This window comes from Rahnella sp. AN3-3W3 (assembly GCF_003263545.1).
Taxonomy (GTDB): Bacteria; Pseudomonadota; Gammaproteobacteria; order Enterobacterales; family Enterobacteriaceae; genus Rahnella; species Rahnella variigena.
Window position 1 is genome coordinate 1 of record NZ_JYDG01000041.1, and the last position, 115,343, is coordinate 115,343.

Below are 115,343 nucleotides of genomic sequence, written 5' to 3' on the forward strand. Positions count from 1 at the left end.
GTTTGGGTGGCAACCCAAGGTCTTGTCGGTGTGGGCCGACGCCCACGACGTTGACCTTAAGGCCAGTTTGGGTGGCAACCCAAGGTGTTGACCTTAACCCAGGGGCTTGCCCCTCAGATCTGATAGTCAATTACCGGCTCTCCCCCCGTCGTAAACACCTTCTCTTTAATCTCATTCACCGACAGTCCCGGATTACACAATTCAATAAATCGCCAGACGTAGTTACGTTGCAATTGCGATTTTTTCAGCCCCAGCCAGACGGTGTTGGCTTCGAACAAATGCTCGGCGTTAATCAGCTGAAGGCCAGTATCACGGGCAGCTTCGAACGCTTTATCCGCCAGGATGCCGACACCCAGCCCTAATTCCACGTAGGTTTTAATCACATCGGAATCCTGAGCGCTGAGCACGATGTCGGCGGTGAGCGCGGCGCGGCTGAACGCTTCATCGAGACGCGAGCGGCCGGTGATCCCCTGACGATAAGTAATTAACGGCTGTTCACTGAGATGCTGCAATGTCACCGGGTGCTGCAACGTCAGCGGATGCCCTTGCGGAACGACTATCGCGTGATGCCAGCGGTAATAGGGAAACGACGCCACAGCCGGGTCGTTCATCAGTTTTTCACTGGCGATGGCTACATCCGCCTGCCCGCTCAGCAGCATCGCGAGAACTTCCTGCGGCGAGCCCTGATGTAATTCCAGACGTACACCGGGATAAATCGCGCGGAATGCTTTGATGACCTTCGGCAGGCTGTAACGCGCCTGTGTATGTGTCGTGGCAATAGTCAGAACGCCGGCGTCCTCTTTCGAGAAAACATCGGCCAGACGGCGGATGTTCTGGGCTTCGTTGAGGATCCTTTCGGCGACAGCCAGCAACTCTTTACCGGGCTCCGTCAGCCCCAGCAAACGCTTACCACGACGGATAAATATCTCAACGCCCAGCTCATCCTCCAGCTCGCGGATATGGCGGCTGACCCCTGACTGTGAAGTGAATAACATGTTCGAGACTTCAGTCAGGTTGTAATTGCATCGCGCTGATTCCCGTATAATTTTGAGTTGTTGAAAGTTCACCGCTGTCTGCCTCTTGCTTGCCAAAACCCTATTGTTACGATCTGTTGCTATGCCAGACAAATAAGAAAAAGCTGTGTCTTATGCTTTTTCTGACTAACGGCGGGATGACACTCGTAAAAAAACGCCGTCAGGCGGCGTTTATGTCAGGGTGCAGGCGAGCGGTGAAAACGTGCTATTGCGGCACCGGGGTCATGACCGGTTTGTCGCTAAAATGCGCCGTGAGATTAGATAACACCAGCGTCATCATGTTTTCCACGGATTCTGGCGAACGGCCTGCTACGTGCGGCGTGATGACCAGGTTATCCAGTGTCAGCATTTGTGCAGGTACCTTTGGCTCGCCATCAACCACGTCCAGCGCCGCGCCGGCAATTTCATGATTCTGGAGACTGGCGATCAGCGCCCCGCTATCCACCACGCTGCCGCGGGCAATGTTAATCACAAATCCGTCCGGCCCCAGCGCGCGCAGCACGTCCGCATCCACCAGCCTGACAGTGTCTTTGCCACCCGGCGTGGCGACCACCAGATAATCGGCCCATTGCGCCAGTCCGGTGATGTCCGGGAAATAACGGTATGGCGTGTCCTGCAGAGGACGACGGTTATGATATGCAATTTCCATATCAAACCCGCCCGCAGCGCGGTGTGCAATAAGACTGCCGATGTTGCCCATGCCGATAATCCCTAAACGCTTACCCGCCATTCCCGGCGTATTCCAGCGCGCTTTATTCCATTCTCCGCCACGCACCGCCGCATCAAATTGCGGGATTTTACGGGTGATCGCCAGCATAAGCGCCAGCGTATGATCGCTCACGGAAGAATTATTGGTTCCCGGACCATGCGTGACATGAATACCGCGCTGTTTCGCTGCAACCACATCAATATGTTCATACCCGACACCTTGCGCGCATATGATTTCCAGATTGGGCAGGTTATCCATTTCTGCCGCGCTTAAACCGATACTGCCGATAGTCAGCACCGCGCGGATCTGCTGCGCTGTCTGTGGATCCAGCGAGGTACGTTGTTCCGGGGTCGTCGCAAAATAAAGAGTAAAACCGGCCGCTTCGAACCGGTCAGGATAGCCAGCATCAAGATCGACATGGCTGAGTAACGCGATGGTCATGGGAGTTCCTCGGGATAAAGTCAGACAATAACTAGCAGGCTAGCCTTTTTGTTCTCACTATCATTGAAGCCCGACGCCTTGTACAGCTTTTCGACGGTTAACGGGAGAAGTTCCAAACTCCGGTCTACACTCGTTGTTATCGTCTGTGCATGCGCAGATGGCCCTCTTTCGGCATTTTTTTGTCAGATTTCCCTGAAACGGAGTGACGTCAAGTATGACAAAGGCCCGGTCAAGCAAGACAAGTAAACCTACCGCCACAACGGAAGAAGTTCGCACAGTTCCTTCACATGCTCAGGTTGATATCGCCGTGGATGAACTCGGCGTGCGGATTATCCATCCCTACAGTGACGGCGAAATTGTTCGCAGTTTCGATTCCGGACACACCACCCGCGTCCGTGAAGGATTGCCCGTGCCGCTGGGTGCAACGTGGGACGGACTGGGTGTGAACTTCGCCCTTTTCTCGGCGAATGCCACTAAAGTCGAGCTGTGTCTTTTCAATGAAGACGGCGAACAGTACGACGTGATTGAGCTACCGGAATATACCGATGAGGTCTGGCATGGTTATCTGCCCGATGCCCGTCCCGGCCTGCTTTATGCCTATCGTGTGCATGGCCCGTATGCACCGCATGACGGACACCGGTTTAATCCTGCCAAACTGCTGCTCGACCCGTATGCCAAACAGATTGTCGGTGAGCTGAAATGGGACGATGCGCTGTTCGCCTATGATATGCAGAGCCCGAAAAAAGACTTGCATATTGATAACCGCGACAGCGCCGAGTTTCTGCCCAAGTGTCGTGTAATCGACCCGGCATTCTCATGGGCTCGCTCTCGTAAAAGACACATTCCGTGGGAAAAAACGCTGATCTACGAAACGCATGTTCGCGGTTATACCATGCGCCACCCGGCGGTTCCCGAGCATCTGCGCGGAACATTTTCCGGCATGAGTACCCCGCACATTGTGGAATACATCCGCTCGCTGGGCGTGACGTCAGTCGAGCTGATGCCCATTCATGCATTTACTGATGACCGGCATTTGCAGGACAAAGGGCTGCATAATTTCTGGGGGTATAACACACTCAGTTTCTTTGCACCGCATCCGCAGTATATGGCGACGCAGACCGTAAACGAATTCAAGCAAATGATTGCCACCCTGCACGCCGCCAATATCGAGGTGATACTCGATGTGGTGTACAACCACACGGCGGAAGGAAACGAACTCGGGCCGACGCTCTCTTTTAAAGGCATCGATAACGCCAGTTATTACCGGCTGATGCCGGACAATAAACGTTATTACATTAACGATACCGGCACCGGAAACACCCTCAATCTCAGCCATCCGCGTGTGCTACAAATGGTCACCGATTCCCTGCGTTACTGGGCGACAGAAATGCAGGTCGATGGTTTCCGCTTTGACCTGGCCACTATTCTCGGGCGTGAAAGTTACGGCTTCGACGAAGGTTGTGGTTTTCTCGACACCTGCCGTCAGGATCCGATCCTAAGCCAGTGCAAACTGATTGCTGAGCCCTGGGATTGTGGCCCCGGCGGTTATCAGGTGGGCGGCTTCCCGCCGGGCTGGATGGAATGGAACGACCGTTTCCGCGATACGGTGCGCAAATTCTGGCGAGGTGATGAAGGCCAGCTGGCGCAGTTCGCCACACGACTTTCCGGCTCAGCGGATTTGTTCAATCACCGTGGCCGCAAGCCCTACGCTTCAGTGAATTTTATTACCGCGCACGACGGTTTTACGCTCAATGACTGGGTTTCGTATGCCAGCAAACACAACGAAGCCAACGGCGAGAATGGTAAGGACGGCAGCGATAACAACATCTCTGCCAACTACGGTGTGGAAGGCCCGAGTGATGATCCGGCCATCAATGAACTCCGGTTGCGGCAGATGCGCAATATGCTGGCGACACTGCTGCTTTCACAAGGTACGCCGATGCTGCTGGCCGGTGATGAGTTTGCGCGGTCGCAGAATGGCAACAACAATGCCTATTGTCAGGACACTGAGATTGCGTGGATTAACTGGAATATCGAAGAAAAAGGTCAGGCGTTACTGCTGTTCACTTACCGGCTGATTGCGCTGCGTAAACGCTTCCCTATTTTACATCGCGGGCGCTTTCTCACCGGTGCGGTTCACGAGAAGCTGGGCGTGAAAGATGTCAGCTGGTTCCAGCCACAGGGGCCGGAAATGACCGATGCAGCCTGGAAAGATCCGCACGCCAAATGCATTGCGATGCTGCTTGACGGTCGCGCACAGCCGACCGGTTTACTGCGTCAGGGTTCATTAAGTACGGTCCTGCTGTTGTTTAACGCCTCACACAAAGACGTGGTGTTCACGCTGCCTTCCGTTGCACACGGCGAAAGCTGGCGGCATATTTTCGACACCTTCCAGCCGGATGACGTTAACGAACATAATTTCGAATTCGGCCGCGAGTATATCTGCACATCCCGCACCGTGGTGCTTTTCGAGCTGATAAGTACCTCGAAACACTAAAATCGGGCAGCGCTGTTTCAGTTACCGAGGATCTGAAGCAGCGTTTCCCTTCCCTCTGCCAGCCCTTTCTCACGTCCAATTGCCTGACGGCTCACACCTTCAGCACGAATAATATAGCAATCCGCTACGCCCATCAGTTCCAGAATCGACGCCAGATACGGCTCCTGAAAATCATGCGGAAGTGTTTCCGGTGTGCTGTAAACGCCACCGCGACTTGAGGCAACAAAAGCCGTTTTGCCTGGGATCAGCCCGACTACACCCTGCGGGGTATAACGGAACGTTTTGCCTTTCTGACAGACCTGATCCAGCCACGCTTTCAGGTTGCTCGGAATGGAGTGGTTATACATCGGAGCGCCAATCACCAGTACGTCGCAGGCGATAAGTTCTTCGATTGACTGATAAATCCCGTCGAGTTCGGCCTGCAACTCTGGCGTGATCGTCACATCCTGCGCGTTGTGTAGCAGGCTCATGGCACCGGCTGAAAGGTGCGGCGGTGGCGCAATACCGAGATCGCGATAGGTTACGCTGGCGTCCGGATGGCGTGAACAAAGTTCCGTGACAATCATCGCCGAGAGTTCACGGGAAACGGACTCGTTAATAAACGGGCTTGAATCGATATGTAATATTTTCATTTTTAAATCCTGTTGGCAGATGTTCTGCGGAATGAACACAGGATAATCGTTGTTGATATGGCGTGAAATATCTAATATGGCAACATATCGTTGCCATTTTGCAACGATGAATATGAGAAGGCAGATGAACGATAATCTCAATGATATGGCGCTGTTTGCCGCCGTCGTCCAGCATCAGGGATTCACCGCCGCCGCTCGGGCGCTGGGCGTTTCAAAATCCCTGCTCAGCCGCCGGATTGACGCACTGGAAACCCGTCTCGGGGTCCGGCTGCTGCAACGCACTTCCCGCCATTTTTCCGTGACCAGTGTCGGCGAGTGCTACGCCATCGAATGCCAGAAACTGCTGCAACAGGCGCAAACGGCACAACAGGTGATTGACGATTTACAGCAAAATCCCAGCGGATTGTTGCGGGTTTGCACGCCGGTAATGATGGCGGAAATGGTCGTGGCTCCGCTGATGACCGAGTTTCTGACACGTTATCCGGCTATCACGCTGGAACTTCTGGCTATTAACCGCAGCGTAGATCTACTCGAGGAAAATTTTGATGTGACGATACACTCGCACAGCGAACCTCTGGAAGATTCCGGGTTGTACCGCAAACCGCTCGGGACGCTGAAATATGTGATGGTTGCCAGTCCGGCGTTTGTTGCGGCATTACCTGCGCCGCCTTCTGTGGATCAACTGAGTTATCTGCCAACGCTGGTGCGCAAAACACCGTGGGCCGGATCACAGTGGGAACTGGCTCATCCGCAGGAAGGCACGCGAAAGGTGTCGTTAACCCCCCGCATGATCAGCAATAATTTACTGGTTTTACGTCAGGCGGCGGTGGACGGCATGGGCATCGCGCTGTTGCCGGAAATGGCATGCAAAAAAAGTCTGCACGACGGCAAATTAATGCCTCTGCTGCCTGACTGGCAAACGCAGCCGTCTTCCATTTCTGCGTTGTATGCCAGTCATAAAGGCCAGTCGCCCGCGCTGAGGGTGTTTCTGGATTTTCTCTCAGAAAAACTTCACGGGGCGCTGTAGTCTGCGGATTCATTACGCGGAATTATTCCGGGTCTTTGAGATAGGCTTTGAACTGCGGCGACATATAACTTTTGAACGTGTCACCTTCTTTGGTGATCAGATACACGGCCAGATGCTGTTTTTCCGCCAGCGCCAACGCTTTATGCGTGCCCAGCACCATCAGTCCGGTATCCCATCCATCGGCTTCCAGCGCGGTAGGCGCAATCACCGTCGCGGATACAAGCTTGTGCGTGATCGGCGAACCCGTGGCGGGATCAATAATGTGTGAAAGGCGTTTGCCATCCAGTTCGTAATAATTGCGATAGCTGCCAGACGTGCTGATACCCATGCCCTGCAAATCGACAATCGCCTGCACGGCCGTTTCTTTGTCCGTTGGTTTCTGAATCGCCACCTGCCACGGATTGCTCTTAGCATTATGTCCGCGGGACACCACCGCACCGCCCACAGACACCAGATAATTACTGATGCCATTGCCTTCAATCAGCCGCGCCAGATGATCCGTGGCGTAACCCTCGCCGACCGTTGAGAGATCCACGTACATTCCCGGCAAATCTTTTTGCAGATACTGTCCGTCGCTTTGCTGGATCACTTTCAGATGCTGTAATCCGGTCAGTTTACGTGCGGCGGCAATCTGATCCGGCGTCGGCGTTTTGACCGGTTGTTTGTCCGGTCCGAAGCCCCAAAGATTGACCAGCGGGCCAACGGTGATATCCATCGCGCCGCCGGTCAGCATTCCGATGCGCATAGACGTAACAATCGCATCGGCCATGCCTGCGCTGATGGGTTGCGGCACGCTGCCCTGATACTGATTAAAGCGCGAAAGTACCGAGTCTTCTTTGTAAGTCGAAAGCTGGTGATCATCTTCTTTAAGCTGCGCCTCGATTTGTTCGCGCAGCGCGGCTTCACGACTTTTATCCACGCCCGCCAGACTGACGCGGTAAAACGTCCCCATGGTCTTACCTTCAATCACCATCGTCTCGCCCTGTTCAGTCGCTTTGCGGTCACAGGCAGATAAAAGAGTGACGCCGCAAAGCAACAGCGCGCAGCGCAAATAAATCGGTTTCAGGAACATGCAAATAACTCAATTAAGTGCCCGTTACCGGGCATGGAAAAGTGTCAGGACAGTAAGGGATAGCGCTTAAACCACGCGGCAACAAACGTTGACTTGGCCGGATCCGCGAGTGTCAGCGGCTGCGTTTGGCGTGGCGTTCCCAGTTTTCCTGTTTCGCCTGCGCGGATTTTTTCAACGCGACATAACAGGCACCGGCACCGCCATCTTTTTGGATGGCCACACAGAACGCCTGAACATCATCAAGCTGTTTCAGCCATTTGGCGAGATAACTGCGCACAATGTTGGCATGACTTTCATCATCACGGCCACGACCGTGGATGATCAGCAAAGTACGTAAATTTTCGGCCTGTGCCTGGCAGAAGAACGTAAATAGCTCCTGACGACACTGTTCAACGGGTTTGCGCAGCAGATTCAGGCTGGCTTCCAGCGGGTATTTTCCCTGACGAAGTTTGTCGAGAACGCCCTGCTGAACACCGTCATGCTTATACCCGAGCGGTTCGTCGCACGGCTGGATATTCAGAAAGCCAGTGGTCAGCGGATTTTCACGTTTTTCCGTTACCTCTTCGCTGCTGACCTTCTGTCCGGTGGTTGAGTTTTTGAGGTAGACCACCCGTTTATCCGACGCCAGTGGCTGAACTCCGGCCATTTCCTGACTGAATAAATCATCATCTTCGCTCATCTGCTTACCTCTTTCTCAGCGGTGGAACTGCTGCAAATTATCTCTGTAAACCTCCTGCGGGTAAAGCTGTCAGCAAACGAGCCTGCGGCGGTAAAAAATCCTGAAATGGCGGCGCGGTCAATAAAACTCATTTTTCTATCTATACTTAGCTGCTGGGACAGAACTAAATCGTTAAAGATTTGCGTCTGTTACCGGCTGAATTGAGGAGAAAAGATGCCTTACCTTGACGATCCCTTGATTATTTTTACTGACCTTGATGGCTCCCTGCTCGATCATCATGATTACAGCTGGCAACCGGCCCAACCCTGGCTGGATAAACTTTCGGCGGCAAAAATTCCGCTTATTCTGACGACCAGTAAAACGTCTGCTGAAGTCGCGACATTGCAGTCAGCTTTGCACCTGACGCACCAGCCTTTTATCGCTGAAAATGGCGCGATGATCCATCTGCCGCCGGACTGGCGAACCGCGGATGAAGTCCCGTTTTATATCAACGGCGCGGGTTACAGCGAAATCCGCCAAACGTTGGTCGAATTGCGTCAGCGTTACGATTTTGAGTTTCGCGGTTTTGGTGATGTCACGCCAAAACAAGTCGCCGTCTGGACGGGTTTATCGGAGCAGGAAGCAGAGCTCGCCATGCAGCGCGTGGCGTCCGAACCGCTGGTCTGGTTTGGGAATGATCTGGATTTTGCGCATCTGAAAAAATGCCTGGCCCGCGAAGGTCTGGCACTCACCCGTGGCGGACGGTTCTGGCATGTCATGGCAGCTGGCGCAGGTAAAGGTCAGGCTGTGCAGTGGTTGTCTGATCGCTATCAGCAAAAACGCGGGCAAGCAGTTATCAGCATCGGTCTTGGCGATGGCCCGAATGATTTATCCATGCTGGAGGTGGTGAATTACGCGGTGGTGGTTAAAGGTCATCATGATCATGAAATGCCGCTGCATCGTGACGATATCTCAGGAGTTTTTCGTACCAGTGAATTTGGCCCCCATGGCTGGAGTCAGGGGCTGAGTCATTTTATCCCCCTTCTTTAAAGGGCAAATTTGAAGAGGTAATGGCCTTTATTAATAAATTGTTTTCACATTGTTTATCGTTCTGTATTTACAGAGAAGACTTCCAATAATTTTATCAATTCTAAAATTGGAGAATACCGTATGAGCGATTTTTATCAGGATGGAGTCATTACCAATTTTCATAATCTGACTAACCGCAAAGTCGAAGAACTGGAATACGATTTGCAGGTTTTTTCAGGCCGCCGTTCAATGGGATTAATATTACCGTCACTTTTTTCAGAACTTGAAGGTCCGGCACTGACCCGCATTGTGGATGAGCTGACCAAAGTCCCGTATCTGGAGGAGATCGTTATTGGGTTAGATCGCGCTGATCGCGATCAGTTTTTATTTGCGCGTGAATTTTTCTCCCGCCTTCCGCAGCGCCACCGAATTTTATGGAATGATGGCCCGCGCCTCAAAGCGCTGGATGAAGAGCTGAAAAAAGAAAATCTTTCACCGAATGAGCCGGGTAAGGGCCGAAACGTGTGGTTCTGTGCCGGTTATACGCTGGCGTCGCGGCGCACGTCGGTAGTCGGGCTGCATGATTGTGACATTGTCACGTATAGCCGCGATATGCTGGCCCGTCTGATGTATCCGGTGGCGAATCCCAACTTCCATTACGATTTCTGTAAAGGGTATTACGCCCGCGTCGCCGACGGAAAATTCAATGGCCGCGTGGGACGTCTTCTGGTCTTCCCGCTGCTGAAATCGCTGCAAATTGTTTACGGCCACTCTGACTTTCTTGAATACCTGCGTACCTTCCGCTATCCGCTTTCCGGCGAATTTGCGATGCGCACGGACATTCTGAATGACCTGCGTATCCCGAGCGACTGGGGCCTGGAAATTGGCGTACTTTCAGAACTTCATCGAAATACGGCGACCAAGCGTATTTGTCAGGTCGATATCGCCGATACCTACGATCATAAGCACCAGCCGATGTCCGAAGATGATGCGACAAACGGGCTGCAACGCATGAGTATCGATATCACCAAGGCGCTTTACCGCAAGATGGCGATCCTTGGTGTGAATATCACCAGTGAATCTTTCCGTATCCTGAAAGCCACCTACTATCGCAATGCGCTGGATATGATTGACGGGTTTGAGAATGACGCAAAAATGAACGGATTATCGTTTGACCGTCACAGCGAGGAATCTGCCGTGGAACTGTTTTCAGGCGCGATTATGGAAGCCGGTCAGGCATTTGTGGATACGCCGAGCGAAAAACCCTTTATCCCGAGCTGGAGCCGCGTACAGTCTGCCTTCCCGGATATGCTGGATCGCATTCACGAAGCGGTGGAAAAAGATAACGAGGGTGATGTGTAGCGCCGGCAATTTCTCTCTCCGCACAAAGCAAAAACGCTGCATTCGCAGCGTTTTTTTATATCGATACGTCAGCTCACGCTATGCGGCTTCTTTTTTCCGGGAAACAACAAGCTGGCAATAATGCCCAGCGCAAGAACACCCAGCACCACGTAGAGGCTGGCTAAGGCGCTGATTTCAACCCCGTGATGCCACAGATGATTACTGGAATTCAGTGCCAGTTTCGCCGCCACAAAGAACAGCAGGAAAATCACTGATTTCTCAAGATGCACCAGATATTTGCGCAATGCCTCGAGCACGAAATACATCGTACGTAAACCGAGTACTGCAAACATCATGGCGGAATAAACAATCAGCGGTTCGCGGCTGACGGCGATAACCGCAGGCACGCTGTCGAACGCAAACATCAGGTCAGAAATCTCAACCACGGCAATACACAACAGCAACGGCGTCGCGTAACGCACGCCCTTTTTCACTGTAAAACTGAAGCCCTGATTTTCAGGCTTTGCCAGCTCAGCTTCGACCTGTTCACTGCTGACCAGAAAATGCGGGCCGACCAGTTTTGGAAACACCGGGAAGAAACGGCGAACCAGCCGGTTGGCGATATGATCTGAGTAATCATCATTTTCTTCGTCATCATTTCCTGCACGCATCATCAGGATCGCTGTCCAGAGGATCACCACGGCAAACACCATTTCGACCCAAGGTCCGAGCGCCAGCAAACTGGTGCCGATCACCACGAAAATCCCACGGAACACGATTGCGCCAATCACGCCCCAGTACAAAATCCGGTGACGATAGCCGTCAGGCACTTTGAACCAGGCGAAGATCGCCATAATCACAAACAGGTTATCGATGGAAAGCACCTGCTCCAGCGCATACCCGGTGAGGAAAAGACTCGCGACTTCTTTGCCATGATGGACATATAAAAACGCGGCAAAACTCAGGGAAACGGCAATCCAGAACAGTGTCCATAAAGAGGCACTTTTCAGGCCAATCGGCTTGTGGCTGCGGTGCGCAAAGATGTCAGTTAACAACGCGGCGACCGCCACGACGACAAAAACAATGGTTGTTTCCAGCGGAAAACCCAGGGAATCGGACTGCATGACACCTTTCCTAAAAGTAAACGAATGCTAAACGAAGGGAGCATTGTAAGCGGTTGTGAGGAGAATGGGTATCAAAGTCGATCCGGTTCAGTGTTTATGCCATAATCCTCTGCCGCAAATTTCAGGGTTCATCAGGGCTAAAATAAAGCAAAACGGGCGAAAAAATTCATTCTTAGCCTGCTATAAATTGATTTAAAGCCTTTATTTTCTCCGCACTAAATATTCCCCCCATCAATAAATTGATCCTGATTTAAAGCTCATTGATTCTCAGTTCGGCTTAATTGCATGTGAAGATCAATTTTTTATTTAAAAAAAACCTTTTAAAATCGGGGTTTTTTAACATTTCGCTCTTTTCGCTCCTTTAAGCTACTTATCACTCGGCGTAAAAGATGTTAAAATTGACCCATATCAATATTGCCAGAGTGACTCTTATGATCCCGGAAAAGCGTATTATTCGACGTATCCAATCTGGTGGCTGTGCGATCCATTGTCAGGACTGTAGCATTAGCCAGCTTTGTATTCCTTTCACGCTTAATGAGCATGAACTTGATCAGCTCGATAACATTATCGAAAGGAAAAAGCCGATCCAAAAAGGTCAGGCATTGTTTAAAGCCGGTGATGAATTGAAATCCCTGTATGCCATTCGTTCCGGGACAATCAAAAGCTACACCATTACCGAGCAAGGTGACGAGCAAATTACCGGTTTCCATCTGGCAGGCGATTTAGTCGGCTTCGATGCTATCGGTGGCTTGCAGCATCCGAGCTTTGCTCAGGCGCTGGAAACCTCAATGGTTTGCGAAATTCCTTTCGAAACCCTGGACGATTTGTCCGGTAAAATGCCGAATCTGCGTCAGCAAATGATGCGTCTGATGAGCGGTGAGATTAAAGGTGACCAGGATATGATTCTGTTGCTTTCGAAGAAAAATGCTGAAGAACGTCTGGCGGCATTTATCTATAACCTCTCCCGCCGCTTCGCTCAGCGTGGTTTCTCTCAGCGCGAATTCCGCCTGACGATGACCCGTGGCGATATCGGTAACTACCTCGGGCTGACTGTAGAAACCATCAGCCGCCTGCTCGGTCGTTTCCAGAAATCAGAAATGCTGAGTGTTAAAGGTAAATACATCACGATTGAGAATCATGAAATGCTTTCTCAATTAGCCGGTCAGTCTGCTCCGGTCTCTGCCTGATCTGTCAGGCTCCTGCCTGACAATTATTGCGTCGGATCATCAAGGAATAATTTGTTGATCCGACTCAATTTCTCCGCTATCCGATTGCTTAATCTTGGTTTACTCTGTACTTAATACACTGACCGCCGTTCTCTTACAGGTGTTAAGGAGTCCCCATGGCTAAGTATCAGAATTTACTCGTTGCTATCGACCCCAATCAGGATGACCAACCCGCGCTTCGTCGTGCCGTTTATCTGGTGCAACGTAACGGCGGCAGCATAAAAGCCTTTTTGTCGATTTATGATTTCTCCTATGAAATGACCACCATGCTTTCGCCAGATGAGCGAATCGGTATGCGGCAAAGCGTAATCAGTGAACGGGAAGAATGGATTAAAGAACAGTGTCGCTACTATGTCGAAGCGGGTATTCCGATCGACGTTAAAGTGGTCTGGCACAACAAACCTTTCGAAGCCATCATTCAGGAAGTGATTGCCGGTAATCATGATTTGCTGTTGAAAATGGCCCACCAGCATGACCGTCTTGAATCTGTCATTTTCACGCCTACGGACTGGAATTTACTGCGCAAGTGCCCTTGCCCGGTCTGGATGGTCAAAGACCAGCCGTGGCCTGAGAGCGGTAAAGCCGTTGTCGCCGTTAACCTTTCCAGTGAAGAACCCTATCACGACCCGCTCAATATCAAACTGGTGAAAGAAACCATCGAGCTGGCCTCTCACGTTAATCAGACGGAAGTCCATCTGGTCGGCGCGTATCCGGTCACGCCGATTAATATTGCCATCGAACTTCCTGACTTTGACCCAAGCGTCTATAACGATGCTATCCGCGGTCAGCATCTGATTGCGATGAAAGCATTGCGACAGAAATTCCAGCTTGACGAAAAATTCACACACGTGGAAAAAGGCTTACCGGAAGAAGTCATTCCTGACCTTGCAGAGCATTTGCAGGCAGGTGTGGTTGTTCTCGGTGCGATTGGCCGTACCGGTCTTTCTGCGGCGTTTTTAGGCAACACCACGGAACAGGTGATCGACCATCTGAAATGCGATTTGCTGGCCATCAAACCGGATGATTTTGAATGTCCGCTGACATTCGATGACGAAGAAGAGGATGACGACGAGTAATCTGGGAGAATACTGTCTGAGAATAATCGCTGAATCGCGCACAAAAGAAAGGCCAGTCAACTGACTGGCCTTTTTCATTGCGGCTCAGGAATTAGAGAGCACGCAGGATTTTCTCAACGCTTTCTTTGGCATCGCCAAACAGCATCTGAGTGTTTTCTTTGAAGAACAGCGGGTTCTGCACACCGGCATAACCAGTATTCATTGAACGTTTGAAGACGATCACGTTCTGCGCTTTCCACACTTCCAGCACCGGCATACCGGCAATTGGACTGCGTGGATCTTCCTGTGCCGCCGGGTTCACGGTGTCATTTGCACCGATAACCAGCACAACATCGGTATCGCTGAAATCGTCGTTGATTTCGTCCATTTCTAGCACGATGTCATAAGGCACTTTCGCCTCAGCCAGCAGCACGTTCATATGGCCCGGCAAACGCCCTGCAACAGGGTGAATACCGAAACGAACGTTGATGCCTTTAGCGCGCAGTTTGGCGGTAATGTCATGCACCGGATACTGTGCCTGAGCCACCGCCATGCCGTAGCCCGGGGTGATGATCACTGAGCTGGCGTTTTTCAGCAGTTCAGCCACATCTTCCGCGCTTGCTTCGTGATACTCACCCATCTCTTCAGCGTCGCCCGTAGAAGAGCCATCAGTACCGAAACCACCGGCGATCACGCTGATAAACGAACGGTTCATCGCTTTACACATGATGTAAGACAGAATTGCACCTGAAGAACCCACCAGCGCACCGGTGACGATCAGCAGGTCATTGCTGAGCATAAAGCCCGCTGCCGCCGCTGCCCAACCGGAATAGGAGTTCAGCATGGACACTACAACCGGCATATCCGCACCACCGATGGATGACACCAGGTGCCAGCCGAACGCCAGAGCGATGATAGTCATGATCAGCAATGCAACAACCTGCAGACCGACGCTATCAGTGCGAACAAACATCACCATCAGCAGGAAAGAAACAACCAGCGCAGCCAGATTCAGTTTATGACGATGCGGCAAAGCCAGCGGTTTGGAAGAGATAATCCCGCGAAGTTTACCAAACGCCACAATCGAACCGGTAAAGGTCACCGCACCGATGAAGATACCGAGGAATACTTCGGTCAGATGGATGTTTTCCATCACGCCTTCCATCGGCACCGCACCGTGATCCAGATAGCTGTTAAAGCCCACCAGAACCGCAGCCAGACCCACGAAGCTGTGCAGAATGGCAACCAGCTCAGGCATTTCGGTCATTTCGACTTTACGTGCCAGATAAACACCAATCGCACCACCGATCACCATGGCGACGATGATCCAGCCAACGTTACCGGAGTCAGGTCCAAGAATGGTCGCGATTAACGCGATGGCCATCCCGGTGACGCCGAAAATGTTACCCTGTTTTGATGTTTCATGTTTTGACAGCCCGGCAAGGCTGCAAATAAACAGAATAGCGGCAACAATATATGCTGCTGTAACTAAACCCCCAGACATATATTCCCCTTAGTTCTTACGAAACATCTTCAGCATGCGCTGAGTGACGGTGAATCCGCCGAAAATATTGATACTGGCAATCAGCACGGCAATAAAGGACAGGAAACTGACCCATCCGCCATGACCGATTTGCAGTACGGCACCGACCACAATAATCCCCGAAATGGCGTTAGTGACCGACATCAGCGGGGTATGCAGCGCATGGCTGACATTCCACACCACGTAGTAACCGACCACACAGGACAGCGCAAACACCGTAAAGTGAGAGAGGAACTCTTTCGGCGCCACATTCGCCAGCCAGCCAAACAGCACAATGGCAACGGCCATGATGATGAATTTGGTCCACGGAGACGCGGGCTTAACTTCAGCTTTTGCTACCGGCTCAGCGGCTTTCGCAGCTTGGGGCTGAGCAGAAACCTGAATTGGCGGTGCCGGCCAGGTCACTTCACCCGCTTTCACCACGGTCACACCGCGCACAACGGTATCTTCAAAATCGATTTCGATTTCACCGTTTTTCTCTTTGCACAGTAATTTCAGCAGGTTAACCAGATTGGTGCCGTAAAGCTGGGAGGACTGCGTCGGCAGGCGGCTTGGCAAATCGGTATAACCGATAATCTTCACGCCGTTTTCTGTAGTGGTAATCTGGTCTGCAACCGTCAGTTCACAGTTACCGCCCGTCTGGGCTGCCAGATCGACAATCACGCTGCCCGGTTTCATCGAAGCGACCATCTCTTTGGTGATGAGCTTCGGTGCTGGACGTCCCGGGATAAGCGCGGTGGTCACAATGATGTCTACTTCTTCGGCCTGGGCTGCGAACAGCGCCATTTCCGCTTTAATGAAGGCTTCTGACATCACTTTTGCGTAGCCGTCACCGCTGCCCGCCTCTTCTTCGAAGTCCAGTTCCAGGAACTCCGCACCCATACTTTTTACCTGTTCCTTCACTTCAGGACGGGTATCAAAAGCACGGACGATAGCGCCGAGGCTTCCTGCTGCGCCAATGGCAGCCAGGCCAGCCACACCGGCACCGATGATCATGACTTTCGCCGGCGGCACTTTACCCGCAGCAGTGATCTGCCCGGTAAAGAAACGACCAAATTCATGGGCGGCTTCCACAATCGCGCGATAACCCGCGATGTTAGCCATTGAGCTCAGGGCATCAAGAGATTGTGCGCGGGAAATACGAGGCACAGAATCCATTGCCATTGCCGTCACCTGACGATCAGCCAGTTTTTGAATCAACTCAGGGTTTTGCGCAGGCCAGATGAAACTGACCAGCGTGGTGCCTGCTTGTAATTTATCGATTTCATCGTTTTCAGGCGCATTCACCTTCAGCACGATATCTGATTGCCATACATCATCGCCGCTGACGACAGATGCACCCGCCAGTTCATAAGCTGCATCGTCAAAGCTGGCTAATTTACCGGCTCCCTGTTCGATAGCGACCGTAAAGCCGAGTTTAAGCAACTGTTCCACCGTCTTCGGCGTGGCTGCAACCCGGGCTTCATTGGTCAACCGCTCTCTTGGTACACCAATACGCATAGTATTCCCTTCACCCTTTTCATTGATGATTTATGTCATCGTCATAACAATTCAACTTCACGCCTGCCGGTTGATAGTAAGCCCCGGTTTGTATTTTTTCAGGCCGCTTATAACCTACTGAATATCTAATCAATAATCTACGTATCACAGCGATAGTCAGACAATTAATAATAAAAAAATTGATATGGGCCGCAAACCTGCTGCAAACCTGAGTAAACAGGCCTTTAATCCACCTGATAACCTGCTTTAAACCCGATCTATCACTGAGAGTTTCTCTACCTTAACCCGCTCAGAACGGGCATAAAAGTTAGAAAATAGTGAATAATTAACATTTATTTCACTACTTGGATTATTCAACAAACTTATATAAGTTATACCTGGTAAAAAAAGTCGCTGTTATCGTCGGTGGCGCACGCATTATTGCCATAAATTGCTGAGACACTCGGCATTGTTACATGCAATAATCGGCCGCTAACCTGTTACACATCAAGAATTCAGCACGTTTCAACATTACTGCGCAAGGTGAAAGGATTTTTTATGAAGCTGACAAAAACGATCATCGCATCGGCCCTGTTTTCTGTTTCTGCGCTGTCGGCTGCACATGCCGCGCAGGAAATTAGCCCACAGAAAGCTGCAGCCATTAAGCCTTTTGATCGCATTGTTATTACCGGGCGTTTCAACACGCTGGGCGATGCGGCTGATGCCGTGTCCCGCCGTGCCGATACGCTGGGTGCAGATTATTTTTATATTCAAGATACCAACAGCACTAACAATAGCGGTAACTGGCGTGTAGTGGCAGATATCTATAAAAAAGATGCGCCGGAAGTGAGCAAAGATCCCCATTATCGCGTCATTAATGGCGTGGTAGAGCTGCCGAAAGACGTCGCTTATGGACTTGAGCCTTTTGATACTGTGACTGTCAGCGGTTTCTATCGCAGCCAGCCAGACGTTAACGATGCCATTACAAAAGCGGCGAAAGATAAAGGGGCTTATTCCTTCTTCATCGTCCGCCAGATTGATGCCAACAGCGGCGGCAACCAGTACATCACTGCGTTTATTTATAAGAAAGATGCGCCAAAACGCGTGGTTCAGTCACCTGATGCCATTCCTGCCGATTCTGATGCAGGCCGTGCAGCACTGGCAGCCGGTGGCGCAGAAGCGAAGAAAGTTGAGATCCCAGGCGTGGCATCTTCCGGCAGTCCAAGCCGTGAAGTAGGCCGTTTCTTCGAAACGCAGTCATCTACTGGTAAACGTTACACCGTCACAGCAACCAACGGCGCGAAAATTCAGGAAGTGAATGACGTGACCGCCGCTCAGATGGTGCCGTTTGACTCCACGACCTTCACCGGTCACTTCAACAGCACCACGGATGTTTCACAGGAAGTGGCAAACCGTGCAGCTGCCAAAGGCGCCAAGTTCTACCACATCACTCGTCAGTGGCAGAACAAAAGTGGTGGCAACCTCACCATCAGCGCAGACTTCTTCAAATAAGTTTGAGCCCGAAACAGCAAAAAGGCAGCCAGAAATGGCTGCCTTTTCTTTTGCCGCGAACATTTTTCCCGCAGCCTTACTGCCCCCAGGTGCGTTCCAGCACATTAATCCAGTTCTTGTAACAGATTTTCTCCAGCAACGCCTGGCCATACCCCGCTTTGCGCAGTGCTTCAACCAGCACCGGCAGTCCGCGTACGTCCTTCATAAACGGTGCCATCGATGCCCCGTCAAAATCCGAACCGAAGCCCACGCCATCCTCACCCAGATGTTCAACCAGATAATCCACATGACGCACCATAATGTCTGTGCCGGTATCGTCGCTGCGTTTGCCGTCTTCACGCAGGAATGGCACAGCAAAATTGAGCCCGACAAAACCGCTGCTCTCTTTGATTGCGCCAAGCTGTTTATCGGTGAGATTACGCGACATCGGACATATGCTGAACGCATTGGAATGGCTGGCCACCAGCGGCGAGTCGCTCAGTTCAGCCACCTGCCAGAACCCTTTTTCGTTCAGATGTGACAAATCAATCATGATGCGTTTTTGGTTACAGGCTTTGATCAGCCGGATACCCGCATCGGTCAGCCCCGGCCCGGTGTCCGGCGACGTCTGGTATTTGAATGGCACACCCTCGCCGAAAATGTTCGGGCGACTCCAGACTGGCCCGAGAGAACGCAGCCCCATGCTGTAAAGCACATCCAGATTATATAAATCCTCATCTATCGCTTCCGCCCCTTCGATATGCATAACCACAGCTAATGCATGGTTATCTATCGACTGTCTGATTTCCTGCGCGGTACGACAAATTTTCACCTTTCCCTGCGACTGTTCTTCGATTCTGAGCAGGAACGCCATCATGCCAAATGTGACGTCACGTGCAAAATCGAAAGAAGGTGTCGGGGAAAAATCAGGATGCTTTTGAGTACCTTCCGGCAGAAAACGGGTGTCCACAGTACGATCAGGCACGCTAATTGCTAGATCTACTTCAGGAGTAGGCACCCAGGCGGCGAAAAGCCCGCCGGCAAAGCCTGCGTCACGACAGCGCGGCAGGTCTAATTGTCCGCTGGCGGGTCCCTGAAGGAATGACTGTGCAGGATCCTGACGATGTTCGTTCCACAGTTGTAGCAAAACATCGTTATGTCCATCAAAAACCGGCATTAATTCTTCAGTTCCGTGCGCTACGTTATTCATAAAAAAGGTCTACCTTTGATTGAGCATGGCTAAGACAACGGAGATATGTTCCGACAGGGTGCACTCACCGCGTGAAATTGCACCAGCAAAGAACAAGCACAGTACGCTTCACATTAGTTTTTTCGATATGAAACGTCGGGATGTGTAAAGCAACGGTTTTTCATTTAAGCCAGTTGCCCGGAGTTAAGTCAAGGGTTGGCCAACGTAATTTTTAATTTTACTTTTATATATCAACACGATGGGAGTAGTTATGGTTACCAGGCGTCAATTTGTTACCGGTTTTTCCGCAATACCTGTTCTGTCCTACCTGAAATTCGATGCTGTGTTTGCTGCCACACCAGCCTCAATTCTGGTGATGGCTATCCAGCTTGATATCATTACCAGCCTTGATCCGCATGAAAGCTTCGAGTCCGTGGGCAGTGAAATTACCGGCAATATGTACCAGCAACTGGTGAAACCAAAACTGGCCTCCCCTGATGAAATCGAAGGCGATCTGGCTGTTTCATGGACCTCTTCCGACGATAAAAAAACCTTCACGTTCAAACTCGATCCGAAAGCAAAATGGGCCGACGGAAAACCTGTCACTGCCGAAGACGCCGCATTTTCCCTGCAGCGTGTGGTGAAACTCGACAAGAGCCCGGCCTACATCATCAACCAGTTTGGCTATACCAAAGATAACGTCGACAGCCTGATTACCGCGCCGGACGCCGAAACGCTGGTGATCCAGACCACTGAACCTGCTTCTGAATCCTTTCTGCTGTATTGCCTGACCGCGAACGTGGGCAGTATCGTGCAAAAATCTGCCTGCCTGGCCAATCAGGCGGGTGATGATCTGGGTAACGCCTGGCTGAAGAAAAACAGCGCCGGTTCCGGTGCTTTCAAACTGCGCGACTGGAAAGTCAGCGAATCCGTGATTCTCGAAAGCAACAAAAACAACCCGCACGCAGGCAAAATCCAGCGCATCATCATGCGTCACATAGTTGACCCTTCTGCCCAGTTGCTCATGTTGCAGAAAGGCGATATCGATATTGCGCGTAACCTGACTACCGAACAATTACGTCCTCTGCTGAAGGACAAAAACTTCACGCTGGTACAGAAAGGCATTGCCGGCACCTTTATGCTTTCTGCCAATACCGCGCATCCGAATCTTGCCAAACCGCAGGTCTGGCAGGCGATTAAATGGGCAATCGATTACGAAAACATCCAGCAGCATATCGTGCCGCTGACCCACAAAATCCACCAGAGCTTTCTGCCGGAAGGTTTCCCTGCGGCGGTGAGTACCATTATGTACAAACGTGATGTGGCAAAAGCCAAAGCGCTGCTGGCCGAAGCCGGTTTCCCGAACGGTTTTGAAATCACCCTCGATCACTACTCCGCCTCACCTTCTTCTGACATCGTGCAGGCATTGCAATCGAACCTCGCCGAAGTCGGGATTAAAGTCACGCTGCTGGCTGCCGAAAGCCGTCAGGTGCTGACTAAAATGCGTGCGCGTCAGCAGCAACTGGCGATGACCCAGTGGGGGGCGGATTACTTTGACCCGAACTCCAACGCAGAAGCCTTCTGCAGCAACCCGGATAATACCGACAAAGCCAAGAGCCGCACGCTGGCATGGCGTTGCAGCTGGCAGGATAAAGACATTTCAGATCTCAGCACCAAAGCGCTGAAAGAGTCGGATCCGGCCACCCGCATCAAACTCTACGAAGAGTTGCAGACCAGACATATGGAAAACAGCCCGTTTGCCATCATGTTGCAACCCACCATGACCGCCGCCTGCCGCAACGTGATTTCCGGCGTGGTATTAACAGTAATGAGCACCAGCCCTTACGAGAAGGTTGTTAAAGCGTGAGCAAGAGACTCAAGGGATTTCTGAGTACCTGCATCAGCGTTTGTCTTACTTTGTTTGGTCTGTCGGTGGTGACTTTTTTCATCGGTCGCGTGATGCCGACAGACCCGGTTCTGGCTGCGGTTGGCGATAATGCCCCGCAGGCAGTCGTCGAACGGGTTCGTCATGAAATGGGGCTGGATCAGCCCCTCTGGATGCAGTTCTTCCATTATCTCAGTCAGGTATTTCACGGTGACTTAGGCCGTTCTGCCCTGACCTCCAATCTGGTGACCACCGATATCGCGCGCTTTTTCCCGGCAACGCTGGAACTGGCGACGGCGGCCATTATTATCGCCGCTATTGTCGGTATTCCGCTGGGCGTCTGGGCGGCAACGCGTCAGGGCAGCTGGATTGATCAGACGATCCGCGTGGTATGTCTGGCCGGTCACTCCCTGCCGGTGTTTGTGCTGGCGCTGCTCAGCCTGCTGATTTTCTATTCCGCGCTGGGTATCGCGCCGGGGCCGGGACGTCAGGACATCATCTATCAGGACATGATCCCGCAGGTCACCGGTTTGCTTACCGTGGATTCGCTGCTGGCCGGTGACATGGGCGCATTTTGGGATGCCCTTGCGCATATGGCTCAGCCGGTGCTGATCCTCGCGTATTTCAGCATGGCTTACATCACCCGCATGACCCGTACTTTTATGCTCAACGCACTCGGCGGGGAATATGTGATAACGGCCCGCGCCAAAGGGCTTTCTGCGCAACGCGTCATCTGGAAACATGCTTTCCCGACGGTCGGCGTGCAGCTGATTACGGTGCTTGCACTAACGTATGCCGGTTTGCTGGAGGGCGCAGTAGTGACTGAAAACGTCTTCTCCTGGCCCGGCCTCGGGCAATACCTCACCGTCTCGCTGATGAATGCGGATATGAACCCGGTGATCGGCTCCACGCTGCTGATTGGCGCGATTTACGTGCTGCTTAACCTGCTGGCCGACCTTCTCTACCGACTATTGGATCCCCGCGTAAAATGAGCACTCTTCCTGTCACACCTCAACCCCGTGCAGGCAGCCGCGCCTGGCTGCTGGCGGATACACCACATACACGGACACAAGCCGTCTGGGGCCGTCGTTACCGCATCTGGCTTGGTCTTCGCAAAAATCCGCTGGCCGTTACCGGTCTGTTCACCGTGCTGATCGTCCTGCTGATTTCCATCTGTGCGCCGTGGCTGACCAGTTACGATCCGGGTGCGCAGGATCTGGCACACCGTCTGGCAAAACCGTCTTCCCTGCACTGGCTGGGTACCGACGAACTGGGACGCGATACCCTGAGCCGTATTCTTTATGGCGGACGTATCACGCTCGGGATGGTGATTATTGTGGTAGCGATTGTCGCCCCGCTCGGCCTGCTGATTGGCTGCGTGGCCGGTTACGCGGGCGGATTGCTTGACCGTATTCTGATGCGCATCACCGACATTTTCCTGGCATTCCCGCGTCTGATCCTGGCTCTGGCCTTTGTGGCTGCACTCAGGCCTGGTATCGAAAGTGCCATTCTGGCGATCGCCCTTACTGCCTGGCCGCCTTATGCACGCCTCGCCCGCGCGGAAACTATGCAGGTGCGCGGCACAGATTATATTGCCGCCTGCCGCCTGACCGGCGCGACACCGGCGCGTATTGTGCTGCGCCATATCATGCCGTTGTGCGTACCCAGTCTGGTGGTGCGCATCACGCTGGATATGAGTTCGATCATTATCACCGCTGCCAGCCTGGGTTTTCTGGGGATGGGCGCTCAGCCGCCGTCGCCGGAATGGGGCGCAATGATTGCCACTGCGCGCCGTTTCCTGTTCAGCGAATGGTGGGTGCCGCTGATCCCAGCCATTGCGATTTTTGTCACTTCACTGGCGTTTAACTTCCTCGGCGACGGCCTGCGCGACGTCCTCGATCCTAAGGAGAAATGATGCTGGTTGATATCAAAGATCTGCATATTACCTTTCAGACCAACAGCGGCAGTTTCGACGCAGTTCGCGGCGTATCACTGTCACTGGGTAAAGAAAAGTTCGGAATTGTCGGCGAGAGCGGCTCGGGGAAATCCCTGACCGCACGTTGCCTGATGAACCTGTTGCCATCAAGCGCAAAATGCCGTGCTGAAACGCTGTCTTTCGACGGTATTGATTTGCGCAACGCCAGTGAAAAGCAGATGCGGCAGATACGCGGCAAACGCGTCGGATTTATTTTGCAGGATCCGAAATACTCGCTCAATCCGGTCATGCCCATTGGCAAACAGGTGGCGGAAGCGTGGCAGACGCATAAAGGCGGTTCGAAAAAACAGGCAATGAACGCCGCCATAGAACTGCTGGATCAGGTGCGTATCCGCGACCCGCATAAAGTCGCCGAACGCTATGCGCATGAAGTGTCCGGCGGTATGGGCCAGCGCGTAATGATTGCCATGATGCTGGCGCCAGATCCCGAACTGATGATTGCCGATGAACCGACCAGCGCGCTGGATGCCACCGTGCAGGCCGAGATTTTGCGTCTGCTGGATGATCTGGTTTCCAGTCTCGGCATGGGACTGATTCTGATCAGCCACGATTTACCGCTGGTATCCAAATTCTGCGACCGCGTGGCCGTGATGTACGCAGGCCGTATCGTCGAAACATTACAGGCGGGCGACCTGCTGAAAGCGCAACATCCTTACACCCGCGGGCTGCTGGAATGTCTGCCGTCGCTGAAACATCCGCGTGACAGACTGCCGGTTCTGGTGCGTGACGAAGCATGGAAAACCTCATGACTGACCAATCCCCTCTTTTCTATCAGGATGCAGATAACAGCAAAATTATTCTCAACAATCTGCGGATTGCTTTTGGCGAGACCGAAGTGGTCAAAGGCGTGAGTTTCAGCGTTGCGCCGGGCGAATGCTTCGGGATTGTCGGCGAAAGTGGCTCCGGAAAATCGACCATTTTACGCGCGCTGGCCGGACTGAATCAGTCATGGTCAGGAGAAATGGTAATCGGCGGTGAAGATCAGCTGCCGGTACGCCAGAAACGCTTCTTCCGCCGCGTGCAGATGGTGTTTCAGGATCCGTACGGTTCGCTGCATCCGCGCCAGACCATCGACCGCATTCTCAGCGAACCTTTGATCGTGCATGGTTTTCTCAACATTGAGAAGCGCATAACCGACGCCCTGAGCGAAGTCGGTTTGCCGCAGGCGGTGCGTTTTCGTTTCCCGCATCAGCTTTCCGGCGGACAGCGTCAGCGTGTCGCCATTGCGCGGGCAATGATTTCGGAACCGGAAATTTTACTGCTCGATGAACCGACTTCGGCGCTGGATGTGTCGGTACAGGCGGAGATCCTCAATCTGCTAAGCGACCTGCGTGAACGGCGGAAACTGACTTATATCCTCGTCAGCCACAATCTGGCCGTCGTAACGCATCTTTGCACCAGCATTGGCGTAATGATTGGTGGTGAAATGGTTGAGCTTCTGAGCGCAGACGATTTACGGACGGGCAACGTCACCCACCCGCATACAGCAGAATTACGATCGTTAAGTCTCAGTTTAGAGGAGCCCGAATAACCGTTGCACAAACGCACATTATTCCGGTCTCACGGGCAGTCCGGCTGCCCTCTTATTCACTGATAGACAGTCTGTGGAGATTCTCATGACCTCTGATTTACAGTGGCAAGCCGCTGAGGCGACAGCAAAACGCATTACTCAAAACTGGGATAAGCCCGGCGAGCCCGGCGGGGCAATCACTCTTTTCGACAGTCAAACACTGCGCGGTTTCGCCACCGGTGGCCTGGCCAACCTGACCACTTCGCAGCCCTTCAGCATAGATTCCGTGGTTCGCTATGCTTCAGTCACCAAGCATATTTTCGCGGCGCTGGCCTTACTGAAAAGTGATGCCGGACTCTCAACGCAAGACCGCCTCGGTCAGTATCTGCCTGACTTGAAACCGCCGATGTCTGAAGTGACTGTCGGTCAGGCACTGGACATGACGGGCGGGTTGCCAGATGTACGCGAAACGCTCTCCCTGCTGGGGATTTCGGTTTATAACGTCAGCGATGCGGAGGCGATTATGGAATTTCTCGCGCAGGACGGCGCGCTGAATTTCCCCGCTGGCACCGAGATTTCCTACAGCAATACCGGTTACCGGCTGGTGGAAGAAATCCTCAGGCGAAAAGGCATTTTGTTTGAAGATTTGCTGGCGGAACACATCGCGCGTCCGCTTGATGTAGCCTTCCGCGCGCCGGAAACCTGGTTTGATATTGTGCCCAATCTGGTGCCCGGTTACTGGCAGGACACGAGCGGCTGGAAAACAGCGGTCGCCGGATTACATCTTTCGGCTTCCGGCAGTCTGACCGGCAGCGTACGGTCGCTTTCCGTCTGGCTGCAAAGCCTGCTGGCAGACAGCGGTCCGGGTGCAGGCGTGCTGAAAGCGCTGACCGCGCAACGCCATCTGCACGGCAATATCCCTTCCGCCTACGGACTGGGAACCACGTCGTCGCAAATCGGTGAACATACGGTTTACGGCCATGGCGGTTCCCATGCAGGATACAAAACCTATTTCCTGCTTCACCCGCAACTGGATGCTGGCATCGCGCTGGTGTCCAACCGTGAAGATACCACCGCCTATACGCACGCACTGGAAGTGATGTCCGTATTACTCGCATCACCGCTTCCTGCCCGCAGCGACGCCCTGCCGGACGGTTTGTATTCCAGCATCGCCGATCCTTACTGGCTGAAAGTCAGTAACGGCACCGCCAGTTATCTCGGTTCCGCCGATAACTTGTATCAGGGCGAAGATGCCGGTGAGGCCATTACACTTTCGGCGCATATGCCGATGCGCTTGCGCTGGAATGGTCATGCCATTGAAGGGGAAATCGGCCACGCGCCACGTTACTTCCGGCCAATCGAGCCCAATGACTGCCTGAAGATGGTTCAGGGGCGCTGGTATCATCCCGAGTCAAAAGCCGCCTTTGATATCGACGGCGACAAACTGCGGACTGGCGTTGGCACTCAGCGCGCCAGCGGCCAGCTAACCTCGCTGGGGGCAGGACGTTTGCTGGTGGAACTTCCAGACGGGCCGTGGAAGAAAACCTTCTGTCTTTATTTCCAGGGCTACAACGTCAAACTCGTCTCGAACCGCAGCCGTGTGCTGAGCTTCCGCCGCGATGAATGCCGCAGCAGCTGGCAACCGGGGCAGTAACACCGGACGATTTACTGCAAAGCCTCCCGTCGCGGAGGCTTTTTTTGTTAACTTCATCACATTTCATTAATACAAACGGATCATCTGGTACATAACCGCACAAAATGTTCAGTCCTTATTTAACAAGGCCTGCAAGCCCGTTTTGCCTGAAATATCCTCACAACACCTCCTGAAAATTAGTTGCCATACGCAACCGTCACTTTTTCATGCTTGTTAATTGAATTAACATCTGGGAAACAAAATTCAATACCCGCTTCATCTGCATGGCATTAAGAAACACATCAAGTGTTCAGCTTATGACGCCGTTGAATTTTAAAGATATTGATTTAATGCAACTATTTTTCCAGATTTTTTTTAAGCAATGTTTTGCTACCGCTACAAGGGATGAGTCTATGTCTGTTAAAAAACACACAGCACGTGCTGTAATTTGTGCTTCCGCTTTATTATTCTCCGCCACTTCTGCTTTCGCCGCCGGGCATCCTCAGCTCGATAACGCGCAGACTGCTAAAGTCATCGACAGCGTAAAAGCGACCATTGCTGAGCAACACAGCACCGGTTGCGTTGCTGTTGTTGATGCGTCTGGTTCATTACTGGCATTCCAGCGTCTGGACGGCTCTCCTGCCGGATGCGTCGAAGCCTCCATCGGTAAAGCACGCACTTCAGCGCTGTATCACGCTCCTTCGCTGAAATTCATGCAGCGCCTGCAAGGCGGTGAAACCACCGTGCTGGCAATCCCGCACGCCGTGGCACTGGGTGGCGGCTTCCCGCTGACCATTGACGGTGAAGTAGTTGGTGCAGTCGGTGTCAGCACACCGAAGCAGGACATCGATAATCAGTCATCAGAAAAAGCGGCCAGCGTCCTGAAATAACAGGCACTTTTAATTACTCCTTCTTGTTGACGGCCACGCCCCCCGTGGCCGTTTTATACGGAACATTTACGGACTTTCAGCATGATCAATCTCTCTCGTCGCCGGTGGATACTCGGCACTGCGGGCGTCATGGTTGCGGGTATCGGTAGCCAGATGCTGGGCGGTGGCGTATTTGCCACCCTCGCCCATGCCGCGCCACCGCTTGCTTCTGCTGTGACAATGCCAGACAGTTTTATGGCACTTTCTAAACAGCTGACCGGCATGGACACGCTCGAACCGCACCTCGCTCAGGCGCTCTACAGCTGGCTGCATCAGTCACAAAATCATCAGTCATCAAATAATACGCAGCTCGACACGCAGCTGGATGCCCTTTCAGCGCTGATCACCACGCACAAAAATGTTGTCGGTGAAGATTTGCATCAGTTGCTGGCCACGCAACCGGCAGAGCTGGCGCAGCTGTATCAGCAACTGGTCAGCGGCTGGTATCTCGGTGTGGTCGGTCAGCCTGGCAGCCAGAAATGTATCGGATTCGAAAATATCGTCAGCTATCAGTTGCTGAAAAATAACCTGCTGCCGCCAAGTTATGCGCCGGGTGAACCGAATTTCTGGGTCAACAAGCCTGCTGCACTGCAACAAAATTCCACGGAGGTGATTGCTCATGGCTGATGCACTGAATGCAGATGTCGTTGTTATTGGTGCGGGTATAGCCGGTTCGCTGGCTGCGCTGAAAATGGTGAAAGCCGGCGTTTCCGTGCTGATGCTCGATTCAGGGCCGGTGATTAAACGCGATGAAGCGGTAGAACTTTTCCGTCAGTCACCGCTGAAAGGCGATTTCACCGAGCCGTATCCGCCCAAACCCTGGGCTCCGCAACCGAAGTTCCAGCCAAAAGATAACAACTATCTGATCCAGAAAGGCCCGGATCTCTATGCTGCGCAATATCTGCGCGGTGTCGGCGGTACGACCTGGCACTGGGCGGGACAGGCGTTCCGTTTGCTGCCAAACGACATGAAGATCAAAACACTGTATGGCGTGGGTCGTGACTGGCCAATCAGCTATGAAGAGCTGGAGCCGTATTACACCGAAGCGGAAATTCAGATGGGGGTTTCGGGTGATGATGCGCTGGACTCCCCGCGCTCACAGCCTTATCCGCTGCCGGGTATTCCGCTACCTTACGGGTTCGACCGCATCAGTAAACGCATTGCCAAACTCGGTTACATCCTGGGTATCGGCCCACAGGCGCGCAACAGTATTCCTTACGATGGCCGTCCTGCCTGCTGTGGCAACAACAACTGTATGCCTGTCTGTCCGATTGACGCGCAATATCACGGCGGTATCTCCGCGCGCAAAGCCATTGAAGCCGGTGTACGCGTGATTGCCAACGCCGTGGTGTACAAAATCGAAGCCAATGACAGCGGTGAAATCGTGGCCGTGCATTATCTCGATGCAGACAAAGTGACCCACAAAGTCACCGGCAAACGCTTCGTGCTGACTGCCAACGGCATCGAAAGCCCGAAACTGCTGCTGATGTCCACCAGTGACAAATACCCGGACGGCATCGCCAACAGTTCCGGTATGGTCGGCCGCAACCTGATGGATCACCCGGGTACTTCCGTTGAATTCTATGCCGATGAACCGGTGTATTTCGGTCGCGGCCCGATGCGTCCCGGCAGTATCAATAATCTGCGTGATGGTGATTTCCGCCGCGAACGCTCTGCGTTACGTATCGACGTCGCCAACACCTCGCCGGTGCGTTATCTGACCGAGCGCCTGGTGCGTCAGGGATATTACGGCAAAGCGCTTAACGACAAACTGACCTACCAGTCCGAGCGTTTTATTCAGCTGAAATGCCTGCTGGAAATGCTGCCGGAGCCTGAAAACCGCGTGGTACTTAGCAAGACCGAGAAAGACGAATGGGGGATCCCGCGTCTGGAGGTTCACTACAAATTCCCGGACTACGTTCACCGCGGCTATGACCAGTCGATGCTCGACTTCCAGAAAATCGTCAAAGAGATGGGCGGCACCGAAGTGGTGTACAGCAAACGTGGCGTTTACGACAACAACCAGCACATTACCGGCACCATGATCATGGGCAGCGACCCGAAAGATTCCGTGGTGGATGGAAATTGCCGTACGCATGACCACCCGAACCTGTTTATTGCCGGTACCGGCATTATGCCTTCTGCTTCGACAGTGAATTCCACGCTGTCCGGAACCGCGCTGGCATTACGTATGGCTGACGCGGTGCTGAAAAGCCTGGCCTGATTTTCTGAGGATTGAGCAATGAAAATGAAATTCGTGCTGGCGGCGCTGCCGATAATGGCAGCAGCCAGCGCCTGGGCTGATGATGCAGCAGGCAATGCGGAGATGATTAAACGCGGTGAATATCTGGCAATAGCCGGTGACTGTACCGCCTGCCACACCGCGCCGGGTGCAGATAAAACCGCGAAGTTCGGCGGCGGTTATCCGCTGGCATCCCCTTTCGGGGTGATTTACGGCACCAATATTTCTTCTGATAAGGAATTTGGTATCGGCAGCTGGAGTGACGATGAGTTCGTCCGCGCGGTGCGTGAAGGCGTTGGCAAAGACGGACAGCAGTTGTATCCGGCAATGCCTTACGATTCATTCACCAAAATGAAACGTGAAGACGTACTGGCGATCAAAGCCTATCTGATGTCGCAACCAGCAGTACATTCCGCCGGGCCGCAAACGGATTTGTCTTTCCCGTTTAACCAGCGCTGGGGCATGCGCGTGTGGAAGATGTTTAACTTCGACAAAGGCGAACTGAAAAACGATCCGTCCAAATCAGCGGACTGGAATCGCGGCGCATATCTGGTGGAAGCGCTGGAACACTGCGGCACCTGCCATACGCCGCGCACGCTGACCATGGGCATGGATACCGATAAAGCGTTTTCCGGCGGTGATTTAGGCTCGTGGGTAGCGTTTAATATCACGCCGGACAAAAATGCCGGGATCGGCAACTGGTCGCAGCAGGAACTGGTGACTTACCTGAAAACCGGTTTTGTGGCGGGCAAAGCGTCAGCTTCCGGTGCAATGTCTGAAGCCATCGAGCACAGTTTGCAACATCTGACAGACAGTGACCTGAACGCGATTGCGACCTATATCCGCTCGGTTCCGGCGATTGCTGATGACAAGCAAACCAAACCGCGCGATGCATGGGGCCAGAAAAATCAGGACGTTTATCCGCTGCGTGCTGAAGGTCAGACAATTGACCAGTCAGCCGCCGCCCTGTTTAATGCCAGCTGCGCAGCCTGTCACGGCAAAGGCGGTGAAGGCAGCGGCGAGGGCTTCCATGCGTATCCGTCGCTGTTCAGTCATACCAGCACCGGTTCTTACGACAACAGAAATCAGGTTTCCGTTATCCTTAATGGCGTGCAGCGTCATATGGATAAGGGCGAAATCATGATGCCGTCGTTTGCCAATCAGCTGAATGACGAGCAGATTGCAACACTGAGTAATTATGTCAGCACGCAATTCGGAAATCCGGCAGCGGCAACTGTCACCGCCAAAGACGTTGCAAAAATGCGTAAAGCGGCTGATCTGAACTATCCGCCGAAAATTGAAGAAGGCACACAGAAGTAATCTGCTTTCTGATAACAAACCAGGGAGCCTTTTAAGGCTCCTTTTTACATTCTGGGATAATGACGTTTCGTACCGAGCGTAGCCAGTGTCAGGATCGAGCTGGCGACCACGCGGTTTTTGCCCTGCCGTTTGGCCTCATATAATGATAAATCCGCCAGTTTTAGCGACTTGCGGATAATCATTCCCGGCAAATACAATGACACGCCCGATGACACCGTCACTTTAAGTTCCCTGCCATCTTCCAGAATGATCACGCAGTTTTCGACTTCCTGGCGAATGCGTTCCGCTATAGCCAGCAGCGTCGGCGGGTCATAAGCCGACGTCATGACCAGAAACTCCTCGCCGCCGTAACGCCCGGCGAAATCTTCATTGCGCGTCAGGTGGCGTAATAAACGTCCTACTTCAATTAATACCCGATCGCCCGCCAGATGCCCGAGGGTATCATTCACCCGTTTGAAGTTATCGATATCGAGCAGAATTAAGCCGCAGGCCTCCCGCTGCGTTTGCCGCTGCGCCAGCCAGTAATCAATACTGGCCCGGTTGTTAATTTGCGTCAGTTCATCAGTCGCCGCCTTCACGCGGATGGTGAACACTTTGCTCATGTAGATTTCTTTATAATTCAGCGCGTGATAACAAAGGATCATGCAGAATGCGGCCACCAGCTGATAAAAAATCAGCGCCGTCCATGGCACCTTAATACCATGCAATCCGGAAACCAGCGCCAGACGGAAAATACCGATCAGCACAATGGTAATGTAAAGTTCACGGTGTTTCCGCCGTTGCCAGACACGGAATAAAAAAAGGGTGCAGAGGATTATTGCGATAAATAGATTATTAAGCGTGAACATACCGCTGAAGAAAAATGCCACGAAATAACTGGATAACCCACTGAGCCAGCCGCCGAAAAAAGTCACTAAAATCATCGGCAACATTTCAAAACTAAATGAAAGGCTGTCCGTTAGCGTCAGCTGATTCCCGCGCAAATAGAGCGACGTGATGCCCGCCACCAGGCCGAAGGCCAGGCGTTTCCAGTACGACCCTTTGAAGGTAAAAGGCTCACTGCGGCTGAGGACAAAAAAGCTGACCGAAAGCGTGGCGTACGTGACACAAATATCCGCATACAGGCTGGTCAGCGAAAATATATCCGGCATAATTAAATGCGTCCTCTCACGCTATTACCTGTCGATTCACGGGTATTAACATAAATATAGATGATGAATGCCTTCATCGTATTCGTATGTGAAATTACTGGCGGCACATCACATTGCCACCCGTTACAATAAAATGAAGACTACGCAGGAAAGTGTTATCGAGTCTTGATTTATATCTACGTAACCCGAGTCAGACCGGCGTAGGCTATGACTTTTCCGGTGACGGAATACCGGGTTATTATCAATTCTTCTCCCCAGGTGGTTTACGCCCTATGAATATCTCAGGAAGTCGCCGCATCAGACTTTTCAGTGCTCTGACCGACGCCTGTTTTCGTGAAAAATATACCTTTCAACGTTTACTCAAAGACGCCATTGCGGGCGTAACTGTCGGGATTATCGCTATCCCTCTTGCGATGGCGCTGGCCATTGGCAGTGGCGTTCCGCCGCAATATGGGCTTTATACCTCAGCGGTAGCCGGGATAATTATCGCTATTTTCGGCGGCTCTCGTTTTAGCGTATCAGGCCCGACCGCGGCATTCGTGGTGATCCTCTATCCGGTTTCGCAGCAATTCGGCTTATCCGGCCTGTTGCTGGCGACACTGATGTCAGGCTTTATGTTGCTGCTGATGGGGCTGGCGCGTTTTGGCAGGCTGATTGAATATATCCCGTTGCCCGTCACGCTCGGCTTTACCTCCGGCATTGCGATTACCATCGGGACGATGCAGTTCAAGGATTTCTTTGGTCTGACGATGGCGACGGTGCCTGAACATTATCTGAGTAAAGTGGCCGCGCTGGTGATGGCATTGCCGACGCTGGATATGGGTGATGCGGCGATTGGCATTGTGACGCTCGGGGTCTTAATCCTCTGGCCGAAACTGGGATTGCGCGTTCCCGGCCATCTTCCGGCGCTGCTGGCAGGTTGCGCGGTAATGGCGATTTTCATGCAGGCCGGACATCCGGTTGCGACTATCGGTTCCCGCTTTCATTTCCTGTTACCGGATGGCTCGCAAGGTAACGGCATCCCGCCTATCTTGCCGCAATTCGCCCTGCCGTGGACTCAACCCGATGGCAGCGGACTGAGCTGGTCTCTGGTGCAGGCGCTGCTGCCCGCTGCGTTCTCCATGGCAATGCTCGGCGCAATTGAATCGTTACTGTGCGCCGTGGTTCTCGATGGGATGACCGGCAAGAAACACCATTCGGACAATGAGCTGATCGGTCAGGGTATTGGCAATATGGTCAGCCCGTTCTTTGGCGGCATTACGGCGACGGCGGCCATTGCCCGATCCGCCGCTAACGTTCGTGCCGGTGCGACATCGCCGGTGTCTGCGATGATCCACTCGTTGCTGGTGATCCTCGCCCTGCTTATTCTCGCGCCGCTGCTTTCATGGTTACCGCTGGCGGCGATGGCCGCGCTGCTGCTGATGGTGGCGTGGAATATGAGCGAGGCGCATAAAGTGGTGGATATCCTGCGCCGCGCACCGAAAGACGACATTCTGGTGATGCTGACATGCATGAGCCTGACGGTGCTGTTTGATATGGTGATCGCCATTACTGCCGGTATCGTGATGGCGTCTTTACTGTTTATGCGTCGGATAGCGAAACTGACGCGGCTGACGGAAGTCCCTGGCGAAACGGCGGAAAATACGCTGGTACTGCGTGTTAACGGTCCGCTGTTCTTCGCTGCGGCTGAGCGCCTGTTCAGTGAATTACAGGCACGCAGTTCCGGTAAACAAGTGATTGTCTTGCTGTGGGATCGTGTGGCTGTTCTTGATGCCGGTGGTGTTAACGCGTTGCAGCACTATATCGACGGCTTACCGGAAGGTACCGAACTGCGGCTTGCCGAAATCCCCTTCCAGCCACTGAAAACCATGGCCCGTGCCAGAATGCATCCGGTTGAAGGAAAACTCAGTTTCTATAGTTCTCTGCAGGATGCCCTTCACAATCAGCACTAAACGAAAAGGCGACCCGAAGGTCGCCTTTGTTTTATCTGGCTGAGACAGATTATTTGCTGGTATCGAGTGCCGGGAAGCTTTTCACCAGATCGTCGATAGCTTTCATTTGCACCAGGAAAGGCTCCAGTTTGTCCAGCGGCAATGCAGAGGGACCGTCGCATTTCGCGTGTTCCGGATCTTCGTGCGCTTCGATGAACAGGCCTGCAATACCGACCGCCATACCCGCACGTGCCAGTTCTGCTACCTGAGCACGACGACCGCCGGATGCTGCGCCAAACGGGTCACGTGTTTGCAGTGCGTGAGTCACGTCGAAGATGACCGGATGACCGCCAGTGGCGTTGATCATTACGTTCATACCCAGCATGTCGACAACCAGATTGTCGTAACCAAAGTTGCTGCCACGATCGCACAGGATAACCTGATCGTTGCCGCCCTCTTTGAATTTATCAACGATGTTACCCATCTGACCCGGGCTGACGAATTGTGGTTTTTTGACGTTAATGACAGCGCCGGTTTTCGCCATGGCTTCAACCAGATCAGTCTGACGCGCCAGGAACGCTGGCAGCTGGATCACGTCAACCACTTCAGAAACAGGCTGTGCCTGCCAGGATTCGTGAACGTCAGTAATGATTTTTACACCAAAAGCTTTTTTCAGTTCCTGGAAGATTTTCATACCTTCATCCAGGCCCGGACCGCGGTAAGAATGAATAGATGAGCGGTTGGCTTTATCGAAAGACGCTTTGAACACGTAAGGAATACCGAGTTTCTGGGTCACGGTGACGTAATGTTCACAGACGCGCATCGCCATATCGCGAGATTCCAGTACGTTCATCCCGCCGAACAACACAAACGGCATATCGTTGGCGACTTTGATGTCCTGAATGCTAACCACTTTATGTTTCATACTTTGGCCTTTTAGTAAAAAATCCTTCATCTGAATCTGCCACAACTGGCTGTTTTATCAACATTTATCAGATGGAACGAGAGGTAATTATAAATTAATGCAGTGTCACTTGCTTGTGCTCAATCGAGTGGATCTGCACTTTAATCACTTCTGAAATCGGGTCTTCCGGGCACTGTTCAACGAAATAGTTAAGATCGTTGATCGCCACATGATCACATTCCAGCTGGGCGTATATCAGCCCGCGGTCACGGATTTCATACGGGTCTTCCGGGTCGAACTGTAATACGGTTTCACTGGCACGAAGAGCCAGTTCAAACTGTTTTTCTTCCATCAGTGCGGCTTTAAGCGTGTCGAGCATTTTACGCACGATAAGCGTGTTTTCCGCTTCATCGAGATCATCATCTTCGATTTCCGCCGTCACGCCCAGATTGCCTTTCAGCCACACATTGAGCATGTGTTCATTGAGCGTGTCGCCGTTGATAGGATTGAGCAGCCACATTTCTTCATCGAGCCAGTCGGCACGCATGATAAGTTGTGTCGGGAAAATAACCGGCATTAGCGGCAGATCAAGCTCATGCGCGATATGCAGGAAAATCACCCCCAGCGAAACCGGGGTTCCCTGGCGTGATGACAATACTTTGTCTATCCAGATGGCGTCAGACAGGCGATAAACGCCCCCCGCGCCACCAAAACCCCAGGTACGGTAAAACAGTTCAATCAACACTTCGAGCTGCTGATCCTGATCAAGATCCGCAGGAACGACGCTGCGCGCTTCATCAACCAGCAATTGCAACTGATGGCGAACTTCGTCCGGATTAAAATCAAAACGCACGGATTCTGTTACTTTGATCACCCCGGCACTGAGCCGGGCGGTGTTAAATTCAAAATCAGCAAGGGTACTCATAGTTATCCCATTAGCAGCGGTATTTTCGTCAGCGCCAGTTTAAGAATCACATACAGGCAAGCAAGCGCCAGGATAAAGGCCAGCCAGCGGGTTTTCTGACTCACTGGTCGCTTGCTCAGGGCTACAAAACCCAACGCAATATAGATAATAACGCCAAAAATCTTTTCGGTCAGCCAGGTTCCCTGTGGGCTGAACGGATAAAAGTGTGTTATGAAGATAAGCGAAATACCACTTAATAGCAGTAAAGTATCCACAATATGTGGAACAACCTTCACCCAGCGTTTCTGCATCATAGCAGAACCCGCCCATTTCCAAAAAAATCGCAGGACAAACAGAGTAATGCTCAGCGTGATTGTCAGCAAATGCAGATTTTTAATCCAGACATACGACGCCATTGTCTGTTTCCTTTCTGTCAGTTGTTCTTAAAGAGTGATGCTCTTAGAAATTGATGATGCGTCGTTATGGCTGCCATTGTCCGAGACTGACACGATCATTACCGCCATAATCTTTGATGGTCATCACCTGCTGATAGCCGGCATCCTGGAAAAGTCTTTGTACATCCGCCGCCTGTTGCCAGCCATGTTCAAGCAATAACCAGCCGCCTTTCTGAAGATACGCGGGTGCAGCGGCAATAATATGTGCGAGATCAGCCAGACCGGCATTATCTGCCACCAGTGCGCTCGCGGGCTCAAAACGCACATCTCCCTGAAACAGATGCGAGTCTGTGGCATCAATATAAGGGGGATTACTGGCAATCAGCGCAAAACGTTCTCCGGCAACCGGCGTAAACCAGCTGCCCTGCAAAAACTGCGCATTCAGGATACTTAGCTTCTGTGCATTGTGTTGCGCCAGGCTGACAGCATCGGGTTGCAGATCAATCCCGGTGACCTGGCAGTCAGGCCGTTCACTGGCTAAAGCCAGCGCGATGGCACCGGTGCCGGTTCCTAAATCGAGAATACTGACAGGTTCAGACGGCAGACGTTCCAGCGCCTGTTCGACCAGACATTCGGTATCAGGACGAGGAATTAACGTGGCAGGAGAAACAGAGAGAGGCAGCGACCAGAATTCGCGTTCGCCGGTCAGATACGCAACCGGCTCACCCTGCTCACGTCGCGCCAGCAGGATTTCGAGCTGTTGAAGCTGTTCAGCGGAAAGTTGTGTTTCACCAAAAGCCATGATGAAAGTTCTTGCCCGGCCAGTCACAAAGCCGAGCAGGATTTCCGCATCACGTTTCGGGCTTTCACCCGCAGCCAGACGACCGGTGGCGTCACGCAGCCAGGACTGAAAATCCATCAATCCTGCTCTGAAAGTGCGGCGAGCTGATCGGCCTGATACTCCTGCACGATCGGCTGGATAAGACTGTCCAGTTTACCTTCCATCACTTCATCCAGACGATAAATAGTCAGGTTGATACGGTGATCGGTAACGCGACCCTGCGGGAAATTGTAGGTGCGGTTACGGTCTGAACGATCGCCGCTGCCGAGCAGGTTACGGCGCGTTGAAGACTCTTCAGCCTGACGTTTCGCCATTTCAGCAGCACGGATACGCGCCCCCAACACTGACATCGCTTTGGCTTTGTTTTTGTGCTGAGAACGTTCGTCCTGACATTCCACCACGATACCGGTGGGAATGTGCGTAATACGGATAGCCGAATCGGTGGTATTAACGTGCTGACCGCCCGCGCCCGATGAACGGAACGTATCGATACGCAAATCACCGGCGTTGATTTCTGGCAGTTCGGCTTCAGGAATTTCTGGCAACACCGCCACGGTACAGGCGGAGGTATGAATACGCCCCTGAGATTCGGTTTCCGGTACACGCTGAACGCGATGACCACCTGACTCAAATTTGAACTGGCCGTAAGCACCTTCGCCACTGATTTTGGCGATCACTTCTTTATAACCGCCGTGCTCACCTTCACTGGCGCTCACGATCTCTACACGCCAGCGACGCATTTCGGCGTAGCGGCTGTACATACGGAATAAGTCACCGGCGAAAATAGCCGCCTCATCACCGCCGGTTCCCGCACGAATTTCCAGGAAACAACCGCGTTCATCGTCCGGATCTTTTGGCAGTAACAGAAGCTGTAATTTTTCTTCGAGTTCTTCGATATTGGCTTTGCACTCTTTGATTTCATCCTGCGCCATTTCGCGCATTTCTTTATCATTAAGAGCAGGATCGTTGAGCATCATCTCAGCGGTTTCTAAATCTTCCTGTGCCTGACGCCAGGCCAGAAAACATTCAGAAACAGCCGTTAACTGTGAATATTCGCGGGAAAGACTGCGGAATTTATCCTGATCGGCAATGACGCTGGCATCGCCAAGCATCGCCTGCACTTCTTCGTGGCGCTCTTGTAACGCTTCCAGTTTGGCAACAATAGAAGGCTTCATGCGTGGTGTTTAACCCTATGAGAAAAGGAGAACTATTGCTGACCCAGCCCGAGGCTGTCGCGTAAAATTTGCAAACGCTCCACATCACCGTCGCTGGCTGCCTGTTGCAGAGAACGGGTTGGCGCGTGAATAAGGCGGTTTGTCAATTTATGGGCTAATTCATGGATCACCGCTTCGACGTCAGCGCCCTGCGCAATGGCGGCGAGAGCTTTTGCTTGTGCGTCGGCGCGAATAATATCAGCACGTGAGCGATAATCACGAATAATTTCAACGGCTCCCTGCGAACGCAGCCAGGCCATGAAGTTTGAACTCTCCTGCTCCACGATAGTTTCAGCCTGAATGGCCGCCGCTTTGCGTTGTGCAAGATTGTTTTGAATAATGCTGTGCAGGTCATCGACGCTGTACAGATAGACGTTCGCCAGTTTGCCGACTTCCGGTTCGATATCACGCGGAACGGCGATATCCACCATCAGCATTGGCTGGTTACGGCGGGCTTTTAATGCACGCTCGACCATACCTTTACCGATAATCGGCAACGGACTGGCGGTGGAACTGATTATGATGTCGGCTTCAGCGAGGCGGGAATCAATATCCTGCAGGCTGATCACTTCCGCGTCCACTTCCGTCGCCAGCGACTGCGCACGTTCGCGCGTACGGTTGGCAATCATCATGTGACGCACATTATGCTGATGAAGATGACGCGCAACCAGTTCGATGGTTTCACCCGCACCGACCAGCAACACATTCACATCTGAAAGGGATTCGAAAATCTGGCGCGCCAGCGTACAGGCAGCGAACGCCACAGAGACGGCGCTGGCACCGATATCCGTTTCAGTACGGACACGCTTGGCCACCGAGAAGGATTTCTGGAACAGACGTTCCAGTTCACCGGAAACGGCCTGACCGTTTTGCGATTCCGCAAAGGCTTTCTTCACCTGCCCGAGAATTTGCGGCTCACCGAGAACCAGCGAATCCAGTCCGCTGGCGACGCGCATCAGATGGCTGACGGCTTCATTATCATGATGCCAGTAAAGGCTTTTGCGGACTTCATCTTCACTCAGATGATGGTAATCGCATAACCACTTAACCAGCTGTTCCTGCAGATTTTCCTGCTGCTCAACGCTGAGATACAACTCAGTGCGGTTACAGGTAGACAACACGACTCCGCCCTGCACCAGCGGTTGCTGGAGCAGACTGGAAAGCGCCTGATCGAGAGTCTCGGGTGAAAATGTTACCCGTTCACGCAGAGACACCGGGGCTGTTTTGTGGTTGATACCTAATGCAAGCAGGGTCATATCGGGAGCGGTTATCGGCTTATACTTTATAATAGTATGGGTTTACGTCTGCTGCGCATTCTACAAGATGCGCGAGATCAATAAAAGGCGAACAGCACCTTCGGTTAAATCCTTTTACACATCAGCATTGTCCCAAAACGAATTGATCGCCGATCATCTGCGCAGGGTTGAGATCATCCAACGCTTCTGCTGTGCTAAACTGACGCACGCCACATTTGCCCTGGCATCCCATTTCGCCAAAGCACAAAGGATTTTATCTGTTATGCCAATGCGTAAAGCACACTTTGTCCGCCTTCTTCCTCTTGCAAGCTTAGTGCTTGCCGCCTGTTCGATTAACGCGCCGAAAGGCCCGGCGACCAGCCCGACTTCTCCGCAGTGGCGTGAACATGAAGCTCAGGTTAAACAGCTCGAGCATTATCAGACCCGCGGTTCTTTCGCTTATCTTTCCGATAAACAGAAAGTCTATGCCCGCTTCTTCTGGCAACAATATTCCCCGGACAGCTACCGTTTATTGCTGACCAATCCGCTGGGCAGCACCGAAATGGAGCTTAAAGTGCAAAGTGGTATTGCGCAGCTGACCAATAATGAAGGCAAACACTACACCAGTGATAATCCAGATGACATGATCCAGAAGCTGACCGGCATGTCGATCCCGCTGGCTAATCTGCGTCTTTGGATGCTTGGCCTGCCAGGTGATGGCACCGATTTCACGCTCGACAGCCAGTACCGTCTGTCTCAGGTTAAATTTACGCAGAACGGCAAAGCGGGCACTGTGGTCTATCAGAGCTATGACGATGACGCCAAACCTTCCCTGCCGCAGCGTCTGGAAATGACTCAGGGCGAACAGCGTATCAAACTGAAAATGGATAACTGGACGCTAAACTGAGATGACGCAGCAATTGTGGCCTTCTCCGGCTAAACTCAATTTGTTCCTTTATATCACCGGGCAGCGTCCGAATGGCTACCATGATTTGCAGACACTGTTTCAGTTTGTCGATTACGGTGACAGCCTGAGTTTTAACGTTCGTGACGACGGCGACATCGTCCTGACCACCCCGGTTGAGGGTGTGGCTGCCGAAGATAATCTGGTGGTGCGCGCCGCGCGTTTATTGCAGCAGCATGCGGGCACGCCTCAGGGAGCCGATATTGCGCTGCAAAAACGTATTCCGATGGGCGGCGGTCTGGGCGGCGGTTCTTCTAACGCTGCGACCGTGCTGGTGGCGCTGAATACGATCTGGAATTGCGGGCTTTCCGATACTGAACTGGCGCAACTGGGTGTAACGCTGGGTGCGGATGTGCCGGTGTTTGTGATGGGGCATGCAGCTTTTGCCGAAGGCATCGGCGAGATTTTACAGCCGGTCGAACCGGCGGAAAAATGGTATCTGATTGCACATCCGGGCGTCAGTATTCCAACGCCGGTGATTTTCGGCGATCCCGAGCTGACCAGAAATACACCAAAACGCCCTGTTAATGTGCTTTTGGACACGCCTTACGCAAATGATTGCGAACCGATTGCGAGAAAACGTTTTTACGAGGTTGAACAGCTACTTTCTTGGCTGTTAGAATACGCGCCGTCGCGACTGACCGGGACAGGTGCTTGTGTGTTTGCAGAATTCGACACTGAGTTTGCCGCCCGTCAGGTTTTGGACAAAATGCCATCGTGGAGTCGGGGTTTTGTCGCGCAAGGTGTTAATATTTCGCCGTTGCACCGTTTTCGCGAAGTCTGGTTGAGAACTGCGGGCAAAGCGTAGAGAGTCACAGCAGTTTTGTGTCTGTTCTTTGCCAGCCAATTATTCAACAGATTTAAGTAGTAAGATTTAGAAGTATCGTGAGCATAATGCTTTGGTACCGCTCACCGCCCGGTGGTACCAAAAGCCAATGTCTTCCCTGGACGCAAGCCTGAGGTTCTTCTCGTGCCTGATATGAAGCTTTTTGCTGGTAACGCCACCCCGGAACTAGCACAACGTATTGCCAACCGTTTATACACCAGCCTTGGTGACGCCGCCGTCAGTCGTTTCAGCGACGGTGAAGTAAGCGTGCAAATTAACGAAAATGTACGTGGCGGAGATATTTTCATTATCCAGTCCACCTGCGCGCCTACTAACGATAACCTGATGGAACTGGTCGTCATGGTTGATGCCTTACGCCGCGCCTCCGCTGGTCGTATCACAGCCGTTATTCCTTACTTCGGCTATGCACGTCAGGATCGCCGGGTGCGTTCTGCCCGAGTGCCAATCACCGCTAAAGTTGTTGCTGACTTCCTGTCGAGCGTTGGCGTTGACCGTGTTCTGACTGTAGACCTGCATGCAGAGCAAATTCAGGGCTTCTTCGATGTACCTGTAGACAACGTATTCGGCAGCCCTATCCTGCTCGAAGACATGCTGCAACAGAACCTGGAAAACCCGATTGTGGTTTCTCCGGACATCGGCGGTGTTGTTCGCGCCCGTGCCGTAGCAAAACTGCTGAACGATACCGACATGGCTATCATCGATAAACGTCGTCCACGCGCAAACGTTTCTCAGGTGATGCACATTATCGGTGACGTAGCTGGCCGTGACTGCGTACTGGTCGATGATATGATCGACACCGGTGGTACGCTTTGTAAAGCCGCTGAAGCACTGAAAGAACGCGGTGCTAAACGCGTATTCGCTTACGCTACCCACCCGATTTTCTCCGGCAATGCAGTGGAAAACATCAAGAACTCCGTTATCGACGAAGTGATTGTGTGCGACACCATTCCACTGTCCGCAGAAATCCGCGCACTGAAAAAAGTGCGTACCCTGACCCTGTCAGGCATGCTGGCTGAGGCTATCCGCCGCATCAGCAACGAAGAATCCATTTCTGCGATGTTCGAGCATTAATCATCACGCCCCTGTTTCAGGGGCGTTTTGTTTTGCCTGAATGCGTTTTGCCATGAACAGAAATGCAAAAACCGTTATCGCGCGAGCGACAACGGTTTTTTTATTCTTTATAAAATATTGTTTATAAAACGTTGTTTAAGAGACTCAGGAATGGCGATGTGATTTGCTGTTCGCGCAGCGGGAATCAAAGTGGCGAACCCACCAGTAACGGTCTGCGACACGTTCATGCCCGCCGACTCTCGCTCCTGCCACCCATAAAATAGCACCGACAAAAATACTGCCGATCGCGCCATGGGCCAGGAATTGCGGCAACCCGAGTTCAGGCATCTGGTTCAAAATCGAATAACCAACACCACCGACCATTGTGAGTAAACCGAGTCCCATCAGGCCATTGCCGATCATTCGTGCGGTTTTACGTTTCATAAGTCACCTCCAGTTGTCGATAGTCTTAGCATCATTGCTGTCTTGTCTTTTCTTGTCTTTTCCTGCCTTTAACTATAGACGTCCCATCCGGTTCACTTTGCGGCAGCGATCACAGAGAGAGAACATTGAACGACAAATCTTTACGTTTTCCAGACATATAGGTTCGAAAGGTTAATAGTAAGCACAATGAACTATTCAATATTTTGCGTAACTGGCACGAATTATTCTTTGTGATGTTTGGCACAGTGAAACGCGACAGGTAAACTAGCCCGCTAAACCTCACCGGATAAAGAAGCGAAAATCGTGAGCAGCATTAAATTGATCGTTGGACTGGCCAATCCCGGCGCAGAATACGCCCAGACCCGCCATAACGCAGGCGCCTGGTATGTTGATCTTCTCGCCCGTCAGCACAACCAACAGCTGAAAGAAGAAAGTAAGTTTTTTGGTTACACTGCGCGTCTGTCGCTGGCCGGTCAGGACGTCCGTCTGCTGGTGCCGACCACCTTTATGAACCTCAGCGGCAAAGCGGTTCTGGCGATGGCGCAGTTCTACCGCATCGAGCCGGACGAGATTCTGGTCGCGCATGATGAGCTGGATATCCCTCCGGGCATGGCGAAAATCAAACTTGGCGGCGGTAACGGCGGTCACAACGGTCTGAAAGATATTCAGAGCAAATTCGGTAACAACCCGAATTTCTACCGTTTGCGTATCGGAATCGGCCATCCGGGCGATAAAAGCAAAGTAGTGGGATTTGTGCTGGGCAAGCCGCCAGCCAGTGAACAGAAGCTGATTGATGATGCGATTGATGAGTCATTGCGCTGCACTGAATTGCTGATGAAGGAAGGTCTTGAAAAAACCATGCGTCGTCTGCATACCTTTAAAGCCGAGCTTTAACGCGCATTTCCGGCAAGCAAGATGAAACGCGGGCGCAACTTTTGCGCCCGTTTTCTTTATATGAACAGAAGAACAAAATCCAGACGTTCAGAGCGGCTCGTCGAAACGCAGTAAACGTCCGGCGTTACCCAGCACCAGCAACGTGCTGAGATTATGCAGCAATGCGGCGATCAGTACGCCCGCCACGCCGAGCAATCCCATTGCAGCAGCAGCCATCACCACCAGCGTCCAGCCCAGTCCGATGAATACGTTGATTTTCAGCGTCCGGCGGCACGCACGGCTCAGGCGCACACACGTGCCGAGACGACGTAAATCGCTGCCGATCAGCACCACATCGGCAGAGGCCAGCGCGATATCACTGCCACCTGCGCCCATCGCAATCCCCACCACGCCAGCCTTCAGCGCCAGAGAATCATTGATGCCGTCACCGACCACCATCGGACGGTAGCCCTGGGCAATTTCAGCGGAGACCTGATGCAGTTTATCTTCCGGTAAAGCCTGAGCGATCACATCACTGATGCCCAGTTCACCGGCAATACGATGCGCCACACTGGCGCGATCGCCGGTCAGTAAAAGCTGTCGTTGCAGCCCCAACTGACGCAGTTCGGCTAACGCAGTCTGCGCTTCAGGCCGTAAAGAATCTGCCAGCAGCAACCAGCCAAGAAAACGCCCGTTCAGCGCCAGACCGACCAGCGGCCCGTCATGCTCAGGGACATCACTCACTGCGACGTTGTTCTGACTGAAAAACGCCGGACGACCCAGCAATGCCTCGCCCTGCGCAGTTTGCGCCCGCACGCCCATGCCCTGCTGTTCTGAAAAAGCTTCCAGTGGTAAATATTGTTCGCGAGGAAATAACTTCGCCAGCGCGCGGCTGACCGGATGGCTGCTGGCCGCGCCGAGACTGGCCGCCAGAACAAGCACCGTATCCGGGGATTCGTTTTCCTCCAGCACCGTTTGTTGCAGATGCAGTTCGCCGTGCGTCAGCGTGCCGGTTTTATCCACCACAATGGCGTTGAGATCGGCCAATTCTTCCAGAAAAGCAGAGCTGCGGATCAGGATCCCGTGACGCGCCGCGACAGCAATACCGGCAATTGCAGTGGCGGGTGCGGAAAGCACCAGCGCACATGGACAGGCCGCCACCAGCACCGCCAGCATGGCGTGGGCATCGCGCGTGATGAACCAGGTCGCCGCCGCGATCAGCAAAATCAGCACAAGATATTGCCCGGCATAACGCTCGAGCAGACGGGTGATCGGCGGTTTGGCATGTTCAGCTTTTTGCATCAGCGCAATCACTTTACCCAGCGTGGCATCCGCGCCGGTTCGCGTGACTTCAACAGACAGCAATCCGTCGAGATTAATGGCACCACCAAAAACATCGTCTCCTGCACGGGCTTCCTGTGGCACGGATTCGCCAGTGATAGGCGCAGTATCCAGACTGGCACTGCCGGAGATGACACGCCCGTCGGCGGGCAACCGGTCGCCAGCGCGGACTTCAACCCGGTCGCCGGTTCGTAGCTCATGGTTGTCGATCTCTTCAATCTCACCATCGGGCAAAATCCGCCGTGCGCGGCTGCGGGTCAGACGGCTGAGCGCATCAATGGCTTCCTGCGAACCGATCACACTGCGCTCTTCCAGAATATGACCAAAAATCATAATGCCCGGCAGCAATGCGGCGGTCATCAGGTCGCCGGTCGCCCACGCGCCGAGCATCGCCAGCGCAATCAGCTGATCGGTAACGCCGTGCAAACTCGGGCTGCGCAAGCTGTAAATCGCCGAACGCAATACCGGCACCGCCACCAGCAAAGACGCCACGCCGAACAGAATCTGCCCGACATCGCTTTGCTGCGGGAACAGCCACTGCCAGATCCAGCCGCACAGGAGCAAACCGAACGCGGTCATCGCCAGAAGCAGCTGCACCGCCATACTCCGCTGTTCATGACGCGTCAGCAGCACGCTTTTCGCTGCCGGTTCTTCAGAAGTAAAAGAAGTCACAGGGCAAATACCTCAGGGTTGAGAGGATGGACGATCTGGCCCCGGCAGGATCAGATGCGCGTCATCATGTGGGTCAACCGCCGTCACGCTGCCGGCATGAGCCAGGATCGCAGGCATCCGCTCGCGCCACAAACGCCACAACAATTCAGGAGAATGATCGTTTGCCAGTTGCACAATCGTCGCGGTATCGGTGGAAGCCCGCGCAATCTGTTCACTGGCTTTGGCCTGTGAAACCTGTAAGGCGCGATCTGCCGACTGAACAGCGTCCTGATGCACGCGGGCCGCCTCATTAGTGGCGCTGGCGATATTTTGCTCCGCCTGCTGACTGGCAGTCAGAACGGCATTAAATGCATCAACCGCCGCGGGCGGCAAAGAAGACTGCACATCAACACGCATGACTTCAATACCGGTGCTGCTGCCCGCCGTATTCAGCGCGGCGAGTTGCTGATTAATACCCTGACGCAAATCACCGCGCAGCCGCTCGCGTCGTTCGGCGATATTGCTACTGTTACCCACCATTTCTGGTCGTGCGACCAGAATCGTATCAAGGTCGCGTGAAGCACAAATCGCCAGCGCCTCGTGTTCGGTTAAGCGATCCAGCGCCGGTAATACGTGCCCGCCCTGTAACACAAACGCCACCGGATCGGTGATGACGTAATACACCTGCACATCCAGCTGGACCACGCCTGAATCACCGGTCAGCAAATATCCTGCACCGGCAACCGCGTCACTTTTCTCGCCGCCGGTGTTGGTCCACGCAGGCACAATGTCTTTTCTCAGCAAGGCTGTAACATGGTGTTCGATCACCCTGTCGGCGGCGGGTAATATTTCCACCTGCTCCAGCGGTTCGGGCCACGCCAGCAGCAGGCCGGCACCTGCCGTGCGTGATACAGCCCCGAAGCGCATCACCACAGCGCGTTTGTCCGGCTCAATCTGGCGGACATTGGAGAACAGCCAGCTGGCGGCGGCAATCAGCGTTATGGCAAACAAGGCCAGATACGCCATCCTTCCCGCCTGAAACCAGGCATTGCCCTGAAAACGGGCCAGCGGATTCATGGATGTGGCTCGTTATTGGCGGCGGGTAAAACCGGCGGGCCTTCGACCAGCTGTCTGAACGGTGCAGCATCGGTACGCAATACAAGCTGCGTGCCGGGCGTGATCACGCTGTTGAGCGTATCGAGCGAGCGCAGCAAATCGTACAACGGGGGATTACCGGCCCACGCTTTGGCGTAAATCGCCGCACTTTGTACCTGCGCCTGCGCTTCAATATTGGCGGCGTTAACCGACGCATCGGCCTTTATCACGCGGGCATCGCGCTCGGCGGAAGACCGGATTTCGGCCGCCTGACGTTTGCCTTCAGCAGAGCGCTGGGTGGCGATAGTTTCGCGTTCAGCACGCATACGATCTACGGTTGCATCCAGTGTCACGGAAGGCAGCGTCAGGCGCTCAACGCCAACCTGCACCAGTTCGATGCCGTAGCTGTCGAGTAACTGGCGGGCAATCTGGTCATGCAAATGCTGTTCAAAACCGGAAAGACGAATTTTGCTGGCGTCGGTATTCACCAGATCAGCCAGCGCAAAACCGCTGGTGGTGGTTTCCAGCGCCGAGCCGATAAACGTGCGTATCTGCGCGGCAGCCATATCCGGCTGGTTTTGTACCGCACGGATAAAACGCTGCACATGCTGGGGATCGTTTTTCACCTGCCAGACGGTATACGCCTGCACGATGATCCGCAGGCCGTCGCGCGTGCCGACATCCTGCAAACCGCTCGACGTGGTACGAATGCGTAAATCTACCGGAATGGCGGTTTCCAGCGGCACCGGCAGATGCCATGCCAGCCCGGGATTCAGCAGCACGCGCACCGGCTCACCAAATCGGGTGATCACCATCGCTTCGCCGGAACGCACCTGTACCAGACAGGCAGACGCGGCAATCAGCGCCACCAGCACGATGGCAACCGATGCGCGCCGCCAGAATTTCGGCGCAGCGGGTCCTGAATGCGCGTGATGATGATGGTGATGTCCGCCACCGTGATGATGCCCGTGTTGGGCACCGTGTTCATGGTCGTGGGATTGAGTATGTTGGGGATCACTCACCGGGTAGTCTCCGCTTTAACAGAATGCGCCGCTTTATCCGCTCCGGGCGTAAATGGCAGGGTGAAATTTCTCAGATCCAGAACCGGCGGCGTTTCGCCACCAATACGGCTGTCGACAATCAAAACTTTAGGATGTTGTTGCATCGCCAGCGTCAGCTGGCTGAAATAACGCTCATTCAGGAACGACTGCCCGCCAGCCTGATACGCCTGATTTTCCGCGTTAAACCGCAAGGCCATCACCTGCGCCTGATCGAGATTTTCATGACTTTGTGCCGTGGCAGCATCCAGCGCCAGTCGGGAAAATTGCTGCGCGGCATTCAGCTGCTGCGCGGCCTGTCCTTTCTCACCGGCAATCGCACTTTGTGCCAGGATCTGCGCTGCCTGTACGCCATGATAAGCATCCGCTGCGCCCGCTGGCGGATGGATGGATTCAATCACCGTCGCCAGCAGCTCCACACCGCTGTGGAGATTATCCAGCTGGCGTTGCACTTTTTGCCCGATAGCGGCGGCAAGGCGAGTCTGTTCGCTGCCCAGCAGATTGTCGAGCGTGCGGGAGGAGAAATCATGCACCAGCACCTGATTGGCGATACTGCGGATCAGCACCGGCATATTTTCGGTGTGATACAAACTCGCCATTGCTGCGTCATCGTTCATGCCGATGCGGTACACAAACCGCACGTCCATATCCATGATTTGAAAGCTCTGCCGGTCATTGCCCGCGCTGGCGATAATTTGTGATTTGTCGCTGCTGTGGCTGGAATCCCATAACCGGTTGGCGCTTTCCGGCGCGGGGCCTTCGGCGGTATCGGCAACCTCGACCGGCGAAGTCGTCGCCGGTTCTTCCGCGCCGGTGGTGAGTTCATGCACTTCGCCGTTGTCGACCATTAGCGTATGCCCGAAAGGCCACGGCAGACCGAGATGCAAACCGGGTTGCCTGACCGCGACCGGTTTCCCGAAGGATTCATAAATCCCCCGCTGCGTCAGCGGGACTTCACTGACGCCGGTCAGCAGCCAGCCCGTCAGCAGTAAAAATGCGGCCAGCGGCAACAGCGCGCGGCGGATAAAATGGAATGCCCAGATCTGGCGCAGATCGATGCCGAAATGCTGATGCAACTCGTTCTGCACAAACTGCAGCGGACGAGGCGGCCAGCAAATTTGTGCCGCCAGCAGACTGCCCGCGATAAACTCCGGCTCTTTGTCCTCACGCGGCGGCGAAAACAGCGCCATCAGCGCGCGCAGGAAAAGTTCCAGCGCCACCAGCGCCGGCAAAATCCCCGTGAGCATCAGCAAATGCGCGGGCCAGACCGCCGTGCCACGTGCAAACATCACGCCGGCGGCACTCAGTAGCAAAACGCCAATCAGCATGCGCAGCAGCGGTGCCAGTCTTGCGGCTTCCGGCCATTCCTGCGGATTTTTTAACGTCCAGTGACGTTCAAGTACCAGCACCGCAAAGGCGCAAAGAAGGAAGAATGATCCGGCAAAATACCCCGCATCCCCTGCTTCGTTAGCAGGTAAAGGCAGTTGCCACAAAAGAAAGATGAGCAGTAATGCGGCTAATGCAGGAAATGCCTGAAAGAACACGTGCGCATCGACATAGCGCAACAGCGGGCGCACGCGGGCTGAAGCGGTCAGACGATGGAGAAAAGCGGAAGGTTTTTCCGGCAAAATGGGTTCAGCCGGAGATGCAAACTGATGCCCGCGCCAGCGGGTAATGCGTCGCGCACATTGCAGGGAGGCGGCGCAAACCCACAGGGCGGCCATAATATTACCGGTCACCCAAGGCCAGACTGAGTCCGGAGAAACCATATACAGCATCAGCAATATCAGATACAGCACGCTGCTGATCACCATAATCCCGTTGATAAGCCCGGTCAGCCAGCGTGTGTGGGAGGCGGCCACCTGAAAACGCAGAGGTTTACCGGCGTCATCAGCCCCGGATGCCTTGTTTGTGCTCATGTCTGCTCCGGCAGAGAAAAAAAAACCGCAAGGCGGGCACGGAGCCAGCAATTACGCAGTCAGATGAGCGTAACCGTATAACATTACAGAATTTTCAGCGATATGAATTTGGCCGTTTTTTTGCCACGAATTGTAAGCATTTATCAGCAAGGCGGGACGTCCGGCAGATTGGTTTTCTGCCAGCCGTTTTTATAAGGAAAGTCACATAAGAGGTGCGCCATTTTCAGGCGACACCATGAGGATTTCAGAGAGTATCTTCCGCGACATAATATTGCGGATCGTCGAGTTCATGCGAGCAGAATGGTCCGGCTTTCTTAAGCAGACTTATGCAGTCATGACTCAGATGGCGCAGGCGGATACTTTTACCGGCTTCAAGATAACGCGTCGTCAGCTTATCAATCGCCTCCACCCCGCTCGAATCCATCACCCGCGTACCGGCAAAATCCAGCACCACGTTTTGCGGATCGTTTTCAGGATTAAACAGCTCGGCAAAGGTTGCGGCAGAGCCAAAGAACAGCGGCCCGTCGAGTTTATATACCGCCAGGTCGCCTTTGGTTTTGTGCTCACGAATACGGATACGCGCCTGCTGCCAGGCGAAAACCAGCGCCGAGATAATCACACCGCTGATCACCGCCACAGCCAGATCGGTGAAAATGGTAATGACGGTAACAATCAGCATCACCAGCACATCGGCTTTAGGCATACGGCGCAAGCGGCGCAACGAACTCCACTCAAAGGTGTTGTAGCAGACAACCAGCATAATCCCGGCCAGCGCGGCAACCGGCAGCAGACCGATATATCCGGAGAGACTGACCACGAACAAGATTAGCAAAATAGCACCCACCGTACCGGAAATGCGTCCGCGACCGCCGGAAGTGAAGTTAATGATCGACTGCCCGATCATTGCACAACCTGCGAAACAGCCAAACAATCCGCAAATCGTATTCCCTGCACCCTGCGCAATACTTTCGCGGTTACCGTTACCTTTCTGATTGCCCATTTCATCGAGCACTGTCATGGTCAGCAGCGACTCAATCAAACCGACCAGCGCGATGACGACCGCATACGGCAACACGACTTTCAACATTTCAGCATTGAACGGCGCTACCGGCAGGCTGAAATGCGGCAACGCGCCGGAAATATCCGCGAGATCTCCCACACGTAAAGTATGCAGATTAAAGCCAATCGCGACGGCGGAGACCACAATCAGCGCAGCCAGCGAAGACGGAATGATTTTGGTCAGTTTAGGGAACAGCACCACCACCAGAATCGCCAGCAGAACCAGCCCGTACATCAGCGGTCCCTGCCCGGCAATCATGTGTAACTGCGCCAGCATAATGACAATAGCCAGCCCGTTCACAAAACCGTGAACCGCAGGCAACGGCACCAGACGGATAAATTTACCGAGGCGGAAAACGCCAATCAGGATCTGAATGATCCCCGCAAAAATCGTCGCCCACAGGACGTATCCCATGCCGTGCTGCGCCGCCAGACTCATCAGCACCACCACAATAGAACCTGCCGCGCCGGAAACCATGCCCGGTTTGCCGCCGAACAGCGCGGTCACTAACCCGATAATAAACGCCGTGTGCAGACCGACAATCGGCGACAATCCGGCCACCAGCGAGAACCCGACCGCTTCCGGGATCATCGACACCGCCACCACAAATCCGGCCAGCGTTTCATTCTTCACTTCTGACAACTTCAAACCACGCGGGCTAAACATAAGACATCCGGTATATTTCCAACTCAGTTAAAAAATTGTGACAAGTATCTAAAAATGACGGAACTGAGGCAAGGTTTAATCCGCAGCCTGCACCACGTGGGATCACAAGCGGATCGAGATAAATGTCGTTTACGTGTATAATGCGGGGAATTATGGTCATTACATCGTGCGGTTAGAGTTAATCGCTTGATAACTAAGCTATTAAGGTGAGAAAAACATGGGATTCAAATGCGGTATCGTGGGCCTGCCCAACGTCGGTAAATCTACTCTATTCAATGCGCTGACCAAAGCGGGTATCGAAGCAGCAAACTTCCCGTTCTGCACCATCGAACCGAATACCGGCGTGGTGCCAATGCCTGATCCGCGTCTCGACAAGCTGGCCGAGATTGTAAAACCGCAGCGTATTCTGCCAACCACCATGGAATTCGTGGATATCGCAGGTCTGGTAAAAGGCGCATCTAAAGGTGAAGGCCTGGGTAACCAGTTCCTGACCAACATCCGTGAAACCGAAGCGATCGGCCACGTTGTACGTTGTTTCGAAAACGACAACATCATCCACGTTAACAACAAAGTGGATCCGGCTGACGACATCGACGTCATTAACACCGAACTGGCGTTATCTGACCTCGATACCTGTGAGCGCGCCATTCACCGTGTGCAGAAACGCGCTAAAGGCGGCGATAAAGATGCCAAAGCGGAACTGGCTGCGCTGGAAAAATGTCTGCCACAGTTGGAAAACGCGGGTATGCTGCGTGCGCTGGATCTGACCGAAGAAGACAAAGCGGCCATCCGTTACCTGAGCTTCCTGACGCTGAAACCGACCATGTACATCGCGAACGTCAACGAAGACGGTTTCGAAAACAACCCTTACCTCGACGTGGTACGTAAAATCGCAGACGCCGAAGGCTCCGTGGTTGTGGCCGTCTGTGCAGCGGTCGAGTCTGATATTGCTGAGTTGGAAGATGCTGACCGCGAAGAGTTCATGGCTGAACTGGGCATTGAAGAGCCCGGCCTGAACCGCGTGATCCGCGCCGGTTACGAACTGCTGAACCTGCAAACTTACTTCACCGCTGGCGTGAAAGAAGTCCGCGCATGGACCATCCCTGTCGGTGCTACTGCGCCACAAGCTGCCGGTAAGATCCATACCGACTTCGAGAAAGGCTTCATCCGCGCACAAACCATCGCGTTCGAAGACTTCATCACCTACAAAGGTGAGCAAGGCGCGAAAGAAGCCGGCAAAATGCGTTCTGAAGGTAAAGACTACATCGTTAAAGATGGCGATGTAATGAACTTCCTGTTCAACGTGTAAACCGCACTTCAGTTTCTGCATTAACTTAAAACCCACGCATTGTCGTGGGTTTTTCTTTTTATGACTATGCTGCTGGCGCCCGCCCCCCTCTTTCATTTCGCCTCTCCCTCATTACGCGATATATTAGAGGCATTCTCATAAAATTTTCTCTTTGTAACAGGTAACATCTCAATGGCACTGATCCCAAAAAACTACCAGCGGCTGGAAAGCGGCTATCGTGAAAAAGCACTCAAAATCTACCCGTGGGTGTGCGGACGCTGTTCGCGGGAGTTTGTGTATTCAAACCTGCGTGAACTGACGGTTCACCATATCGATCACGACCATACCAATAACCCGGCAGATGGCAGTAACTGGGAGTTATTGTGTCTATATTGCCATGACCATGAGCACTCGAAATACACCGAAGCCGACCAGTACGGTTCAACGGTGGTAGCCGGTGAGGATGCACAAGATGATGTCGGCGCTGCCACCTATAATCCGTTTGCTGATTTACAGGCGATGCTGAATAAGAAGAAATAGGATCGATTTCGCTCCGCTCCTCCAGCAAAACTAAAAACCTCGGCATTAACCAAAATCCACGCGATGCCGTGGATTTTTTTATGATGTACGAGGCGATTCCCGCCAAATAAGTTAGCCAGCTTAGATTTTCCTTGCATCCCAAAACGCCATAAGCATAATCGCAAATCAAAATAATAATGATTCTCAGTCCTTTTTATATCAGGGTGACATTATGCGCGATTCAGTTACATTCACAGGGTTTAAACCGAGCCTGCTGGCACTCTTTGTCAGCGTCACTTGTATACCGGCGATGGCGGCGACCGCTCCTGCTCCGGCGACCTCTTCGACAGCAGCGTCAGGCGATACCATGACCATCGTCAGCGCGCCAGATAATGAATTCAAACCAGGCGGAAATGATCTGGTTCCGGCGTATCTCGACGGACAGGTGGCGCACGGCGGCCGTCTCGGTATGCTCGGCGAACAAAATGCGATGGATGTGCCGTTCAACGTGATGAGCTTCACCTCGAAACTGGTGCAGGATCAGCAGGCAAAAACCATCGCTGATGTAGTGCGTAATGATGCCACCGTCCAGAACGTACAGGGATACGGCAATTTTGCCGAAACCTACCGCATCCGTGGTTTTGAACTTGACGGCGATGACATGACCTATGGCGGACTGCCGGGCGTCGTTCCCCGTCAGGTCATGGATGCCTCATTAATCGACCGGGTAGAAATTTTTAAAGGTGCCAACGGATTGATGAACGGTGCAGCGACGAGCGGCGTCGGCGGCATGATCAACCTCGAACCGAAACATGCGGATGACACGCCACTGACCCGTGTCGGTATTGATTACACATCCTCTTCTCAGGTCGGCGGCACGCTGGATCTGGGACGTCGTTTTGGCGATGACAACCAGTTTGGTGTCCGTCTCAATGCCGTTAACCGCGAGGGTGAAACCGATATTGATGGCGAGAAAAAACGCACCACGGCAGCGTCACTCGGGCTTGATTATCGCGGCGATCGTCTTCGCACTTCCGTGGACATGGGCTATCAGAAGAAGACCTTCCACGACGCCCGCCTTGGCGTGAATATCAGCGGTGTAGATTTCATTCCGAAAGTGCCGTCTAACAGTCACAACTACAGTCAGGACTGGGTATACAGCAACATTGAATCTGAGTTCGGGATGGCAAAAGCGGAATACGATATCACCGATAACTGGACCGTCTATGGCGGCGTTGGCACACAGCATTCGCGGGAAACCGGCGACTACGCGTCCCCTGCGCTGAAAGATGAAGACGGAACGGCGACGATTGGCCGTCTGGACACTAACCGCATCATCAACAACTTCAGCGGTATGGCAGGCATTCGTGGCAATTTCGATACCGCATTTATCACTCACAAAGTTAACTTCGGTTATTCCGCGCTGACGTCACGCAATAACACCGCCTGGCGTATGGCCTACGGTGCCAATGCAGAAAACACCAATATTTATGACACCCCGAATGTCCCGAACCCGACACCTAACCTGTCAGGCGGCAATTACAACGATCCGCTGACGACCGGACGTAACCGCACTCAGGGCTATTTACTCAGCGATACGATGGGTGTGTTCGATGACACCGTATTGTTCACCGTCGGTGCCCGTCATCAGAAAGTGGTTGTGCGTAACTACAGCAATGCGACTGGTGCAGAAGACGTTTCAACACGTTACGACGACAGTCGCTGGATGCCGACGTACGGCGTGGTCTATAAACCGTGGCAGGTACTTTCCCTCTACGCCAACCATACCGAGTCTTTGCAGCCGGGCGATGTCGCACCGGATACCGCGAAAAACTACGGTACAACCACCGGGATTGCGCATTCAAAACAGAATGAAGTGGGCGTAAAAACAGATTTTGGTCGCATCGGAGGTTCACTGGCGTTATTTGAAATCAAAAAACCTTCCGGCATCCTAAACAGTGATGGCTATTACGGCATGGACGGTGAACAACGTAACCGTGGCGTGGAGCTGAACGTGTTTGGCGAACCGGTGCTGGGCCTGCGCTTAAACGGCAGCGCGACCTGGATTGATCCGAAGATGACTAAAACTGAAGACAGTACGTACAACGGCAAAGATGCGATTGGTGTGCCGCGATACAATCTGGTGCTGGGCGCAGAATATGACATCAAACCGGTGGAAGGCCTGACCGCAACCGCGCTGATTAATCATTCCGGATCACAATGGGCTGATTCTGCTAACACGAAGAAAATTGACTCGTACACCGTTCTGGATCTCGGCGTGCGTTACCGGACTAAAATCAACCAGAACGATATGGTCTGGCGTGCTGGGGTGGATAACGTGACTAACGAAAAATACTGGGCAAATATCGACAGTACCGGCACCTATATCTATCAGGGCGAGCCGCGTTCTCTGAAAGTCTCCATGACTTACGATTTCTGATCCTGAACGTAATGAACAGCGGGGATGCATTTAGCATCCCCGTTTTTTATGCAGGTTCACCAAGCGGCCATAATGCTTCATACTCCCTGCATCGGTTTTGGTGATGAGATAAACGGCAGATACTGGTACATCCAGGTTTCTGACAGCGTCTTGTCGCCAGATTTGAGGTAGAGCCGGAGTTCAACCGGTTCTTTGCCGTCGACGTGCAAATCAAAAAACGTCCGCCAGTGGCCTTTACCTGAAGGGAGTTTATTCACCTTAATGTCTTTCAGCGTGCCGCGTGATGCGCTGACCACCGCATCAATATGTGCATCTGCGGGCAGTTGCTCCAGTAAGTCGCCGTGGAATTCAACCATAAATTTGCGTGCCGCAGGATCGGTATAAGCGCCGGGATTGCCCCCTCTTCCCAGCCGGGTTATCCCACAGCGCGCCAGTTTTGAAGGATAAGGCTCATCGGCCAGCCAGTGCATACGATAACTAAACTGATGTTCACTGCCGGCTTTGGCTTCCTGCGCAGGTACCCACATCGCAACAATGTTATCGAAAATCTCGTCGTCGGTAGGGATTTCTATCAGCTGTACCGTGCCTTCGCCCCAGTCACCTTTCGGTTCAACCCACAAATCCGGGCGCCGCTCATATCCGGCTGAGCCAAGATAGCTCTCAGGATCGCGCTGTTTCTGCATGAGGCCAAAACCCCGCGGATTATTGTCACTAAATGCTGACACTCTGATTTGCAATGGATTGTTCAGTGGCCGCCAGATATGTTCGTCACTGCCGGTCAGGATCGCTAAACCGTCGGAGTCATGGACTTCAGGTCGCCAGTCGGAAGCGGATCCTTTCGCCATTTCGGAAAACCAAAACATCGAGGTTTGCGGCGCGATACCCAAACGCCCCACGTCACGGCGTAAAAACAGGACGCAGTCGACATCCATCACCACGCCTTTGGTGCGCTGCAGGTCAAAACGGTAGGCACCACAGACACTCGGCCCATCCAGCAGTGCATAAACGACCAGACGATCGCTGTCTTTCTCCGGAGATTCGAACCAGAACTGCGTGAAGTCGGGGAACTCTTCTTTGGTGTCGCCAAAAACGGTGTTAATTGCCACGCCGCGTGCAGACACCCCAAACTGACTGAGTTCGCCCACAGCACGGAAATAGGACGCCCCCAGAAATGATACCCAGTCTTTCACTGGCGGCTTGTTAAGGTGTTGCCGATGTTCCAGCACGCGAAAGCCGCTGAAAACGTTACCTTTCACGGCAGACAGCGCACCCTGACTATTATCCGGGAAGATAAAATAATCCGCATTCTGGACGATTTCCCGGGCGCGTTTATTTTCAACCACCGCCATTTTTACCGGCAATTTATGCAAATTGCTGACGCTGAAGAAGGTCACCGGAAAACGACTGACGCCTTCATTAAAAAGCGCATATTCCGGCTTATACATGATCTTGCTGTAGATGTCGTAATTGATGCTGGCCACTGCACTGTCGGGCACCTGTTGGGGCGCAACATAAGGACTTTTGGCGCTTTCTTTTGCCTGTTGGATGAGCCCTTCGAAGCTAAAAGGTGTATCCGTTCCCAGTTTTAAACCTTGTGCTGCAAAGACGGCTGGCGTGAAACCCAGCGCGGAGAGCACCATTGAAAATGAAGTATAGGTAATCAAGTCACGCCGCGTAACCATAAACAGCACCCACTTATGTTTGAGAATAATTGTTCTTTTAAGTAAGTCTTATCAGAAAGTAAGAAGCTATTAACCAGACAAGTTGTGCTTCAATTCTAGAACACTTTCTCAGAAAAAATAGGCGCGGAGACACAGACAAAAAATCCACGCAAGGCATGGATTTTTCTTCTCATCAGGCAACCGGTGTTAACAATATTCTCCGGAGCAGACTTTTAGGGTTTAAGAATGATTTTGCCACTGAAACTGCGGGTTTCGAGCAAACGGTGAGCCTGTGCACCGGACGATAATGCGAATTCGGTCACAGGCGGCAGTGTCACCTTTCCTTCTTTGACCAGCGCAAACAGACGATCTGCGCGACGCTGGCGCTCTTCACCGGATGTCAGATACGTCCACAGATCGGCACCCAATATGCCGTGCGAATTTAGCTGAAGGCGTGAGGGATCAAATGCAGAAAGCGCGCCGCCTGACATACCGAACAACACCACCCGCCCGCCGTCTTTGAGCGAATCAAGACTTTCGGTGAGCGTCGTACCGACAGAATCAAACACGACGTCAAGCCCCGTGTTCTGCCATTCCCTGACTTCTTTAGCCCAGGTATCGTAACCGCCAGCGGCTTCTGCGCCGAGCTCCAGACAGGCAGCCTGCTTGTCCTGATTCGACGCGACAGCAAACGCATGTATGCCCTGATGTTTCAGCATCTGCAACAACAAGCGGCCAACGCCACCCGCTGCCGCCAGTACCGCGACGTGCATTCCTGCACGCAGAGGTAACACATCGTGCAGCAAATAATCGGCAGTCAGCCCCTGTAATAACACTGCCGCAGCATCGGATTCTGACAACCATTCCGGCAGACGGATAGCGTGTTCAACAGGCACACGAATGTGACTGGCATGTGCCAGAGGGACATCAGCAAAACCGACGCGATCACCGGCTTTCCAGCCTTTTACGTTTTCTCCGACGGCAATAACCCGCCCGGCACCTTCATAACCGGCGACATACGGTGAATTGCCTGCCAGCGGGTAGCGCCCCTGACGACGATAAATATCGGCGAAGTTCAGTCCGGCAGCGGTCACCGCCACCAGCAGTTCATCAGCGGCCGGCACCGGATCTGCAGCTTCATGCATGTGTAACACCTCTGCCGTACCTGTACTTTCAAAAACCAGTGCCAGCATTGCCGTTCCTTAAAATAGAATTTTACGGGTATGGCGGCGATTATCGGCATGTGGATAGCGCAGATAAAGTGACGTCTGCTTTATTAATTCGATAATAAAAATTTATAATGTGATTCTTTATTCTAACCGGACGAAACAATGGATTACTTAAAGTGCATTGAATCCTTTATCAGCGCGACAGAGTCCGGCAGTTTTACCGCAGCCGCCGATAAGCTGGGCATCACACCAGCGATGGTGGGCAAACATATTCAGATGCTGGAAAAGCGTACAGGTTGCGTGCTGATCAACCGCACGACACGGCGTCAGGGACTGACAGAAGCCGGGCATCGTTTTTATTTGTACGGCGTGCAGATCCTCACGACTGTGGAAGATGCGGATTCACTGGCGCGGCATCTCAACGAAGAAGTCACCGGTCTGTTGCGTATCAGCGCACCGGTTTCGTTCGGACAGCGGATCCTGACGCCGATATTGTCGACCTTTTTACAGCGCTATCCCGCCGTGAATGCCTGTCTGGTGCTGAGCGACCGGCGGGTGGATATGATTGAGGAACGCTTCCAGATAGCCATCCGCATTGGCAGCTTGCAGGATGAAGGCTATATCGCCTTGCCGCTTCCTGCGTATGAAATGCTGCTGGCGGCATCGCCTGCATACCTGGATAAACACGGCACGCCCGTGACTCCGGCTGATTTGTCCGCTCATAACTGCATCAGTTTCAGCCAGTGGCGTGCTGATCATCTCTGGCCACTTAACGGACCGCAGGGGCTGGTCGATGCACAGGTTTCCCCGAGACTCACCGTCGATTCTGGTGAAGCTATCCGTCAGGCGGCATTATCGGGGCTTGGGATCGTCATGCATTCGTGCGTGGTGTTACAGGAAGACATCGATGCCGGAAGGCTGTGTCGCGTATTGCCTGATTACGCGCCGGTATCCAGACCGATGCATCTGCTCAGGCTTCCGAACCGCCCTGCGCCACTGGTATCCGCTTTCTCTGAGCACTTCATGGAAGAACTGGCGAAGCCCGCAAATGCGCCGGAACCTTATTAAATATGAACACGATTTATCAGCCCTTATATTGTATTGCGCAGGGCTCAAATCCATAAAACTGCGGTGCGGGTTCATGCGAATATTCACGCCTTACACACATCAAAGGAAATGAAATATGACGACCTTGAATGAACGCCTGGAGTGGCGCTATGCCACCAAAAAATTTGATGCTAGCAAAACGGTAGAAACTGAAAAACTGGAACGCATTATCGAAGCCGTTCGTCTGGCACCGACATCCAGCGGACTGCAACCCTTCGAACTGTTTGTAGTCACCAATCCGGATATCCGCGCCAAAATCCGTACCGTTGCCTGGGATCAGGCGCAGGTCACCGACTGTTCTCACCTGCTGGTATTCGCGGCATGGGACGACATCACGCCGGAACGCGTCAACATGATGTTTGATCTGACCAATGATATCCGTGGTTTTAAAAACGAAGGCTGGGAAAACTACCGCCAGATGCTGCTGGGCATCGTGGCTGAACGCGGTACCGAAGCAAATTATCAGGCCGCTGCACGTCAGGCCTATATCGGTCTGGGCGCCGCGCTGATTGCTGCCGCCTTCGAAGAAGTGGATGCCACACCGATGGAAGGGTTTGATCCTGCCGCCGTCGATGAAATTCTCGGCCTGAAAGAGAAGAACCTGCGCAGCGTCATCATATTGCCACTGGGCTACCGCGCCCACGAAGGCGACTGGCTGGTGAACCTGAAAAAAGTCCGTCGCAGCCGTGAAAGCTTTGTAACTGAGATCAAATAATATACATCTGTTCCATCTTTTGCAGTACTGCCTTATTATTAAGGGGTATTGCGGAGGGTGGGACCCACCTCTTTACATCTAATTAAAAACTTAATTTACATACCCATCCTCCGCTTTTATTACATCCTCTTCAAACCTTGATTTAATTAAAATTTAAAATCCAAATTTGGACAATTATGAAATCGTTGTAGCCATAACAGCAATATATCCCTATAGTTAGCAAGCTCTTTATAATATGTATTTATTATATTTAGGCAGTTAAACATTCCTTATACGGATAGATACATCGAGCATAACTCGTAAATTAAAGGATTAAATATGAACAAAAAATTACTTCCAGTATCCATAGCAGCATTAATGATGATTGGCGGTATTAATACTGCCTCTGCTGCTTCAATACTTTTCACCGGTGCAATTAATGCGAATAGTTGTATCCTTGATGTGAATAACAGTGGTTCTACGGTAGGCGATGTGGATATGGGCAACATTGCGGTCAGTACACTGACCGCTAATGCTGGCGCAACTTCGGCTCCCGTTCCGTTCACTATAAGCCTTAAAGAGTGCACCGGCGCTTCATCTTATTCAATTGAGTTTGCTGGCAACGGCTCACCCGCGAATGACAATTACTTCATTGCTCCGCAGTCAATGGGCTCCGGTGTGTTCTATGAAATCAAAGACAGTGAAGGTCGGAACGTCAAATCAAAAGAAAGACTCGAAACCAATATCTCTAATGATAACCAATCGGCTGACATGAATTTCACTGTTAACTTAGTGGCAGTTAACCAATTAGTTAATCAAGGCAGTTTTGTTATGTCTAATGGTATAAATGTTCATTATGAATGATGTTTGATGCCTAATTTTCACTACGCATAAATAATTAACATTAATAAACATCACCAATATACGGATATATTATGAACAAAAAAATCATCGCACTTCCTTTGAGTATCTTACTTACTCTGGGCTTAATGGAAACCGCCTCGGCAACAGGTACCGTTAATTTTAAAGGCAATTTAGCAGGCAGCCTATGCACAATTGATGTCAATAGTACTGGTGTGGACAATGGTAATGTCGATCTGGGTAGTATCAATGCTAATACTCTCAATACCGTGAATGCAACTTCGCCGTTAGTCCAGTTCCATGTCGACATGACAGGCTGCCCGACAGGTTATTCCAGCTTTCAGGTCCAGTTTTCTGGTGATGAATATGCTTCAACGGGCGACTTTGCTGTATCGCATGGACAGGATGACGGTGTCGTTATTGAACTGAAAAACCTTGATGGCACCCAGATATCACCTAACGCGCCGATTCAGGTGGCAGCAGCGGCACATAGCGATTCAAAAATAAGACTGCCTTTCACTGCAAATATTCGCTCTACCAAAGGTGAAGCCGCGGTCGGTCAGTTTGTTATGGCTACCAATATTTCTGTTCTTTACGAATAACAGACAGCCGTAAATAATGGTCCTTTATGAGACAGCCTGCATAGGATGTCTCATAAAATAAGGCTCACTATTTTTCAACTTGTGGATCTCTTTATGTCATTTTTGAAAAAGGCCCTGTTGCCTCTTATTCTATTAACCCAATCATCATTTGTTTTTGCGGGTATACAAATCGGCGCAACACGTGTTATTTATGAGGAACAGAAACAGGATTCCGTCATAAAGATATCAAACCCAGACAAAACCAACAATTATCTGATCCAATCTTGGGTTGAATCATTATCAGACGCCCCTTCTGCAACAGATGCCATAAAGAAAACACCAAAATCTAAAGTTAAATCTCCTTTTATCGTAACGCCTCCACTTTTCAGCCTTTCGGCGGGCGAAGAAAATGTGTTGCGTATTATTCATAATGGAGCCGCCCTGCCCGCGGATCACGAGTCCCTCTTCTGGCTAAATATAAAGTCCATACCTGAGACTGAAAAGAAAGACTCGAACACAATGGTTTTTTCAGTCAAATCAACGTTGAAACTTATTTATCGTCCTGAAGCGCTCTCTGGGGACAAAGCCACCCGCGCATATAAAAAAATCACGTTCAAAAAACAGGGAAACCAACTCGTTGCCACGAATCCAACCCCGTATTACCTGACATTCGCCTCACTCAAGGTTGATGGTAACGATCTGGTGATTAAAAACAAAGCAATGCTTGCACCCGCTTCGTCACTGACTTATGACTTAAGAAATTCATCTAGCCCAGCGACGGTCTCATGGACAACATTGGGCGATCAGGGCCAGACAACACCGGCAGAATCATCGAAACTCTGATTTATAGGTTGATTTTTCATGCCGTCCGCATTTACTGATGAGGACGGCATTTTATTTTTTGTATATTACTTAAGAATTTTCACTGACAAGACGTCAGAATTGCTCCCTTTTTATTCATATCGCAGGAGGGCGTAGCTGTAAGGTTAAAGGATTGATCATGTCAAAATTGTTCTACCCGAAAGCGGCTAAAAGGCCAAAATATTCCTGGAGGAAAATAGCCTGCATAACGTGTGCTGAATTATTGATCATCCTGAACCCGACGTTAGTATTAAGCGCAGAAAAGTATTATGACGCGAGCGCACTCGAATTAGATGGCCCTGAAGGTGAACAGCAGGTTGACCTGTCTCGATTTAATACCCCGGGTAAACAGTTACCTGGTATATATCACGTCGAAATATTCATAAATGAAAAAAACATCGGGCAACGTGATATTAATTTTGTAGAGAATAAAAAAGGTGAACTAGAGCCAGAGATCCCATTGAGCCAATACCGCAAAGCAGGAGTCAAAATTGATGAAATCCCAGCATTTGCAGACATCGAAGAGGATAGCATCATTGTTGATATTGATAAAAAAATTGAAGGGGCATACGCTAATTTTAATTTCAAACAACAACGAGTTAAGATTAACATCCCACAAATTTTAATGAAAAATATCCCTACCGATTATATTGACCCCGAACAATGGAGTCAGGGATTGACAACTATTTTTACCAGCTATGACTTTAGTGGTGCCCAGACCCATGATAAAAATATCGGTTCGGAAGAAGGCGATCAGTACCTTAATTTACGTAATGGTGTAAATCTGGGAGCATGGCGATTAAGGAATTACACAACCTGGAGTCATAATTCCAGTGGTGGAAAATGGAACAATATCAATACTTACTTGCAGAAGGATATTGCTAAACTAAAAGGTAAATTAACTCTGGGTGACGATTCAACCCAAAGTGATGTTTTTGATAGTTTTGCCTTTCGCGGTGTAGAAATGGCCTCGGAAGACAGAATGATGTCAAGCAGGGAAAGTGGTTTCGCTCCTGTCATTCGCGGCATAGCGAATACCGCAAATGCTCAGGTCACGGTAAGTCAGGGTGGCTATGTGGTTTATCAAACCTATGTGCCCGCGGGCCCGTTTGAGATAACTGATTTATTCCCTAGTACGGGTGGTGGGGACCTTGACGTCACCATTAAGGAAGCTGACGGTAGTGAACGCAAATTTACGCAAAGTTTTGGTTCAGTCCCTGTCATGCAGCGGGAAGGACATCTGAAATACGAAGTCATGGCGGGGAAATATAACAATGACAGTGGTTCGGATCAAGATCCTAATGTAGCTTTAATTACCGGGCTTTATGGTTTGCCACACGCCATGACCGTATACGGTGGCATAACCAACAGCGATCAGTTTACAGCTCAACAGCTTGGCTATGGCCTGGGATTAGGATCATTCGGTTCTGTGTCTGTTGATGCGACACATTCTGAAACGCGTACTGACGGTAAAGTTTTTTCAGGAAAGTCATACCGTATAAAGTATGCAAAATCTCTTATCAGTACGGGAACACAAATTAATTTATCCGCTTTCATGTATCCAGACAAAGACTATTATTCTTTTGAAGATGCGCTGGACATTATCAGTAATGATTCAAAGTCATCATCTGGCCAAAAACATGACCGATATGAAGTGAGTTTCAGCCAACCATTGAAAGATTATGGTTCTGTTTCAGTCTATGCATATAGACAAAACTATTGGGATAAGGAACCCGATAATTATTTTTCTGTATCCTACAGCGGCAGTTATGGGGCTACAACGCTAAGCATTAACTATAACTATACTCAGAGCGAAAACGGCAAGCCGGATAAACAACTCGCCTTAAACCTTCAGATACCTTTAGAAAGTTTATTGCCGCAAACCTGGGCGACATATTCTATGACATCAGACAGTTCCAACCACATTACCCAGTCGGCAGGGATTAATGGCACTCTTCTTGAAGACAAAAACCTGAATTATGGTATCAATTCCAGTGTGGGAAACGATAGTGATGGTGGCAGCATTAATGCCGTTTATAAAGGAGCATCTGCTGAACTGACCAGCAATTACAGCGAGACTTTATCAAACCGACGCTTAAGCTATGGCATCCGGGGGGCAATACTGGCACATCCTTATGGGGTAACACTCTCCCAGCCATTATCTTCCGATGCGCCTATTGCATTGGTCAGAATACCTGATCAGGAAAATATTTCGATTACAAATGGTGTCGGCATCAAAACCGACAGCCGGGGATATGCCGTTGTGCCCAATATACAGCCCTACCGGAACAATGCAATTGGTCTCGACACAGATTCTCTGGGCAGTAATTTAGAGATTGCCACAACGATGAATAATGTCATCCCTGGTGATGGTGCATTAGTATTAGCTGACTTTAATGTCCGAACAGGAGAACGTGTATTAATGACATTATCGCGTCCCGACAATCGTGAAATCCCCTTCGGCGCGACAGCAACAGCAGGTGAAAACAGTAGCAACAGTATTGTTGCAGATAATGGCTTGGTGTATTTGATTGGCATGCCCAAAAAAGGGATCGTGACCGTGAAGTGGGGAGAAGAAGAGGATGAGCAATGTAAGGCAGCGTTTGAACTTCCCGCTCTACCCAAAGACAGTAAAGTAAAAAAATTCTCAATGGTTGAAGTTAATGGATTATGTGTTTAGGAGATAAATAATGTTACAGCCAGGAACAACAAGAAAGCCAGTGACAAAAAGGCCACTATTACTCACGACTACAGGGGTGTTTTTTCTTTTCTTTTTTTCTATACAAGGCCATGCTCAATGCACATCGACTGAGCAAGCGAGGGAATTGACATTTACCCCCGGACATATCGTGATCCCGCACAATCGTCCGGCGGGTTACGTGCTTTATGAACAGGTATTGACGGACCCCTCCAGTGGCGGAGTCAGTAAGATACTCAACTGTCAGGGGGGCGGTAAAATAAACGCCAGAATTAATTTAGGTAATTTATTAAAAAACAACATTTACAGTACAAACATTCCGGGGGTCGGATATCGTTTATCATTAAGTGAACACCCATTCCCCTGGGATCTTGATTTAAAATGTAACAGTACGATTTGCCAACGTGATATTCCGGTCAATACACAATACAAACTTGAGTTGATTAAAACTAATGACCGAAAAACAACGGCAGGCGTTTTATCCGCAGGGCGTTATGCTAAATTAATGACTGACGGCGGGAGTGATATTACTCACATTAATATTGGCAGTACCATAATCGCGCCCTCTGCGTGTACACTTTCCGATGAAAATATTCACGTTGATTTAGGACGCTTTGATGTTAAAGATTTCAAAGGGCCGGGTAGCAGCGTAGGCGAGCGAAATTTCAGAATTGATCTCAATTGTGATGCCCAAATGCAATACAGTATTGTATTTGATGGCACAGAGCCGGAAGCAAAACCTTCTAATGGACTGATTGCATTAGATAAAACCTCAGGCAGTGCCGAAGGGATCAGTCTAAGAATCAAGCATAACAGTCAACCCGTTGAGTTGAGGAAAGATATCCCCTTCACGTCAGACGTGATGGGGACAACCTCGTTATTATTCAGTGTTGAATACTACCAGATGATGGATAAAGTAGTTGCGGGTAAGGCTAATGGTAAGGCGACATTTAATATACGCTACGATTAATGATTTTATGAGGGAGTCATCGGTGACTCCCTCATAAGTCATCAGTATTTTTCAGGGAGTTTAATAATTTTTATCAGCTTTCCTCTTTTTATTTCAACATATCCGCCTTTACGCAGATCTGAAAGAATCTTCATTATTCCACTTCTGCCAAGGTAACATCTTTCGGAGATATATTTTTCAATACTGTAATTTCGGATTATTTCATCTGGCTCATTGCTCATTTCGATCAACAATGACCTAATCACCAGATAGCTACTCCTATGCGAAATATCATAGTACCGGCTGGACAAAAAACCGACCTGAAATGCCAGACAATGCGCCAGAGAACTCCAGCATTGTTTTTTTGAAATAATTTCAATGGCCTTCTGACTTTCTAACCGATAAATCACACCCTCTGAAATATGTTGAATTGCTAAAAGACTCACTTGCTCCGGATATAAACCTTTAGCTATACCTAGAATGTAGGGTGCTGATACTGTTTTAATACTCATTCCAGCCGAGATGTCTTTGACGAGAAAATGACCCGATTTAACTAAATAGACAAACGAAGTATTGTTTTCATCAGTAATAAAAAATTCACTGCCGTCCATGACGGTAAGTTCTGTCGAATATGGAATAAGGGAATCAAAAATTATTTTAATATGTGCATTGAGGTTGTCTCTTTGTGTTTCAAAATGCATTATTTTTAGAGTTCCACACTAAATAAAAATGTGATTATACCCTTTAAGAGAACACAGCGGCACTCTCTTTTTATTGGTTTATACCTTAAGTTATCGCCTATTTTAATTCAAAAAATAGATGTTTTCGCCACTGATATTTCGATGATGAATATCATTACTGACTTTCTCCAACTAAGAACCAAAGGATTAATGACTTCAGGGTCGGAGCACTATAATAATATTGAGCTGATATTTTATCTGACAACACTCTTTTCAGGTCTGTAAAAGGAGGGGATATCTTTGTATAAATACAGGATGCGTGATTTGTTCAGCCGGACTCGTGCCGCAAAGATGCTTTCAACGCTGATGATTATCATGGCCATCGCCCCAATCGCCGGGATTGCGATAACCATACGGTTGTCGCTGAGAACTGAAGCTTGATCAACTCGTCCCCCTGCGAAGCGGGACGAGCAAGGTAAAGTCCCCTCTATTATATGCCCGCGGGTTTCGGTCTTACCGCCCTTTCCAGCGCTGCCTTTAATTCATTTTCCGTCATCCGCACACAATAGGTCGGCATGCCTCGCTGGAAGCGCCAACCTTCTGTAAGTGCGCCGACGTCAACAGCGTCAAAACCAAAGGCGTCATACAGCGCAATCACTGCCTTTTTCGTTTCGGCATCATCACCGGCGACGGGCAGCGCACGACGTTGCGGATCGCCAGCAGGCAAATCGTCGCTCTCGAGATCCGTCATCTGAATCGCATTGAACGCTTTGGTGATTTTGGAGTGTGGCAGAAAACCGGCGAGATATTCGCTGGTAGTCGTCGTCTGATCATCAAGTTCAGCAATCTGCCCGTCGCGTTCAGGGTAATAATTCACTGCATCGATTACCGGTTTTCCACCGATTTCCGCCACCGGCAGTTGCCCGATAGCCGTCAGTGGCACGGCAATCAGCACAACATCGCCAAAAGAAGCGGCGTCTGCCGCGTTACCAATTTCACAGCCGATCATCGGCTTCAGGCTGAACAGCGTCTGAGGGCCGCGTGAATTACTGAGCATAACCTGATGTCCAGCCTTGATCGCCAGTTTAGCCACCGCCCTGCCCACAAACCCTGCACCAATAATGCCTATTTTCATGATTCTCACCTTTCATTTTGTTGTCGATAGGTTAAGAATAATTCCACACTCATTATTGATAAATCGCCTTCACAGGCATAAACAAACAACAAATAAGAGGGAATCGTGGATCGTTTAACCAGCATGAATGTGTTCGTCAGAACTGCCGATCTGGGCTCTTTCGCGGCGGCGGCAGAAACATTACGCATTTCGCCGCAGATGGTGGCGAAACATATCGCGCGCCTCGAATCCCGGCTGGGGACGGCGCTGATTAACCGCACGACTCGGCGTCAGCACCTGACAGACATAGGGCGCAGCTATTATGAACGCTGTAAGATCGTGCTTTCTGAGGCCGAGGCTGCTGATGCCATCGCGCTGGAAATGAAAGTCACGCCCTCCGGCACGTTGCGCGTGAATGCGCCGGTGACTTTTGGCACGTCCTCGCTGGCACCTTTCATTACGCAGTATCTGGCGCAGTACCCCGAAACGCAGGTCGAGCTGACGCTCAGTGACCGGATAGTCGATCCGGTTGAAGAAGGTTACGAAGTGATCCTGCGAATTGGTGAACTCAGCGACAGCCAGATGATTGCCTATCCGCTGCGACCGTACCGGCTGATTGCCTGCGCCTCCTCCGGTTATCTCACGCAAAATGGTGTACCTGAAACACCGGCGGATCTCGCCGCCCATTCCTGTCTGGTTTACGGTATCTGGTCCCCTCAGGCACCCTGCCGCTGGCAATTTTACCAGGATGGGAAAATGCAGGAAATCCAGCCTGCAGGCCGTCTGCGCTCCAATGACTGGCGGGCATTGCTGCACGCCGCCGTGAGCGGATATGGCGTCACGCTGGGGCCGGAAGATGTGCTGAGTGAAGAAATCAGGGCGGGACGACTGGTGCAGGTGTTACCGGATTACGACGGGCCTTCACGACCTATGCATGTGCTGACACCGGCAGGATTAAGGCAAACTGTGAAAATCCGCAGTTTTATTCAGGCCTTGCGTGAGACATTTGGCTGAAGCATCACTTTGTCCATAAAAAAACCCACGCTCGCACGTGGGTTTTCGCATTTATAGTCTTTCACATTCTGACGGTTATTGTCTCGCCAGCGCCGCCGCATTCTTACCAGCGAGAATGCCGAAGATAATGATGTCGGCGACAGCGTTACCACCGATGCGGTTCGCGCCGTGGATACCGCCGACCACTTCACCTGCAGCCCATGCACCGGTGATCACCTGTTTTTGCGCATCAAGCACGGCGGTATCCGGATTGATCGTCACACCGCCCATGGTGTGATGCACGCCCGGCGCGATGCGGATGGCAAAGAACGGTCCCTGATTGAGCGGATGACGCAGCGCGGTGGTACGTCCAAAGTCTTCATCCTTTTTCTCCACCACAAACAGGTTGTAGCGCAGCAGGGTGTCCGACAACGTCTGAGGATCCATATTCAGTTTCACCGCCAGTTCTTCCGGCGTTGGTGCGCTGATCACAAAGCCTTTGGCGATATACTCATCGGCCGCTTTGTTATTCGACCGCACCTGTTCGTCGAAAATAACCCACGCGCTTTTTTCCGGTAAGGCGATGATTTCAGCAGACACTTTGTCGCGGGTTTCCATCTCGTTGTAGAAACGCTTCCCGGCCTGACTGACCAGGATCGCCCCGCCGCCACGGATAGCTTCGGAGATCAGATAGGACGTGGTTTGCTCAACCGTCGGGTGGATCTGAATTTCACCCATATCCACGGTGTCTGCGCCCAGTTTTTGCAGCATGGCGATACCGCTGCCGGTCGCGCCCGCGTGGTTGGTCGTCACAAAACCATCGAGTTCAGGACGATATTTCACCACCATCTCGCGGTTAGCACTGAAACCACCGGTGGCGACTATCACGCTTTTCGCATTCAGAATGCGGCTGTCGTTATATTCATCCACCACTTTCACACCGGTCACGACGCCATTATCAGACAGGATTTCCGCGACTGACGTTTCCAGCAGCACTTCGATTTCTCGCTTGTTGATGTTTTTCACCAGACCGCTGATCAGGAAGCCACCTACCGCTGAACGATCTGCCGGACGATGCGTACGGTCGATGCTCATCCCACCGGTGATGGTGATGTCGTTCAGTTCAATTTCTTTCGCTGCCAGCCATTCGACGGCTTCAGGTGCCAGTTCCACAAACTCACGCAGCAAGACCGGGTTGTTTTTGAACTTGCCGCCTTTCAGCGTTTCGTCATAAAACAGCTCTTTACTGTCTTCAATACCTTTCAGTTTCTGGAAACGCGTTTCTGCTGCGTTCATCCCGACTGAGGCTTTGATAGTGTTACCGCCGATGGTCGGCATCTTCTCGATAATCACCACATGCGCGCCTTCGTCATGCGCCTGAATCGCCGCGGCCAGACCTGCGCCGCCGCTGCCGATGACCACAACGTCAAAGTTTTGCGGCGCCTGCGGATTGCCGCCTTCTTCAATAACATGCTCTTTGCTGGAGGTCGCCAGTGCGCGGGAAACGGCTTTTTTCAGCGCCTCACTCTGCGTGGTCGCGCCGGTGATCGCATCAACGTGTGGACTGTTGGCGACCAGCATACGGGTACGCAGGCTCTCGAACGTGGTGGTGAAGTCCACGTCCAGCGAATCGTCTTTGACCAGCGCAATGTCGGTAATACGGTCGGTGTCGAGCGTAACGCTGATTTTCAGCTTCAGCGCTTCGGCTTCGACTTTCTCCTGATATACACCGGCTTTGTATTTACGGCCAGTAACGCTGGTGTCGCGGATCATGGCGTCAACCAGTGAGAAGCGCCACAACGGTTCAGGGATATTCAGTTCTTCGCGTTTGTGGCTGTCGATAAACAGCTCGAGGTGATCGTTATTAATGATGCGATCGGCCCAGTCCGGATAGGCGATGCAGGCTTTACCGACAGCAATCAGATCAAAGCCGTATTCCAGCCCTTTCTCGGCATCGGCTTTGTTGATCACGCCGCCGACGCCAATTACCGGCACTTTGGCCAACGTTTCAGAACGCATGGCGCGGAATTTGGTGATCAGCGGAGTCGGATCCTGCGTATCAACGATGGAAGGCCGCAGCAGCTGACCGACAGAGAAATGCACGTAGTCCAGCCCGCGCGCGGCGAGTTTTTCCAGCAGATACATGGTGTCGTCAAAGCGGATGCCCGGCACTTCCAGCTCTTCCGGAGAGAAACGGTAGCCGATAATGAAAGAGTTGTCGGCGAAACGTTCTGCCATCTTATGGGTGATTTCCAGCACTTCCAGCGGGAAACGGGCGCGTTTGTCGCGGTCACCGCCCCATTGGTCGGTGCGCTGGTTGGAGTTCGGCGAATAGAATTGCTGGATCAGATAGGTGTTAGCGCCGTGGATTTCTACGCCGTCGAAGCCTGCTTTGATCGCACGGTTAACGGCATCACCAAACTTGGTGATCATGGTTTCCACTTCTTCACCGGTCAGTTCTTTCGGCTGGGTTGCGCCTTCACGCGGAGCAGCGATAGCACTTGGCGCGACAGGCGTACGGCCGCCGATCAGTTCCGGTTCCACCATTCTGCCGCCGTGGTAAATCTGCAAAATCGCTTTCGAGCCTTTGGATTTAATGGCATCGGCAATTTTCTTCAGACCGGAAATTTTGTTGTCGCTGTCGATAGCGATAGCGCCGGGGAACGCCGGGCCCATACGATCTATGAAGCAACATTCGACGATGATGGTGCCGATGCTGCCGGCACGGTCGCGGTAATATTCCACCAGTTCACTGGTGACGGTACCGTCATAAAAGCCGGTACAGGTGGTCATGGGTGCCATCAGCAGACGGTTTTTCAGCACCGCGCCGTTAGGAAGCGTGAGCGGATTTAGAACCGGGGTTAGCTTATTCATTATGATCAACTCCGAAATATGTAAGTCTTGAATTTTTCCGTGGCCGCATTACTTATCGTTAGAAAACTACCGATTAATTAAGCAATACGAAGCAGGCGAATATAGAAATCTGTTGGCTAATTTATTTGCATCAGGCGATGAAAATGGCGTTATAAACGTGCTGGAAGCAGGAGTTGTTTATTTACCCGACATGAAAACCAATACCACCTTCAAGTGTTAATGATGAGTTGACAAAAATCAACTTTAGATTAACATAAAAAATCTCACCTGCAAAATCAGCAAGTTGGATTGAATGTTGGCGTTTACTCAAATTTACTCTACATTCACATAAGCGGACTCTTTCAGGAAATAAATAACCACAATTTTTGTAATGACATTCATTTAAATATAAGTGAATGGCTCGTGTCATTTATCTTAAGAATAATAGTAATGTCTTAATTGCTTCACAAAGGCTGCATCATCGTTACGTACCGCTTAACACATTTCTGATAAAGCATAATAAAGGCTTCGTTGAACCAAGACACGATAACCGGGGCATCAGGCTCACTCTCAATTACGGGCAGATAAAATTTATGAAACCCACATCCACGCTCAATGATCCCGCCAAGGCCGCACCGCCTGCCGCGAGTCAAAAAAAACATCTGATTATGCTATTCCTGCCGGTGCTGGTGGCGGTGCTGTTACTGCTGACGCCAGTGCCTGCGGGGCTTGAACCTTATGCATGGCACTTCTTCGCTATCTTCGTCGGCGTGATTGTCGGGTTGATTTTCGAACCCCTGCCGGGCGCGGTAATTGGCCTGACCGGTGTTGTCGTCATCGCCCTGTTCAGCCAGTGGCTGTTATTCAGCCCGGAAGAAATCGCCAACCCTAAATTTAAGATGCCAACTGAAGCCTTCAAATGGGCGGTGAGCGGCTTCGGTAACTCAACAGTCTGGCTGATTTTTGGTGCGTTTATGTTTGCCGCTGGGTATGACAAAACGCAGTTTGGCCGCCGTCTGGCGCTGATTCTGGTGAAATATCTCGGTCGCCGCAGTCTGACGTTAGGTTATGCCATTACCTTTGCGGACCTTTTGCTGGCGCCCTTCACGCCGTCCAACACCGCGCGAAGCGGCGGGACGATTTACCCGATTATCGCCAATCTGCCACCGTTATACGGCTCCAAGCCCAATGACCCGAGTGCGCGTAAAATCGGTTCTTATCTGATGTGGGTGGCGATTACCGCCGCGTGTATCACCAGCTCGATGTTTCTTTCTGCACTTGCGCCGAACCTGCTGGCGCTGGCGTTAGTCAAAAGCATCACCGGCTTTACCATCTCCTGGGGCATGTGGTTCCTGGCATTCCTGCCGCTGGGCGTGCTGTTGATCCTGACCATGCCGCTGCTGGCCTACTGGTTCTATCCGCCGGAAGTGAAAATCAATGATGAGGTACCGCGCTGGGCGAAAAGCGAACTCGACAAACTGGGTAAGCTGTCACGCAACGAAATCCTGCTGCTGATCTTCGTCTGTTCTGCCCTGCTGATGTGGATTTTTGCTGCATCGTGGATTGAACCTGCCATGGCTGCGCTGCTGGTTGTGGTGCTGATGCTGTGGACCGGCGTGCTGAACTGGAACGACATCACCAGCAACAAACCGGCCTGGAACACTTTTGCATGGTTTGCAACGCTGGTGGCACTGGCGGATGGTCTGGCCCGCGTCGGATTTATTGCCTGGCTGGGTAAAGAAGGCGGACAACTGCTCGACGGATTCGACCCGCAGGTGGCGGCCGTCATGCTGCTGATTGCGTTCTTCATGCTGCACTATTTATTCGCCAGCACCACGGCACACACCACCGCGCTGTTACCGGCAATGCTGACTATTGCGGCGGCTATTCCGGGCATCAACATGCCGGTTTACTGCCTGATGATGGTGACATCGCTGGGCGTGATGGGGATCATCACCCCGTACGGCACCGGCCCGAGCCCGATTTACTACGGCAGCGGCTATCTGCCAACCAAAGACTACTGGCGTCTTGGCACCATCTTCGGTGCTATCTTCCTCGGCGGCATGATGCTGATTGCCTATCCGTGGATGGTATTGATGTTCTGATAGGCTTTCTGAAAAAGCACAACGCCAGTGGATTACCGCTGGCCGGTTTTTTTTTATCCTTGGTATTAATCGCGCATCACACCTGCGCCATACCGCCGTCTACGAACAGCTCAGTGCCGTTGATAAAGCTGGCGGAATCGGAAGCCAGAAACGCCACCACTTTACCGATTTCTTCCGGCTCACCCAGTCGTCCCAGCGGCACCTGTGCGGCGAGCGCATCAAATAATTCCTAACGGTGTTCATCAGGAACCAGCCCGCCAAGACCCGGCGTGCGTACCGGTACCGGACTGACGACGTTCACACGAATGCCGCGCCCTTTCAGATCCAGCGCCCATGAGCGGACAAAATTACGCACCGCCGCCTTACTCGCGCTGTACACGCTGAAACTTTCGGTGCCCTGAATCAACGTCGTCGAACCGGTCAGGATCACCGAGCCCCCTTCGCGCAGCAACGGTAACGCTTTTTGCACGGTGAACTGTAGAAAGTTTAAATTGACAGCCGAATACTTAAAAAGTCTACCTCTTGTCCCGATGCCCTGAAATCGCCACCGGCCTGGTTGCGCAATCAAAAACTGAATGCCATGCCGATACCGTAACCCGAGGTGTTATTTCCGAACATGTAGCGTGCGACCACGCGTGTACGGCTGATCACAACATCATACTTGCTGCTGTCGAGTTCCAGCCCCAGTCCTAACGAATTTAAGCTATCAAAACCCAACTGACCTCGTTGATTTCCAAGGTATTCTGTACGTGCACCTTCCATTACATACCGTACTGGTTTACCCAATAGCGTCCAGTCGGCTATTGGCGCTCTACGGCGCAGATATAGCCCGATATTTTCCGCGTTGGCGTTGCCGCTGACAACGTCCGGGCTATTGGCGAAACTTTGCAAATGCTGATAGGAATAGCGTAATTCCAGGTCAATATCCTGGGTCTTAGAGAACAGTTCGTAGTCAAGCATCAGTGCTCCGCCCAACCCGTAGGCATTGAGGCGTCCACCGTCGAGGAAGTCGTACTCACCGCCGCTTTGGCGTTCAAGCACCCGGGCGCCGATGCGTAAATCACTCGCCACGGTACCTAACGAAAAGTTAGCGATCGGGCGTAATACCAGGTTACCCCCCAATTTATCTTTAAGCAGGCGGATGTCCCAGCCAATGCCCCCGGTGGCGGTCGCACTGTTCCATTTGACCGGGATATTACGACTCTCGCTGCCATTGGAGACAACAAACTGCGGATCGTATCGGCTATATCCCAGGACACCTTCCAGATAGATGGGGACCGTTTCACTCAACGTAGCTCCGCCCCCGATCTGGGTAAGAGTGAGCGCCGTACTCTCGTTGGATGTATTGCGGATATTGAGGTCGCTGGCGGTGATATCAGGCACCACCGTATAGGTCATCAGTGAAAGAACCGCATCGGCCCGTTTCTTGATGAGGTCCCCACCGGCGGAAAAAGTCTTCGCGTTTACCAGTAATAGTATTAATAAGATGACCATTTTGAACTGATAAATTGCGAACCGCATCACCATACTTGGCTCCCTTAAAACCCTTTGCTGGTGGAATATAGTTATATTAAATGTTTTTTCTTCAAATGAGTGCTGAGAAAGCACTATGAAAAGCAGTCCGTCTTTAATAAAACGGTATTAATTTCATGAATTTAAATTTAAGTACTCTGTAAACATTCAGTATAGTGTATTAATGCACAGAAAAAAAAGGCGGCAATGTTATTTAACGTCTATTATTTACTCAACACCACTTATTGAGGTTCAAGGCCGCTATGTTCCTGAATTATTTTGCGTTGGGTGTCCTTATTGTAGTCTTCCTCATTATCTTCTATGGGATTATTATTCTTCATGATATTCCCTATCTCATTGCCAAATCCAGAAATCATCCTCATGCTGATGCTATCCACGTGGCAGGCTGGGTAAGTTTATTTACGCTACATGTTATTTGGCCGTTTTTATGGATATGGGCCACATTGTATCGTCCCGAACGCGGATGGGGCATGCAAACTCAGGAAGCTTCCTTGACCCAGTTGCAGCGACGGGTCACGGAATTAGAACAAAAACTGGTAAACACCAACATTCCTCCATTGGAGTAACACGATGGATTTACTCATTATCCTGACTTATGTCGCCTTTGCGTGGGCAATATTTAAGATTTTCAAAATACCGGTAAATAAATGGACAATACCCACTGCGGCCTTAGGTGGCGTTTTTTTAATTGGCGCGCTCATTTTATTGATGAATTACAACCATCCCTATACAGATTTGGCGCAGAAAGCGGTTATTTCAATTCCTATTACTCCTCAGGTAACGGGGATTGTTAGTGAGGTAACCAATAAACAAAATACGTTAATGAAAAAAGGCGACCTTCTTTTCAGGATCGACCCAACCCGCTTCCAGGCTCGTGTTGATAAATTACAAGCTGATCTGGTGACGGCTATTCACAATAATCAAGTACTCAAGGGACAATTAGAGGGCGCTATCGCTAATACATCGCGCGTCAGTGCCGAACGCGATCGTTTATATAAAGACTACCAACGTTACCTTACCGGGAGCAAAGCGCGTGTAAACCCTTTTTCTGAAAGCGATATTGATAATGCCCGGCAAAACTACCTGGCTCAGGATGCGCTTGTGAAAGGATCGGTTGCCGAGCAGTCACAGATTCGAAGTCAGTTAGACAGTGTGCTGAACGGGGAGCAATCGCAAATAGTGAGTATCAGAGCTCAGCTAGCCGAAGCTAAATATAATCTTGAGCAAACCGTCGTTCGAGCCCCGAGTAACGGTTATGTAACTCAGGTATTGATTCGACCTGGAACATATGCGGCTTCCCTTCCCCTGCGCCCGGTAATGATATTTATTCCTCAGCAAAAAAGGCAAATCATAGCTCAGTTTAGACAAAACTCGCTGCTACGACTCGAGGCTGGCGATGAGGCTGAAGTTGTATTCAACGCACTCCCAGGGCAAGTATTTTCTGGAAAATTAACCAGTATTCTTCCCGTAGTACCAGGAGGGGCATATCAGGCTCAGGGTGCTCTTCAGTCACTGAGTAACGTCGCGGGCAGCGACAGCGTGATTGCCATCATTGAACTGGCGCCAAACAATGAAATTGACGTTTTGCCTGATGGTATTTACGCACAAGTGGCCGTGTACTCAGACCATTTCGCCCATGTTTCAGTGATGCGTAAAGTACTGCTGCGTATGACCAGTTGGATGCACTACCTCTATCTGGATCATTAGTGAAGCGGTCGATAAAAGTTGGCCACTTCATGAGGTGGCCATTTAAAACCCCTGCAGGTCCGCTTCTGGCGAGATAACCGTCAAATTTACAGACCTAACTCCGACAGCCCCGGATGGTCATCCGGGCGACGCCCCAGGGGCCAGTGAAACTTGCGGTCACCTTCATTGATAGGCATGTCATTGATACAGGCGAAGCGACGGTGCATCAGGCCATCTGCTTCAAATTCCCAGTTTTCATTCCCGTAAGAACGAAACCAATTACCTGAGTCGTCACGCCATTCATAAGCGTATCGAACAGCAATGCGGTTGCTACCGAACGTCCACAGCTCTTTAATGAGACGATACTCAAGTTCTTTGTTCCACTTACGTGTGAGGAATTCTTTGGCTTCTTCACGATTATTTGCAAACTCTGTTCGATTCCGCCATTTGGTCTCCAGTGAGTACGCCAGCGATACTTTTTCGGCATCGCGGCTGTTCCAGCCATCTTCAGCGAGCCGAACTTTCTCAGTCGCCGATTCGTGAGTGAAAGGTGGAAGTGGGTGGCGAGTGTGTGTATCGGACATGGTAAAAACTCCCGTAAAATTGGAACTATAAATAGAAACAGTTTTGTTACTCAGACCTAAGGAGAGACCTGTTCCAGCAAACGTTCCGCAACTTCCCTTGCACTGTCGGCGGCGCTGCTATCGCCCATCACATAGGATATGGTGATTGCGCCCTCTATCAGAGTCAGCAACTGTTTGGCCAGAACGACAGGTTGCTCAATGTTTAATTGCTCCGTAAGATCGAGCGTGTAATCCAGCAATTTTTGTTTATGCAGCTTTGCTATCTGACGAATGGGGTCGTTATGATCACCAACTTCTCCGGCTGTATTTATAAAAGCACAACCACGAAAGCCTTCTGAATCAAACCAGCCCCTGAGCACACTGAACATATTCAAAATGCGCTTCTGAGGAGTATCACCTTTATCAGATTCAGTTCTGAACCAGTGCATCCAGCGTTCATCACGTTCTTTCAACGCGGCTGCTGCCACGTCATCCTTGTTCGCGAAATAGCGATAAATACTTTTCCTTGCTACGCCTGAGGTCTTGACCAGAAGGTCCATGCCTGTGGCATGAATTCCATTCCTGTAAATCAATTGCTCAGCGGTAGTCAGGATTTTTTCGCGGGTATCTGTTGGCTTCTTATTCATGAGATGAAGGTAGAACGATCGTTCTCCATGGTCAACAGTTTTCTTAAAAACAAGTATAAAAATGTAAAAATACAGTCTTTGAGGGTTAAAGAACGGGTACCCGTTTATGAATAGATCGAGATTTGAAAATGTCCCCTTTTGGCACAAAGTTGACGGGCAGCTATGAGCGAGGAGCGGACATTGTGCCTGAAAATGCTGCCGGACAACTGCGTTTGGATATACTTTATTCCCAAGGTAAACCTTGCTCCCAGCTTTCCACAAGCAGGTCAATAAAGGCCCGGATTCGCGGGGATAAATGTCGTTTACTGGGATAAATGAGTCGAATAGGTTCCGGAGGGAAAGGATACTTCTCAAGCACCGGTATCAATTTACCGCTACGCAAATCTTCTCCAAGCATATAGGTGGGTAAGTGAACGATACCGAATCCGGAAATTGCCGATGCCCGCATGGCTTCCGAACTGTCGAGGTTTAACCGCCCGGGTCCTTCATACACAAAAGTGCCTTCCGGTGTCGCAAACCGCCAACTGCGTCTCTTTTCTGCACTCAGAAGAAAAATAGTGTCATGCCTGGTTAAGTCTGCGGGTGTTTCCGGAACGCCCCGTGAAGATAAGTACTCGGGGGATGCACAAGTGACAATATGCTGCGAAGCAATCGTGCGGGTAAGAATACGTGAGTCATCACGAGGTTCACCTATACGAATGGCAATATCAAAGCCTTCCTCTATCAGGTCAACAAACCTGTCGCTAAAGGACACTTCGGCACGAATTTCCGGCCACTTTTTCAGATAAATATCCAGAATGGGAAGGATATGCCGCTGCCCAAAAGAAAGCGGCGCACTCAGCCGGAGAGTCCCCGTTGGCTTACCCCTGCGCATGGCCATGGCGGCATCGACTTCTTCCAGGTCCTCAAGTATCTGGCGGCAACGATCAAACATGACCCTCCCTTCATCGGTAAGACTCAGACTTCGGGTGGTACGGTTAAGAAGACGAACCCCCATACGCGTTTCGAGCCGGACGATACTTTTACCAATCGCAGAACGTGTAAGCCCAAGGGAACTTGCGGCGTGTGTGTAACTCCCGGCTTTTACAGCCGCGACGAACGCGGCGATATCACCAATGCTGTTGATCTCCATACTATATTTTCTCATCCAATATGGTCGTTGTTGTACCCTTATATGGGAAGCACATTCCCCAAATGTTGGTATATTATATATTCCTGTTCAACTTTAACGCAAATGCAAACAGGAATACCGATGATGAATCAACAAACTAAGAAAGCCGTAAAAGAATGGTCAGAAAGCCTGGCCGGTCTGGGACCAATCCTTACGGGTGAAGATACCGTAACGCCAATGAGTGAAGTGCGTGACGCCTATACCCGTATGTTGGCTAAAAATCCTGCACCTGCAGGTGTTGGCTTTACTGAGGTCGATATGGGGGGCGTGCCGGGAACGCTGGTGACTCCTGAAAATCTAAAAACCGATGCCATCGTTATGTACATCCACGGTGGGGCATACATTGTCGGTGAATCTGCTGGCTATCACGGTATTGGTGGCAACTATGCCAGCATGCTGGGCGCACGGGTTTACATGCCAGATTACCGACTGGCACCGGAGTATCCTTTCCCTACGCCCGTTACCGATACCGTTCGTGCATATGAGTGGTTGATTGAACAGGGCTTTGACGCCAGCAAAATCGTGCTGGCGGGCGAGTCTGCGGGCGGCGCGATGGTGGTTACCGTTATGGTTGCGGCACGCAACAAGGGCCTGCCGCTTCCAGCCGGCGGGGTCGCTATTTCACCCTGGGCTAACCTTGAGCACACGGGTGTCTCTATGACCAACAGAGAAGGCCTTGATCCTCTGAACACCAAAGCGGGTCTTGATTTTCTCGCACGTACTTTCCTCGGCGATGCATTGCCTAACCATCCAATGGCATCACCGGTGTTTGCTGATGTAACGGGCCTGCCGCCGGTGCTCGTTCAGATAGGTGAAAACGAACTGATGCTGACCGACGCGATGCGTTTGGCAACTCACCTGGGTGATAACCGCGTACGCGTAAATCTGGAAGTCTGGCCGGGCATGTTCCACGCCTGGCATTTCTTCTCCACGTTGCAGCCAGAAGCGGTACAGGCGCTTGAGAGTTCAGTCGCCTTTATTGAAAAGGCTCTACGTGATGCAGCGAAGTAATCATCATTGATGATTGACTAAATAACGGGCGCAGCTGACTGCGCCCGTCAGGAGTGAAAATGCCCCTCTACAGACACAACCAACCTATACGTTGGATCTTGCCTCACATAGCGCATATAAGCGCCTATTCCGCCCGGGTAGCGATTCAGGCGAACGCCACGCATTACCTTACTCTAGGTGCTATGTGACTTATATTATACAAGGGCTGGGTATTAATAATGATTTTGTGGGTCAGGAAACCAGCGACGTTGTCCGCTTCTGGCACAAAGTTGACGGGCAGCTATGAGCGAATTGCAGACATTCCGCATTAAGAGACCCATTGTAACACCGGGACTCTCTGTGGCTGTTTAATGTATCCTTAGGTCGCTAAGGATGTATTGCTCAAATTCTGATGTATGTATTCAATAAGCGCTCGTGTTTTAGCGGGCAAATAACGCCTGTCTGAATAAAGTGCGAACAATTGAAGTGGGGCTGGCGGTTGTTCAAACTTAATCTCGATCAGCCGTCCATCGTCAATGTAGGGTTGGCAGGCCTGTTTTGATAGAATAGCAAAACCTACACCCGCTACCGCTGCGCGTCCTGCCATCTCTCCGCTGTTTACCCGGTAATGGCCTTTAACCTTAATCGTCTCGAATCCCCCCTTTTTATTCACAAACTGCCAGGGAGCACCTTTAAGTGCATTTACCGTGGTTATACAGGGTAATGTTTCAAATTGCTGTATACGAGAAGGGATGCCATAACGCTGAATAACGGAGGGGGCTGCAACGATGGTGCAAGGAATAGTTACCAGATGACGGGCTATGTAATCACTGTCATCCAATTGGCCACGGCTCACAATAATGGCTAAATCCAGATCGTCTCGCAGGGATTCAAGACCAGACAAATTTGTGACACAGCTAATTTCCAGATCCGGGTGCTGGCAGGCGAAATCGGCAATCACAGAACCCAGCAGTGCAGGACCTATTTCATTGGGAATACAGATACGTAGTGGCCCCTTGATCTGCATCTGCCGCAACGTTAATTCTGTTTCAGTTTGTTCAAGCGCTTCCAGTAATGGCTTCGTCCGGGTATAGAGCAGGTGCCCCGCTTGTGTGAGTTTCATATGTCGGGTGCTGCGCTCAATGAGCTGAAGATTCAGTCTGTCTTCTAACTGAGAAATACAACGACTCACGTTTGATGTCGGCATTTCGAGGACTTCCGATGCCCCAACAAAACTTTCTCTTTCAACTACCGCAATGAACACTTTTAGGGTATTAAAATCAAGAGCTGGGCGCATGAATTATCCCATATATGATAAAAATAAGTGCCATTTTTACCATCTACTGAACAACATTGATAGCAGTTAAACTCAGATATCTTTCATCTACAGGTCGCTTGCTATGTCATTGATCACACCAACGTTTAATCATAAAGCCCTCATCCGGATAGCGGTTGTCATGGCGTTTATCCAGTTCACAAATGCACTGGAATATATGATGTTCAACCCTGTTTTTGCTTTTATGGCAGCAGACTTCGCCGTTCCCGTATCATTCTCAGGCTACGTATCCGGCATGTATACCTCCGGGGCGGTCCTGTCGGGAATTATCGCCTTTTACTGGATTGGTCGTTTTAATAAGAAACGTTTTTTAATCGCCAATATGGCACTACTCTGCCTACTGACACTTTTGACGACATTTACCTCCAGCTTTAGCCTTCTTCTTGCATTACGATTCTGCGCAGGACTGGTAGGAGGCACAACATTGGGGGTGGGTATCAGTATATTGATAAATCTCGCCCCGGCTAACTTGCGAGGAAAAATGTTGGCGACGGTCATTGCATCTTTTTCGATGGTAAGCATTGTCGGAACGCCCACGATACTATTTGTGTGTGCTCATTACGGCTGGCATGTCGCTTTGTGGTTAATCAGTACGCTGTGTTTGTTGGCATTGCCACTGATTGTTTCCATCATCCCTAAGGATCCAGTCTCTTTCGACACACCCCACGCAATGCCTATCGACGTTAATACTTTACTGTTCGCTTCCAGTAATGCGCTGGTACAGTTTAGCCCGATGCTGGTCATTCCTGTTCTGGTACCATTAATGACCCAGCAACTGGGGGCCTCTCAATACCTGCTGCCATGGCTATTTTTCGCCGGGGGCGTTGCAGGATACCTGTCAACAAAAATGACAGGCGCGTTAACTCCGCATTTTTCTGCAGTGAGTCTGGCTACAGGGTCAACTTTCGTTTTTTTACTCGCTTTACTAATACCTGTTATGGGCTATTCGCATCCGGCGCTATTTATTATTTTATTTCTCGGTGCATCTTACAGTCGTCTGGTTTCCTCCTCGGCGGTGAGCATTCAGTTTCCTGATGACAGGCAGCGAGCGGGATTCTCTTCTTTGCAGTCATCAATAATGTACCTGATCACAACGGTCGCATTTTTTCTGTCTGCTTTTCTATTACCGGGGCACGCCATAGCACCACAAAATATGAACACGTTGCTGGGGGTTTGTGCAATATCCGCATCAGGGTTCCCCATCGTCGTTATCATTCTGCAAAAGAAACTGGCTAAGCGTACGCTCCAAGCGAATCATCTCATCAATGTTTAGCATAACGTCCGTTCCTGGCACGTTGAGGACGAACTGTTTGAGCTGAAGGTCGGCTGTGAGCGAACAGCAGACGTTCGCAGTTGTTCTCATTACTGATGAAGGCATTACTTAAATCGCGGTGTGTAAATCAACGGGGGATTAAGTCATATGGCCTGAGATGCTTCACGGTATTGACGAGAGTGTCGTTCTAGCAAGCTCTATCGCCGTCAGCCCAGCGCTTGATATCACTTATATTTGGCGACCTGATGCCCACACTCAAGATGTTCTTGGTTGTGTATAGGCTGACCTGTGCTTTGTCCCCATCATGTCTTTCTATTTCAATTAGCGTGTTGTTAATCAACAGTCCCTGCGCAAGGAGCTTTTGATTGATCTCACCTTCATCGCGCTCACCGTCAAACTCGCTTAATACGATGACCGGATTTCCTGAATATGCCTCATATTCCAGGCACTGCCTTGCCATGTGTCTTAAGGTTCGATAGGTATCGGAGGGCTCCGTCTTGCTCGTGAAGCTGCCGTCATAGGATGATTGACTGCTTTTTAATTCGCTGACGGTTATGGCGCACCCGCTGATTGAGATAGAAAATAATAGTGTAGACAGCGTCAAATATTTCAATTTCAACTCCATTGTTCTGACAGAGGCCCTCCGCTGGGCTGGTATCAAAATCATGTTTTCTTTCAGGCGGACTTGTGGTTTGGAAAGTCAACAGTAACTATGAGCCCACCTTCTGCAGACGTACTCAGGCATACGCTGCTGTTATGTTGCTGCGCAACCGCTTTGACTATGGCAAGCCCCAGTCCACTCCCGCTTTGTATCTGATTGGGATCGCGAAAAAACCTATCGAACACGCGCTCCCTCAATTCAAATGGAATGCCGGGCCCTGCATCTGAAACACGTAGCTGAGCAGATTTATCAAGTGATCGTACATCTACCTCAACCCGTCCGCCCTCAGGGCTGTACTTCACGGCATTTTCAATTAAATTATCAATCAGCGACATCAGGCGTTCCCTGACGCCTGTGATCCAGACTTCATCATCAGAGTAGAATTCGAGCTCAATCCTGCGCTCAGCCGCCAGCGGTGCCAGTGCAGCCATTCGCTCTTGTATGAGCGTTGTCAGCGGCACAGGCTCCATAACAGTGTCAATGCGCACTTCGCTGTGCATCATCAGCAGCAACTGATTGACAAGACGCGCTGCACGGCTGTTGCTGCGAATAATCCCTGCAAGCAACTCCTGTTGATTATCGCTGCTTACATAGGACTGCAAAGCCTCCACATTGATTCGCATCGCAGCCAGTGGGGTACGCAGTTCGTGAGCGGCATCTGCAATGAAAACCCGTTCCCTATCAGAACTCTCTCGCACCCTGGCGAGAAATAGATTAGTAGCGTCCACCATTTGGCGAAGCTCCATGTGCTTTGGCACTTCTTTTAAGGGAGAGAGATCTTCTGAAGTTCGTAAGGAAATTTCATTTATCACCTTGTTCCAGGGGCGCATTGCAATACGGATTGACAGCCACGCGGGAAACAAAAGAAAAGGAATGCACACCAGTAGCGGCAATATGTAGTATCCACGCGAGTTCAGGTATATAAAAAAGTTCCAGCCGCCGGCAGGCGTGACAAGTGTTACCTCCGCATCGGATCTCCCGGACTTGAGAGTACGGCTAGTCCAGGTGCGACCTTCACTCTGAATGCTCTGAATTTTCCCATACAGGGTGTTTGTCACCCCTGCCGGAGCGCCATCAGATGAATAAATTATCTCTTTATTCTTCCAAACGATTAGGCTGATTGACAGTTTCGGATCTTCACCTCCGCCATAACCTTCCCGCAACGCGGTGCTGAACTTTTCCAGCACCGCGTTGCGATCCTGCGGGCGATCATCCATACGATCAACCAATGTAAGAATGGTTTCGTAGGTATTGTTGCCCGTTAGCATAGGGGGGCTACGCAAGTTCTCCCACAAAATGTAGGTCAGAAAAAGACACCAAAGCAGTGTAAGCAGTAGCATCTGGGCGATCATAATTCGCCGTACGAGCGTTGGAGTTCTCAGGTGGCGCCAAAAATTTCGCATCAACCAGCCCCTTTCTGAATCGGCACAGTATCAATGACATACCCTACGCCCCTCACCGTTCGTACATAGCCGTCGCCGATTTTGCGACGTAAATTACCCATATGCACATCGAGTGCATTGCTCATATTTTCTTTTGCGCCGAATATCCTTTCTTCCAGAAACCTTCGTGTAAGCACGCGATCAGTGCGCATCATTAAAGTTTCAAGCAGCGCGTGTTCACTTGCCGTCAACTCAACATTCCGCGCGCTCACTGTCACGCGACGAGTCGGCACGTGGAGAGATAACCCACGAATTTCTATCACCTCATTCTCAAAACCGTAACTGCGTCGCGCAAGGGCTCTCACCCTGGCCAATAACTCGGCAAGAATAAAAGGTTTGACGAGATAGTCGTCGGCACCGGCATCCAGCCCGCACAGGCGATCCTGCAGAGTGCCGCGCGCGGTCAGAATGATGACGGGGATCCCCTTGAGCTGCTGGCGCAAGTACGCCATCAGGCTCATGCCATCGCCGTCGGGCAGTCCGAGGTCGAGCAACACAAGTTCCGGCACGCAGGCATCGAGTTGATGCAGCGCATCCACTTTGCGGCGAACCCATATGACATCTAATCCTTGATCTGCAAGGGCAATACGTACGCCGTTGCCGAGATCCAGGTCGTCTTCGATGAGGAGAATTTTCACAATAGTTACGTTATCAACAGTGAATGAAGAACGTCTGAAGAAAAAAACGGTATCAGGAAATTTATCAGGTTTGTGTCACCGGTACGTGCTTAAGTATTTCTTCATTTTTAGCTCATGAGAACTTTAGGGTGCGTATTCAAACTGAGCGTTCTGGCGTTTAAAACCCGCTTGCATCGTAATCGTTTGAATCCATAAGGACTTCTTTAATGAGCAACTTCGAACTGCGTCATAAGTTCCCCTATTCACTCTCAGGACGCACCCTGATAAAAATGCTGCCGGGCGCGCTGCTGGCGTTACTGGCCACCCCAACACTTGCGGCAGAACCACAACAGGGTAACGCCTTAACGTTGGGAGGAGGCGTGGATGTTACGCCACTTTATTCTGGTTCGGATGAAAACCGCGTCACGACAGCCCTGGTGCTTGATTACTCGATGCATAATGGGTTCTTCGTGAGTACCACGCGGGGTATCGGTTACGGCAACAGCACCGGCAAGCTGGATTACAGTACTGCGCTGAGCTATCGCGCAGGCCGTAAGGATCATGACGTGGACAGCGACTCACTGAGCGATGGCAGTGACGACTTGCGGGGTATGGGCGATGTCAAAGGCTCGGCTATCGGGGCATTGGGTCTGGGGTATAAGGTCACCGACTGGCTTCATTTGCAATTGCAGGCTGAGGTGCCATTTTCTCAGCGGGACAATGGCGCGGCCCTGCATTTCGGCATTATCAGCCCGCTTTATAGCTCATCGGAAAATACCGTGACGATGGCGCTGACCAGCAGTTGGGGAACAGGCAACTATATGCAAACTTACTACGGGGTAAGTTCATCACAGTCAGCCGCATCGGGGTTTAGTCAATATGATGCCGGTTCCGGGATTTATGCCTATTCACTGAATATGGACTGGACACACAAGTTCAACCAAGACTGGAGCGTGGTTGCCGCAACAGGCTTTACGCAGTTGGCTGGTGATGCACGCAACAGCCCGATTGTGCAACGAAAAGCATCGCCCACTGGAAGCTTGAAAGTGACATATAGCTTCTGAACGTAGTGCGATTGCACTGTCAATAAATACACACTCGATCCGCCCCGATACAGATGATGGGGCGGTACTCACAAAGGACGTAAGGATTTCACTTAAAGAAAGCTCACGCATTGTTGTTTCTCTTAATTACAGTAACTGGCAAAAATAACGTGCTTATTTCTCATGGAGAGAATCCATTGAGAAGCTGAAATGGCATAGTGAATGTTTTTTATACCAAATTTTTCCAAGTCTTCCGGAGGGTATGAAAACCATTTCTCCGGAAATCTTTCTTTATAGTCATCTTTTAATTGCGGACAAAATGACACCCTGATGTTCACACCAATTCTTCTATAGAATGCAATGTCATCATTTTTTAATTTTTTAAATTCCTGAAGCATAAAAAAATCATCTTTAGAAATATTTCCTGATACTGTTACTTCTCTCTCAGGGCCGTTGACACCACCATGCCACAGAAGATATGAATTATTACCTAGATATTTATTCTTCCCGGCCGGGAAAATATAGTTAGCACAGGCAGAAGCGCAAACACTACGCACATCAACACTGAGGCCATTTTTGTAGATGTAGTCACCTATCTCCATAGCATTTCTGGCATCACCACCAATGCTATTTATAGATATTTTTTTGATGTCATGATTTATGGTTAGATTCAAAACAGCAACGTAAGAAGTGTCTGTAATTTTTCCATTATAATAAAGCACATCCCCCCTGCTATATATTTCAGGAGGATCTAAAAGAACCTTCACGTCCGGGAGATCGATCTCCTCATATGCTCCACATGGTGCCGGGGAAAATAAAAAGACAATCAAAATTGCTGAAGCCATCACTTGATGATTAAAAATGGAAAAAATACTAAAATGGACATGTCTCATTATTTTGAATTCCTTTTCACAACATAAATGGAAAATTAAATATGCAAATCATTTTGACACGTTTTTTTTTGTTTCTTTACGGCAGGAGGATAGCCACATTTTCTTTGTGTAACGTATTCTCTAAAATCGCCTGCTTTAAGTAAACAAATGTAAGTGAATGTGTTTTTCATCAATTTTTTTGAATAAAAACTAAAGTGATTGCACAGAACTATGAGCGCAAACAGTCACTCGGCTACTCAGCCCTGAAGGGTTGCTTACCGGATTTACTTTCGGGGTTAATCAATGTCCGCTTTAGGCACCAAACTGCTGTAGGTGAAGCTCATCAGGCTGCTTCGAGCGAGGAGCGGACGTACCACCACATCATGCATTTGTGCCAAAAGTAACTTTTGTTATTTGTAGTCTCTAAGTGCCAGCCGGAGATGATGAGCGATAAAGTCGGCTTTAAGAGTACTATAGAGAGGAATATTATCCTCACTTGCCAGTGCTGCAGCATGCTTTATCTCAGCATACTCATCAGCTTCTTTCTTGTTTTTTCTCAAATAATCGCGGAACGCCAGATGTTTTACTATCTGAGGATTGCCTACGCCAAAAGCATGAACGTGATGACTACGGTGCTCTTCTCCTTTAGTGAAATATCTTCGATTTGGAATTCCATTTTCACCACGAACACAGTATCCGGCACGCTCCATTGCAAAGTTTAATTTATCCAGCTCATCCAGATCATATACCTCCAGCAATATATCTATGATTGGTTTTGCTGATAGCCCCGGTATAGACGTACTGCCAATATGATGAACCTGTGAAATTACCTTCCCCAGCGTGTTCTGTAATAAGCCCCTTTCAGCCTCATATCGGGTATGCCATTGCTCTTCATACTCCACAACAATGATCCTACGCATTTTTTACTCCGGTTAACTTCTTTGAGGTTTTACTAAACCATCATTTATGTTGATAGCATGATTTGATGTCCGCTCCTGGCACAGAGCGGCTGTTAAATCACGTTCGATCTTATGCCAAGGTTCCTCGGGTGAACGATGATATTCTTGCTGGATATACTCAAGTAAAATGCGAAAGGGAAGTCAAATCTGATGGAATTATGCACACAGAAAATGCATCTATCAGGATGCTGGGAAAAATTACCGAACAAGCAGATCCAGCCAATCTGGGTCCTCAATTTTACGGGAATAGGGCAGTATCGCACGATTAATCAGCTCAAAGAATTCTGACTCCTCCATCCTTGCTGCTTCGCTTGTGCCTGGTCCCCCCCATTCATCAAAGAGATGCCAGTATAGCGATTTCAGGGTATCGACGACCGCAGCGAAAATCTTTACGTCAGGTTCAAGCCAATGACACACCAGAAAATACATTTTCTGTTCTGCATCATGGATGGACGCAAACTGGGAAAGTTGACGCACAAACAGCTTAATCCAGACCAATGCTGCTGTTTTTAGCGGTGGCAGATCTATCCGCTGCTCTGCCATGTACCGTGAGATAAATAATTCAACCTCGGTCCGCTCAGGTTGGTTATCAAGCCCCAGTGAAGCGAGAATTAAAAGAGTCTCTGAATCATTTCCTTCGGTGATTTGGTCTTCAGCCCATGCAATGAACAGGCGGTCCAGATCATTGTGGAGAAAGTGATATTTCCGGGAAAAAACAAGCAACCCGAGTAGGTCATTGAGTGTGTATAGAGACGGCATCTGATAATCCCTTACCTGTATTTTTTTCATGAACTCTGACAGTGATAATTTCTGAGTACATCATGAACTGAACGGTGAGTCTGTGTAACCGAATGAAACTCCAATTAACCTTCATTTTATCTTACCTATTGATATAAATTCTATAAAGTGTAGTGGAATACCGATTTTGGCCACATAAGCAGAATCGTGAAATGTCCGCGCCTGGCACAGGGCTGCTGTTGCAGCCCTGACAACCTTAAACTTCAATCGACTCAGAGATCTCTAACGCATCATCGACTTCAATGCCCAGATATCGCACTGTGCTTTCCAGTTTCTTATGACCTAACAGAAGTTGGATGACCCGGAGATTCTTGGTCTTCTTGTATATCAGGTAAGGTTTTGTTCTTCTCATGGAGTGTGTGCTGTACAGCGAATCTTCTAGACCAAGCTTTCCTACCCATCCATGAAAAATACGGTTGTATTGCCGGGTTGAAATGTGTTGGCAAGAACCGACCTTAGATTGGAACAAGTAGTCTTTACTGTGCAGATTACCCAGCTTTATTAGCGCTGCAACTGCTTCTCTTGTCCCTTTGGTTATCTCAAATTGGACGGGGCTACCGGTTTTCTGTTGTAACACCGTTGCTCTGCTCGAAACAGAACTGCCATATGCAACATCTGATACTTTGAGTTTTACCAGATCACAGCCCCTGAGTTTACTGTCTAAGGCCATGTTGAACAGGGCTAAATCGCGCGTTTTGCCTTCCAGTTTAAGTCTAATTCGAATCCCCCAGATATGAGATATCTGAAGCGGTCTTTTTGGTCCGATGATACGGTCTTTGTTCCACGGTGACGTGTTCATGCTCAAACCTCCTGCAATGTGGGAGATTTAAGTATGATTGTCCCTCATGAGCGATGAGCGGACATACAAGAAGAGGGAGGCTGGCTGATCCCAATAATTAGTTTTTAAGTTACGAAGCATGCTAATTGGAAAATACGCCATAAAGTGACTTCCGATGGTATGGTTACATTCTTACCACTAAAAGAGGAAACACTAATGATTGTAAGGACCTGGCACGGTTGTGTTCCACTAAAACATGCTGAAGCTTTTGCGAAACACCTTGAGAAAACAGGTGTAGAGCATTCTAAGAGCATATCTGGGAACATAGGCGCTTGTGTGCGTAGAGAAACCCAAGGTGGCTGGGAGCATTTTTTTCTGGCTACTTACTGGCAAGATCTACAATCGGTTAAGACATTTGCCGGAGAAAGCTATCACGTAGCTGTGACTTACCCAGATGACGAAGAATTTGAACTACTTTCCGATCCCTACGTATTCCAGCATGTAGTGGAAAACGTTGCGCCGCTTTAGCTTCGTTTTCGGGATAACCTGTCGGTTACCCGAATTTTGTATAATATCCAAACTCATTCAACGTGCTGAGGTCTGCTCTTGGCACTGAGCGAATGACGCATGTGAGGAAGGTCAGCCATGAGCGATGAGCGGACGTTACGCATCCCTGCTAACATTGGCTCTGAGCAGTCAGAATTGAACTTAGTGATTCATTGTGAATTCCCGAACGCCTTTGCAGCCAGTCTGATTCGCCGCAACTTTCTGAATTACTGATCCTAATTAATCTGTCCATTGTTGCCATAGTTGTGAAAAACATGATGTTAGAAACCGGATTCATAGTCATAAATCACGTTCTTATGCTCCACACCATAATCGTATGAGGTCTTTATGCTGATAGCGCAGGTTTCAGATATTCACGCCTCATCCGAAAATGATCACCTGCTTCGGTTCGACCAGGTACTGAACTGGCTTGCACATCTGCAACCTGACGTACTGATACTTACAGGTGATTTAACGGATGGGCATTGGCAGGAAGGTTATATAAAGATAGCTGACCGTCTGAATCAGCAAAATTACCCTTCGTTGATCCTGCCGGGTAACTCAGACGACCGCAGTCTGATGCGTTCTGTTTGGGATGAGAACAAATGGGCGCACGATGCCCAAGGAGAGGCCCTGCACTTCATTCATAATACCGGTGGCATTCGCCTGATTGGTCTGGATTCGACGATTGATTATAAGGATTACGGCAGTGTGACTGACCATCTGGAATGGTTGGATAATCAAATTAGTGACGCATGCCGCTCTCCGTCATTGCTGTTTATGCACCATCACGTATTTGCATCTGGCATACCAACGCTAGACGAAACGATGTGCAGAGGTCTGCCTGAGATGGAAGATTTGATTAGACGCGCCCCGACCAGACTACTCGCCATTTCTGCAGGCCATGTCCACAGACCAATAGCGGGTACGTTTGCGGGCATACCTGCCTACATTTGTGGCTCCGTTTGCCCGGCTAATCCTGTCTGGTTTGGAACAGTAAACGCTCCTCCTGCGAATGACCCGCCAGCATTGATGATTCACCGCTACGTCAGTAAATCCATTACCAGTCATCACGTTTGCGTTTAACTGGTTTTCAGAAAAGCATAGACCTCATAGAAAACGACCTGATCCCCAGTGATCAACACATAATGTTGTGCGGGAGCAATGTCCGCTTCTGGCACACAGCAGACAAACACGTAAAGCTGAAGGTCTGCTGAGAGCGAAAAGCGGACGTCGTGACTTGTAATCTGAAATGGTGAACAAAGTTGGAGCGTGCAAATGGAAAATAGCACCTCAGCGCTCTCCTGTTACCCTTTAACTACATGAATTCTATTCCCAACTTGCGGAGTCAGACAGACTTCATAAACCAATCAGGCATGCAAGTCAGTTCTGGAGATTTCAGAGCTGCTCGCTGATGAGAACAGTATGACAACGCGCACCCGGCATCATTTTTTCCAGGCCATCAGTCAGCATCCTGCCGGCAGCATGCAGATCTTCCAGCGGCATTTGCGGCAGACTCTCAAGGATGAACCACATTCTGCTATCTGCCACGCTCAGGCGTGTCCGAATGCCCTGTCGCCAGTTCCACCGGCGGCAAGTTACACCAGTATCATCACGCCAGATAACTTCACCCGCGTCCGGTGACTCGCTTCCCGGCTGGCCTTCCTTCATGGTGTCAAAGATTTCTGTACCTTCTGCAACAACCAGCCGTGGCCTTCCTGTGTATGCCGCAACGTTTTCTCCGCCAACCGGAACGGCATATCGGATGCTGACGGCGTTATACAGATCGACCACCGGATCGAGAGAGGCCATCGTGCCATCTTTAAGAACCCGCTTGCGCAAAGCTTCCGCTGAACAGGGTGTTCGTTTTGGTTTTGCCCCAAAGGCGCGAAATACCTCCGCCCATGCGTTCAGGTGCGCCTCTGCCCAGGCAGGCTGCCCTGCCTGAACTGACTCGCAGGCTTCCCGCAGCGCGACTTCTCCAACCCGTTCATCAGCCACGGGTGTAGCTTCCACGCTGATACTAAGTGCACGAAATCCTGGTGCGATGCGGTAAATTTCGGAGCTGATTGACGGTGACACGGCTGGCATATGATAATCCTGTAATGACTGATTTATTACATGATAATGACCGATGACCAAAAAAGTCAACATAACGACCGACGCCGATGCAGCCAGGGTAAACGAGGCCGTTTCCGAGCACGTAAAGCTCTACCGCAGCCAGAAAAAAATGTCGCTTGATGAGCTTTCCCGCCGTTCAGGCGTTAGTAAGGGAATGCTGGTAGAGATAGAAGGATGTAGGGCCAATCCCAGCATTGCACTACTCTGCCGCCTGGCGTCTGCTATGAACGTATCGGTGGCCGATTTTGTTAATGTCGCCGGTAAGCCCGCCGTTCATCTTATTGATTCTCGTGATATCCCGGTGCTCTGGAAAGGAGAAAAGGGTGGCAGTGCGCGATTGCTGGCCGGCACCAGCGGACCGGACATGGTCGAACTTTGGGAGTGGACGCTTTACCCAGGGGAAACCTTTGAATCTCCCGGTCATCCAGAAGGCACTAGCGAACTGCTCCATGTCGCAAAAGGGATCCTGACACTCGTCGTCGGCGACACTACTTACGTGATTAACCAGGGAAGTGCAGCCGTTGCGAGAACGGATGCGCCGCATGCCTACATGAACAACGACGCTGGCGTGGCCGTGTTTACCATGACGGTGAACGAGAAAGGCCGCTGAAAATTCAGTGTCCGCTTCTGGCACAAACCGGCCCCTCAGAGGGCAACACTGGTTTTACGCTGCCCTCAACCCATGCAGCGTAAAACCTTTTCCACCGTCAAACCTCAAACATCTCCGCCCCGATATAAGAGCCCTCTTTTGGTGCCGGTGGCACGAAGAAGATCCCTGAACCGATATGCGAGATGTATTCATTCAGCGCGTCCGATGCACCGAGTTTTGTCTGCAAGGCTTCGAACTGCGCCGGGTCTTTCTGATAGCTGATGAACAACAATCCGGCATCAAGTTGCGCCATATTATTCAGCCCGTCGGTGTAATTATAAGAACGGCGCAGGATTTTAATCCCGCCGTTGTTTTCATGTGCCGCCAGACTGATATGCGCCGTTGCCGGAATAACTAAGTTGCCGTCGGCATCTTTTTGAGTGAAGTGTGGGGTATCAAACTCTTTGGTGCCGGTCAGCGGCGCACCCGAAACTTTATGGCGTCCGAACACGTTATTCTGGTCACTGACCCGGTCTGTATCCCAGCTTTCAATGTGAATTTTGATTTTCCGCACCACCTGATAACTGCCCTGCTGCTGCCACGCCGGACCGCCATCGTTGATCCAGACATACTTATCAAAATCTGCTTTCTCGGTGATGTTACGGGTGCCGTCTTTAAAACCGAACAGGTTACGCGGCGTGGACTGGCCTTTACCGGCAGATGCTCGGCCAAAGCCCATCACCGTCCAGCGGGTCGCCGCCGCGCCGGTGCTTTTGGCGATACGCGCTAAATCGCGGATGGCATGATACGCCACCTGTGGATCGTCGGCACAAGCCTGCAACGAGAGATCGCCACCGGTCATTTCCGGCTGCATATCATCACTCGGCAGCTTCATCAGCTCGCGCATGAGGGGTGGTTTTTGTTTCGCCAGCCCGAAGGTGTCGGTGAACACGCGCGGGCCTAGTCCGACGGTAACGGTCAGTGACGCCGGACCGAGATCCATCGCCTCTCCGGTGTCCATTCCCACGCCGCTGTCACGCGCCGGTTCCACCTGACCAATAATGCCGCCTTTCATTAACTGCGCAATCGCCGATGACCAGCGTGCCAGCAAGACCTGTAAATCCTGACGGCTGGTGGTGGTCAGATCGAAAGTCATGTACATAATATGGCGCTGCGGCGGCGTGGTGACGCCCACCTGCCCGCCGTCACCATAGAACGGATACTGACGAGACAGGTCGATTCTGTCTTCAGGATCCTGTGCCGCCACCGCCTGACCGTGGGCGTGGGCAACGGTCGGGATCGCCAGGGCGCTGGCACCGGCTACCGCGCCTTTCAGTACATCACGGCGGGAAAACTTACCGGCTTCCCTGGCCGGTTCGCGTTGTTCACTCATTCATCAGGCTCCCTTATTAGCTGCCACTTTCTCACCGATTTTAGACAGGGGTTCCTGCAACGCCTGAATAGAACGGCTCAGCTTGGCGGCATCAGAGGCTTTGAGTTCAGCGGTGTAATATTTGTATCCGCCAGGGACGCTGGCATCACGGTAGGTTTCCAGCTGCGTATGGACGGCAGCGAATTGCGCGGCGACCTGCTTCGTGAGCGCCGGATCGATTTTTTCCAGACCCGGTTGCAGGAAGGCAAACGCCTGTTGTGCGCCTTCGACGTTACCGGCGAAATCCACCAGATCAAAGTGGCTGAACGCTTCTTCTTCACCGTTGATTTTGGTGTTCTGCACTTCTTCCAGCAGGTCTGCTGCGCCGTTGGCCAGATCTTCCGGTTTGTAGGTCAGGGCTTTGGTCAGCGTATCGAGTTGTGCGACGTTCTTCTGCAATTCAGCCGCCAGCTGTTTGGTTTCAGGAGTGATTTTTCCCTGACCGAACAGGTCACGCTCGATGGCGTGGAAACCGTGCCAGCCCGCCTTCGGATCGAGATTTGAAGCACGCATGTCGATCAGGTAATCGAGGTTGCCGGCGTTATCCGTCGCCTTAAAGCCCGGCAGAATAAAACCGTCCACGTCTGATTCGATACGCTCATAGAACGGACGCGCTTTGGCGTAATCCGCTTTGGCCGTCGCCAGGTCGCCAGCATCGATGTCGGCTTTCAGGCGGTTAACCGCCACCACCATCGCATCCACCACGCCATTGACGTAGGTGGCGTAATCTTTGGTGCCCTGCGCCAGAATGGTTGCAGTGCTGCCCGCCGGTTGCGCGGCGCTTTTACCGGTCACGGTGAAATCAGTCATCTCATGTTCTGCGCCCGGACAGTAAATCTGATATTTGCCGCCATCCAGCGTCAGGGTGAATTTGACCGCCGGAAGCCCCGGCGCCAGGTTCTCTTTTTCGCCCAGAATCCGGTTGTTGCTCAGCAGTTCCAGTTCGGTAATGGCCGTCGCGGTTTTATTGACCACGTTAAATGTTACCGGACCGGCTTTTGCCGAATTATGTTCCACCACACAGGTGCCGCCCTTGTCGCCGGTCATGGTGATATTCACCTGCGAAACGCCATTCGTCACCGGTGCCTGTGAGGCACTGGCTGGCGCATCAAGCGAAAACATCAACATTGCGGTCAGGCCCGCGGCGGTCATCAGCGATTCTTTTTTCTTAAAATTCTTCTTACGCATGAATTACTTATCCTTTATTTTTTGGCAAATGTTTGTGTGGTTGGGAACCGAATGACAGGTCATATTCACGGCTGACAGATGACCGCTCATGACGGAATTGCAGTAAAACCCGCAGTGCAGATACAGCAAAAATCAGGGCCAGCAGCGCCAGCAAAGCAGGCAGCATGTAAGCCCGGAAACGATAAGTGTCCTGATAAGTTTGTCTTTGTTGCAGAGCGTCAGAAACGTGCTGCTGATACGCATTGCTCACCTGCCAGTTGCAGGCAGAAACATCGGCAGTGGGTGTGCGCACCGTGACCGTGCGCGGCGATTGCAGGCCGCTGCCCGAAAGCGTGATGACTTCTTCCGCCTGCCCGCTGGCGTCGAGTAACCTGTCACCGGCAGCAGACGCCTGAACGTTGCAATGCACCGTCCACTGCGCCTGATAAGGCCCCGGATGCATGGCCGGATTCAGCCCGATGGGAATACGGTTACCGTAAAGCGCCACCACCTGATCCAGCGAGACGACATCCGGCGCACCGGCGGGCGTCAGCGACGTTTTGGTGTTCCATTCACGCGTCGGTAATCCTGCGCGTTCACCCGTTGTGGCTTTTTCCACAGGCAGCGCTATCTGCGTTATCTTCCCGGCGGCGGATTGCAGGCTGAGCTGATAGCCGTTACCGGCGGTGACGAGAAGTTGCACCTGACCGGCAGGCGTTTGCTGCGCGTCGCTGACCAGCGGCGCGTTGTCCGGCAATTGCAGGGTAAACGGGGGATAAAACAGAAACAGCCCCAGCGCGGCGAGCGCCATCACACCGGCGAAAGCCAGAGAAAGACGCGCTGCTTTTTTCGCTGCCGGACGACGATGTGCTGGCCAGTAAACCCTCACCGAAACTATGCCGATATACAGCAGCCACGCCACAGTCTGGATCTGATTTGGATCGGGAGGAATGCCCAGCACGCCGGTGATCAGTGCGGAACGGATAGTGCCCGGCGGCACCAGCCACGAGAGATCCGCGATACGTTGCTGACCGATATTCAGCCAGCCCGCCTCGTGTGCGGTTTGCAGTGAAGTGATGATCAGTCCGCCTGCCACGAGGATCAGGAACAGACCGGTATAGCGGAAGAAACGCGATAAGTTGATGCGGATACCGCCAAAATATATTCCGCAGCCGATGATCACCGCTACGATAAGGCCGATCACTGCGCCGACCGCGGCCCACATCGCGGACTGCGCCACCGAGAACGTCGCCAGCAGAAATACGCTGGTTTCAAAACCTTCTTTCAGCACCGCCAGAAACGCCATACTGGCCAGCGCCCAGGCGCTGGACTGGCTGATGGCCTCGGCGGCGTCGCTTTCCAGCTCTTTTTTCATATTGTGAGCGTGGGTATTCATCCACATGATCATACCGGTGACAAAGAACACCGCGATCGCGCCGATAACCGATTCCATCCCTTCCTGACTGGCCTGCGGCAAAGCGCGCTCTGTCACTTCCAGCGCAATACCGACTATCACGGAGAGCACCAGCGCCAGCACGACGCCCACCCACATTGCAAAAAGACTTTTGCCGTTTTTACGTAAAAAGGCCGCAATAATGCCGACAATCAGCGCGGCTTCAAGACCCTCACGCAGACCGATAATAAAGGTGGCTAACAAAGGTGACTCCAGCAACAAGAAGCATTATCAAATTATTAATGATAATTGATATCAGTTGACGCTATAGCTGGAAAGGAATGGAGTATGTGGATTTGCAACAGATTGCGTGAGAAATGTAAATTTGCTGAAAAACTGGGGTGAATTGTAAACAGACGAAAATCAACGCAATTATTGTTTTGATTTCAGCCAGTTCACGATCACCCCGCCCGCCACAATCAGCAGGATGAAAGAGGCGTAAAGGAGCCAGTTATTCACTTCGGCAAGGATATCGCCGAACAACCAGCCAATGGCAAGCAGAAACAAGGTCTTGGGAATGGCCGCAATAATGTTATAGAACAGAAAAGGCACCAGCGGCATATGCGCCATGCCCGCAGCGGTCAGCACCAGCGCGCCAGCGGAATGCGTCAGTTTACCCAGCACCAGCAATCGTCCGGCTTTGCGTTCAAAACTGCTCACCACTTTTTCCAGCCGTTCCTGCGACAGGCCGAGACGGATAAGCCAGCGCGGTGGTTTGCCGTCCGCGCCAATCACCCAGCGCCCCAGCGAGTAAAAAAGCAGATCACCGAACACTTCCACGGCCATGACCACAGCAAAAATCCCGGTTAAGTTTAAATAACCGAGACGTGCAAAATAACCGGCGATGACCGTCACTACCGGCCCTTCCAGAATAGCCAGCGGCGTCATAATCAGCAGCCCGTGCGCTCTGATCAGTGCTTCAAGAGATTCAAGTGAAAACATACTTTCCTTATTAATCTGACTGCTGGCGGGCAATGACTGACACCGTACCAAATCAGGTAGCATAAAAAGCCAAAAAACGCACTTATCGCTAAATATTTTATTTCAGCCTTGAAATTATTAACTTCCTTGCCTATTACTTAATGTTAGCGATAAATCGTTGTTTTACAGCAAGGTTTGTCGCCAACAGGGTAATTATAAATTCGCTTATGGCAAGTACATCTTCCCTTAACGGGCATTCTGACATTTGAGGCATACATGAAAAAAATTAGCGTCGTTATCGCAGTGGCTCTGGCCGGCTTGATTTCTTCCAGCGCTTTTTCTGCTCAGTTGATGAAAAAGTCCGAGTTCGAAAAAGTAGAATCTCAGTACACCAAAATCGGTACGGTCAGCACGTCGAATAAAACGTCTCAGTCTGGCGCGCTGGAAGATCTGTCCAAGAAGGCAGATAAAAAAGGCGGTGATGTTATCGTATTAACCTCAGGCAACACCAACAACAAAATTCACGGCAATGCCGATGTGTATAAGAAAAAATAAGATATTTGTTTCTATACAATAATTTTGTTTATATGCAATAAAAAGAGGCCCGCAAATTTGCGGGCTTTTTGATGCCCGATTATGCTCATTAAAAAACTTTGTCTATGGCCGTCAGCTGGTCTTTCGTGTCTTTCAATAAAAGGGAAATTTTATGCTGTTATCCGCCCCGCTGATGCTGGTCATCATTGGTCTGGGATCCTTGCTGGCGCAGTGGCTGGCGTGGTTATTAAAAATCCCGGCCATCCTGCCTTTACTGTTACTCGGCGTCGTACTTGGCCCGGTGACGCATGTCATCCAACCCGATGCCCTGTTTGGCAATCTGCTGTTTCCGCTGGTGTCGATCTCGGTTGCCATCATTTTGTTTGAAGGCGCGCTGACGCTGCGTGTGGACGAAGTCCGCGGACTGGGCGGCGTGGTGCGCAATCTCGTCACTATCGGGATGCTGGTAACGTTCGCCGTGATCAGCCTAGCCTGCTGGTGGCTGCTTGGTTTTGAGCCGGAACTGGCCGCACTGGTCGGTGCGGTAACTGTGGTGACCGGCCCGACGGTGATTGCGCCGTTAATGCGGGTGGTGCGTCCGAATGCGGCCATTAACCAGGTGCTGCGCTGGGAAGGGATTGTGATCGACCCGGTGGGCGCAATTTTTACCCTGCTGGTGTTTGAATTTATTACCCTGCGTGAACACGCCGAATCCCTGACACACCTTATCTGGACGCTGGGCGAAACCGCTGCCGCCGGGCTGATACTGGGTTCAGTTTTTGGTTACGTGCTGGGCGTCGCACTGCGCCGTGTGTGGATCCCCGCTTATCTGCAAAACCTCGGCGTACTGGCAGTGATGCTGACCGCGTTCGGGCTTTCCAACGCCCTTGCCGATGAATCCGGTATGCTGACCGTCACCGTCATGGGCATCTGGCTGGCGAATATGCGCGATGTCGATACCACTGACATTCTGGCTTTTAAAGAAGAGCTTTCGGCGATCCTGATTTCCGCACTGTTTATCATTCTTGCGGCACGCCTCGATATTCATGCACTGGTGGAAATGGGCTGGCCGCTGATCGGCCTGCTGCTGGTGGTGCAGTTTATCGCCCGCCCGCTGTGTATTGCCGTCTCGACGTGGCGTTCTTCCCTGCACTGGCGTGACCGTCTGCTGCTGTGCTGGATTTCACCCCGCGGCATCGTGGCGGCGGCGGTCAGCTCGCTGTTTGCCCTGACGCTGCAGCGGATGAATTATCCGCAGGCCGACAAACTGGTGACCGTGGTCTTTGCCATTATCATTGGCACCGTGGTGCTGCAAAGCCTGACCAGCCGGGCGATTGCCCGTGCGCTGCGGGTACAGCAGAAAACGCCGCGCGGCGTGCTGATCGTCGGTGCGAACAGCGTGGCGAGGATGCTGGCGAAAGTGCTGATGAAGCAGGATATTCCGGTGCGCCTCACCGACAGCAGCTGGGAATATTACCGGCAGGCGCGGATGGACGGCATTCCGGCCTATTACGGTAATGCGTGGTCAGAACATGCAGAAAACTTTCTCGATCTGAGCGGCGTATCGCAGGTATTGGCGCTTTCGCCGAACCGCCATCAGAACGCGCTGGCGGTCTATCATTTCGGCCATATTTTCGGGCGTGAAAAAGTGTATGCCGTGCGCTCCGGTCCGGCGCTCAAAGGTGCCCGCTCGCAGGAAAACAGTCGTTTTCAGCGTCATGAAGTGCTGTTCAACAGCGACGCGACCTACTCGAAGCTCAGCTCTTTGCTGGCGAAAGGTGCGGTGATCAAAGCCACGCAGCTGAATGAAAGTTTTGGCTGGATAGATTACCTGGAGAAAAACAGCGGCGTGCTGCCTCTGTTTGCGGTGCGGGAAAACGACACACTGGTGGTGCTCAGGGACGGCAATACCCCGCCGGTGCCCTGCACGCTGATTGCACTGGTACAAAACGAAGCATAAAAAACCCGCGCCGCTGGTTCATCTTAAGGAGCAGCGGCGCGGGCAATTTCATTACGGGTTACGCCAGTTCCGGCCAGCGTGCGGTCGGGTACAGCGCCATACGGATGTTAAACAGATGGAACAGCGGCGTGAACAGTTCGATGTCCGCACGACATAACGCTTCAAGCCGCAGCAGCGCCTGATTCAGCGCATTGAGCAACGAATCCGGCGGTCCGATGTAGATATTTTTCAGCCGCTTTTTGATGTAATTATTAATCTCATACATCAGCACTTCCGTTTCAACGTTATGATTTTTCAATACGTCCTGATGCCGGGCATAAAAATCATAGCAGTTCACGCCCAGCCAGATTTCAGTGATCAGATTCCCGCCCAGCGCCACTTTGGGTGACGGATCCGCTTTATTGCGCGGCAAAATAATGTTCACTTTATCCAGCATACTGGCGACGTATTGCTGCCTTCCGCGCAGCGAAGACGCATTGATTTTGATTTCGCTGGTGAACTTTAATAGCTCTTTGATGCCTTTGCGCAGCGCACGTTTGGCCGTCCATGAAGGCCGCTTATTACGGATAAGCGCGGTGGTCAGCAGCGCAATCATTATCCCGACAATCGTCGAAATCGCCGCATTCACAATCACCAGTACGTCAGGTTTAAAATCATGCCCCATGCCGATAAAGCCTGGGATCTGCGTGGCGATAATCAGGCCGATAAAATTGGTCGAAGGATTAGCAATGACCAGCCCAAGCGCCAGCAAACCGGGTGCCAGACAGATAATCAGCGACTCAAAGGTGATCGCCATCGGGATAAAGATCACCGCGTAAATTACGCTGATGACGATGGCGATCAGCACCCCTTTCAGAAAGACTTTCATCGAGGCAATCGGGCTGTCGAGCGAGGCAAAGAACGAACAGATAACCGCTGCCATCATCGGTGCAGATGCCCCGTCGCGCCAGCCGGTGCCTATCCAGAACAGGCAGCCAATCATGGTGGCGGTGAAAGCGCAAAACGCCGAAAGCAGGATCATCCCTTCATCGATATGCTTTCTGAGCCCCAGTTTTATTTTGCTGCGCTTTTTCTCTTTAGTGAACTGCGTCACCCGCTCGGTTACGCCGTAATACGATTCAGTGATGTGAACAAAGTTTTGCAAACGCTCAAGCAGGCCGGTGAACAACAGCCCTTCTTCAGGTGTCATTTCACCACTTTCATAAAGATTTTTGATGCGGGACTGCGACGCACGGATTTCCGCCTGAATGCCCTGCGCATTACCGCTGAGTTCGGCGCTGTTCAGCCACAGCAGGAACTGGCTGAACGTCTCTGAGACAAAATCAGGAAACGGGATTTGCTGTTCGGCCAGCAGATTCAGACGCTTTTCGATGGCCGTCAGCGTGGGGATCAGATACGACAAATGCTGATACTGTGCCATCACCAGGCGGATCAGCCTGCGGGCGGAATCCCCTTCAAACACGCAGTGCGTAATCAGCGTTTCCACGCTAAGCGGATAGTTAGCCATCTGCACCAGAATATGTTCCCGCTCCGGCAGCGGATCTTTAGCGGTTACGGTCAGTAATTCATTGCACAGCTTTTTGGCACTTTCGTACCAGTTGTTGACGCTGTTCTCCAGCAAATTGCGCATGCGCACCGGAAACACCAGCATGTGGATCAGCGTACTGCACACAATCGCCACGGTGATTTCTTCGACACGCGAAATCACCGTATAAGTGATCGACATCGGGGTATCGACGTCGGCAAATCCCATGATCGCCGCGCTGTAGCCCGCCAGCATAAAAACGTAGCCTTTCGGCGTGCGGTCATGCAGCGAAAGATACAGGCAAAACGCCACCCACAGCGACACGCTCAGGCTGAACAGCACCGGGTCGGTGACCGTAAACGGATACACCAGAAAGATAAAAACGCCGCCCAGCACGGTGCCGAGAAAGCGGTACGTGGCTTTGGAAAGGGTTGACGCAGAATAGAGCTGTGAGATGACGTACACCGACACCATCGACCAGGCCGGTTTATCGAGATTGAGTTCGAGGGCTATATATAAGGCTAAAAATGCCGCAATACAGGTTTTGACTGAGAACAAAAGCGCATTTTTTGTTAACCATTTCATCGTTGAATCAACAGCTCAGCGTGTTTCAAAACATCATTTTATACGCTGCCAATTCCTGCACCAGATTCAAGATTGTAACAAATCATACCTGACTATTAATCACCACTGATAATCTGTACCTCCCTACATAAAAAATCCACGCGTTCACGTGGATTTCCTGCTCTGCCATCTGCCTGACTTTTTTAAAATCAGAATTTTAGAAAGGCCGGATGATGGCCATAATGCCGATGATGATGACGCTAATGACAATGACGGTTCCGGCTTTGCGCACCAGCGCAAAATCTTTAGCGGGTTGACCGCTGGCGAGACGACGTAAGTTGCCGGAAAGCAGACCGTGCAGCGCGGAAAGCACCAGCACCACCACCATTTTGATCAGCAACCAGGCGTGCGGGAACTGGCCGTGACTGACAATCATCCAGATCCCCGCCACCCACAGCAGGATCATCGCCGGACTGGTAATACAGCGGTTCCATTTTTGCACGGTGACGGCCAGCGCCCGCAGCCCGTCGTTTGCGCCGGTTCCCGCACTGCGAAACACCACGCTGATTAATGCCAGCGCCAGCAACCCGCCAGTCCATAACATGCCTGCAATAAGATGTAAGGTGTTCAGCCATTCATGAATCATTTTTCTCTCCGAAAGTTAACGACAATGCTGCCCGCCGGATGAGTCCAACCTGCTGTCTCTCCACGGCTTTTGCCGGATTATGTCCCTTTCCCACAATAAAGGCACGGGCAAAATCGTCACTTTCTCTTATCATTCACTGACTTTACAACAAGTAGGTAGACTGGTATACCTACTGCAAATTCATTGTGACGAGAAAGCCTATGTCCGCATCAGACTCTTCACCGCAAAGCGCCCGCGACCGCCTTCTGGGCGCAGCACGCGTACTGTTTTATAACGACGGCATCGCCGCCACCGGTATCGACGCCATTATCAAAAGAGCCGGTGTGGCGAAAAAAAGCCTCTACAACAATTTCGAATCCAAGGCCGAACTGGTGGCGACGTACATTGAAATCCGCCACGACGAATGGTTACAGCTTTACGCCAGCAGACTGAAAAACGCGGTCACGGCGAAAGAGAAAGTGCTGGCCGTTTTTCAGGCTTACGACGATCACGCGGAGTTTTCTTACGAACGCGGATTCAGGGGCTGCGGATTGCTGAACGCCGCGGCTGAACTGCCCGCCGGTGCGCCCGGACGCGTTGCCGTACGCGGACATAAAGAACAGGTGGAAGCGATCGTGACCGCGCATCTTTGCGAACTGTTCCCGGCTGATGAAGCCAGAGCACAGCTGATGGCGCGCCATTTCTCGTTTCTTCTGGAAGGCGCGATCTCCCGTGCCGGACTGGAAGGCAATGGCCGGTGCGTGCGTCAGGCAATGGCGATGGCCGCTGAAATGATGGAGGCGTCATGATCGTCGCCCGCAGGGAACGCATGCTGGGGATCCTCGCCGTTCTGTTCGCTTCCGTGTTATGGGGTTCGACCGGGACCGCCGCGACCTTTGCGCCAGACGTCAGCCCGCTGGCGATTGGTGCGGTGGCGATGGGGCTGGGCGGATTATTGCAGGCGCTGATTTCCGCCAAAGGCATTATTGCCAGCCGCCACCGGTTTCGCCAGAACTGGCGCATGTTACTGACCGGCGCGCTGGCGGTGGGTATTTATCCGCTGGCATTTTACGCCTCCATGCATCTGGCCGGTGTCACGGTGGGTACGGTGATTTCTATCGGTTCCGCCCCGCTGTTGTCGGCGCTGATTGAGTATTCGCTCGACGGGCAACGTCTTTCACGCCGCTGGATGACCGGCGCTGCCATCGGCGTAGCGGGCATGATTTTACTGTGCGTGGCCGAAAGTGCCGGTCATGCGGCAACCGGTCAGGGTTCCGGCGTCATTGCCGGGATCGGGCTCGGGCTGATTGCCGGTCTGACTTACGCACTCTATTCCTGGGCGGCACGCCATCTCATGCAGCGGGGAATAGGCTCCCGCGCCGCGATGGGCGCCACTTTCGGACTTGGCGGCCTGTTCCTGATGCCGGTGCTGTTTATCACCGGCGGCCCGCTGCTGGCGTCGTGGAATAATGCAGCGGTCGGCGCATACATGGCGCTGATCCCGATGTTCGTAGGGTACGTCTGTTTCGGCTATGCGCTGGCGCGGATCCCGGCGAGTATGGCGACCACCATCACCCTGCTGGAACCGGCTGTGGCGGCGGTATTAGCGGTGCTGATTGTCGGCGAAAGATTGCCTGCGCTGGGCTGGACGGGAATCGGACTGGTGGTGCTGTGCCTGATTTTCATCACCGTACCGCTGAAAAGACGCGGATCGCTGCCCGTTTCTGCATAAAAAAATGGCTCCGTTATTCAGGAGCCATTGTTATTTCTGTTACTGCTCAGTGATCCTGTTGATCAGACTGTCGCAGGGGCATCCAGAGAAGCCATATCAATAACGAAACGATAACGCACGTCCGCTTTTTCCATGCGCTCGAACGCTTCGTTGATTTCATCCATACGGATCATTTCACAATCCGGCAGAATGTTTTTCTCAGCGCAGAAATCGAGCATTTCCTGAGTTTCGCGGATCCCGCCGATTGGTGAACCGGCCACGCGACGACGACCTAAAAGCAGCGGAACCGTGTTGAACTCGTCCATCGGTCCGACCTGCCCGACCAGCACCAGCGTGCCGTCCACATCCAGCAACGGCAGGTACGGCGTGACGTCATGTTTTACCGGCACGGTATCGATGATTAAATCGAAATGATCGTGTGCCTGCGCCATGGCGTCGCTGTCGGCGCTAACCAGCAGACGGTTAGCCCCCAGGGCCAGTGCGTCGGCTTCTTTGGCATTCGAACGGCTGACCACGGTGACATCCGCACCCAGACCGACCGCCAGTTTCACTGCCATATGACCCAGACCACCCAGACCAATCACGCCCACACGGCTGCCCGGTTTGACGTTCCAGGTTTTGAGCGGCGACCAGGTGGTGATCCCGGCACACAGCAATGGCGCAGCTTTGGAGAGATCTAATCCTTCCGGCATACGCAGACAGAACTCTTCGCGCACCACTAAATGCTTGGAATATCCGCCCTGTGTCGGTTCTTTGGTGAAACGGTCATAACCGGCGTACGTCCCGGTATTCCCTTCACGACACAGCTGTTCTTCGCCTTTTTTACACTGATCGCATTCCTGACAGCTGTCCACCATGCAACCAACCGCGACATGATCGCCAATCTTGTACCGGCTGACCTGGCTGCCAGTCTGCGTTACGCGTCCGACAATTTCATGGCCGGGAACAATCGGATAATAGCTCCAGCCCCAGTCATTTCTCGCCGTATGCAAATCTGAATGGCAGACACCGCAGTACAGAATTTCCATTGCCACATCGTTATCACGCAGGCCGCGACGCTCAAAGGCGTACGGAGCAAGCGGTTTTTTAGGATCGTAGGCCGCAAATCCAACAGTTTTCATCAGTCAGCTCCTGAAGTGTTAATGACCCATTTACTATAGATTTAAAGCCCGCAGCAGCAAGCCACAGTTCTCTTTATTTCTTGCCTGATCCTGCCAACTTGCCTGAGCAGAGTTTTCGTTCCGGGCGCTCTTTATCCTGCAAATCATGCCGCAGAGACGCGCTGCGCTTTAAGCCGCTCCTGTAAGAAGTCCAGAAACACACGGGTGACTTCGCTGCGCTGACGATGCTGCGGATAAATGGCATGCAGATCCAGCGCGCCGGGGTGGAAATCGTCCAGCACCCGCACCAGTGCGCCATACTGCAACGCCGGTCCGACGATGAATTCGGGTAATAACACCAGCCCGAGTCCGGCCACGGCAGCATCGCGCAGCACTTCGCCGTTGTTGCTGACAATCGGGCCGCGCACTTCGAATAACCGACGCTTGCCGTTATGATCCAGCTCCCAGCCGGTCTGCCCTTCACGGCCATAACGCAGACACTGATGTTGCAGCAGGTCTTCCGGCGTTTGCGGCGTCCCCATGCGTTCCAGATACTGCGGGCTGCAACAGATCACCCGTTTCAGTTCACCGAGACGGCGCGCCACCAGCGAGGAATCAGCCAGATTGCCGATACGCAGCGCAATATCAAAGCCTTCACCGACCAGATCGACATACCGGTCCACCAGATCCACCTGAAACTGAATCGCCGGATGCTGCCCCAGAAATTCAGCAATCAGCGGTGAAAGATGGCTGATACCAAATGACATCGGAATACTCAGGCGGTAAGAACCCTGCAACACCTGGCGCTTTTGCGACACCGCCCGTTCTGCTTCTGCTATATCGTCGAGGATGCGCTGCGCGTGTCCGGCAAACAACTGACCGGATTCGGTCACCGACAGTTTGCGGGTATTGCGGTTAAGCAGACGGGCATTCAGCCCCGCTTCCAGTGCGGCCATACGGCGGCTGACGTACTGTTTCGACAACAACAGCTGTTCGGCAGCAGCAGTGAAACTTCCGGCTTTTATCACCGCGACGAAAATACGAAGATCTTCTATCTGCATCACTTCTCCCTCTCTTTTGCAGGCCGCATTATTGTCAACTTAAGCGTGACAGTGATAGTCAAACCACCGCATTGTTGAGCAAATTAGTTTACGTGTATTCTCTGTTCATCGGAAGCGCAAACGCACTTCCTCCCTGACACACTGAGGAGTACACCATGATCGAACAACGTCTCTCTGAACAACGCGGCTTAGGTGACCACGGCTGGTTGCATTCCCGTCACACCTTCTCTTTCGCCAGTTACTGGGATCCAAAACAGGTCGGTTTCTCAGACCTGCTGGTCATCAACGATGATCAGGTGGCAGCGGGTCGCGGCTTTGGCGCGCATCCTCACAGCAACATGGAAATCATTTCTTACGTGCTGGAAGGCGCACTGGCGCATAAAGATTCAATGGGTACCGGCTCAGTGATCGTCCCGGGGGATGTACAACTGATGAGCGCAGGCTCCGGGGTAACGCACAGTGAGTTCAACCATTCCGGCGACGACAGCGTGCATTTCCTGCAAATCTGGATTGTGCCAGCGGAAAACGGCACCGAACCGGGTTATCAGCAGGTGTCTGTGCCTGAAGCGGACAAACGCGGTCAGTTCCGTCTGATCGTTTCGCCAAAAGGTGACGCAGGCTCGCTGACCGTTCGTCAGGATATGAAGATTTACGCCGGTTTCTTCGATGGCGCGGAACAGGCGACAGTTGATCTTGACCCGAACCGTTATGCCTATATTCATGTGGCACGCGGCAGCATTAAAGTGAACGGTATCGAGTTCAGAACCGGCGACGGTGCGCGGGTTCGTCAGGAAGATAAACTGACCTTTACCGACGGAGATCAGGCAGAAGTATTGCTGTTTGATTTGCGTCCGGTAGAAGTGAATCATCCAACCCGTTGATAGCAATGGTTCAAGCCTCCCCTGATGTGGGAGGCTTTTTTTTGGTATTAGCTGAACAGATAAAAACCCTAATTAAATCAACATTTATGCCCGTTTTTATCCGCTTGGTTTACGCTACCTATTTACGCTATAGTGGATTTGCTACGGCAAAATCCGTGGCCGGGATTTGCACCCCGGATGTCACAACGTCGATATATATAGTTTACGTTATATATCGAGGCCTTTGCACACCTGTTGCTTATTACGCTTTCGTGTAATATGCACGTCTCAATGGTGGCTCAGAGGGGGCAGTCTCCGGACTGGCCGGCATCCGTTGTGCCCGGTAGTGCAAACTCCGTCTGAGCTATCACCCCCAGAGATTTGCACCTCTTGTGGTAGCTATCTCATCGCTTTGCAACGGAAACTGCGAAATGACCACAAACTATCCACCCAAAATATCTTTTCCTTTTCAGGACTGGCACCCTGCCGACATTATTGCGGCACTGCGCAAAAAAGGTACCACTCTGGCCGCAGTATCACGCGCGGCAGGGTTGGGTTCATCCACTTTGTCAAATGCCTTGTCCCGCCCGTGGCCAAAAGGCGAATTGCTGATCGGTCAGGCAATTGGAGTTCCTCCCTCCACGATTTGGCCTAGTCGTTACTTTAATCCAGTCACAATGGAGTTTGTTGATAGGCCCTTAAGGCCTGCATACAAAAGAGCGGCTACCTCTGAATAGCGGGTTAATCCAGGGCGCAGCAAGTGCGCCCTTCTTCGGATATCAGGTTTTGCAGGTGGGGAACCAGGGGCGCTTTTAAAATCGAATTCAGTTTCAAGGTCGTGGGCTCGCAGCCCACACTGACCCAAAGGGTTTTAAACGAAACCTTTGGAATCCCGCGTTTTTTAACTGCGCGCTTATGCTCGCTGGCCATGTTTCTGGTGCCGCAGCGATAGCCGTTGGGGGATACTGGAGCCGCTATTTAACGGCGGGGTATGATGCTGAAGGTCAGGCAGGATAACATCAGTAACAAAGTGCAGCGCGGCGGCATCTCTCAAGGATCAGCCGCCGGTTATGTGTGAACATTACTCGTAGGTGACGGTGAAGTTCGCTACGGCGTTAGCGATACCCGGTTTGATGGTATCGGCAGTTTGTATATAGGCGGCGGTCAGTGGAATGTTAAATGCACCTTGTTCGGTGGCCTGTGCCACAAACAGCGTCTTGTTAAGTTCAACCGGCGTGCTGTTTAGTTTTAGCTGAATGCCTACACCTTCTGATCCGCCCGCCGTCAGGTCAATGATGCCGTTGCCTTCTGATGACTTCGCATCAAAATTGATATTCACCTTGGTTCCCGCGCTGCATTGCAGTGGAATATTGATATTTTGGGGTTTCAGCGTTGAGTTTTTGCCCTGAAAATCTTCTTTCATCACATCGCCCATTGACACAGGGATTGCACTGGAACCGGTAATTTCGCACGAAGATTGCTTAATATTGACCGAGCCTATATTCACAGTAAATACCTGCTTTGTCCCTGCGCTGTCTTTCATCTCAATGGTGGCTAACTTCCCTGGTGTCATAGGACCGGGGACAATATCCCCTGTTTTAACGAATTCTACGTCAATTACCTGCAGATTAACCGGGCTCGAACCGTCTCCGTTACCATTGGTCTGATTAGCCCCCGTAGACAGCGTGGCACCGCCTATCGCGAGCCGGATACCCACGCCCTCGACACCGCTTTTAAATATCGTGGAGATGGCTGAAGGGTAGACAGCGGTATTCACTGTTTTCGTCATTTGATACTCGCCAGAGCAATTCTCAGCCACTCTATAGGGTTGACTATAAGTCATTCCCCCGATGACGAAGCCAGTTGGCCAGTCCTGCTGCGAGGTAAAGTCAGCGTTCAAAATGAGCTGCGGCTCTGTGGTTGGGTAAGTACACACCCCCAGCGCCATGGCGTTATTCACGCCCCCGACCAATAACACGACAGCCAGAAGTGTTCGTAGCCCGCTTTTGCCGGAGCCGATTTTTCTTAAAATATTGCAGAAATTCTTCATGTTACTTCCTCATGCCTTAGTGGCATTGCGCCGTAATTTGTTTAATCAGCGCAGACGGGTCACTGGCATTGCTGCCGGCCAGCGTGTAAGCACCTTTACACTGCTCGTTGCTGCCGTTGCCCCATTTCGCCATGATGTTGCCGGTTTCCGGCAGGCCGGTCAGGTACACTTCGCCGTTGTCACTGACAATGCCGGTGACGGTGCTGTCGTTGTCCAGCAGGCTGACCGTGGCACCAAATGGCACCGGTTTACCCAGGAACAGCATCTGCACTAAGGCACGCTGACCGACGCGGGTTTTGAAGTCCGCACGCACAACCGCGCCGCGGGTTGGGATCACCGTCTGGGTGTTCATGTCCATATCCACGTCGTCAGCAAAGCTTTCGGTTTCCAGCGTCACGCTGTTTTTACGGTATGGCTGGGCAAAAGGCACGACCGCATAGCCACGCCAGTCGGTATGGACACCGCTGTTGTTTTCGACATCAACGTCATCGGCTCCCGGTGCTTTCACCAGCGCGATGGTATCGCCCAGCGGTTGTGACAGCGTGATGCCGTTTTCGTGGATCAGTACGCCGCCCTGAAGGCCGTAGCTCCACTGGCGGGTATCCTGGTCATAGCTGTAACCGAGATTGCCTTCACCGGAGCCGCCTTTGTAATCCATGCTGGCATTACCGGACGCGCCGTTGCCCTGATTTTCATACCCCTGCTGCGCGGAATAACTCAGGTTTTTATCATCCAGCAAGGTGCCGCTGATACCGGCCTGCTGAATGGTGGAACCATGGCGTTTGCTGCTCATGCTGTACGTTGCCCATGTGCCGGATGGCCCCATGAACTTATCGAGCGGCACGGACATGTTGAAGGCAAACACCTGATCGGCCTCGGTCATGCCCGGATTTTTCGAGTAGTTGTAGTTAAAGCCGTAGGAGATGCCGTAAATGCTGGTGTTGTAGCCGAGCTGTAACAGCTTCTCTTTACCGTCGCCGCCCCAGTAATCCTGCTGGCTGCCGCTGACATAAATCGACCCGTAGTCGCCGATTGTCTGGTTGACGGACACCTGCATTTTGCTGCGCTGATTGTGCGAGCGGTTGTAGTTGTCGAAATCGTTATCGGTGTCTTTCTGGTAATCCTGCACGTCACTGAAGGCATAGTAGCCTTCGGTAGAGTAGCGGTAACCTGCGATTTGCAGGTTAGTGTCCGTTGCCTCGAAGTTCTTGGCATACATCGCCCGGTAGGACTGGCCTTTTTTGGTGCCCGGCGCATCATCAAACTCACTGGTGGCCTGGGTGGCATCAAATGACACGGCACCCACGGAACCTAAGTCAAAACCAACGCCGACGTTAGCCGCACGATAGTTTTCGGCATACTGCACGCCACCGTAAACGGTGGTGCGCGCGGTCAGACCATAAATATTAGAAACCTGAATAAAGTTCGGGGTCTCAGTATCGTCATTACCTGAACGATATTTACCCAGCGCCAGGTTGTATTTGAAGCGGCCTTCACGTTGTAAAATCGGCACTGAACTGGTGGCAATGTTGAATTTGGTGGTGGAGCCGTCAGATTCGGTTACCGTTACTTCCATATCGCCGCCGTAACCGGACGGATAGAGATCCGTGATGGCGAACGGCCCCGGCGAAACGTTGGACTGGTAGATCACATAGCCATTCTGCTTGATAGTGACCTGCGCATTAGACTTAGCAATGCCGCGCACTGTCGGAGCAAACTGGCTCATGGAATCCGGCAGCATCTGGTCGTCGGAGGCCAGTTGCGCACCGTTAAACTGGACGCTGTCAAACACGTCGGCGGGCGTGGAATACTCGCCCAGCGTCAGTTGCCCGCCCTGCAGGAACCGCACGTCACGCTGCACATAGGTATTAATCGATTCAAACTTGCTGGTGCTGGTGTCTTCGCCGCCGTGCGAGCCTTCAGTTTGCTGATTGCTGTAGGTCGAATAATTACGCAGACGCCACGCGCCGAGGTTAGCCCCGCTGCGCAGGTTAACGAAGTTACTCTTTGACTGACCGCTGTCGTCGCGCTGCGTGGTAGAGCCGGAATAGCTGTAATTCAGCATAAGGGCGTTAATACCATTATCCCAACGCTTTGGGTCAACCGAGTTGCGCGGACGTAGATTTACCCCGATTTGCGGTACGGTAATGTCATAACGCTTACGGTTTAAATCCAGATTTTCAGTGGCCTGCGGCACATAGGCGCTAAGCGGCTTGGTCAGTTTTGCATCAGGTGCAACGGCTTTCAGATCAGGGAATACGTCCAGCTTGACGCCGTACTCTGCCATCTCTGCGGGCGTGATCGCGCCATAAAGTTTACCCGGCGCATCCGGCAGGCTGACAAACTCAACGTTACGTGAGTCAACCTGCTGGTTGTTCAGGTAGATATCCACCTGATAGGTGCCGGGCATCTGCCCGCCTTTTTCGGCGAAATAATCCAGATTGACGTTTTCCATGTCACCGCCATCACCGATGGCCTTAAGCATTTCCGCGTTAAACGTTTCTGCAGAAAAAGCCAATCCGGGAAGAGATAACAATATGAAAAAGGATAAGGGTTTTAATAAAAAAGAGCGGGCAGTCGTGGTGCTTTTTAATGCGCCACTCTTTCTTTCTTCACCTTTTCTCCTGGTGCTGTCTTTGTCCCGATGATTTTTAATATTGTTATTTTCCATAATAAACAGACATTCCCGGTTTTAATCTTTCGACTTATTCAGATTGATGCTTTGGCTTTTTCGGTTAATCCGCCGAAGTCATTAATAGCCTGCCAGACGATGCTGTTTCCTGCCGGAGCATTATCGATATTCAAAGAAGACATTGGTGCTACCATATAGCCGTCCTTTAATTCCTTCCCATTTATATTTATTTTTGTAATATTCACATAATAGGGTGTCGGATTATTCACCAACAGAGAGTTAACAGTACGGGAGAATTTTATTTTCTGATAAGCACTGGCAACCACCTCTCTTTTATTGATACCAGTCGGCCGATAGAAGATCTTTATTCTGGTATTCACTGAAAATTGCAGTGAGTTTTTTTCTTTCGTGGCTGGTGGAATAGCTAGAGTATTTAACCAATATAAAGACTCCCTGTCCTGAGGTAATGTTGAGGCTGTCTGCGTAATACGCACAGCATTATCCTGACCTGGTTCAATACGAAATATAGGAGGTGTGACTATAAATGGGATTTTCTCACCTTTTACATCTGAACTCACCCAAGAGCGAATAAGATAAACGCTGGAATCTTCAGTATTTTTCAGCGATACTGATGTTTCTTTCATTGCGCCATCATAAATAACACGGGTCGCCCCTACTGAAAAACCGGCAAATGAATAGAATGGCGAAATTAAAAGCGCTGCTAGAAATATCGTTTTTACAATGTTCATATTTCTCTCGTCTTTTTCCTGAGATTATTGGGCTCTGCTTTCTTAGCCAAAGCCCAGCTATTTATATTGCTAATATCAGAAAATATTATTGATAACTAATGACATAAGTAATAGTGCTATTGATTGTACCTGCCACTACATTTTGAAAGGTTTTTGTTAAACCCATGGTGTACTTCAGTTCATTAGTCCCCGCAGTTAATGACTGCACTTCAGATGTTGCCATTGAGTTAGGGGTTACCGCTAGGCCAGTCGCATCCTTAATAACCACACCGGTATTGTTTGGCATGCCCCCAACAAAGGCTTTCGTAGCAGTATAGCCAGAAGCTGTACCGTTAAACTGAACTTGTGCAGCCACATCTGACGGACATCCATTCAGTTTGATAGTAAAGTCTTTCTCTGCAGCTTTTGTCGTTTGCCCCGCAGCGGAACCATTGATAGAACTGATAGCAACAGTACCAAAATCGACTGGCACAGTCAGGGAAGCTGCATCGATACCACATGTACTGCTAAGGATATTGCCACTAAACTGCAGGGTGCCTGTTTCAGCTGCATTCGCAGCATTCATTGAAAAGCCTGCAACTAATAATACTGCCAGGCTAATATGTTTCATTTTCATTAGGTTAATCCTTTATTCCAAATTTATTAAATTTTAATATCGACAGGTAATATCAGTTATACGTCAGAACAAATGTTGTGTTAGCGGACAAGGCACCACCAGTAATAGTGTCTGATGTTGATACTGCAGCCGCTTTTAAATTAATAGTTGCGTCATGGTTTTCTGCTGAAATGGCAACAGGTGCAGAGGTTTGACCCATTTTAATCAGACTATCATCGGCGTTATAAATACCTACTGCTACACCAGTAGCAATCGAATTTGCGTCTAACGCCACCAGTTCTTCATTAGTCGCGTCTTTCGCACCGTTGGCGACCATCATGACGTTATTCAGGCCTTCAGGGCAGTCGGTGATGTGGATGCTAAACGGCTCTTTAGCGGATGCATCACCAACAGCGGAGAAAGTGCTGCTTGAGATATCACCCAACAGAACGGGTGCAGTGATACTTGCGGCATCTACCTGACATGCGCTTGCAATTAAGGTGCCGGTGATCTGAATATTACCCGTATCTTCAGCATTTGCGCCCATTGCTGCAACCATACCGGCAGCCAGTACGCTCAT

At 51.4% G+C, this 115,343-nt stretch carries 102 protein-coding genes and 1 pseudogene (1 of these 103 running past the window's edge); 49 read left to right on the forward strand and 54 right to left on the reverse strand.

The genetic code is table 11. The features are described from left to right. Positions 1–113: 113 nt before the first annotated feature. Entirely contained in the window at positions 114–1,067 is a 954-nt protein-coding gene (cbl, locus tag UC15_RS12090; protein WP_112288677.1) for an HTH-type transcriptional regulator Cbl, read from the reverse strand. 172 nt (positions 1,068–1,239) lie between these two features. Further along, positions 1,240–2,184 (reverse strand): 2-hydroxyacid dehydrogenase, encoded by a 945-nt coding sequence (locus UC15_RS12095; RefSeq protein ID WP_112288678.1) that lies wholly within the window; start codon positions 2,182–2,184, stop codon positions 1,240–1,242. 214 nt (positions 2,185–2,398) lie between these two features. Between UC15_RS12095 and glgX the strand changes: the two genes are divergently transcribed. Next, positions 2,399–4,681 carry a glycogen debranching protein GlgX gene (gene glgX, locus UC15_RS12100; RefSeq protein WP_112288679.1) on the forward strand — a complete coding sequence of 761 codons (2,283 nt, stop codon included), beginning with the start codon at positions 2,399–2,401 and terminating at the stop codon, positions 4,679–4,681. A 17-nt stretch (positions 4,682–4,698) separates the two neighbouring features. Here glgX and UC15_RS12105 read toward each other — a convergent pair whose 3' ends face one another. Continuing rightward, positions 4,699–5,313, reverse strand: a complete 615-nt coding sequence (locus tag UC15_RS12105; RefSeq protein WP_112288680.1) for an FMN-dependent NADH-azoreductase — start codon at positions 5,311–5,313, stop codon at positions 4,699–4,701. A gap of 124 nt (positions 5,314–5,437) precedes the next feature. On the opposite strand from UC15_RS12105, the gene UC15_RS12110 reads away from it, so the two are divergent. Continuing rightward, entirely contained in the window at positions 5,438–6,340 is a 903-nt protein-coding gene (locus UC15_RS12110) for a LysR substrate-binding domain-containing protein (protein ID WP_198659702.1), read from the forward strand. A gap of 22 nt (positions 6,341–6,362) precedes the next feature. Here the strand turns inward: UC15_RS12110 and apbE are convergent, their stop codons facing one another. Together apbE and smrA are read right to left on the reverse strand one after the other, a co-directional pair. Next, on the reverse strand, positions 6,363–7,412 hold the full coding sequence (gene apbE / locus UC15_RS12115) for an FAD:protein FMN transferase ApbE (protein WP_112288682.1): 1,050 nt from the start codon (positions 7,410–7,412) through the stop codon (positions 6,363–6,365). 112 nt (positions 7,413–7,524) lie between these two features. Then, on the reverse strand, positions 7,525–8,091 hold the full coding sequence (gene smrA, locus UC15_RS12120; RefSeq protein ID WP_112288683.1) for a DNA endonuclease SmrA: 567 nt from the start codon (positions 8,089–8,091) through the stop codon (positions 7,525–7,527). Between the two features lie 213 nt (positions 8,092–8,304). Here smrA and UC15_RS12125 point away from each other — a divergent pair, with 213 nt between their 5' ends. Both UC15_RS12125 and UC15_RS12130 read left to right on the forward strand, forming a co-directional pair. Beyond that, a complete protein-coding gene (locus tag UC15_RS12125; RefSeq protein ID WP_112288684.1) occupies positions 8,305–9,120 on the forward strand; it encodes a mannosyl-3-phosphoglycerate phosphatase-related protein in 816 nt (271 codons plus the stop codon). A 120-nt stretch (positions 9,121–9,240) separates the two neighbouring features. Further along, entirely contained in the window at positions 9,241–10,461 is a 1,221-nt protein-coding gene (locus UC15_RS12130; protein ID WP_112288685.1) for a glycosyl transferase, read from the forward strand. 68 nt (positions 10,462–10,529) lie between these two features. Here UC15_RS12130 and UC15_RS12135 read toward each other — a convergent pair whose 3' ends face one another. Then, on the reverse strand, positions 10,530–11,564 hold the full coding sequence (locus UC15_RS12135; protein ID WP_112288686.1) for a TerC/Alx family metal homeostasis membrane protein: 1,035 nt from the start codon (positions 11,562–11,564) through the stop codon (positions 10,530–10,532). Positions 11,565–11,995: 431 nt separating this feature from the next. On the opposite strand from UC15_RS12135, the gene UC15_RS12140 reads away from it, so the two are divergent. Then, on the forward strand, positions 11,996–12,751 hold the full coding sequence (locus UC15_RS12140) for an FNR family transcription factor (protein ID WP_013575564.1): 756 nt from the start codon (positions 11,996–11,998) through the stop codon (positions 12,749–12,751). A gap of 155 nt (positions 12,752–12,906) precedes the next feature. Then, positions 12,907–13,866, forward strand: a complete 960-nt coding sequence (uspE, locus tag UC15_RS12145; RefSeq protein WP_112288687.1) for a universal stress protein UspE — start codon at positions 12,907–12,909, stop codon at positions 13,864–13,866. A 91-nt stretch (positions 13,867–13,957) separates the two neighbouring features. On the opposite strand, the gene pntB is transcribed toward uspE, so the two are convergent. Both pntB and pntA read right to left on the reverse strand, forming a co-directional pair. After that, a complete protein-coding gene (pntB, locus tag UC15_RS12150) occupies positions 13,958–15,349 on the reverse strand; it encodes a Re/Si-specific NAD(P)(+) transhydrogenase subunit beta (protein ID WP_112288688.1) in 1,392 nt (463 codons plus the stop codon). A 9-nt stretch (positions 15,350–15,358) separates the two neighbouring features. After that, positions 15,359–16,888, reverse strand: coding sequence for a Re/Si-specific NAD(P)(+) transhydrogenase subunit alpha (gene pntA, locus UC15_RS12155; protein ID WP_112288689.1), 1,530 nt, complete (start codon positions 16,886–16,888; stop codon positions 15,359–15,361). A 537-nt stretch (positions 16,889–17,425) separates the two neighbouring features. Between pntA and ydgH the strand changes: the two genes are divergently transcribed. Beyond that, the gene (ydgH, locus tag UC15_RS12160; protein ID WP_112288690.1) at positions 17,426–18,379 is read left to right on the forward strand and encodes a DUF1471 family protein YdgH; all 954 of its coding nucleotides are present in this window, start codon (positions 17,426–17,428) and stop codon (positions 18,377–18,379) included. 76 nt (positions 18,380–18,455) lie between these two features. On the opposite strand, the gene UC15_RS12165 is transcribed toward ydgH, so the two are convergent. Beyond that, complete coding sequence (locus tag UC15_RS12165; RefSeq protein WP_112288691.1) at positions 18,456–19,568, reverse strand: dipeptidase; 1,113 nt, start codon at positions 19,566–19,568, stop codon at positions 18,456–18,458. Between the two features lie 250 nt (positions 19,569–19,818). Here UC15_RS12165 and UC15_RS12170 point away from each other — a divergent pair, with 250 nt between their 5' ends. The 10 genes from UC15_RS12170 to UC15_RS12215 all read left to right on the forward strand — a co-directional run bounded on the left by UC15_RS12170 (position 19,819) and on the right by UC15_RS12215 (position 31,062). Next, complete coding sequence (locus tag UC15_RS12170; protein ID WP_112288692.1) at positions 19,819–21,414, forward strand: ABC transporter substrate-binding protein; 1,596 nt, start codon at positions 19,819–19,821, stop codon at positions 21,412–21,414. Continuing rightward, positions 21,411–22,424 carry an ABC transporter permease gene (locus UC15_RS12175; RefSeq protein ID WP_112288693.1) on the forward strand — a complete coding sequence of 338 codons (1,014 nt, stop codon included), beginning with the start codon at positions 21,411–21,413 and terminating at the stop codon, positions 22,422–22,424. The genes UC15_RS12170 and UC15_RS12175 overlap by 4 nt, the downstream gene beginning before the upstream one ends. Beyond that, positions 22,421–23,347, forward strand: a complete 927-nt coding sequence (locus UC15_RS12180) for an ABC transporter permease (RefSeq protein WP_112288694.1) — start codon at positions 22,421–22,423, stop codon at positions 23,345–23,347. The genes UC15_RS12175 and UC15_RS12180 overlap by 4 nt, the downstream gene beginning before the upstream one ends. Beyond that, on the forward strand, positions 23,347–24,177 hold the full coding sequence (locus UC15_RS12185) for an ABC transporter ATP-binding protein (RefSeq protein WP_112288695.1): 831 nt from the start codon (positions 23,347–23,349) through the stop codon (positions 24,175–24,177). The genes UC15_RS12180 and UC15_RS12185 overlap by 1 nt, the downstream gene beginning before the upstream one ends. Beyond that, the gene (locus UC15_RS12190) at positions 24,174–24,959 is read left to right on the forward strand and encodes an ABC transporter ATP-binding protein (protein ID WP_112288696.1); all 786 of its coding nucleotides are present in this window, start codon (positions 24,174–24,176) and stop codon (positions 24,957–24,959) included. The genes UC15_RS12185 and UC15_RS12190 overlap by 4 nt, the downstream gene beginning before the upstream one ends. An 85-nt stretch (positions 24,960–25,044) precedes the next feature. Then, positions 25,045–26,592: a serine hydrolase gene (locus UC15_RS12195; RefSeq protein ID WP_112288697.1), complete on the forward strand. Its 1,548-nt coding sequence runs from the start codon at positions 25,045–25,047 to the stop codon at positions 26,590–26,592. A gap of 392 nt (positions 26,593–26,984) precedes the next feature. After that, positions 26,985–27,461, forward strand: a complete 477-nt coding sequence (locus tag UC15_RS12200; protein ID WP_112288698.1) for a heme-binding protein — start codon at positions 26,985–26,987, stop codon at positions 27,459–27,461. 81 nt (positions 27,462–27,542) lie between these two features. Then, on the forward strand, positions 27,543–28,127 hold the full coding sequence (locus UC15_RS12205; protein WP_112288699.1) for a sugar dehydrogenase complex small subunit: 585 nt from the start codon (positions 27,543–27,545) through the stop codon (positions 28,125–28,127). Beyond that, on the forward strand, positions 28,120–29,724 hold the full coding sequence (locus UC15_RS12210) for a GMC family oxidoreductase (RefSeq protein ID WP_112288700.1): 1,605 nt from the start codon (positions 28,120–28,122) through the stop codon (positions 29,722–29,724). The genes UC15_RS12205 and UC15_RS12210 overlap by 8 nt, the downstream gene beginning before the upstream one ends. 18 nt (positions 29,725–29,742) lie before the next feature. Further along, positions 29,743–31,062: a cytochrome c gene (locus UC15_RS12215; protein ID WP_112288701.1), complete on the forward strand. Its 1,320-nt coding sequence runs from the start codon at positions 29,743–29,745 to the stop codon at positions 31,060–31,062. 44 nt (positions 31,063–31,106) lie between these two features. Here the strand turns inward: UC15_RS12215 and UC15_RS12220 are convergent, their stop codons facing one another. After that, positions 31,107–32,213, reverse strand: coding sequence for a GGDEF domain-containing protein (locus tag UC15_RS12220; RefSeq protein ID WP_112288702.1), 1,107 nt, complete (start codon positions 32,211–32,213; stop codon positions 31,107–31,109). A gap of 272 nt (positions 32,214–32,485) precedes the next feature. Here UC15_RS12220 and dauA point away from each other — a divergent pair, with 272 nt between their 5' ends. Next, the gene (gene dauA, locus UC15_RS12225) at positions 32,486–34,165 is read left to right on the forward strand and encodes a C4-dicarboxylic acid transporter DauA (protein WP_112288703.1); all 1,680 of its coding nucleotides are present in this window, start codon (positions 32,486–32,488) and stop codon (positions 34,163–34,165) included. 49 nt (positions 34,166–34,214) lie between these two features. On the opposite strand, the gene kdsA is transcribed toward dauA, so the two are convergent. From kdsA to hemA, 6 genes are all read right to left on the reverse strand, one after another. Further along, entirely contained in the window at positions 34,215–35,069 is an 855-nt protein-coding gene (kdsA, locus tag UC15_RS12230) for a 3-deoxy-8-phosphooctulonate synthase (protein WP_112288704.1), read from the reverse strand. 94 nt (positions 35,070–35,163) lie between these two features. Further along, a complete protein-coding gene (gene sirB1 / locus UC15_RS12235) occupies positions 35,164–35,973 on the reverse strand; it encodes an invasion regulator SirB1 (protein ID WP_112288705.1) in 810 nt (269 codons plus the stop codon). Between the two features lie 2 nt (positions 35,974–35,975). Continuing rightward, positions 35,976–36,368 (reverse strand): SirB2 family protein, encoded by a 393-nt coding sequence (locus UC15_RS12240; protein WP_112288706.1) that lies wholly within the window; start codon positions 36,366–36,368, stop codon positions 35,976–35,978. A 64-nt stretch (positions 36,369–36,432) separates the two neighbouring features. Next, positions 36,433–37,266 (reverse strand): peptide chain release factor N(5)-glutamine methyltransferase, encoded by an 834-nt coding sequence (prmC, locus tag UC15_RS12245; protein WP_112288707.1) that lies wholly within the window; start codon positions 37,264–37,266, stop codon positions 36,433–36,435. Beyond that, positions 37,266–38,363: a peptide chain release factor 1 gene (prfA, locus tag UC15_RS12250; protein ID WP_112288708.1), complete on the reverse strand. Its 1,098-nt coding sequence runs from the start codon at positions 38,361–38,363 to the stop codon at positions 37,266–37,268. The genes prmC and prfA overlap by 1 nt, the downstream gene beginning before the upstream one ends. A 32-nt stretch (positions 38,364–38,395) precedes the next feature. Then, positions 38,396–39,658: a glutamyl-tRNA reductase gene (gene hemA, locus UC15_RS12255; protein ID WP_112288709.1), complete on the reverse strand. Its 1,263-nt coding sequence runs from the start codon at positions 39,656–39,658 to the stop codon at positions 38,396–38,398. A gap of 262 nt (positions 39,659–39,920) precedes the next feature. Between hemA and lolB the strand changes: the two genes are divergently transcribed. The 3 genes from lolB (at position 39,921) to prs (ending at position 42,519) form a co-directional block, all read left to right on the forward strand. Then, entirely contained in the window at positions 39,921–40,544 is a 624-nt protein-coding gene (gene lolB, locus UC15_RS12260) for a lipoprotein insertase outer membrane protein LolB (protein ID WP_112288710.1), read from the forward strand. Between the two features lies 1 nt (position 40,545). Then, the gene (gene ispE, locus UC15_RS12265; RefSeq protein WP_112288711.1) at positions 40,546–41,409 is read left to right on the forward strand and encodes a 4-(cytidine 5'-diphospho)-2-C-methyl-D-erythritol kinase; all 864 of its coding nucleotides are present in this window, start codon (positions 40,546–40,548) and stop codon (positions 41,407–41,409) included. 162 nt (positions 41,410–41,571) lie between these two features. Next, positions 41,572–42,519 (forward strand): ribose-phosphate diphosphokinase, encoded by a 948-nt coding sequence (gene prs / locus UC15_RS12270; protein ID WP_013575591.1) that lies wholly within the window; start codon positions 41,572–41,574, stop codon positions 42,517–42,519. Between the two features lie 144 nt (positions 42,520–42,663). On the opposite strand, the gene ychH is transcribed toward prs, so the two are convergent. Continuing rightward, positions 42,664–42,942 (reverse strand): stress-induced protein YchH, encoded by a 279-nt coding sequence (gene ychH / locus UC15_RS12275; protein ID WP_112288712.1) that lies wholly within the window; start codon positions 42,940–42,942, stop codon positions 42,664–42,666. 303 nt (positions 42,943–43,245) lie between these two features. On the opposite strand from ychH, the gene pth reads away from it, so the two are divergent. Further along, positions 43,246–43,836 carry an aminoacyl-tRNA hydrolase gene (pth, locus tag UC15_RS12280; RefSeq protein ID WP_037034067.1) on the forward strand — a complete coding sequence of 197 codons (591 nt, stop codon included), beginning with the start codon at positions 43,246–43,248 and terminating at the stop codon, positions 43,834–43,836. 87 nt (positions 43,837–43,923) lie between these two features. On the opposite strand, the gene UC15_RS12285 is transcribed toward pth, so the two are convergent. From UC15_RS12285 to UC15_RS12305, 5 genes are all read right to left on the reverse strand, one after another. Then, positions 43,924–45,828: a cation-translocating P-type ATPase gene (locus UC15_RS12285; protein WP_112288713.1), complete on the reverse strand. Its 1,905-nt coding sequence runs from the start codon at positions 45,826–45,828 to the stop codon at positions 43,924–43,926. A 12-nt stretch (positions 45,829–45,840) separates the two neighbouring features. After that, positions 45,841–46,884, reverse strand: coding sequence for a protease modulator HflK (hflK, locus tag UC15_RS12290; protein ID WP_112288714.1), 1,044 nt, complete (start codon positions 46,882–46,884; stop codon positions 45,841–45,843). Next, positions 46,881–47,924 (reverse strand): protease modulator HflC, encoded by a 1,044-nt coding sequence (gene hflC, locus UC15_RS12295; RefSeq protein WP_112288715.1) that lies wholly within the window; start codon positions 47,922–47,924, stop codon positions 46,881–46,883. Before hflC ends, hflK begins: the two co-directional genes overlap by 4 nt. After that, entirely contained in the window at positions 47,921–49,879 is a 1,959-nt protein-coding gene (locus tag UC15_RS12300; RefSeq protein WP_112288716.1) for an SPFH domain-containing protein, read from the reverse strand. Before UC15_RS12300 ends, hflC begins: the two co-directional genes overlap by 4 nt. 244 nt (positions 49,880–50,123) lie before the next feature. After that, entirely contained in the window at positions 50,124–51,605 is a 1,482-nt protein-coding gene (locus UC15_RS12305) for a SulP family inorganic anion transporter (protein ID WP_112288717.1), read from the reverse strand. Positions 51,606–51,822: 217 nt separating this feature from the next. Here UC15_RS12305 and ychF point away from each other — a divergent pair, with 217 nt between their 5' ends. The 3 genes from ychF (at position 51,823) to UC15_RS12320 (ending at position 55,852) form a co-directional block, all read left to right on the forward strand. Then, on the forward strand, positions 51,823–52,914 hold the full coding sequence (gene ychF / locus UC15_RS12310) for a redox-regulated ATPase YchF (protein WP_112288718.1): 1,092 nt from the start codon (positions 51,823–51,825) through the stop codon (positions 52,912–52,914). Positions 52,915–53,085: 171 nt separating this feature from the next. After that, complete coding sequence (gene yajD, locus UC15_RS12315) at positions 53,086–53,433, forward strand: HNH nuclease YajD (RefSeq protein ID WP_112288719.1); 348 nt, start codon at positions 53,086–53,088, stop codon at positions 53,431–53,433. A 211-nt stretch (positions 53,434–53,644) separates the two neighbouring features. After that, complete coding sequence (locus UC15_RS12320; protein WP_112288720.1) at positions 53,645–55,852, forward strand: TonB-dependent siderophore receptor; 2,208 nt, start codon at positions 53,645–53,647, stop codon at positions 55,850–55,852. Positions 55,853–55,929: 77 nt separating this feature from the next. Here the strand turns inward: UC15_RS12320 and UC15_RS12325 are convergent, their stop codons facing one another. Together UC15_RS12325 and UC15_RS12330 are read right to left on the reverse strand one after the other, a co-directional pair. Further along, positions 55,930–57,516 (reverse strand): glucan biosynthesis protein, encoded by a 1,587-nt coding sequence (locus UC15_RS12325; protein ID WP_232829863.1) that lies wholly within the window; start codon positions 57,514–57,516, stop codon positions 55,930–55,932. A 230-nt stretch (positions 57,517–57,746) separates the two neighbouring features. Next, positions 57,747–58,706 (reverse strand): quinone oxidoreductase, encoded by a 960-nt coding sequence (locus UC15_RS12330; RefSeq protein WP_112288722.1) that lies wholly within the window; start codon positions 58,704–58,706, stop codon positions 57,747–57,749. A 138-nt stretch (positions 58,707–58,844) separates the two neighbouring features. On the opposite strand from UC15_RS12330, the gene UC15_RS12335 reads away from it, so the two are divergent. The 7 genes from UC15_RS12335 to UC15_RS12365 all read left to right on the forward strand — a co-directional run bounded on the left by UC15_RS12335 (position 58,845) and on the right by UC15_RS12365 (position 66,454). Beyond that, complete coding sequence (locus tag UC15_RS12335; protein ID WP_112288723.1) at positions 58,845–59,750, forward strand: LysR family transcriptional regulator; 906 nt, start codon at positions 58,845–58,847, stop codon at positions 59,748–59,750. A gap of 115 nt (positions 59,751–59,865) precedes the next feature. Beyond that, positions 59,866–60,504 (forward strand): nitroreductase family protein, encoded by a 639-nt coding sequence (locus UC15_RS12340; RefSeq protein ID WP_112288724.1) that lies wholly within the window; start codon positions 59,866–59,868, stop codon positions 60,502–60,504. 318 nt (positions 60,505–60,822) lie between these two features. Further along, complete coding sequence (locus tag UC15_RS12345; protein WP_112288725.1) at positions 60,823–61,347, forward strand: fimbrial protein; 525 nt, start codon at positions 60,823–60,825, stop codon at positions 61,345–61,347. A gap of 71 nt (positions 61,348–61,418) precedes the next feature. Continuing rightward, a complete protein-coding gene (locus tag UC15_RS12350) occupies positions 61,419–61,946 on the forward strand; it encodes a fimbrial protein (RefSeq protein ID WP_112288726.1) in 528 nt (175 codons plus the stop codon). Positions 61,947–62,039: 93 nt separating this feature from the next. Beyond that, on the forward strand, positions 62,040–62,768 hold the full coding sequence (locus UC15_RS12355; RefSeq protein WP_112288778.1) for a molecular chaperone: 729 nt from the start codon (positions 62,040–62,042) through the stop codon (positions 62,766–62,768). 157 nt (positions 62,769–62,925) lie between these two features. After that, a complete protein-coding gene (locus UC15_RS12360) occupies positions 62,926–65,466 on the forward strand; it encodes a fimbria/pilus outer membrane usher protein (RefSeq protein WP_112288727.1) in 2,541 nt (846 codons plus the stop codon). Between the two features lie 10 nt (positions 65,467–65,476). Further along, positions 65,477–66,454, forward strand: a complete 978-nt coding sequence (locus tag UC15_RS12365) for a fimbrial protein (protein ID WP_112288728.1) — start codon at positions 65,477–65,479, stop codon at positions 66,452–66,454. A gap of 41 nt (positions 66,455–66,495) precedes the next feature. Here the strand turns inward: UC15_RS12365 and UC15_RS12370 are convergent, their stop codons facing one another. Together UC15_RS12370 and UC15_RS12380 are read right to left on the reverse strand one after the other, a co-directional pair. Then, positions 66,496–67,134, reverse strand: a complete 639-nt coding sequence (locus tag UC15_RS12370) for a winged helix-turn-helix transcriptional regulator (RefSeq protein WP_112288729.1) — start codon at positions 67,132–67,134, stop codon at positions 66,496–66,498. Between the two features lie 469 nt (positions 67,135–67,603). Next, on the reverse strand, positions 67,604–68,248 hold the full coding sequence (locus UC15_RS12380) for an NADPH-dependent F420 reductase (protein WP_112288730.1): 645 nt from the start codon (positions 68,246–68,248) through the stop codon (positions 67,604–67,606). Between the two features lie 105 nt (positions 68,249–68,353). On the opposite strand from UC15_RS12380, the gene UC15_RS12385 reads away from it, so the two are divergent. Then, positions 68,354–69,241, forward strand: a complete 888-nt coding sequence (locus tag UC15_RS12385; RefSeq protein WP_112288731.1) for a LysR family transcriptional regulator — start codon at positions 68,354–68,356, stop codon at positions 69,239–69,241. Positions 69,242–69,316: 75 nt separating this feature from the next. On the opposite strand, the gene UC15_RS12390 is transcribed toward UC15_RS12385, so the two are convergent. After that, positions 69,317–72,094, reverse strand: coding sequence for a flavocytochrome c (locus UC15_RS12390; protein WP_112288732.1), 2,778 nt, complete (start codon positions 72,092–72,094; stop codon positions 69,317–69,319). Positions 72,095–72,666: 572 nt separating this feature from the next. On the opposite strand from UC15_RS12390, the gene UC15_RS12395 reads away from it, so the two are divergent. Then, a complete protein-coding gene (locus UC15_RS12395; protein ID WP_112288733.1) occupies positions 72,667–74,178 on the forward strand; it encodes an anion permease in 1,512 nt (503 codons plus the stop codon). 76 nt (positions 74,179–74,254) lie between these two features. Here UC15_RS12395 and UC15_RS12400 read toward each other — a convergent pair. Next, positions 74,255–74,671, reverse strand: a pseudogene (locus tag UC15_RS12400) (SDR family NAD(P)-dependent oxidoreductase); the annotation flags it as partial. Between the two features lie 71 nt (positions 74,672–74,742). Continuing rightward, entirely contained in the window at positions 74,743–75,705 is a 963-nt protein-coding gene (locus UC15_RS12405; protein ID WP_232829864.1) for a hypothetical protein, read from the reverse strand. Between the two features lie 248 nt (positions 75,706–75,953). Here UC15_RS12405 and UC15_RS12410 point away from each other — a divergent pair, with 248 nt between their 5' ends. Together UC15_RS12410 and UC15_RS12415 are read left to right on the forward strand one after the other, a co-directional pair. Further along, positions 75,954–76,277: a DUF3302 domain-containing protein gene (locus tag UC15_RS12410; protein WP_112288734.1), complete on the forward strand. Its 324-nt coding sequence runs from the start codon at positions 75,954–75,956 to the stop codon at positions 76,275–76,277. A gap of 4 nt (positions 76,278–76,281) precedes the next feature. Continuing rightward, complete coding sequence (locus UC15_RS12415) at positions 76,282–77,418, forward strand: HlyD family secretion protein (RefSeq protein WP_112288735.1); 1,137 nt, start codon at positions 76,282–76,284, stop codon at positions 77,416–77,418. An 86-nt stretch (positions 77,419–77,504) separates the two neighbouring features. Here UC15_RS12415 and UC15_RS12420 read toward each other — a convergent pair whose 3' ends face one another. The 3 genes from UC15_RS12420 to UC15_RS12430 form a co-directional block, all read right to left on the reverse strand. Continuing rightward, positions 77,505–77,981: a DUF1348 family protein gene (locus tag UC15_RS12420; RefSeq protein WP_112288736.1), complete on the reverse strand. Its 477-nt coding sequence runs from the start codon at positions 77,979–77,981 to the stop codon at positions 77,505–77,507. Between the two features lie 56 nt (positions 77,982–78,037). Then, positions 78,038–78,607, reverse strand: coding sequence for a TetR/AcrR family transcriptional regulator (locus UC15_RS12425; protein WP_112288737.1), 570 nt, complete (start codon positions 78,605–78,607; stop codon positions 78,038–78,040). A 223-nt stretch (positions 78,608–78,830) separates the two neighbouring features. After that, on the reverse strand, positions 78,831–79,739 hold the full coding sequence (locus tag UC15_RS12430) for a LysR family transcriptional regulator (protein WP_112288738.1): 909 nt from the start codon (positions 79,737–79,739) through the stop codon (positions 78,831–78,833). A gap of 120 nt (positions 79,740–79,859) precedes the next feature. On the opposite strand from UC15_RS12430, the gene UC15_RS12435 reads away from it, so the two are divergent. Then, positions 79,860–80,789 (forward strand): alpha/beta hydrolase, encoded by a 930-nt coding sequence (locus UC15_RS12435; RefSeq protein ID WP_112288739.1) that lies wholly within the window; start codon positions 79,860–79,862, stop codon positions 80,787–80,789. A 358-nt stretch (positions 80,790–81,147) separates the two neighbouring features. Here the strand turns inward: UC15_RS12435 and UC15_RS12445 are convergent, their stop codons facing one another. Beyond that, positions 81,148–82,065, reverse strand: a complete 918-nt coding sequence (locus UC15_RS12445) for a LysR family transcriptional regulator (protein WP_112288741.1) — start codon at positions 82,063–82,065, stop codon at positions 81,148–81,150. Between the two features lie 103 nt (positions 82,066–82,168). Here UC15_RS12445 and UC15_RS12450 point away from each other — a divergent pair, with 103 nt between their 5' ends. Then, positions 82,169–83,377 (forward strand): MFS transporter, encoded by a 1,209-nt coding sequence (locus UC15_RS12450; RefSeq protein WP_112288742.1) that lies wholly within the window; start codon positions 82,169–82,171, stop codon positions 83,375–83,377. Between the two features lie 187 nt (positions 83,378–83,564). On the opposite strand, the gene UC15_RS12455 is transcribed toward UC15_RS12450, so the two are convergent. Genes UC15_RS12455 through UC15_RS12465 form a run of 3 tightly spaced genes read right to left on the reverse strand, consistent with a single transcriptional unit; the run spans position 83,565 to position 86,118 of the window. Then, positions 83,565–84,002, reverse strand: coding sequence for a hypothetical protein (locus tag UC15_RS12455; RefSeq protein ID WP_198659703.1), 438 nt, complete (start codon positions 84,000–84,002; stop codon positions 83,565–83,567). Positions 84,003–84,052: 50 nt separating this feature from the next. Next, positions 84,053–85,441, reverse strand: a complete 1,389-nt coding sequence (locus UC15_RS12460; RefSeq protein ID WP_112288744.1) for a HAMP domain-containing sensor histidine kinase — start codon at positions 85,439–85,441, stop codon at positions 84,053–84,055. After that, complete coding sequence (locus UC15_RS12465; RefSeq protein ID WP_112288745.1) at positions 85,441–86,118, reverse strand: response regulator transcription factor; 678 nt, start codon at positions 86,116–86,118, stop codon at positions 85,441–85,443. Before UC15_RS12465 ends, UC15_RS12460 begins: the two co-directional genes overlap by 1 nt. A 206-nt stretch (positions 86,119–86,324) precedes the next feature. Between UC15_RS12465 and UC15_RS12470 the strand changes: the two genes are divergently transcribed. Next, positions 86,325–87,161, forward strand: coding sequence for a MipA/OmpV family protein (locus UC15_RS12470; protein ID WP_015689968.1), 837 nt, complete (start codon positions 86,325–86,327; stop codon positions 87,159–87,161). A 122-nt stretch (positions 87,162–87,283) separates the two neighbouring features. On the opposite strand, the gene UC15_RS12475 is transcribed toward UC15_RS12470, so the two are convergent. From UC15_RS12475 to UC15_RS12495, 4 genes are all read right to left on the reverse strand, one after another. Further along, the gene (locus UC15_RS12475; protein ID WP_112288746.1) at positions 87,284–88,033 is read right to left on the reverse strand and encodes a hypothetical protein; all 750 of its coding nucleotides are present in this window, start codon (positions 88,031–88,033) and stop codon (positions 87,284–87,286) included. A gap of 389 nt (positions 88,034–88,422) precedes the next feature. Beyond that, entirely contained in the window at positions 88,423–88,932 is a 510-nt protein-coding gene (locus UC15_RS12480) for a GrpB family protein (protein ID WP_013578386.1), read from the reverse strand. Between the two features lie 237 nt (positions 88,933–89,169). Beyond that, positions 89,170–89,730: a hypothetical protein gene (locus UC15_RS12490; protein WP_112288780.1), complete on the reverse strand. Its 561-nt coding sequence runs from the start codon at positions 89,728–89,730 to the stop codon at positions 89,170–89,172. A gap of 235 nt (positions 89,731–89,965) precedes the next feature. Then, positions 89,966–90,568, reverse strand: coding sequence for a site-specific integrase (locus tag UC15_RS12495; RefSeq protein WP_112288748.1), 603 nt, complete (start codon positions 90,566–90,568; stop codon positions 89,966–89,968). A gap of 195 nt (positions 90,569–90,763) precedes the next feature. On the opposite strand from UC15_RS12495, the gene UC15_RS12500 reads away from it, so the two are divergent. Both UC15_RS12500 and UC15_RS12505 read left to right on the forward strand, forming a co-directional pair. After that, positions 90,764–91,075, forward strand: coding sequence for a hypothetical protein (locus UC15_RS12500; protein ID WP_112288749.1), 312 nt, complete (start codon positions 90,764–90,766; stop codon positions 91,073–91,075). A 366-nt stretch (positions 91,076–91,441) separates the two neighbouring features. Beyond that, positions 91,442–92,179 carry a metallophosphoesterase gene (locus UC15_RS12505; RefSeq protein ID WP_112288750.1) on the forward strand — a complete coding sequence of 246 codons (738 nt, stop codon included), beginning with the start codon at positions 91,442–91,444 and terminating at the stop codon, positions 92,177–92,179. A gap of 312 nt (positions 92,180–92,491) precedes the next feature. Here the strand turns inward: UC15_RS12505 and UC15_RS12510 are convergent, their stop codons facing one another. Next, on the reverse strand, positions 92,492–93,184 hold the full coding sequence (locus tag UC15_RS12510; protein ID WP_112288751.1) for a B3/4 domain-containing protein: 693 nt from the start codon (positions 93,182–93,184) through the stop codon (positions 92,492–92,494). A 43-nt stretch (positions 93,185–93,227) separates the two neighbouring features. On the opposite strand from UC15_RS12510, the gene UC15_RS12515 reads away from it, so the two are divergent. Continuing rightward, a complete protein-coding gene (locus UC15_RS12515; RefSeq protein WP_112288752.1) occupies positions 93,228–93,824 on the forward strand; it encodes a helix-turn-helix domain-containing protein in 597 nt (198 codons plus the stop codon). 97 nt (positions 93,825–93,921) lie between these two features. Here UC15_RS12515 and efeB read toward each other — a convergent pair whose 3' ends face one another. From efeB to UC15_RS12535, 4 genes are all read right to left on the reverse strand, one after another. After that, positions 93,922–95,196, reverse strand: a complete 1,275-nt coding sequence (gene efeB / locus UC15_RS12520) for an iron uptake transporter deferrochelatase/peroxidase subunit (RefSeq protein WP_112288753.1) — start codon at positions 95,194–95,196, stop codon at positions 93,922–93,924. Positions 95,197–95,199: 3 nt separating this feature from the next. Beyond that, positions 95,200–96,423, reverse strand: coding sequence for an iron uptake system protein EfeO (gene efeO / locus UC15_RS12525; RefSeq protein ID WP_112288754.1), 1,224 nt, complete (start codon positions 96,421–96,423; stop codon positions 95,200–95,202). 7 nt (positions 96,424–96,430) lie between these two features. Further along, entirely contained in the window at positions 96,431–98,059 is a 1,629-nt protein-coding gene (gene efeU / locus UC15_RS12530; RefSeq protein WP_112288755.1) for an iron uptake transporter permease EfeU, read from the reverse strand. A gap of 168 nt (positions 98,060–98,227) precedes the next feature. Then, positions 98,228–98,797: a DedA family protein gene (locus tag UC15_RS12535; RefSeq protein WP_112288756.1), complete on the reverse strand. Its 570-nt coding sequence runs from the start codon at positions 98,795–98,797 to the stop codon at positions 98,228–98,230. A gap of 255 nt (positions 98,798–99,052) precedes the next feature. On the opposite strand from UC15_RS12535, the gene yahO reads away from it, so the two are divergent. Next, on the forward strand, positions 99,053–99,331 hold the full coding sequence (gene yahO, locus UC15_RS12540) for a DUF1471 family periplasmic protein YahO (RefSeq protein ID WP_112288757.1): 279 nt from the start codon (positions 99,053–99,055) through the stop codon (positions 99,329–99,331). A 151-nt stretch (positions 99,332–99,482) separates the two neighbouring features. Continuing rightward, entirely contained in the window at positions 99,483–101,270 is a 1,788-nt protein-coding gene (locus UC15_RS12545) for a sodium:proton antiporter (RefSeq protein ID WP_112288758.1), read from the forward strand. 58 nt (positions 101,271–101,328) lie between these two features. Here the strand turns inward: UC15_RS12545 and UC15_RS12550 are convergent, their stop codons facing one another. Then, positions 101,329–103,380, reverse strand: a complete 2,052-nt coding sequence (locus UC15_RS12550; protein WP_112288759.1) for an FUSC family protein — start codon at positions 103,378–103,380, stop codon at positions 101,329–101,331. A gap of 196 nt (positions 103,381–103,576) precedes the next feature. Continuing rightward, positions 103,577–104,005 carry a CopD family protein gene (locus tag UC15_RS12555; RefSeq protein WP_112288760.1) on the reverse strand — a complete coding sequence of 143 codons (429 nt, stop codon included), beginning with the start codon at positions 104,003–104,005 and terminating at the stop codon, positions 103,577–103,579. 200 nt (positions 104,006–104,205) lie between these two features. Here UC15_RS12555 and UC15_RS12560 point away from each other — a divergent pair, with 200 nt between their 5' ends. Both UC15_RS12560 and UC15_RS12565 read left to right on the forward strand, forming a co-directional pair. Then, positions 104,206–104,793 (forward strand): TetR/AcrR family transcriptional regulator, encoded by a 588-nt coding sequence (locus tag UC15_RS12560; protein ID WP_112288761.1) that lies wholly within the window; start codon positions 104,206–104,208, stop codon positions 104,791–104,793. Beyond that, positions 104,790–105,716, forward strand: coding sequence for a DMT family transporter (locus tag UC15_RS12565; protein ID WP_112288762.1), 927 nt, complete (start codon positions 104,790–104,792; stop codon positions 105,714–105,716). The genes UC15_RS12560 and UC15_RS12565 overlap by 4 nt, the downstream gene beginning before the upstream one ends. Before the next feature lie 62 nt (positions 105,717–105,778). On the opposite strand, the gene UC15_RS12570 is transcribed toward UC15_RS12565, so the two are convergent. Beyond that, on the reverse strand, positions 105,779–106,837 hold the full coding sequence (locus tag UC15_RS12570) for an NAD(P)-dependent alcohol dehydrogenase (protein ID WP_112288763.1): 1,059 nt from the start codon (positions 106,835–106,837) through the stop codon (positions 105,779–105,781). A 143-nt stretch (positions 106,838–106,980) separates the two neighbouring features. Beyond that, positions 106,981–107,877: a LysR family transcriptional regulator gene (locus UC15_RS12575; RefSeq protein ID WP_112288764.1), complete on the reverse strand. Its 897-nt coding sequence runs from the start codon at positions 107,875–107,877 to the stop codon at positions 106,981–106,983. 155 nt (positions 107,878–108,032) lie between these two features. Here UC15_RS12575 and UC15_RS12580 point away from each other — a divergent pair, with 155 nt between their 5' ends. The 3 genes from UC15_RS12580 to UC15_RS12590 all read left to right on the forward strand — a co-directional run bounded on the left by UC15_RS12580 (position 108,033) and on the right by UC15_RS12590 (position 109,474). After that, positions 108,033–108,758 (forward strand): pirin family protein, encoded by a 726-nt coding sequence (locus UC15_RS12580; RefSeq protein WP_112288765.1) that lies wholly within the window; start codon positions 108,033–108,035, stop codon positions 108,756–108,758. 258 nt (positions 108,759–109,016) lie between these two features. Beyond that, positions 109,017–109,100, forward strand: a complete 84-nt coding sequence (locus UC15_RS26250) for an ash family protein (protein ID WP_112288766.1) — start codon at positions 109,017–109,019, stop codon at positions 109,098–109,100. A gap of 68 nt (positions 109,101–109,168) precedes the next feature. Continuing rightward, positions 109,169–109,474 carry a helix-turn-helix transcriptional regulator gene (locus tag UC15_RS12590; RefSeq protein WP_112288767.1) on the forward strand — a complete coding sequence of 102 codons (306 nt, stop codon included), beginning with the start codon at positions 109,169–109,171 and terminating at the stop codon, positions 109,472–109,474. Positions 109,475–109,818: 344 nt separating this feature from the next. Here the strand turns inward: UC15_RS12590 and UC15_RS12600 are convergent, their stop codons facing one another. The 5 genes from UC15_RS12600 to UC15_RS12620 form a co-directional block, all read right to left on the reverse strand. After that, the gene (locus UC15_RS12600; protein WP_112288769.1) at positions 109,819–110,787 is read right to left on the reverse strand and encodes a fimbrial protein; all 969 of its coding nucleotides are present in this window, start codon (positions 110,785–110,787) and stop codon (positions 109,819–109,821) included. Positions 110,788–110,803: 16 nt separating this feature from the next. Continuing rightward, positions 110,804–113,458 (reverse strand): fimbria/pilus outer membrane usher protein, encoded by a 2,655-nt coding sequence (locus UC15_RS12605; protein ID WP_112288770.1) that lies wholly within the window; start codon positions 113,456–113,458, stop codon positions 110,804–110,806. Between the two features lie 38 nt (positions 113,459–113,496). Beyond that, positions 113,497–114,168 carry a molecular chaperone gene (locus UC15_RS12610; RefSeq protein ID WP_112288771.1) on the reverse strand — a complete coding sequence of 224 codons (672 nt, stop codon included), beginning with the start codon at positions 114,166–114,168 and terminating at the stop codon, positions 113,497–113,499. A gap of 85 nt (positions 114,169–114,253) precedes the next feature. Beyond that, positions 114,254–114,784 carry a fimbrial protein gene (locus UC15_RS12615; protein WP_112288772.1) on the reverse strand — a complete coding sequence of 177 codons (531 nt, stop codon included), beginning with the start codon at positions 114,782–114,784 and terminating at the stop codon, positions 114,254–114,256. Positions 114,785–114,836: 52 nt separating this feature from the next. After that, positions 114,837–115,343, reverse strand: the 3' portion of a protein-coding gene (locus UC15_RS12620; protein ID WP_157960982.1) for a fimbrial protein. Its footprint extends 93 nt past the window's final position; the window shows 507 of its 600 coding nt (coding positions 94–600); the start codon falls outside the window, past its right edge; it ends in the stop codon at positions 114,837–114,839.

Bases quoted from the DNA above. Each gene is read 5' to 3' on its own strand.
- UC15_RS12555 (WP_112288760.1), bottom strand. From the start codon at position 104,005: ATGATTCATGAATGGCTGAACACCTTACATCTTATTGCAGGCATGTTA.
- efeB (WP_112288753.1), bottom strand. From the start codon at position 95,196: ATGAGTGAACAACGCGAACCGGCCAGGGAAGCCGGTAAGTTTTCCCGC.
- kdsA (WP_112288704.1), bottom strand. From the start codon at position 35,069: ATGAAACATAAAGTGGTTAGCATTCAGGACATCAAAGTCGCCAACGAT.
- UC15_RS12500 (WP_112288749.1), top strand. From the start codon at position 90,764: ATGATTGTAAGGACCTGGCACGGTTGTGTTCCACTAAAACATGCTGAA.
- UC15_RS12340 (WP_112288724.1), top strand. From the start codon at position 59,866: ATGACGACCTTGAATGAACGCCTGGAGTGGCGCTATGCCACCAAAAAA.
- UC15_RS12330 (WP_112288722.1), bottom strand. From the start codon at position 58,706: ATGCTGGCACTGGTTTTTGAAAGTACAGGTACGGCAGAGGTGTTACAC.
- pntA (WP_112288689.1), bottom strand. From the start codon at position 16,888: ATGCGTATTGGTGTACCAAGAGAGCGGTTGACCAATGAAGCCCGGGTT.
- ydgH (WP_112288690.1), top strand. From the start codon at position 17,426: ATGAAGCTGACAAAAACGATCATCGCATCGGCCCTGTTTTCTGTTTCT.
- UC15_RS12370 (WP_112288729.1), bottom strand. From the start codon at position 67,134: ATGCATTTTGAAACACAAAGAGACAACCTCAATGCACATATTAAAATA.
- yajD (WP_112288719.1), top strand. From the start codon at position 53,086: ATGGCACTGATCCCAAAAAACTACCAGCGGCTGGAAAGCGGCTATCGT.
- ychH (WP_112288712.1), bottom strand. From the start codon at position 42,942: ATGAAACGTAAAACCGCACGAATGATCGGCAATGGCCTGATGGGACTC.
- prfA (WP_112288708.1), bottom strand. From the start codon at position 38,363: ATGAAGCCTTCTATTGTTGCCAAACTGGAAGCGTTACAAGAGCGCCAC.
- ispE (WP_112288711.1), top strand. From the start codon at position 40,546: ATGACGCAGCAATTGTGGCCTTCTCCGGCTAAACTCAATTTGTTCCTT.
- UC15_RS12140 (WP_013575564.1), top strand. From the start codon at position 11,996: ATGATCCCGGAAAAGCGTATTATTCGACGTATCCAATCTGGTGGCTGT.
- UC15_RS12560 (WP_112288761.1), top strand. From the start codon at position 104,206: ATGTCCGCATCAGACTCTTCACCGCAAAGCGCCCGCGACCGCCTTCTG.
- UC15_RS12480 (WP_013578386.1), bottom strand. From the start codon at position 88,932: ATGCGTAGGATCATTGTTGTGGAGTATGAAGAGCAATGGCATACCCGA.
- apbE (WP_112288682.1), bottom strand. From the start codon at position 7,412: ATGTTCCTGAAACCGATTTATTTGCGCTGCGCGCTGTTGCTTTGCGGC.
- UC15_RS12550 (WP_112288759.1), bottom strand. From the start codon at position 103,380: ATGAAATGGTTAACAAAAAATGCGCTTTTGTTCTCAGTCAAAACCTGT.
- UC15_RS12210 (WP_112288700.1), top strand. From the start codon at position 28,120: ATGGCTGATGCACTGAATGCAGATGTCGTTGTTATTGGTGCGGGTATA.
- UC15_RS12590 (WP_112288767.1), top strand. From the start codon at position 109,169: ATGACCACAAACTATCCACCCAAAATATCTTTTCCTTTTCAGGACTGG.
- UC15_RS12350 (WP_112288726.1), top strand. From the start codon at position 61,419: ATGAACAAAAAAATCATCGCACTTCCTTTGAGTATCTTACTTACTCTG.
- UC15_RS12355 (WP_112288778.1), top strand. From the start codon at position 62,040: ATGTCATTTTTGAAAAAGGCCCTGTTGCCTCTTATTCTATTAACCCAA.
- UC15_RS12320 (WP_112288720.1), top strand. From the start codon at position 53,645: ATGCGCGATTCAGTTACATTCACAGGGTTTAAACCGAGCCTGCTGGCA.
- prmC (WP_112288707.1), bottom strand. From the start codon at position 37,266: ATGGATTTTCAGTCCTGGCTGCGTGACGCCACCGGTCGTCTGGCTGCG.
- UC15_RS12095 (WP_112288678.1), bottom strand. From the start codon at position 2,184: ATGACCATCGCGTTACTCAGCCATGTCGATCTTGATGCTGGCTATCCT.
- UC15_RS12305 (WP_112288717.1), bottom strand. From the start codon at position 51,605: ATGTTTAGCCCGCGTGGTTTGAAGTTGTCAGAAGTGAAGAATGAAACG.
- UC15_RS12460 (WP_112288744.1), bottom strand. From the start codon at position 85,441: ATGCGAAATTTTTGGCGCCACCTGAGAACTCCAACGCTCGTACGGCGA.
- UC15_RS12240 (WP_112288706.1), bottom strand. From the start codon at position 36,368: ATGGCGTCGTATGTCTGGATTAAAAATCTGCATTTGCTGACAATCACG.
- UC15_RS12445 (WP_112288741.1), bottom strand. From the start codon at position 82,065: ATGCGCCCAGCTCTTGATTTTAATACCCTAAAAGTGTTCATTGCGGTA.
- UC15_RS12410 (WP_112288734.1), top strand. From the start codon at position 75,954: ATGTTCCTGAATTATTTTGCGTTGGGTGTCCTTATTGTAGTCTTCCTC.
- UC15_RS12335 (WP_112288723.1), top strand. From the start codon at position 58,845: ATGGATTACTTAAAGTGCATTGAATCCTTTATCAGCGCGACAGAGTCC.
- UC15_RS12360 (WP_112288727.1), top strand. From the start codon at position 62,926: ATGTCAAAATTGTTCTACCCGAAAGCGGCTAAAAGGCCAAAATATTCC.
- UC15_RS12170 (WP_112288692.1), top strand. From the start codon at position 19,819: ATGGTTACCAGGCGTCAATTTGTTACCGGTTTTTCCGCAATACCTGTT.
- UC15_RS12135 (WP_112288686.1), bottom strand. From the start codon at position 11,564: ATGCAGTCCGATTCCCTGGGTTTTCCGCTGGAAACAACCATTGTTTTT.
- UC15_RS12495 (WP_112288748.1), bottom strand. From the start codon at position 90,568: ATGAACACGTCACCGTGGAACAAAGACCGTATCATCGGACCAAAAAGA.
- UC15_RS12415 (WP_112288735.1), top strand. From the start codon at position 76,282: ATGGATTTACTCATTATCCTGACTTATGTCGCCTTTGCGTGGGCAATA.
- UC15_RS26250 (WP_112288766.1), top strand. From the start codon at position 109,017: ATGCACGTCTCAATGGTGGCTCAGAGGGGGCAGTCTCCGGACTGGCCG.
- UC15_RS12220 (WP_112288702.1), bottom strand. From the start codon at position 32,213: ATGCCGGATATATTTTCGCTGACCAGCCTGTATGCGGATATTTGTGTC.
- UC15_RS12470 (WP_015689968.1), top strand. From the start codon at position 86,325: ATGAGCAACTTCGAACTGCGTCATAAGTTCCCCTATTCACTCTCAGGA.
- UC15_RS12580 (WP_112288765.1), top strand. From the start codon at position 108,033: ATGATCGAACAACGTCTCTCTGAACAACGCGGCTTAGGTGACCACGGC.
- UC15_RS12455 (WP_198659703.1), bottom strand. From the start codon at position 84,002: ATGGAGTTGAAATTGAAATATTTGACGCTGTCTACACTATTATTTTCT.
- UC15_RS12565 (WP_112288762.1), top strand. From the start codon at position 104,790: ATGATCGTCGCCCGCAGGGAACGCATGCTGGGGATCCTCGCCGTTCTG.
- UC15_RS12200 (WP_112288698.1), top strand. From the start codon at position 26,985: ATGTCTGTTAAAAAACACACAGCACGTGCTGTAATTTGTGCTTCCGCT.
- UC15_RS12180 (WP_112288694.1), top strand. From the start codon at position 22,421: ATGAGCACTCTTCCTGTCACACCTCAACCCCGTGCAGGCAGCCGCGCC.
- pntB (WP_112288688.1), bottom strand. From the start codon at position 15,349: ATGTCTGGGGGTTTAGTTACAGCAGCATATATTGTTGCCGCTATTCTG.
- UC15_RS12510 (WP_112288751.1), bottom strand. From the start codon at position 93,184: ATGCCAGCCGTGTCACCGTCAATCAGCTCCGAAATTTACCGCATCGCA.
- UC15_RS12215 (WP_112288701.1), top strand. From the start codon at position 29,743: ATGAAAATGAAATTCGTGCTGGCGGCGCTGCCGATAATGGCAGCAGCC.
- UC15_RS12570 (WP_112288763.1), bottom strand. From the start codon at position 106,837: ATGAAAACTGTTGGATTTGCGGCCTACGATCCTAAAAAACCGCTTGCT.
- hflK (WP_112288714.1), bottom strand. From the start codon at position 46,884: ATGAATCCGCTGGCCCGTTTTCAGGGCAATGCCTGGTTTCAGGCGGGA.
- UC15_RS12420 (WP_112288736.1), bottom strand. From the start codon at position 77,981: ATGTCCGATACACACACTCGCCACCCACTTCCACCTTTCACTCACGAA.
- UC15_RS12185 (WP_112288695.1), top strand. From the start codon at position 23,347: ATGCTGGTTGATATCAAAGATCTGCATATTACCTTTCAGACCAACAGC.
- UC15_RS12390 (WP_112288732.1), bottom strand. From the start codon at position 72,094: ATGAATAAGCTAACCCCGGTTCTAAATCCGCTCACGCTTCCTAACGGC.
- UC15_RS12365 (WP_112288728.1), top strand. From the start codon at position 65,477: ATGTTACAGCCAGGAACAACAAGAAAGCCAGTGACAAAAAGGCCACTA.
- UC15_RS12105 (WP_112288680.1), bottom strand. From the start codon at position 5,313: ATGAAAATATTACATATCGATTCAAGCCCGTTTATTAACGAGTCCGTT.
- UC15_RS12300 (WP_112288716.1), bottom strand. From the start codon at position 49,879: ATGAGCACAAACAAGGCATCCGGGGCTGATGACGCCGGTAAACCTCTG.
- efeO (WP_112288754.1), bottom strand. From the start codon at position 96,423: ATGCGTAAGAAGAATTTTAAGAAAAAAGAATCGCTGATGACCGCCGCG.
- UC15_RS12615 (WP_112288772.1), bottom strand. From the start codon at position 114,784: ATGAAAATGAAACATATTAGCCTGGCAGTATTATTAGTTGCAGGCTTT.
- UC15_RS12515 (WP_112288752.1), top strand. From the start codon at position 93,228: ATGACCAAAAAAGTCAACATAACGACCGACGCCGATGCAGCCAGGGTA.
- UC15_RS12450 (WP_112288742.1), top strand. From the start codon at position 82,169: ATGTCATTGATCACACCAACGTTTAATCATAAAGCCCTCATCCGGATA.
- UC15_RS12605 (WP_112288770.1), bottom strand. From the start codon at position 113,458: ATGGAAAATAACAATATTAAAAATCATCGGGACAAAGACAGCACCAGG.
- yahO (WP_112288757.1), top strand. From the start codon at position 99,053: ATGAAAAAAATTAGCGTCGTTATCGCAGTGGCTCTGGCCGGCTTGATT.
- UC15_RS12190 (WP_112288696.1), top strand. From the start codon at position 24,174: ATGACTGACCAATCCCCTCTTTTCTATCAGGATGCAGATAACAGCAAA.
- UC15_RS12425 (WP_112288737.1), bottom strand. From the start codon at position 78,607: ATGAATAAGAAGCCAACAGATACCCGCGAAAAAATCCTGACTACCGCT.
- UC15_RS12395 (WP_112288733.1), top strand. From the start codon at position 72,667: ATGAAACCCACATCCACGCTCAATGATCCCGCCAAGGCCGCACCGCCT.
- UC15_RS12345 (WP_112288725.1), top strand. From the start codon at position 60,823: ATGAACAAAAAATTACTTCCAGTATCCATAGCAGCATTAATGATGATT.
- UC15_RS12575 (WP_112288764.1), bottom strand. From the start codon at position 107,877: ATGCAGATAGAAGATCTTCGTATTTTCGTCGCGGTGATAAAAGCCGGA.
- UC15_RS12130 (WP_112288685.1), top strand. From the start codon at position 9,241: ATGAGCGATTTTTATCAGGATGGAGTCATTACCAATTTTCATAATCTG.
- UC15_RS12195 (WP_112288697.1), top strand. From the start codon at position 25,045: ATGACCTCTGATTTACAGTGGCAAGCCGCTGAGGCGACAGCAAAACGC.
- UC15_RS12205 (WP_112288699.1), top strand. From the start codon at position 27,543: ATGATCAATCTCTCTCGTCGCCGGTGGATACTCGGCACTGCGGGCGTC.
- UC15_RS12430 (WP_112288738.1), bottom strand. From the start codon at position 79,739: ATGGAGATCAACAGCATTGGTGATATCGCCGCGTTCGTCGCGGCTGTA.
- UC15_RS12380 (WP_112288730.1), bottom strand. From the start codon at position 68,248: ATGAAAATAGGCATTATTGGTGCAGGGTTTGTGGGCAGGGCGGTGGCT.
- UC15_RS12490 (WP_112288780.1), bottom strand. From the start codon at position 89,730: ATGCCGTCTCTATACACACTCAATGACCTACTCGGGTTGCTTGTTTTT.
- UC15_RS12435 (WP_112288739.1), top strand. From the start codon at position 79,860: ATGATGAATCAACAAACTAAGAAAGCCGTAAAAGAATGGTCAGAAAGC.
- dauA (WP_112288703.1), top strand. From the start codon at position 32,486: ATGAATATCTCAGGAAGTCGCCGCATCAGACTTTTCAGTGCTCTGACC.
- glgX (WP_112288679.1), top strand. From the start codon at position 2,399: ATGACAAAGGCCCGGTCAAGCAAGACAAGTAAACCTACCGCCACAACG.
- UC15_RS12110 (WP_198659702.1), top strand. From the start codon at position 5,438: ATGAACGATAATCTCAATGATATGGCGCTGTTTGCCGCCGTCGTCCAG.
- UC15_RS12505 (WP_112288750.1), top strand. From the start codon at position 91,442: ATGCTGATAGCGCAGGTTTCAGATATTCACGCCTCATCCGAAAATGAT.
- UC15_RS12125 (WP_112288684.1), top strand. From the start codon at position 8,305: ATGCCTTACCTTGACGATCCCTTGATTATTTTTACTGACCTTGATGGC.
- UC15_RS12405 (WP_232829864.1), bottom strand. From the start codon at position 75,705: ATGGTGATGCGGTTCGCAATTTATCAGTTCAAAATGGTCATCTTATTA.
- ychF (WP_112288718.1), top strand. From the start codon at position 51,823: ATGGGATTCAAATGCGGTATCGTGGGCCTGCCCAACGTCGGTAAATCT.
- sirB1 (WP_112288705.1), bottom strand. From the start codon at position 35,973: ATGAGTACCCTTGCTGATTTTGAATTTAACACCGCCCGGCTCAGTGCC.
- UC15_RS12535 (WP_112288756.1), bottom strand. From the start codon at position 98,797: ATGTTTTCACTTGAATCTCTTGAAGCACTGATCAGAGCGCACGGGCTG.
- UC15_RS12610 (WP_112288771.1), bottom strand. From the start codon at position 114,168: ATGAACATTGTAAAAACGATATTTCTAGCAGCGCTTTTAATTTCGCCA.
- UC15_RS12475 (WP_112288746.1), bottom strand. From the start codon at position 88,033: ATGAGACATGTCCATTTTAGTATTTTTTCCATTTTTAATCATCAAGTG.
- UC15_RS12545 (WP_112288758.1), top strand. From the start codon at position 99,483: ATGCTGTTATCCGCCCCGCTGATGCTGGTCATCATTGGTCTGGGATCC.
- lolB (WP_112288710.1), top strand. From the start codon at position 39,921: ATGCCAATGCGTAAAGCACACTTTGTCCGCCTTCTTCCTCTTGCAAGC.
- UC15_RS12165 (WP_112288691.1), bottom strand. From the start codon at position 19,568: ATGAATAACGTAGCGCACGGAACTGAAGAATTAATGCCGGTTTTTGAT.
- uspE (WP_112288687.1), top strand. From the start codon at position 12,907: ATGGCTAAGTATCAGAATTTACTCGTTGCTATCGACCCCAATCAGGAT.
- hemA (WP_112288709.1), bottom strand. From the start codon at position 39,658: ATGACCCTGCTTGCATTAGGTATCAACCACAAAACAGCCCCGGTGTCT.
- smrA (WP_112288683.1), bottom strand. From the start codon at position 8,091: ATGAGCGAAGATGATGATTTATTCAGTCAGGAAATGGCCGGAGTTCAG.
- UC15_RS12600 (WP_112288769.1), bottom strand. From the start codon at position 110,787: ATGAAGAATTTCTGCAATATTTTAAGAAAAATCGGCTCCGGCAAAAGC.